At 71.1% G+C, this 115343-nt stretch carries 100 protein-coding genes, 1 tRNA gene, 2 pseudogenes and 1 riboswitch (1 of these 104 running past the window's edge); of the genes and pseudogenes, 66 read left to right on the top strand and 37 right to left on the bottom strand.

Translation table 11 applies throughout. The annotated features are described in order from the left end of the window. Nucleotides 1-635 precede the first annotated feature (635 nt). Nucleotides 636-2225, bottom strand: a complete 1590-nt coding sequence (locus AB0M08_RS13600) for an ROK family protein (protein WP_364492410.1) — start codon at nt 2223-2225, stop codon at nt 636-638. 46 nt (nt 2226-2271) lie between these two features. On the opposite strand from AB0M08_RS13600, the gene AB0M08_RS13605 reads away from it, so the two are divergent. Then, nucleotides 2272-3492, top strand: coding sequence for an MFS transporter (locus AB0M08_RS13605; RefSeq protein ID WP_364492411.1), 1221 nt, complete (start codon nt 2272-2274; stop codon nt 3490-3492). A 278-nt stretch (nt 3493-3770) separates the two neighbouring features. Here AB0M08_RS13605 and hisC read toward each other — a convergent pair whose 3' ends face one another. The 3 genes from hisC to hppD all read right to left on the bottom strand — a co-directional run bounded on the left by hisC (nt 3771) and on the right by hppD (nt 7456). Beyond that, a complete protein-coding gene (gene hisC / locus AB0M08_RS13610; protein ID WP_364492412.1) occupies nt 3771-4847 on the bottom strand; it encodes a histidinol-phosphate transaminase in 1077 nt (358 codons plus the stop codon). Then, entirely contained in the window at nt 4844-6196 is a 1353-nt protein-coding gene (locus AB0M08_RS13615) for an RDD family protein (RefSeq protein WP_364492413.1), read from the bottom strand. The genes hisC and AB0M08_RS13615 overlap by 4 nt, the downstream gene beginning before the upstream one ends. An 84-nt stretch (nt 6197-6280) precedes the next feature. Further along, nucleotides 6281-7456 (bottom strand): 4-hydroxyphenylpyruvate dioxygenase, encoded by a 1176-nt coding sequence (gene hppD, locus AB0M08_RS13620; protein ID WP_364492414.1) that lies wholly within the window; start codon nt 7454-7456, stop codon nt 6281-6283. A 90-nt stretch (nt 7457-7546) separates the two neighbouring features. On the opposite strand from hppD, the gene AB0M08_RS13625 reads away from it, so the two are divergent. The 3 genes from AB0M08_RS13625 to AB0M08_RS13635 all read left to right on the top strand — a co-directional run bounded on the left by AB0M08_RS13625 (nt 7547) and on the right by AB0M08_RS13635 (nt 11104). Next, nucleotides 7547-8029, top strand: a complete 483-nt coding sequence (locus AB0M08_RS13625) for an Lrp/AsnC family transcriptional regulator (protein WP_364492415.1) — start codon at nt 7547-7549, stop codon at nt 8027-8029. A 65-nt stretch (nt 8030-8094) separates the two neighbouring features. Continuing rightward, nucleotides 8095-9378, top strand: a complete 1284-nt coding sequence (locus tag AB0M08_RS13630) for a PQQ-binding-like beta-propeller repeat protein (protein WP_364492416.1) — start codon at nt 8095-8097, stop codon at nt 9376-9378. 52 nt (nt 9379-9430) lie between these two features. Next, nucleotides 9431-11104 carry a fumarate hydratase gene (locus AB0M08_RS13635; protein ID WP_364492417.1) on the top strand — a complete coding sequence of 558 codons (1674 nt, stop codon included), beginning with the start codon at nt 9431-9433 and terminating at the stop codon, nt 11102-11104. A gap of 60 nt (nt 11105-11164) precedes the next feature. On the opposite strand, the gene AB0M08_RS13640 is transcribed toward AB0M08_RS13635, so the two are convergent. Beyond that, on the bottom strand, nt 11165-11671 hold the full coding sequence (locus AB0M08_RS13640; protein WP_364492418.1) for a hypothetical protein: 507 nt from the start codon (nt 11669-11671) through the stop codon (nt 11165-11167). A gap of 304 nt (nt 11672-11975) precedes the next feature. Here AB0M08_RS13640 and AB0M08_RS13645 point away from each other — a divergent pair, with 304 nt between their 5' ends. The 7 genes and pseudogenes from AB0M08_RS13645 to AB0M08_RS13675 form a co-directional block, all read left to right on the top strand. After that, the gene (locus tag AB0M08_RS13645; protein WP_364492419.1) at nt 11976-14915 is read left to right on the top strand and encodes a BTAD domain-containing putative transcriptional regulator; all 2940 of its coding nucleotides are present in this window, start codon (nt 11976-11978) and stop codon (nt 14913-14915) included. Further along, a complete protein-coding gene (locus AB0M08_RS13650) occupies nt 14912-17851 on the top strand; it encodes a BTAD domain-containing putative transcriptional regulator (RefSeq protein WP_364492420.1) in 2940 nt (979 codons plus the stop codon). Before AB0M08_RS13645 ends, AB0M08_RS13650 begins: the two co-directional genes overlap by 4 nt. An 89-nt stretch (nt 17852-17940) precedes the next feature. Further along, a complete protein-coding gene (locus tag AB0M08_RS13655) occupies nt 17941-19338 on the top strand; it encodes a class II fumarate hydratase (protein ID WP_364492421.1) in 1398 nt (465 codons plus the stop codon). Nucleotides 19339-19417: 79 nt separating this feature from the next. Beyond that, nucleotides 19418-21076 carry a S8 family serine peptidase gene (locus tag AB0M08_RS13660; RefSeq protein ID WP_364492422.1) on the top strand — a complete coding sequence of 553 codons (1659 nt, stop codon included), beginning with the start codon at nt 19418-19420 and terminating at the stop codon, nt 21074-21076. An 80-nt stretch (nt 21077-21156) separates the two neighbouring features. Beyond that, nucleotides 21157-22572, top strand: a complete 1416-nt coding sequence (gene cysS / locus AB0M08_RS13665; protein WP_364492423.1) for a cysteine--tRNA ligase — start codon at nt 21157-21159, stop codon at nt 22570-22572. Continuing rightward, the gene (gene rlmB, locus AB0M08_RS13670) at nt 22572-23699 is read left to right on the top strand and encodes a 23S rRNA (guanosine(2251)-2'-O)-methyltransferase RlmB (RefSeq protein ID WP_364492424.1); all 1128 of its coding nucleotides are present in this window, start codon (nt 22572-22574) and stop codon (nt 23697-23699) included. The genes cysS and rlmB overlap by 1 nt, the downstream gene beginning before the upstream one ends. A gap of 189 nt (nt 23700-23888) precedes the next feature. Continuing rightward, nucleotides 23889-23986: pseudogene (locus tag AB0M08_RS13675) on the top strand (transcriptional regulator); the annotation flags it as partial. Nucleotides 23987-24236: 250 nt separating this feature from the next. Here the strand turns inward: AB0M08_RS13675 and AB0M08_RS13680 are convergent. From AB0M08_RS13680 to AB0M08_RS13690, 3 genes are all read right to left on the bottom strand, one after another. Then, a tRNA-Thr gene (locus tag AB0M08_RS13680) sits at nt 24237-24310 on the bottom strand. A 59-nt stretch (nt 24311-24369) separates the two neighbouring features. Continuing rightward, nucleotides 24370-25038 carry a hypothetical protein gene (locus AB0M08_RS13685; protein WP_364492425.1) on the bottom strand — a complete coding sequence of 223 codons (669 nt, stop codon included), beginning with the start codon at nt 25036-25038 and terminating at the stop codon, nt 24370-24372. A gap of 41 nt (nt 25039-25079) precedes the next feature. Further along, the gene (locus AB0M08_RS13690; RefSeq protein WP_364492426.1) at nt 25080-26132 is read right to left on the bottom strand and encodes a DUF3500 domain-containing protein; all 1053 of its coding nucleotides are present in this window, start codon (nt 26130-26132) and stop codon (nt 25080-25082) included. Nucleotides 26133-26587: 455 nt separating this feature from the next. Here AB0M08_RS13690 and ugpC point away from each other — a divergent pair, with 455 nt between their 5' ends. Further along, entirely contained in the window at nt 26588-27673 is a 1086-nt protein-coding gene (gene ugpC, locus AB0M08_RS13695; RefSeq protein ID WP_364492427.1) for a sn-glycerol-3-phosphate ABC transporter ATP-binding protein UgpC, read from the top strand. A 25-nt stretch (nt 27674-27698) separates the two neighbouring features. On the opposite strand, the gene AB0M08_RS13700 is transcribed toward ugpC, so the two are convergent. After that, a complete protein-coding gene (locus tag AB0M08_RS13700; RefSeq protein WP_364492428.1) occupies nt 27699-28976 on the bottom strand; it encodes a hypothetical protein in 1278 nt (425 codons plus the stop codon). A 288-nt stretch (nt 28977-29264) separates the two neighbouring features. Between AB0M08_RS13700 and AB0M08_RS13705 the strand changes: the two genes are divergently transcribed. After that, complete coding sequence (locus AB0M08_RS13705) at nt 29265-29714, top strand: GNAT family N-acetyltransferase (RefSeq protein ID WP_364492429.1); 450 nt, start codon at nt 29265-29267, stop codon at nt 29712-29714. Between the two features lie 110 nt (nt 29715-29824). Here the strand turns inward: AB0M08_RS13705 and AB0M08_RS13710 are convergent, their stop codons facing one another. Beyond that, entirely contained in the window at nt 29825-31186 is a 1362-nt protein-coding gene (locus AB0M08_RS13710) for a hypothetical protein (protein ID WP_364492430.1), read from the bottom strand. 123 nt (nt 31187-31309) lie between these two features. Here AB0M08_RS13710 and AB0M08_RS13715 point away from each other — a divergent pair, with 123 nt between their 5' ends. Next, complete coding sequence (locus AB0M08_RS13715; RefSeq protein WP_364492431.1) at nt 31310-33010, top strand: NAD-binding protein; 1701 nt, start codon at nt 31310-31312, stop codon at nt 33008-33010. A gap of 39 nt (nt 33011-33049) precedes the next feature. On the opposite strand, the gene AB0M08_RS13720 is transcribed toward AB0M08_RS13715, so the two are convergent. Continuing rightward, nucleotides 33050-34270: a DUF4032 domain-containing protein gene (locus AB0M08_RS13720; RefSeq protein ID WP_364492432.1), complete on the bottom strand. Its 1221-nt coding sequence runs from the start codon at nt 34268-34270 to the stop codon at nt 33050-33052. Nucleotides 34271-34636: 366 nt separating this feature from the next. Here AB0M08_RS13720 and AB0M08_RS13725 point away from each other — a divergent pair, with 366 nt between their 5' ends. Both AB0M08_RS13725 and AB0M08_RS13730 read left to right on the top strand, forming a co-directional pair. After that, complete coding sequence (locus tag AB0M08_RS13725; RefSeq protein WP_364492433.1) at nt 34637-35809, top strand: serine protease; 1173 nt, start codon at nt 34637-34639, stop codon at nt 35807-35809. A gap of 274 nt (nt 35810-36083) precedes the next feature. Then, nucleotides 36084-36785 carry a phosphatase PAP2 family protein gene (locus AB0M08_RS13730; RefSeq protein ID WP_364492434.1) on the top strand — a complete coding sequence of 234 codons (702 nt, stop codon included), beginning with the start codon at nt 36084-36086 and terminating at the stop codon, nt 36783-36785. A 153-nt stretch (nt 36786-36938) separates the two neighbouring features. Here AB0M08_RS13730 and AB0M08_RS13735 read toward each other — a convergent pair whose 3' ends face one another. Continuing rightward, nucleotides 36939-37505 (bottom strand): MarR family transcriptional regulator, encoded by a 567-nt coding sequence (locus AB0M08_RS13735; protein ID WP_364492435.1) that lies wholly within the window; start codon nt 37503-37505, stop codon nt 36939-36941. A 70-nt stretch (nt 37506-37575) separates the two neighbouring features. On the opposite strand from AB0M08_RS13735, the gene AB0M08_RS13740 reads away from it, so the two are divergent. Continuing rightward, on the top strand, nt 37576-38220 hold the full coding sequence (locus AB0M08_RS13740) for an MBL fold metallo-hydrolase (RefSeq protein ID WP_364492436.1): 645 nt from the start codon (nt 37576-37578) through the stop codon (nt 38218-38220). A 76-nt stretch (nt 38221-38296) separates the two neighbouring features. Here AB0M08_RS13740 and nagA read toward each other — a convergent pair whose 3' ends face one another. The 3 genes from nagA to AB0M08_RS13755 all read right to left on the bottom strand — a co-directional run bounded on the left by nagA (nt 38297) and on the right by AB0M08_RS13755 (nt 41501). After that, nucleotides 38297-39340 carry an N-acetylglucosamine-6-phosphate deacetylase gene (gene nagA / locus AB0M08_RS13745; RefSeq protein ID WP_364492437.1) on the bottom strand — a complete coding sequence of 348 codons (1044 nt, stop codon included), beginning with the start codon at nt 39338-39340 and terminating at the stop codon, nt 38297-38299. Nucleotides 39341-39504: 164 nt separating this feature from the next. Further along, a complete protein-coding gene (locus AB0M08_RS13750) occupies nt 39505-40563 on the bottom strand; it encodes an ROK family protein (RefSeq protein WP_364492438.1) in 1059 nt (352 codons plus the stop codon). A 5-nt stretch (nt 40564-40568) separates the two neighbouring features. Further along, nucleotides 40569-41501, bottom strand: a complete 933-nt coding sequence (locus tag AB0M08_RS13755) for a sugar isomerase (RefSeq protein WP_364492439.1) — start codon at nt 41499-41501, stop codon at nt 40569-40571. A 223-nt stretch (nt 41502-41724) separates the two neighbouring features. Here AB0M08_RS13755 and AB0M08_RS13760 point away from each other — a divergent pair, with 223 nt between their 5' ends. From AB0M08_RS13760 to AB0M08_RS13775, 4 genes are all read left to right on the top strand, one after another. Further along, nucleotides 41725-42510 (top strand): DeoR/GlpR family DNA-binding transcription regulator, encoded by a 786-nt coding sequence (locus AB0M08_RS13760; protein WP_364492440.1) that lies wholly within the window; start codon nt 41725-41727, stop codon nt 42508-42510. Between the two features lie 211 nt (nt 42511-42721). Further along, nucleotides 42722-43681: an ATP-binding cassette domain-containing protein gene (locus AB0M08_RS13765; RefSeq protein WP_364492441.1), complete on the top strand. Its 960-nt coding sequence runs from the start codon at nt 42722-42724 to the stop codon at nt 43679-43681. Further along, nucleotides 43678-44661, top strand: coding sequence for an ABC transporter permease (locus AB0M08_RS13770; protein WP_364492442.1), 984 nt, complete (start codon nt 43678-43680; stop codon nt 44659-44661). Before AB0M08_RS13765 ends, AB0M08_RS13770 begins: the two co-directional genes overlap by 4 nt. Nucleotides 44662-44767: 106 nt before the next feature. Beyond that, a complete protein-coding gene (locus AB0M08_RS13775) occupies nt 44768-45172 on the top strand; it encodes a DUF3263 domain-containing protein (protein ID WP_364492443.1) in 405 nt (134 codons plus the stop codon). A 99-nt stretch (nt 45173-45271) separates the two neighbouring features. Here AB0M08_RS13775 and AB0M08_RS13780 read toward each other — a convergent pair whose 3' ends face one another. Then, entirely contained in the window at nt 45272-47509 is a 2238-nt protein-coding gene (locus tag AB0M08_RS13780) for an AAA family ATPase (RefSeq protein WP_364492444.1), read from the bottom strand. 114 nt (nt 47510-47623) lie between these two features. Between AB0M08_RS13780 and AB0M08_RS13785 the strand changes: the two genes are divergently transcribed. The 5 genes from AB0M08_RS13785 to thrC all read left to right on the top strand — a co-directional run bounded on the left by AB0M08_RS13785 (nt 47624) and on the right by thrC (nt 54962). Beyond that, complete coding sequence (locus tag AB0M08_RS13785; RefSeq protein ID WP_364492445.1) at nt 47624-48259, top strand: hypothetical protein; 636 nt, start codon at nt 47624-47626, stop codon at nt 48257-48259. Nucleotides 48260-48372: 113 nt separating this feature from the next. Then, nucleotides 48373-51162, top strand: a complete 2790-nt coding sequence (locus AB0M08_RS13790; RefSeq protein WP_364492446.1) for an alpha/beta fold hydrolase — start codon at nt 48373-48375, stop codon at nt 51160-51162. Continuing rightward, nucleotides 51159-52052, top strand: coding sequence for an ABC transporter permease subunit (locus tag AB0M08_RS13795; protein WP_364492447.1), 894 nt, complete (start codon nt 51159-51161; stop codon nt 52050-52052). The genes AB0M08_RS13790 and AB0M08_RS13795 overlap by 4 nt, the downstream gene beginning before the upstream one ends. Nucleotides 52053-52112: 60 nt before the next feature. Continuing rightward, nucleotides 52113-53075: a GNAT family N-acetyltransferase gene (locus AB0M08_RS13800; protein WP_364492448.1), complete on the top strand. Its 963-nt coding sequence runs from the start codon at nt 52113-52115 to the stop codon at nt 53073-53075. Between the two features lie 449 nt (nt 53076-53524). Next, a riboswitch (SAM riboswitch) is annotated at nt 53525-53665 on the top strand. 10 nt (nt 53666-53675) lie between these two features. Continuing rightward, complete coding sequence (gene thrC, locus AB0M08_RS13805; RefSeq protein ID WP_364492449.1) at nt 53676-54962, top strand: threonine synthase; 1287 nt, start codon at nt 53676-53678, stop codon at nt 54960-54962. A 267-nt stretch (nt 54963-55229) separates the two neighbouring features. Here thrC and AB0M08_RS13810 read toward each other — a convergent pair whose 3' ends face one another. Further along, nucleotides 55230-55736 carry a GNAT family N-acetyltransferase gene (locus tag AB0M08_RS13810; protein WP_364492450.1) on the bottom strand — a complete coding sequence of 169 codons (507 nt, stop codon included), beginning with the start codon at nt 55734-55736 and terminating at the stop codon, nt 55230-55232. 385 nt (nt 55737-56121) lie between these two features. Between AB0M08_RS13810 and groL the strand changes: the two genes are divergently transcribed. Continuing rightward, nucleotides 56122-57744, top strand: coding sequence for a chaperonin GroEL (gene groL, locus AB0M08_RS13815; protein WP_364492451.1), 1623 nt, complete (start codon nt 56122-56124; stop codon nt 57742-57744). Nucleotides 57745-57843: 99 nt separating this feature from the next. On the opposite strand, the gene AB0M08_RS13820 is transcribed toward groL, so the two are convergent. Next, a complete protein-coding gene (locus AB0M08_RS13820; protein ID WP_364492452.1) occupies nt 57844-63072 on the bottom strand; it encodes an Ig-like domain-containing protein in 5229 nt (1742 codons plus the stop codon). 157 nt (nt 63073-63229) lie between these two features. Between AB0M08_RS13820 and AB0M08_RS13825 the strand changes: the two genes are divergently transcribed. Continuing rightward, on the top strand, nt 63230-65044 hold the full coding sequence (locus AB0M08_RS13825; protein ID WP_364492453.1) for a glycerol-3-phosphate dehydrogenase/oxidase: 1815 nt from the start codon (nt 63230-63232) through the stop codon (nt 65042-65044). Nucleotides 65045-65107: 63 nt separating this feature from the next. On the opposite strand, the gene AB0M08_RS13830 is transcribed toward AB0M08_RS13825, so the two are convergent. Then, nucleotides 65108-65746, bottom strand: coding sequence for a metal-dependent phosphohydrolase (locus AB0M08_RS13830; protein ID WP_364492454.1), 639 nt, complete (start codon nt 65744-65746; stop codon nt 65108-65110). A 31-nt stretch (nt 65747-65777) separates the two neighbouring features. On the opposite strand from AB0M08_RS13830, the gene AB0M08_RS13835 reads away from it, so the two are divergent. Further along, nucleotides 65778-66938, top strand: coding sequence for an FUSC family protein (locus tag AB0M08_RS13835; RefSeq protein ID WP_364492455.1), 1161 nt, complete (start codon nt 65778-65780; stop codon nt 66936-66938). A gap of 54 nt (nt 66939-66992) precedes the next feature. Further along, on the top strand, nt 66993-68795 hold the full coding sequence (locus AB0M08_RS13840) for a PrsW family intramembrane metalloprotease (protein ID WP_364492456.1): 1803 nt from the start codon (nt 66993-66995) through the stop codon (nt 68793-68795). A gap of 8 nt (nt 68796-68803) precedes the next feature. Here AB0M08_RS13840 and AB0M08_RS13845 read toward each other — a convergent pair whose 3' ends face one another. After that, nucleotides 68804-69142, bottom strand: a complete 339-nt coding sequence (locus AB0M08_RS13845) for a co-chaperone GroES (protein ID WP_364492457.1) — start codon at nt 69140-69142, stop codon at nt 68804-68806. Nucleotides 69143-69252: 110 nt separating this feature from the next. On the opposite strand from AB0M08_RS13845, the gene AB0M08_RS13850 reads away from it, so the two are divergent. Beyond that, a complete protein-coding gene (locus tag AB0M08_RS13850; RefSeq protein ID WP_364492458.1) occupies nt 69253-70539 on the top strand; it encodes an AI-2E family transporter in 1287 nt (428 codons plus the stop codon). Between the two features lie 360 nt (nt 70540-70899). Here AB0M08_RS13850 and AB0M08_RS13855 read toward each other — a convergent pair whose 3' ends face one another. The 5 genes from AB0M08_RS13855 to AB0M08_RS13875 form a co-directional block, all read right to left on the bottom strand. Further along, nucleotides 70900-71250: a DUF1416 domain-containing protein gene (locus tag AB0M08_RS13855; RefSeq protein WP_364492459.1), complete on the bottom strand. Its 351-nt coding sequence runs from the start codon at nt 71248-71250 to the stop codon at nt 70900-70902. Between the two features lie 2 nt (nt 71251-71252). Next, entirely contained in the window at nt 71253-72101 is an 849-nt protein-coding gene (locus tag AB0M08_RS13860) for a sulfurtransferase (protein ID WP_364492460.1), read from the bottom strand. 178 nt (nt 72102-72279) lie between these two features. After that, complete coding sequence (locus AB0M08_RS13865) at nt 72280-72354, bottom strand: Ms5788A family Cys-rich leader peptide (RefSeq protein WP_364492570.1); 75 nt, start codon at nt 72352-72354, stop codon at nt 72280-72282. 68 nt (nt 72355-72422) lie between these two features. Continuing rightward, nucleotides 72423-73217: a DUF2993 domain-containing protein gene (locus AB0M08_RS13870; protein WP_364492461.1), complete on the bottom strand. Its 795-nt coding sequence runs from the start codon at nt 73215-73217 to the stop codon at nt 72423-72425. A gap of 84 nt (nt 73218-73301) precedes the next feature. Further along, nucleotides 73302-74312 carry a hypothetical protein gene (locus AB0M08_RS13875; protein ID WP_364492462.1) on the bottom strand — a complete coding sequence of 337 codons (1011 nt, stop codon included), beginning with the start codon at nt 74310-74312 and terminating at the stop codon, nt 73302-73304. Between the two features lie 295 nt (nt 74313-74607). Here AB0M08_RS13875 and AB0M08_RS13880 point away from each other — a divergent pair, with 295 nt between their 5' ends. From AB0M08_RS13880 to pstB, 6 genes are all read left to right on the top strand, one after another. Further along, a complete protein-coding gene (locus AB0M08_RS13880) occupies nt 74608-75324 on the top strand; it encodes a response regulator transcription factor (RefSeq protein ID WP_364492463.1) in 717 nt (238 codons plus the stop codon). A 15-nt stretch (nt 75325-75339) separates the two neighbouring features. Continuing rightward, on the top strand, nt 75340-76203 hold the full coding sequence (gene mshD / locus AB0M08_RS13885; protein WP_364492464.1) for a mycothiol synthase: 864 nt from the start codon (nt 75340-75342) through the stop codon (nt 76201-76203). A gap of 259 nt (nt 76204-76462) precedes the next feature. After that, complete coding sequence (pstS, locus tag AB0M08_RS13890) at nt 76463-77563, top strand: phosphate ABC transporter substrate-binding protein PstS (protein ID WP_364492465.1); 1101 nt, start codon at nt 76463-76465, stop codon at nt 77561-77563. Nucleotides 77564-77602: 39 nt separating this feature from the next. Further along, the gene (gene pstC / locus AB0M08_RS13895) at nt 77603-78673 is read left to right on the top strand and encodes a phosphate ABC transporter permease subunit PstC (RefSeq protein WP_364492466.1); all 1071 of its coding nucleotides are present in this window, start codon (nt 77603-77605) and stop codon (nt 78671-78673) included. After that, nucleotides 78670-79752, top strand: coding sequence for a phosphate ABC transporter permease PstA (gene pstA / locus AB0M08_RS13900; protein WP_364492467.1), 1083 nt, complete (start codon nt 78670-78672; stop codon nt 79750-79752). Before pstC ends, pstA begins: the two co-directional genes overlap by 4 nt. A gap of 12 nt (nt 79753-79764) precedes the next feature. After that, nucleotides 79765-80541, top strand: coding sequence for a phosphate ABC transporter ATP-binding protein PstB (gene pstB, locus AB0M08_RS13905; protein ID WP_364492468.1), 777 nt, complete (start codon nt 79765-79767; stop codon nt 80539-80541). A 265-nt stretch (nt 80542-80806) separates the two neighbouring features. On the opposite strand, the gene AB0M08_RS13910 is transcribed toward pstB, so the two are convergent. Continuing rightward, on the bottom strand, nt 80807-81577 hold the full coding sequence (locus tag AB0M08_RS13910; protein ID WP_364492571.1) for an NUDIX domain-containing protein: 771 nt from the start codon (nt 81575-81577) through the stop codon (nt 80807-80809). 71 nt (nt 81578-81648) lie between these two features. Here AB0M08_RS13910 and AB0M08_RS13915 point away from each other — a divergent pair, with 71 nt between their 5' ends. Next, a complete protein-coding gene (locus AB0M08_RS13915) occupies nt 81649-82629 on the top strand; it encodes a Gfo/Idh/MocA family oxidoreductase (RefSeq protein ID WP_364492469.1) in 981 nt (326 codons plus the stop codon). Nucleotides 82630-82845: 216 nt separating this feature from the next. Here the strand turns inward: AB0M08_RS13915 and AB0M08_RS13920 are convergent, their stop codons facing one another. The 3 genes from AB0M08_RS13920 to AB0M08_RS13930 form a co-directional block, all read right to left on the bottom strand. Then, on the bottom strand, nt 82846-83853 hold the full coding sequence (locus AB0M08_RS13920) for an inorganic phosphate transporter (protein WP_364492470.1): 1008 nt from the start codon (nt 83851-83853) through the stop codon (nt 82846-82848). Nucleotides 83854-83856: 3 nt separating this feature from the next. Continuing rightward, entirely contained in the window at nt 83857-84483 is a 627-nt protein-coding gene (locus tag AB0M08_RS13925; RefSeq protein WP_364492471.1) for a DUF47 family protein, read from the bottom strand. An 85-nt stretch (nt 84484-84568) separates the two neighbouring features. After that, entirely contained in the window at nt 84569-85525 is a 957-nt protein-coding gene (locus AB0M08_RS13930; RefSeq protein WP_364492472.1) for a hypothetical protein, read from the bottom strand. An 88-nt stretch (nt 85526-85613) separates the two neighbouring features. Between AB0M08_RS13930 and sigJ the strand changes: the two genes are divergently transcribed. Further along, nucleotides 85614-86492, top strand: a complete 879-nt coding sequence (gene sigJ, locus AB0M08_RS13935; protein WP_364492473.1) for an RNA polymerase sigma factor SigJ — start codon at nt 85614-85616, stop codon at nt 86490-86492. Here sigJ and AB0M08_RS13940 read toward each other — a convergent pair. Beyond that, complete coding sequence (locus AB0M08_RS13940) at nt 86472-86981, bottom strand: DUF402 domain-containing protein (protein ID WP_364492474.1); 510 nt, start codon at nt 86979-86981, stop codon at nt 86472-86474. The genes sigJ and AB0M08_RS13940 overlap by 21 nt on opposite strands. Nucleotides 86982-87135: 154 nt before the next feature. On the opposite strand from AB0M08_RS13940, the gene AB0M08_RS13945 reads away from it, so the two are divergent. Both AB0M08_RS13945 and AB0M08_RS13950 read left to right on the top strand, forming a co-directional pair. Next, nucleotides 87136-89037, top strand: coding sequence for an ATP-dependent DNA helicase (locus AB0M08_RS13945; RefSeq protein WP_364492572.1), 1902 nt, complete (start codon nt 87136-87138; stop codon nt 89035-89037). A 22-nt stretch (nt 89038-89059) separates the two neighbouring features. Further along, on the top strand, nt 89060-89896 hold the full coding sequence (locus AB0M08_RS13950; RefSeq protein WP_364492475.1) for a hypothetical protein: 837 nt from the start codon (nt 89060-89062) through the stop codon (nt 89894-89896). 81 nt (nt 89897-89977) lie between these two features. Here AB0M08_RS13950 and AB0M08_RS13955 read toward each other — a convergent pair whose 3' ends face one another. Continuing rightward, entirely contained in the window at nt 89978-90352 is a 375-nt protein-coding gene (locus tag AB0M08_RS13955; protein WP_364492476.1) for a DsrE family protein, read from the bottom strand. Between the two features lie 14 nt (nt 90353-90366). Here AB0M08_RS13955 and mtfM point away from each other — a divergent pair, with 14 nt between their 5' ends. Together mtfM and AB0M08_RS13965 are read left to right on the top strand one after the other, a co-directional pair. After that, nucleotides 90367-90471 carry a small membrane protein MtfM gene (gene mtfM / locus AB0M08_RS13960; protein ID WP_364492477.1) on the top strand — a complete coding sequence of 35 codons (105 nt, stop codon included), beginning with the start codon at nt 90367-90369 and terminating at the stop codon, nt 90469-90471. Next, nucleotides 90468-91067, top strand: a complete 600-nt coding sequence (locus AB0M08_RS13965; protein WP_364492478.1) for an FABP family protein — start codon at nt 90468-90470, stop codon at nt 91065-91067. Before mtfM ends, AB0M08_RS13965 begins: the two co-directional genes overlap by 4 nt. A 510-nt stretch (nt 91068-91577) precedes the next feature. Here AB0M08_RS13965 and AB0M08_RS13970 read toward each other — a convergent pair. Both AB0M08_RS13970 and AB0M08_RS13975 read right to left on the bottom strand, forming a co-directional pair. Beyond that, nucleotides 91578-92603, bottom strand: coding sequence for a folate-binding protein (locus AB0M08_RS13970; protein ID WP_364492574.1), 1026 nt, complete (start codon nt 92601-92603; stop codon nt 91578-91580). A 37-nt stretch (nt 92604-92640) separates the two neighbouring features. Beyond that, entirely contained in the window at nt 92641-93063 is a 423-nt protein-coding gene (locus AB0M08_RS13975; protein WP_364492479.1) for a Fur family transcriptional regulator, read from the bottom strand. A gap of 31 nt (nt 93064-93094) precedes the next feature. Between AB0M08_RS13975 and AB0M08_RS13980 the strand changes: the two genes are divergently transcribed. The 9 genes and pseudogenes from AB0M08_RS13980 to AB0M08_RS14020 all read left to right on the top strand — a co-directional run bounded on the left by AB0M08_RS13980 (nt 93095) and on the right by AB0M08_RS14020 (nt 99297). Beyond that, nucleotides 93095-93832 carry an aminotransferase class IV gene (locus tag AB0M08_RS13980; RefSeq protein WP_364492480.1) on the top strand — a complete coding sequence of 246 codons (738 nt, stop codon included), beginning with the start codon at nt 93095-93097 and terminating at the stop codon, nt 93830-93832. Nucleotides 93833-93919: 87 nt separating this feature from the next. Continuing rightward, entirely contained in the window at nt 93920-94753 is an 834-nt protein-coding gene (locus AB0M08_RS13985) for a 3-keto-5-aminohexanoate cleavage protein (RefSeq protein ID WP_364492481.1), read from the top strand. After that, the gene (locus AB0M08_RS13990) at nt 94750-95664 is read left to right on the top strand and encodes an asparaginase (protein WP_364492482.1); all 915 of its coding nucleotides are present in this window, start codon (nt 94750-94752) and stop codon (nt 95662-95664) included. Before AB0M08_RS13985 ends, AB0M08_RS13990 begins: the two co-directional genes overlap by 4 nt. A gap of 69 nt (nt 95665-95733) precedes the next feature. Continuing rightward, nucleotides 95734-96072, top strand: a pseudogene (locus AB0M08_RS13995) (helix-turn-helix transcriptional regulator); the annotation flags it as partial. Between the two features lie 44 nt (nt 96073-96116). Beyond that, complete coding sequence (locus tag AB0M08_RS14000) at nt 96117-96578, top strand: hypothetical protein (RefSeq protein ID WP_364492483.1); 462 nt, start codon at nt 96117-96119, stop codon at nt 96576-96578. 56 nt (nt 96579-96634) lie between these two features. Further along, nucleotides 96635-96949, top strand: coding sequence for a DUF2516 family protein (locus AB0M08_RS14005; protein WP_364492484.1), 315 nt, complete (start codon nt 96635-96637; stop codon nt 96947-96949). Next, nucleotides 96946-97830, top strand: coding sequence for an alpha/beta hydrolase (locus AB0M08_RS14010; RefSeq protein WP_364492485.1), 885 nt, complete (start codon nt 96946-96948; stop codon nt 97828-97830). Before AB0M08_RS14005 ends, AB0M08_RS14010 begins: the two co-directional genes overlap by 4 nt. Nucleotides 97831-97964: 134 nt before the next feature. Next, nucleotides 97965-98420 (top strand): hypothetical protein, encoded by a 456-nt coding sequence (locus tag AB0M08_RS14015; protein WP_364492486.1) that lies wholly within the window; start codon nt 97965-97967, stop codon nt 98418-98420. A 100-nt stretch (nt 98421-98520) separates the two neighbouring features. After that, nucleotides 98521-99297 (top strand): EI24 domain-containing protein, encoded by a 777-nt coding sequence (locus tag AB0M08_RS14020; RefSeq protein ID WP_364492576.1) that lies wholly within the window; start codon nt 98521-98523, stop codon nt 99295-99297. A gap of 199 nt (nt 99298-99496) precedes the next feature. Here the strand turns inward: AB0M08_RS14020 and AB0M08_RS14025 are convergent, their stop codons facing one another. From AB0M08_RS14025 to AB0M08_RS14035, 3 genes are all read right to left on the bottom strand, one after another. Then, nucleotides 99497-100510, bottom strand: coding sequence for a LacI family DNA-binding transcriptional regulator (locus AB0M08_RS14025; protein ID WP_364492487.1), 1014 nt, complete (start codon nt 100508-100510; stop codon nt 99497-99499). Between the two features lie 18 nt (nt 100511-100528). Continuing rightward, nucleotides 100529-101914 carry a GH1 family beta-glucosidase gene (locus AB0M08_RS14030; RefSeq protein ID WP_364492488.1) on the bottom strand — a complete coding sequence of 462 codons (1386 nt, stop codon included), beginning with the start codon at nt 101912-101914 and terminating at the stop codon, nt 100529-100531. Between the two features lie 110 nt (nt 101915-102024). Further along, nucleotides 102025-102789 carry a maleylpyruvate isomerase family mycothiol-dependent enzyme gene (locus AB0M08_RS14035; RefSeq protein WP_364492489.1) on the bottom strand — a complete coding sequence of 255 codons (765 nt, stop codon included), beginning with the start codon at nt 102787-102789 and terminating at the stop codon, nt 102025-102027. Nucleotides 102790-102820: 31 nt separating this feature from the next. On the opposite strand from AB0M08_RS14035, the gene AB0M08_RS14040 reads away from it, so the two are divergent. Then, nucleotides 102821-103930: a UDP-N-acetylmuramate dehydrogenase gene (locus AB0M08_RS14040; protein ID WP_364492490.1), complete on the top strand. Its 1110-nt coding sequence runs from the start codon at nt 102821-102823 to the stop codon at nt 103928-103930. A gap of 64 nt (nt 103931-103994) precedes the next feature. Here AB0M08_RS14040 and AB0M08_RS14045 read toward each other — a convergent pair whose 3' ends face one another. Then, on the bottom strand, nt 103995-104603 hold the full coding sequence (locus AB0M08_RS14045) for a CAP domain-containing protein (protein WP_364492491.1): 609 nt from the start codon (nt 104601-104603) through the stop codon (nt 103995-103997). Between the two features lie 407 nt (nt 104604-105010). Here AB0M08_RS14045 and AB0M08_RS14050 point away from each other — a divergent pair, with 407 nt between their 5' ends. The 13 genes from AB0M08_RS14050 to AB0M08_RS14110 all read left to right on the top strand — a co-directional run. Further along, nucleotides 105011-105709 carry a response regulator transcription factor gene (locus AB0M08_RS14050; RefSeq protein ID WP_364492492.1) on the top strand — a complete coding sequence of 233 codons (699 nt, stop codon included), beginning with the start codon at nt 105011-105013 and terminating at the stop codon, nt 105707-105709. Between the two features lie 83 nt (nt 105710-105792). After that, complete coding sequence (locus AB0M08_RS14055) at nt 105793-108159, top strand: chemotaxis protein CheW (RefSeq protein WP_364492493.1); 2367 nt, start codon at nt 105793-105795, stop codon at nt 108157-108159. A gap of 1 nt (nt 108160) precedes the next feature. Then, nucleotides 108161-108598 (top strand): chemotaxis protein CheW, encoded by a 438-nt coding sequence (locus tag AB0M08_RS14060; RefSeq protein ID WP_364492494.1) that lies wholly within the window; start codon nt 108161-108163, stop codon nt 108596-108598. Beyond that, nucleotides 108598-109470 (top strand): hypothetical protein, encoded by an 873-nt coding sequence (locus AB0M08_RS14065; RefSeq protein ID WP_364492495.1) that lies wholly within the window; start codon nt 108598-108600, stop codon nt 109468-109470. The genes AB0M08_RS14060 and AB0M08_RS14065 overlap by 1 nt, the downstream gene beginning before the upstream one ends. A gap of 13 nt (nt 109471-109483) precedes the next feature. Continuing rightward, nucleotides 109484-110647, top strand: coding sequence for a chemotaxis response regulator protein-glutamate methylesterase (locus AB0M08_RS14070; RefSeq protein WP_364492496.1), 1164 nt, complete (start codon nt 109484-109486; stop codon nt 110645-110647). Continuing rightward, complete coding sequence (locus AB0M08_RS14075; RefSeq protein WP_364492497.1) at nt 110644-111489, top strand: protein-glutamate O-methyltransferase CheR; 846 nt, start codon at nt 110644-110646, stop codon at nt 111487-111489. The genes AB0M08_RS14070 and AB0M08_RS14075 overlap by 4 nt, the downstream gene beginning before the upstream one ends. Then, complete coding sequence (locus tag AB0M08_RS14080; protein WP_364492498.1) at nt 111486-111881, top strand: response regulator; 396 nt, start codon at nt 111486-111488, stop codon at nt 111879-111881. The genes AB0M08_RS14075 and AB0M08_RS14080 overlap by 4 nt, the downstream gene beginning before the upstream one ends. Then, entirely contained in the window at nt 111878-112363 is a 486-nt protein-coding gene (locus tag AB0M08_RS14085; RefSeq protein ID WP_364492499.1) for a chemotaxis protein CheX, read from the top strand. The genes AB0M08_RS14080 and AB0M08_RS14085 overlap by 4 nt, the downstream gene beginning before the upstream one ends. Beyond that, nucleotides 112360-112722, top strand: coding sequence for a response regulator (locus AB0M08_RS14090; protein ID WP_364492500.1), 363 nt, complete (start codon nt 112360-112362; stop codon nt 112720-112722). The genes AB0M08_RS14085 and AB0M08_RS14090 overlap by 4 nt, the downstream gene beginning before the upstream one ends. A 7-nt stretch (nt 112723-112729) precedes the next feature. After that, nucleotides 112730-113218: a hypothetical protein gene (locus AB0M08_RS14095; protein WP_364492501.1), complete on the top strand. Its 489-nt coding sequence runs from the start codon at nt 112730-112732 to the stop codon at nt 113216-113218. Nucleotides 113219-113376: 158 nt separating this feature from the next. Then, nucleotides 113377-113826 carry a flagellar hook capping FlgD N-terminal domain-containing protein gene (locus AB0M08_RS14100; RefSeq protein ID WP_364492502.1) on the top strand — a complete coding sequence of 150 codons (450 nt, stop codon included), beginning with the start codon at nt 113377-113379 and terminating at the stop codon, nt 113824-113826. Nucleotides 113827-113871: 45 nt separating this feature from the next. Continuing rightward, the gene (locus AB0M08_RS14105; RefSeq protein ID WP_364492503.1) at nt 113872-115155 is read left to right on the top strand and encodes a flagellar hook protein FlgE; all 1284 of its coding nucleotides are present in this window, start codon (nt 113872-113874) and stop codon (nt 115153-115155) included. Between the two features lie 107 nt (nt 115156-115262). Beyond that, nucleotides 115263-115343, top strand: partial view of a flagellar FlbD family protein gene (locus AB0M08_RS14110; RefSeq protein WP_364492504.1) — the start only. Its footprint extends 306 nt past the window's final position; only the first 81 of its 387 coding nucleotides appear in the window; the start codon lies at nt 115263-115265; its stop codon lies off the right edge, out of view.

Consider the following 115343-nt stretch of genomic DNA (forward strand, 5'->3'; position numbering starts at 1 on the left):
TCGACAAGCTGACCGATCAGCTCGGCATCCACCCCGCCCGGCAGGCCAGGCTCCAACGACTGCTGCTTCTTCGCCACCGCGGCAGTATCCACGGCGTCAGTTGTCATGGTCATCAGATGCGTCTCCTTGATCAGGAGTTACACCGTTATTTGTACAGTCCCTGTTAGGGGCGGTTGGAGCCCGCGATAGGCCCGAAAAGGGCGACCGGAGCACGCGGTCCGGTCGGTTGGGGGCGATGGGCGCACGCGGTTGGGCCGGTAGGGGCGGTGGGAGCGCACGGTCCGGCTTGCGGGGGCGGTGGGAGCGCACGGTCGGCCGTTTCGGGGCGGTGGGAGCGCACGATCGCGGTGTGAGTGCTTGTGGCGCCCCCGGGCGGGCGGTAGGGCGGCACGATCGCGTTATGTGTGCCGGTGCCGCCCTTGCCAGCGCCGATCGTGTGCTGCTGCAGCCCCGGTCGTAAGCGGCGGCACCGAGAACGAGGCGAGCACGCGAACACGGACGGTGGGGACTCCAGGGTGTGTCGCTGGTAGTGACACACCCTTCTCGCCGCCTCGCCGCCTCGCCGCCTCGCCGCCTCGCCGCCTGGCTGGCGGGTTGATGAGTTGCGGGAGGACTGGCGGGCTCGCGGGACGGAGTTAGGCGAGGTGCGGCAGGAGTGCTGTCCAGGCCTCCGCGGCCGCGCCGGCGATGGGACCGTTCTCGCCGAGCAGGGCCGGGACGATCGGAGGCGGCGAGTCGCGGTGGATGGACATCAGCCCGGCTCGGTAGGCGCTCTGTATCTCGTCAGGAACCGCCGCCAGCAGATCGACGCCGAGGCCCCCGAGGGTGACCAGGTCGGGGTCGAGGCCGTTGACCAGCCCCGCGATACCCCGGCCGAGTGAGGCGGCGATGGCCCGGACCGCTTCTGCGGCAGCTGCGGGATCGATGTCGAGCGGGGCGGCGCTCTGGACGTTAGCTCGGTCGAGTGCCTGCCCGCCAGCCGTATTCTCCTCCGCTTTGCCGGGGAGTGGAGTGCCTGGTGTGCCGTCCTGCGGATAGCCCGGTGCGGCGACCGGCGGGGTTACCTCCAAGCTGAGCGGTGGGGCCACATGGCATGGACCGGGGGGTGTGCCCGGCAGCGGAGTTGCGGGTTTTCCCGGCACTGAATTCGGGGGTGTGCCTGGTGGTGGGGGAGTGGGTGCAGAGAGAAGAGTGTGCAGGGCGGGAAGGGCAGGAACGGCGGTGGCGATGACGCGACGGGCGTAGGAGATGGGGTCCACCGGCGGCGGGGCTTTCAGATGGCGGGCCAGTGCGGTGCCGTCGACGGACATCCCCCAGCAGCCGGAGGCACCACAGGCACAGGGGATGGAGGGATCGCCGAAGGGCATGTGGCCGTACTCGCCGGCGGCACCGCGCGCGCCGGTGACGGGGCGGCCGTCCTCGACCACCGCGCCACCGAGGCCGGCCTCGATGCGCAGGTGGAGGGCGACGGACGCGCCGACGGCGGCACCGCGATGGGACTCGGCGGCGGCGGCCAGGGTGGCGTCGTTGCCGGCGACGAAGACCTCGGCGTCGGGGTAGAGCGTGGTCAGATCCACGTCGAGCCAACCGGCGGTGGTCGCGTTCATCCACCACGACCGCGAGCCGCCTCCGGAGGTGGTCCCGGAAGCGAGGGTGTCCGGAGTCGTGGCGGTGCTACCGGCGCGAGGTGGGCGCGACGTGGCGAGGCTCGTGGTGGGGACGACGTCACGGGTGGCGGCAGCCGGGGTGGCGGCAGCCGGGGTGGTGACGGTGGTCGAGGTGGTGGCGGTGGTCGAGGTGGTGACGGTGCCGGGGGCGGAGACGCCGATGGCGCGGAGGCGGTGGCCGTACAGGAGGCGGAGCTGATGGATTGCGGTGCGGAGGGCCGCGTGGACCTGGGGCCAGTCGGCGCCGGCGTTGCGGCCCTGACGGGAGGCGGCGGTGGTGCCGCCGAGTTCGACGACGTCGATGCGCCAGGACTCGTGGGTGATCGAGATGGCCAGGGCGAGCGGGCCCTCGGGGTGGGGCAGGAGCACGGTGGTGGGGCGGCCTCGGGTGCCGCTCGGGGCGGCCGGGCCCTGCACCAGCAGCGAGGCGCGGCTCAGCTTGGTGACCAGCTCGGTGGCGGCGCCGGTGCCCACGCCGAGTGCGCGGGCGGCGTCGGCACGGGTCACGCCAGGGGTGCGGTGCACCACCTGGAGCAGTTCGGTGGAGCGCGTCGTCACATCCGATCCCCTTTTTATGCTCTTGCTTCAAGCTTATTCTACGGAGGTGAGCTTCAACCGCCCCGCGATGATCGTTCTCGGAGCCTCCGCCTTCTTCTACGTGACCGCCGAAACCCTCCCGGTCGGTCTGCTGCCGCAGATCTCGGCGGGCCTCCATGTCAGCGAAGCCCAGGTCGGGCTGCTGCTGACCAGTTATGCCGTGGTCGCGGCGCTGAGCACCATTCCGCTCACCGCCCTCACCATGCGGGTGCCCCGGCACATGTTGATCGCCGCTACGGTAGCGATCTTCGTTGTGGCGCAGGCGGCCGCGGCGTTCGCGCCCAGCTTTCCGATTCTGGTCTTCTCCCGGCTGATCTGTGCACTCGCGCACGGGGTCTTCTGGTCGGTGATCGCTCCGGTCACCGCTCGGCTGGCGCCGCCGGGGCAGGCAGGGCGGGCAACCGCGATGGTCTTCACCGGGAACTCGCTCGCGACCGTGGTCGGGGTTCCGTTGGGTACGGCGCTCGGCCAGTGGCTGGGCTGGCGGGTGGCGATCGGGCTGATGGCGGTCGGCGGGGCGATCTGTGTCGTGCTGCTGTTCGCGTTCCTCCCGAAACTGCCGCCGCTGCCCCGGGACATGGCCACGCGCACCGGGCAGCAGTTGCTGAACTCGGTGCGGATCCTGCGCAATCCGCGGGTACTCCGGCTCAGTCTGGTGACCATGACCGTGGTGACCGGGCACTTCGCGGCGTACACCTACATCGCCCCGCTGGTACGGCGGGACGCCGGGCTGGAGGGGGTGGCACTGAGTGTGCTGCTGCTCGGGTACGGCGCCGTCGGGCTGGCCGGCAACTTCGTCTCGGGGCGGTTTGTGGACCGGAGCCCGGGACCGCTGCTGATCACTCTGATGGCGGTGCAGGCGGGTTCCGTGGCGCTGTTGGCTCCGGTGCTCGGGGTGGTGCCCGCGGTGCTGGCGGCACTGCTCTGGGGCGGCGCGTTCACCGCGATCCCGACCGTCTTCGGGTCGACGGCCCTGCGCGTGGCGCCGACCGCCCGGGACGCGGCCTCGGCGGTGAACGTGGTCGCGTTCCAGATCGGTATCGGCGGCGGGGCGTTCGTCGGCCAGGTGTTCGTGAGTTCCGGGAATCTCGGGGCGCTGCCGGTCCTCGCGGCCATGATGGCGGTCCTGGCATGTCTGATTGTGATCACGTCACGTCAGGTCTTTCCTCGCCGGATCAGTGCCGAGGAGTACCACGCCGCCGAGGCCGAGGTTCTCGCCGCCCACTGACCGCGGCAAATCGCATTACCGGCGTCACGCAATCCGATAAACCGACAAAACGCCAGAAAAATCCTCTTCGTCAACTGAGCGACCGAGTGGGGAGGCCGGCGCCGCCGGAAGCTGACCGAAGAGGTCAGGCGGTGGCCGTTCGAACAGGGCCGGCCGCTCGATCGGGGCCGGCCGATCGAACGGGGCCGGCCGTTCGAACGGGGTTGGCCGGCCGATCAGCTCGGGGCGCGACCGGGCGTGGATCCGCCCGGGTCGGCGGGTGGCTCGTGCGGCTGGGGTCAGAGAGCGGCTTCGGCGGCGGCGAGGAAGGCGTCGTTCTCCTCAGGAGTGCCGATGGTGACGCGGACGCCGTCGGGCTGGAAGGCGCGGACGATGACGCCTCGGTTCTCGCAGGAGGAGGCGAAAGCGGCCGCGCGGTCGCCGAGCGGGAGCCAGACGAAGTTGGCTTGGCTGCTGGGTACCTCGACGGAGAGCTTGCGCAGCGCCTCGGTGACCCGCTCCCGCTCGGCGGTGACCAGGGCGCACCGGCGGCGGACCTCGTCCTCCTGGTCGAGCGCGGCGAGTGCGGCCGCCTGTGCGACCGTGCTGCTGGAGAAGGGCGTGAGCACCTTGCGGATCGCGGCGGCGACCTCGGGGGCGGCGACCAGGTAGCCCATTCGCAAACCGGCCAGGCCCCACGCCTTGCTCATGGTCCGGAGCACGACGATGTTGGGGCGGTCGGCGTACGTCTGCACGCCGTCCGGCACCTCGGGGTCGGTGACCAGCTCGCGGTACGCCTCGTCGAGCACCACCAGCACGTCGGACGGGACGGCGTCGAGGAATCGGTCCAGCGCGTCCTTCCGGATGCCGGCGCCGGTCGGGTTGTTCGGGTTGCAGACGAAGATCAGACGGGTCTGGTCGGTGATCGACGCGGCCATCCGGGTCAGGTCGTGCTCGTGGGTGGCGGTGTTCGGGACGCGCACACTGGTCGCGCCGGCGCCGGCGGCGATGATCGGGTACGCCTCGAAGGAGCGCCACGAGTAGATCACCTCGTCGCCGGGGAGGCAGGTCGCCTTGACCAGGATCTCGGCGAGCGCCACCGAGCCGCAGCCGGTGACGATCCGGTCGGCCGCCACGTCGAGGCGCTCGGCGAGTGCGTCGCGGAGCGCGAGTGCGCCCATGTCCGGGTACCGGTGCATGCTCCGGGCGGCCTCGGTGACCGCCTCGACCACGCCGGGGAGCGGGCCGTAGGGCACCTCGTTGCTGGCCAGCTTGATCGCCTCGGCGATGCCCAGTTCGCGGGCGAGGTCGGCGACGTTGCGGCCGGGCACGTACGCGGGCAGCGCGTCCAGGTCGGAGCGGGTCAGCCGGGTCATTGCGGTCCTCCGGGAATGTCTTTCGGTGCGGGTGCGGGTTCAGAGGTGCCCGAGCCGGGAACGCCCGAGCCGGGAGCGCTGGGGCCCGGGGTGGGGGCGGAGCCGTGAGTGCCGGGGCCCGGGGCGGAGCCGGGAACGCCGGGGGCGGTCGGGATGGGGGGTGGCAGGGCGATGACCACGGTGGCGGCGGCCTTGTCGTGCCAGGCCTGGCGGAGGCGCTGGTCGAAGAGCGGGGAGATCGAGTCCAGGAACTGGAGGACCAGGCCGAGACCGCACCACCAGAACAGGGTCCACATGCCGATCCGGGCCCAACGAGCGAACGCGCGACCGAAACCGATCGGCTCGGTGCTCTCCAGGCGGACCACCTTGATGCGCATCAGCCGCTTGCCCAGGGTCTGTCCGCGGGAGGCGATGGAGGGTGCCTCGTAGGCGAGCCAGACCAGGGTGGCGATCAGCACCACGGCCCAGGAGAGCGTCTGCATCTTCGCTGTGGGCTGCATGACCGTCGGTTCCTGGCCGGCCATGACCTGGTCCATGTAGTCGCGGTAGATCGGCATGAAGTCCTGCAGCCACTGGTAGACGAACCAGCCGTTGATGGCCACGTTGAGCACGAGCACGAGCACGATGTCGATGATCCGGGCCATCAGCCGCTGACCGAGTCCGGCCAGCGCCATGCCGTGCGGTCGCGCCTCGGGAATCGGGTAGAGGTAGGCGTGCGGCGGCTGCGCCCCGGGCGGCGGCTGCCAGCCCTGCGCCGGCGGCTGCTGCCACCCCGGGTACGGGCCCTGCCAACCGGGCGGGGGGCCCTGCCAGCCCTGCGGCGGCGTCTGCCAGCCCTGGGGCGGGGGCGTCTGGTGGCCCTGGGGCGGGGGTGCCGGGTAGCCCTCGGGCGGGGGTGCCGGGTAGCCCTGGGGAGCCTGGTAGCCCTGGGGAGGCGGCGGGGACTGCCAGCCCGGGGGCGGTTGCTGCCAGCTCTGTCCGGGCGGAGCCTGCGGGCCCCACCCCGGGTGCCAGTTCGGCGGGGGGCCGAAGCCGGGCTGCGGCTGGTTCTGGGGTGCGTTGTACGGCTGCGGTGTCGTTTCGGCCGGAGGGGCGCCTGAAGGGGCGGCCGGAGTGGCTGGCGGGGCGCCTGAAGAGGTGGCCGACGAGGCGGCCGAAGGGGTGGCCGAGTGGGGGTACGGAAGCGTGGCCGAAGGGGTAGCCGGTGGTTCCGCCTCGACCGCGGGCGGCCCGTCCGGCGGGACCGCGTCGGCCGGGATGGCCGCGCCGAGCCAGCCGTCACCGTCCCAGTAGCGCTGGGTGCTGGTGTCGGCCGGGTCCTTGTACCAACCCGCGGGAAGGGAACTCATGCGCAAACCTTTACCAGAAGTGCCTGACGGTTCCCTGCGCGCCGGTCTGATCCAGGACCCGGCCCACAAATCCCAGGCCCGGGGCTACAGGTTGCCGCGTCGATCCTGCTCCCGCTCGATGGCCTCGAAGAGCGCCTTGAAGTTGCCCTTGCCGAAACCGAGCGAGCCGTGCCGTTCGATCAGCTCGAAGAAGACCGTGGGGCGGTCCTGGACCGGCTTGGTGAAGATCTGCAGAAGGTACCCGTCCTCGTCCCGGTCGACCAGGATCTTCCGCTTCTTGAGCTCCTCGATCGGGGCACGAACCCGGCCGATCCGGGCACGCAGCTCCGGATCGTCATAGTAGGAGTCAGGGGTGTCCAGGAACTCGACACCGGCGCCGCGCATGGCGTCGACGGTGGCCAGGATATCGTTGGTGGCGAGCGCGACGTGCTGGGCGCCCGGGCCGCCGTAGAACTCAAGGTACTCGTCGATCTGGGACTTGCGGGCCGAGACGGCCGGCTCGTTCAGCGGGAACTTGACCTTGCGGGTGCCGTCCGCGACCACCTTGCTCATCAGCGCGGAGTAGTCCGTGGCGATGTCGTCGCCGATGAACTCGGCCATGTTGGTGAAGCCCATGACCCGGCGGTAGAACTCCACCCACTCGTCCATCCGGCCCAGCTCGACGTTGCCCACCACGTGGTCGACGGCCTGGAAGTACCGCTTGGGGCGGACCGAGACGATGGGGTGCCGGACGACGAAGCCGGGCAGGAACGGGCCCTCGTACCGGGAGCGGTCGATCAGCGAGTGCACGGTGTCGCCGTACGTGGCGATCGCGGCGATCCGGACCGTGCCATGCTCATCGCTCTCGTCGTGCGGCGCGACCACGGCACGCGCCCCGGCCTCGACGGCGTGCCGAAAGGCCGCGTCGACGTCCGGCACCTGGAGCGCGATGTCCTGGATCCCGTCGCTGTGCGCGGCGACATGGGCGGCGGCGGGCGCGCCGGCGTGCACCGCGCCGGTCAGGATGAACCGCGCCTTACCGCTGACCAGCACGTATTCGGCGTGGTCCCGGTAGCCCTGCTCGGGACCGCGGTACGCGACACAGGTCATTCCGAAGGCGGTCGAGTAGTAGTGGGCCGCCTGCCGCGCGTTCCCCACCATGAATCGAAGATGGTCGACGCCCTGGACGGGGAAGACGTCGGCGGTGCTGTTCTCGTTCTCCAGCACGTCGACGGTGTGGCTGTGCGATGCGGCGGAGCCGCCGTGGAAGCTCTGCGTCATGCAGACTGACATTGCGCCAGGTCAGAGGGCTGGGCAATAGTGGGCTTTCGGGATGGGCAACCTGCGCTATCCGTACGGTAGTTTCCGGTGATGGGTGAGCAGACTGTCCAGCTCGACGCGCTCGACGCCCGCCTGATCGCGCTGCTGAGCGCCGAGCCGCGGATCGGTGTGCTCGAGCTCTCCCGGCGTCTCGCGGTGGCCCGCGGCACGGTCCAGGCCCGGCTGGACAAGCTGACCTCGCGCGGGGCGATCAAGGGTTTCGGGCCCGAGGTGGCGCCGGCCGCGATCGGCTTCGGGGTGACGAGCTTCGTGACCCTGGAGATCAGTCAGCGGTACGGGCACGATGCGGTCGCCGATCATCTCGCCGAGATTCCCGAGGTGCTGGAGGCGCACACCATCACCGGCGAGGGCGACATCCTCTGCCGGATCGTGGCCCGGTCCAACGCCGATCTGCAGCGGGTGATCGACCAGATCGTCGGCTACGAGGGCATCCGCCGGGCCCATACGATCATCGCGCTGGCCGAGTTGATCCCGTACCGGACGGTGCCCCTGACAAAGGCCGCAACTCGGTAATAAGCCAATGACACGGGCTTTTCGCGCTCAATGGTGGTGTGGATCGTGGCCATTAACCTGCCCGCATGGCTGGCTCGTGGAAGGGATACACGTTCGTCGCCGCCACGGTCATCACCGTCCTGGCCGCGACCGGCGTGTGGAACCCGTTCCCCAAGCTCTGGACCTGGATCAACACGAGCGAGCCGATCGCGCCCGGCACCACCTGGCAGCAGCGGCTCGGCGGCACCCCGCAGAGCGTGGCGGTGGTCGGCGACACCGTGCTGGTCGAGTACCGGACCTCGGTGGAGGCGTACGGGCTGACCGCGGCGGTGAAGCTCTGGGGCTCGGACGCGGACTGGGCCGAGGTGGCGGGCAAGGGCGCCGACGCGGTGGTCGTCACCGGGCGGCTGCTCACCAAGGGCTACCAGGTGCTGGACCCGCATACCGGGGTGGTGAAACGGGCGGACACCGAGGCGAGCGCGGTCTGGACGTACCAGAACGGGATCGTCGACCTGCGCTGCGCCAAGGGTGACGACTGCCGGCTGACCGCGTGGGATCCGCGCTCGGGCGCCCAGCTCTGGCAGGTCGGCACCGGCAGCATCGGCTTCGTGCTGGACGCGGCGAACCCGGACCTGCCGGACACCCAGCGGCTCGGCACCGACGACGTGGACGACGACGTCGCCGGGCCCACCCAGATGCCCGGCCTCTTCGGGCTGCCCGACGACGGGCGGGTCCGGGTGATCGACACCGCGACCGGGCGCCTGGTGCAGACCGTCCAGGCCGGCGCGGACCAGCGGATCGCGGTGGTCGCCGGTCGGGTGCTGACGATCACCGGCTCCGCGGGCGACGGGACCTGCTACTTCTCGGTGGCCGCCACCGACCCGCCGCGCAGTGGGCTGGTCTGGAAGCGGGACGGGCTCAACCTGCGCACGGCGAGCAGCGGGTCGGCCTGCGAACAGGACCGGGATCCGGCCGGCGGGGACAACGTACTGCTCGGCGTCGACCCGTACGGGAGAAAGCAGTTGATCAATGCCTATGACGGGCGGATCCTCTGGTACGGCGACAAGAAGGCCGAGGTGCTCGCGATCGACGACGGGTACGCGGTGATCCGGGACGGTGACGGCGCGCTGCGGGGCTGGTCGTTCAGCAAGGGCAAGACGGTCTGGCGGCAGAGCGGGAAGGAGAAGGCCGGCGTGGCGATCACTCCGAACGCGGTGGTCGTCGTCTCCTCCGGAAAGGTGACGGCGCTGACCCGCGCGGACGGAGCGATTCGTGCCGATGTGCGGACAGATGCGAAGGTTTTCGCCACCGGGCCGGACGGAATGATCCTGGTCTCCGGGCGGGACATGGCCTACCTGCCGTTCTCCTGATCCGGGGAGCGGGTTCGCACACCGGGTCACCGCTGGCCTAGGCTTGCGGCTCATGAGCACTGGCGCCGCTTTCACCTACTCGCCGCTCCTGCCGACGGGCGACGACCTGACCGAGTACCGCCTGGTCACGGACGAGGGCGTGGACGTCGTGGAGGGCCCGGGCGGGCGCCGTTTCCTGACCGTCGAGCCGTCCGCGCTGACCCAGCTCACCGCCGAGGCGATGCACGACATCGCGCACTACCTGCGCCCGGCCCACCTGGCGCAGCTGCGGGCGATCATCGACGACCCGAAGGCCTCGGCGAACGACCGGTTCGTCGCGATGGACCTGTTGCGCAACGCGAACATCGCGGCCGGCGGCGTGCTGCCGATGTGCCAGGACACCGGCACCGCGATCGTGATGGGCAAGCGCGGCCGCCACGTGCTCACCGACGGGCTCGACGAGCAGGCCATCGCGCTCGGCGTCTACCAGGCGTACACCCGGCTCAACCTGCGTTACTCCCAGCTCGCCCCGCTGACCATGTGGGACGAGAGGAACACCGGCTCGAACCTGCCGGCCCAGATCGAGCTCTACGCCGAGGACCCGAACGGGCACCCGGACGCGTACAAATTCCTCTTCATGGCCAAGGGCGGCGGCTCGGCCAACAAGTCGTACCTGTACCAGGAGACGAAGGCGCTGCTGAACCCGCAGCGGATGATGCAGTTCCTGGACGAGAAGCTGCGGCTGATCGGCACCTCCGCCTGCCCGCCGTACCACCTGGCGGTGGTGATCGGCGGCACCAGCGGCGAGCACGCGCTGAAGACCGCGAAGCTGGCCAGCGCGAAATACCTGGACAACCTGCCGACCGCCGGTTCGATGAGCGCGCACGGCTTCCGCGACCTGGAGCTGGAGGCCGCGGTGCTGGAACTGACCCGCGACTTCGGCATCGGCGCCCAGTTCGGCGGGCGGTACTTCTGCCACGACGTCCGGGTGGTCCGGCTGCCCCGGCACGGCGCGTCCTGCCCGGTCGCCATCGCGGTCTCCTGCTCGGCCGACCGGCAGGCGGTCGCCAAGATCACCCCGTCCGGCGTCTGGCTGGAGCGGCTGGAGACCGACCCGGCCCGCTTCCTGCCGGAGGTCACCGACGAGCACCTGGAGACCGAGCAGGTCGTCCGGATCGACCTCAACCGGCCGATGGACGAGATCCGCGCCGAGCTGACCAAGTACCCGGTGAAGACCCGGCTCTCGCTGACCGGTCCGCTCGTGGTGGCCCGGGACATCGCGCACGCCAAGATCGCCGAGCGGCTGGACGCCGGTGAGCCGATGCCGCAGTACATGCGCGACCACGCGGTCTACTACGCCGGACCGGCGAAGACCCCGGAGGGCTACGCGTCCGGCTCGTTCGGGCCGACCACGGCCGGCCGGATGGACTCGTACGTGCAGAAGTTCCAGGCCGAGGGCGGCTCGATGGTGATGCTGGCCAAGGGCAACCGATCCCAGCAGGTCACCGACGCCTGCAAGACGTACGGCGGCTTCTACCTCGGCTCGATCGGCGGCCCGGCGGCCCGGCTGGCCCAGGACTGTATCCGCCACGTCGAGGTGCTCGAGTTCCCCGAGCTCGGCATGGAGGCGGTCTGGAAGATCGAGGTCGAGGACTTCCCCGCCTTCATCGTCGTCGACGACAAGGGCGACGACTTCTTCGCCGAGGTCACCAAGCCGAAACCGGTCCTGAACATCGGCAAGCGCTGAGCCGGCCGGGGCGCGGCCACGCCGTGCTCCCGGCCGTAGCGCACCCGTGTGCGCCGGCCGTCAGCCGCAGTAGCCGGCGACCGGGCTGAGCCATTCGGTCAGCTGGGCCTTGAGGGTCTTGTCCAGGTCCGACGTGGTCTTGATCTTCTTGATGTACGTCCGGTCCTCGGCGCTCTCCTCGAACTTCGTCGCCGAGGACTCGCCGGCCGCCTTGAGCTCGGGGTTCTGGGCTCCGCTCGTTTCCTTGCGGATCTGGGTGCCCGCCGACTTGAGCTCGGCCGCCGCGGACTTCTCCGCCTTCTCGGCGTTCGCGGTCTGCTTGGCCTCCTTGTAGGCGATCATCTTGCCGATCGCCGTGCCGAAGTCGTTCAGTTCGCCGCTGAACACCTTCTCCAGCCGGCCGCAGACCGCGGTGGTGTCGGCCGAGTAGTCCGGCTCGGGCGGGAGGGTTGCGGTGGTGGTGGAGGGCGTCGGCTCCGCGAGGTGGTAGGTGTCCGCTTCGCTCTCGCAGGCGGTGGCGGTCAGCAGCAGGCTGCCGGCTAGCACGGCCAGGATGGCGGGTCGCATCGGTGGATCCTCTTCGTCGGGGGCAACCAAACTCCGCCGACGGTACGTGCCGTTTCCGGGCTCGTCCAACCGTGAGTGATCATCAAGATACGAACAGCCCGCCCACGGTGTGCCGCGGACGGGCTGTTCACCCCCGTTGCCTGAAGCTGTGGCCGTCCCACCGCGTTCTGGGGGCGATGTGGAAGCATCGGCGGCAGAACGGCACGAGGAAGACGATGCACGAGGTCGCTCTCGTTCCGCTGTCGTTCTGCTCTCACGCCTCGGTTAGGCTCGATGGCCGGTTCGGGGAACGGATGTGGCAACCATGCGCTACCGCATTCTGGGGCCGCTGTCCGTCGCCGTCGAGGGACGCCCAGTGGCCGTCACGGCCGGTCGGGACCGGGTCGTGCTGACCATGCTGCTCCTGAACCCCGGACGGATCGTCGGGGCGGGTGAGCTCATCGACGCGGTCTGGGGATCGCGGCCGCCGGCGACGGCCCGCAATCAGCTGCAGACATGTATATCGCGATTGCGGCGGATCATGCCAGTAGGCGTGATCCTCACGGATCGGGCGGGATATGGCATCCAGGTCGGATCGGACGAGCTGGACTCGACGATTTTCACCCGTACGGTGGAGCAGGCTCGGGTGGACGGCGACCGGGAGGCGTACCGGAAGGCTCTTGATCTCTGGCGTGGCCCGGCCTGTGCCGAGATCGACGCGCCGGGGGTGCGCCAGAGCGCCGCGGTCCTCGACGAGCAGTACGCGCTGGCGATCGAGGACTGGGCCGACCTGGAGCTGGCTGCCGGGCGTGAGCGGGAGCTGATCGGCGAGCTGGGCGGGCTGGTGGAGCGGTTCCCACTGCGCGAGCGGCTGCGCGGGCAGCTGATGACGGCGCTGGCCCGGGCCGGCCGGCGGGCGGACGCGCTGACCGAGTTCCAGCGAGCCTCCCGGGTGCTCGAGGAGGAGCTGGGTATCGAGCCCGGCCCCGAGCTCCAGGAGGTGCACCGGACCGTCCTGGGTGGTCCCCCGCCGGTCGAGCGGCCGCCGGTGCGCTGCCTGCCGCGTACGGTCCACGACTTCACCGGCCGCCGGGACCTGATCGCCCGGCTGGCCGCCGAGATCGACCCCACCGGACCCGCCGTGCTGGTGGTCGACGGGATGGCGGGCAGCGGCAAGACCACCCTCGCGCTGCACCTGGCCGCGCTGGTCGGCGAGGACTACCCGGACGCGCACCTCTTCGTCGACCTGCAGGGGCACAGCGAGCACGAGCCGGTGGAGCCGTCCGCCGCGCTGCTCGTGCTGCTGCGCCAGCTGGGCCTGGGCGCGGAGAGCATCCCGGCGGACGTGGTGGGCCGGACGGCGCTCTGGCGTACCGAACTCTCCCGCCGCCGTGCCCTCGTCGTCCTGGACAACGCGGCGGGAAGCTCCCAGGTGGAGGACCTGCTGCCGACCGCGCCGGGCACGCTGGCGCTGGTCACCAGCCGCCGCCGGCTGGCCGGTCTGGACGGCGTCTCCCCGCAGCCGGTGCCGGTCCTCGACCCGGACGAGGCGCTCACCCTGCTGGAGCGGATCGCCGGCCCCCGGGTACGCGCGGAGCCGGTGGCCGCCGCCGAGGTGGTCCGGCGCTGTGGTGGCCTGCCGCTCGCGGTCCGGCTGGCCGGGGCCCGGTTGGCGCATCGGCCCCGCTGGCGGGTCGCCGATCTGCTGGACCGGCTGGGCGAGGCGGCGCTCGACGGGCTCGCGGTGGAGAACCGGAGCGTGGCCAGTGCGTTCGCGCTCTCCTACGAGCAGCTCGGCGAGCCCGTCCGGCGGCTGTTCCGGCTGCTCGGCGTCTACCCCGGCAGCAACTTCGACGCGCCGGCCGCCGCCGCGCTGACCGGGCTGCCGCTCGCCGGGGCCCGGGACCTGCTGGACGAGTTGCTGGACGGGCACCTGATCGAGGAGCCGGAGCCGGGCGTCTTCCGCCTGCACGACCTGCTCCGCGAGTTCGCCGCCGCGCTCGCCGCCGACCGCCCCGAGCCGGAGCGCCGGGAGGCCCTGCACAGCGTGCTCAACCTGGAGACGCACGCGCTCAGCGCCTGTCAGGCGCGTACCCACGAGCGGATGCGCCAGGTGGAGCTCCGGGACAACCCGTGCCTGCGACCGGACCTGCTGGCGGCGATCGACGACCCGGCGGCCCGGCTGGAACGGCACCGGCCGGACCTCGGCGCGTTCGCTGCGGCGGCCGAGGCCAGCGGGCACCCCGAGTACGCCTGGCTGCTGCCCCGGGCCGCCTGGTACCTGCTCTACTTCCGTGGCTACCACGAGGACGTCCGGGTACTCCAGGAGCGGGCGCTGGCCGCCGCGCGGGCGGCCGGTGACGAGAGCGGGATGGCGACCGCGGCCAACTTCCTCGCCTCGGTGCACTACCGCCTCGCCGAGCACGAGCGGGCCCTGGAACACCTGCAGACCGCGCTGCGCATCCGGGAGCGGCGCGGCGACCCCGGCGTCGGGAACATCCTCGGCAACCTGGCCACCGTGCACCTCGCGACCAGCCGGTTCGCCGAGGCTGCCGAGACCGCGCTGGCCGCCCGGCGGCGGATGGTGCTGGACCGGATGCGGCTCGAGTCGCCCGCGCTGATCCTCAACCTCGCGGTCGCGTACGAGCAGCTCGGCCGCTATCCCGAGGCGCTGCGCCTGGACCGGCTGCGGCTGCTCGCGGCGTGGACGGCCGGCGATCTGCACGAGGTGGCGGGCTGCCTGCTGCGTATCCAGAATGTGAGGCTCCGCCTGGGCCAGATCACGCCCGCGCTGGCGTGGCGTTACGCTGCGGCGGCCCTCCGGCTGACCGTTCGTTTGGGCCTGGCCGGGGTGGAGGCGTCGGCGCACAACGCCCTCGCGCGGATCCTGGCCGAGCAGGGCGACACCGACCGGGCGCTGGTCTCGCACCGGCGTGCCGTGGAGGTGGCCGCCCGGGTCGGCGAGAAGCGGGCGGAGGCGGAGTACCTGCACGACTACGCGATCACGCTGCTGCGATCCGGCGACACCGGCGCGGCCCGCGACCACCTGGAGGCCTCGTTGCGCCTGGCCCGGAAGCTGCGCCTGCCGTACTCCACGGCGCGTGCCCTGGCCGGGCTGGCCGAGTGCGCGGCGGTGCGCGATCCGGACCTGGCCCGGGAGCTCTGGACCGAGGCGGGGGAGCTGTTCGAGCGGATGGGCGTACCGGAGCGCCGCGACGTGGCCCGGCGGATCGCCGCGCCACGGGCCGCCCTGGCCGTGCCGTGAGCGCGCCGGTGCGCTACCGGATCCTCGGTCCGATCGAGGTCGAGGTCGGCGGCCGTCCGGTCGCGGTCACCGCGGGCCGGGACCGGATCGTGCTGGTCATGCTGCTCCTGAACCCCGGGCGGGTGGTCGGCGCCAGCGCGCTGATCGAGGCGATGTGGGAGGTGGATCCGCCCGCCACGGCCCGGGGGCAGCTGCAGACGTGCGTCTCCCGGCTGCGCCGCGTGCTGCCGCCTGGTGCGATCCTCTCCGATCCGGCCGGGTACCGGATGAACCCCGCGCCGGACGAGCTGGACGCGCTCGCCTTCGGGGAGCTGACCGGGGCCGGTGGGCGGACGGCGTACCGGAAGGCCCTGGATCTGTGGCGTGGCCCGGTCTGCGCAGAGATCGACGCGCCGGCGGTGCGTCAGGCCGCCGCGGCGCTGGACGAGCGGTACGCCCTGGCAGTCGAGGAGTGGGCCGATCTGGAGCTGGCGGCTGGCCGGGAGCGCGAGCTGATCGGCGAGCTGGGCGGCCTGGTCGAGCGCTTCCCGCTGCGGGAACGGCTGCGCGGGCAGTTGATGACCGCGCTGGTCCGGGCCGGTCGCCGGGCGGACGCGCTGGCCGAGTTCCGCCGGGCCCGCCAGGTGCTCATCGAGGAACTGGGCATCGAACCCGGCCCGGAGCTGCAGGAACTGCACCGGGAGGCGCTCGCGGGCCGGTCCGCGCCGCTCGCCGGGCCGACCGCGGTGGTGCGCTGCCTGCCGCGGACGGTCGCCGACTTCACCGGCCGCGCCGGACTGGTAGCCCGCCTCGCCGCCGGGATCACCGCCGCCGGCCCGGCCGGTCCCGTGGTGGTGGTGGTCGACGGGATGGCCGGCGGTGGCAAGACCACCCTGGCGCTGCACCTGGCCGCCCTGGTCGGCGAGGAGTACCCGGACGCGCACCTCTTCATCGACCTGCAGGGACACAGCGAGCACGAGCCGGTCGACCCGTCCGCCGCGTTGCTGATCCTCCTCCGCCAGCTGGGCCTGAGCGCGGAGGCGATCCCGGACGACCTGGTCGACCGGATCGGGCTGTGGCGGACCGAGCTCGCCCGGCGCCGGGTGCTGGTGGTGCTCGACAACGCGGCGTCCAGCGCGCAGGTCGCCGATCTGCTGCCGACCGCGCCGGGCGGCCTCGCCCTGATCACCAGCCGGCGCCGGCTGGCCGGACTGGACGGGGTGCAGCCGGAGTCGCTGCCGATCCTCGACCCGGACGAGGCGCTCGCCCTGCTGGAGCGGATCGCCGGGCCACGGGTGCGTGCCGAGCCGGTCGCGGCGGCCGAGGTGGTCCGGCGCTGCGGCGGCCTGCCGCTCGCGGTCCGGCTGGCCGGGGCGCGGCTGGCGCACCGGCCCCGCTGGCGCGTCGCCGAGCTGCTGGAACGGCTCGGCGAGGCTGCGCTGCCCGAGCTCGCGGTGGAGAACCGGAGCGTGGCGAGCGCGTTCGCGCTCTCCTACGAGCAGCTCGGCGAGCCCGCCCGGCGGCTGTTCCGGCTGCTCGGCGTCTATCCGGGCGTGGTCTTCGACGGGCTGGTCGCCGCGGTGCTCACCGGGCTGCCGCTCTCCGGGGCCCAGGACCTGCTCGACGAGTTGCTGGACGGGCATCTGATCGAGGAGCCGGAGCCGGGCGTCTTCCGCCTGCACGACCTGCTCCGCGAGTTCGCCGCCGGCCTCGCCGACGAGCTGCCCGCCGACGAGGCGCGCCGGGTGGCCCTCGAGGTGCTGAACTTCGAGGTGCACGCGGCGGCTCTGAGCTCGACCCCGATCTACCGTAACGGCCTGACCCCGGATCTGGCGCCGGTGCCGGCCTCCCGTCCCGACCTGCTGGACGCGATCGACGACCCCGGCGCGCGGGTGGAGCGGCAGCGGCCGTCCCTGCTCGCCTTCACGGATCTCGCGATCTCCTCCGGCCAGGCACGGTTCACCTGGTTCCTCGCCCGCGCCGTCTGGTACCTGCTCTTCTACCGCGGGTACGGCGGCGACATCGACGCCCTGCACGGGCGCGCCCTGGCCGCCGCGGAGGAGGCGGGCGATCGCAACGGCATCGCGATGACGGCCAACTACCTCGCCTCGGTGCACTTCCGGAAAGCGGACTACCGCCGGGCGCGGGAGATCCTGCAGAAGGCCATCCGGATCTGGGAGGACCAGCGCGAGTTCGGCCGCCTCGCCGCCGCGCTGGGCAATCTCGCCGCCATCCACGAGGCGACCGGCCGGTTCCAGGACACGGTGGAGACCATTCAACGGTCGCTGCGGATGCTGCCGTTGACCCGCCGGGTCCTGCACACCCCGTCGCAGCTCAACTACCTCAGCACCAGCCTCAGCCGGCTGGGACGGTACCGCGAGTCGCTCGCAGTCGACCGGCGGCGCCTGATGGCCGCGGTCGAACACCGGGACGTGCACCAGATCGCCAACGCGCTCCTCTTCATCCAGAGCACCAAGCGCAAGGCCGGTCTGGGCACGCCGGAGTCGGCGGAGCGGTACCTGGCCGTCGCGCTGTTCCTGACCCGGTCCGGCGGCTTCGTCGCGCTCGAGAGCGACGTGCACAGCGCGCTGGCCGGGCTCCGCGCCGAGCAGGGCCGCTTCGACGAGGCGATCGCCGAGCACCGGATCGCCATCGAGATCGTCGACCGCCTCGGCGACCGCAGGTTCCAGGCGGAGTTCCGGCACGACTACGCGACCACGATGCTCCGTTCCGGGGAGGCCGGCGCGGCCCGGGAGCTCTTCGAGCAGTCCCTGCTGATCGCCCGGAGGGCGGGATTGGACTTCTCGATCGCGCGGGCCCTGGCCGGGATCGCCGAGTGCGTTGCCGAGACCGATCCGGATCAGGCACGGGAACTCTGGACGGAGGCGTACCGGCGGTTCGAGGCGATGGGCACCCCGGAGCGGTTCGAGGTCGCGGACCGGCTGGCCGCGTCGTAGCTCTTGTGGTGGTTGTTCCCCTTCGGGCCGTAAGGCTTCTCTCGCCTGATCCGCAAGACAGTCCTTACCGGTCGAGAGAGGATGGTCCGGTGACGACTGATCAGAGTGGCTACCGGGTCGAACGCGACACCATGGGCGAGGTGCGAGTGCCCGCCGACGCGCTGTGGCGGGCGCAGACGCAGCGTGCGGTGGAGAACTTCCCGATCTCCGGGCGCGGTCTGGAGCCGGCGCACATCCGGGCGCTCGCGCGGATCAAGGGGGCGGCCGCGCAGGTCAACGCCGAGCTCGGGGTCCTGGAGAAGGATCTCGGCACCGCGATCGTGACCGCGGCGGCGCACGTCGTGGCGGGCGGCTACGACGACCAGTTCCCGGTCGACGTCTTCCAGACCGGCTCCGGCACCTCGTCGAACATGAACGCCAACGAGGTCATCGCCACCCTGGCCGTCCGTGAGCTGGGCCGTCAGGTGCACCCGAACGACCACGTCAACGCGTCGCAGTCGAGCAACGACGTCTTCCCGTCCTCGATCCACCTGGCCGCCACCGAGGCGGTCAGCGCCGACCTGATCCCGGCGCTGAACCACCTGGCCGGCGCGCTGCGGGAGCGGTCGCGCGCCTGGTCGGCCGTGGTGAAGAGCGGCCGGACCCACCTGATGGACGCCACCCCGGTCACCCTGGGACAGGAGTTCTCCGGGTACGCCCAGCAGGTGAGCAACGGCGTCGAGCGGCTCACCGCCACGCTGCCCCGGCTCGGGGAGCTCCCGCTCGGCGGTACCGCGGTCGGCACCGGGGTGAACACCCCGCCCGGGTTCGCGCCCGCGGTGATCGAGCTGCTCAAGCGGGACACCGGCCTGCCGCTGAGCGAGGCGCGCGACCACTTCGAGGCGCAGGGTGCCCGGGACGCGCTGGTCGAGGCGTCCGGCCAGCTCCGGGTGGTGGCCGTGGGGCTCTACAAGATCGCGAACGACATCCGCTGGATGGGCTCCGGTCCCCGGGCCGGCCTACGTGAGCTGCGCCTTCCCGACCTGCAGCCGGGCTCGTCGATCATGCCGGGCAAGGTGAACCCGGTGGTCCCCGAGGCGGTCCGCCAGGTCGTCGCCCAGGTGATCGGCAACGACGCCGCGGTCGCCTTCGCCGGCACGCAGGGCGACTTCGAGCTCAACGTGATGCTCCCGGTGATGGCCCGCAACCTGCTGGAATCCATCCGGCTGCTGGCCGCGGTGGCCCGCCAGCTGGCCGACCGCTGCGTCGCCGGCCTCGAGGCGAACGAGGAGGTCGCCCGGGCGTACGCGGAAGGCTCTCCCTCGATCGTCACCCCGCTCAACCGGGTCCTCGGCTACGACGAGGCGGCCGCGATCGCGAAGCAGGCACTCGCCACGAACCGGTCGATTCGGGAGGTGGTCATCGAACGGGGGCATCTCGCCTCGGGCAAGCTCACCGAGGCTCAGCTGGACGAAGCCCTGGACGTTCTGAAGATGACACGGCCGTGAAATTGACAGTCGCCCATCTTGCGCTGAGCGATCTTTCTCGATGGGATGCGGAATACCAACTCCAGGAGGAGCGCATTCCATGAGAAGACGCCTCACCGCCGGAGCCGTCGCAACAGTGACGGGTCTGGCGTTCCTGACCACGGTCCCAGGATCCGCTCAGGCGGAACCGACGGCCGTGGTCGATTACACGGTCGTGGCGGCCGACGGCGCCTCCGCGACGGAGGCCGTGGCGGCCATCAAGGCAGCCGGCGGCACCGTCGTGAGCAGCAACGAGGCCGTCGGTGTCTACCGGGTGACCTCGACCGACGCGACCTTCGAGACCAAGGCGACCGCCTCGGCCGCCCTGATCGGGGCGAGCGAGCGCAAGGCCATCGGCTATGCGCCGAACGGCATCGAGAAGGTCGAGAAGGGCCTGTCGAGCGCGGGCAAGGGCGGCAAGGGCCAGGGCCCGGCCAAGTCCGACCCGCTGGACGACAAGCTCTGGGGCCTCGCCATGGTCAAGGCGGACAAGGCTCGCAAGATCGAATCCGGCGAGAAGGGCGTCACCGTCGGCGTGCTCGACACCGGCCTGGACGCATCGAACCCGGACCTCGCGCCGAACTTCAGCAGCAAGCTGTCGAAGAACTTCGCCCCGGACATCGCCGACATCGACGGCGAGTGCGAGGTGGCGGGCTGCCTCGACCCGGTCGGCACCGACGACGGCGGGCACGGCACCCACGTGGCCGGCACCATCGGCGCCGCGCTCAACGGCTCCGGCGTCTCCGGCGTCGCTCCGAACGTCACGCTGGTCGAGCTCAAGGGCGGCCAGGACTCCGGGTACTTCTTCCTCGACCCGGTCGTCAACGCGCTCACGTACGCCGGTGACCACGGCATCGACGTGGTGAACATGTCGTTCTACGTCGACCCGTGGCTCTACAACTGCACCGCCAACCCGGCGGACAGCCCCGAGGCGCAGGCCGAGCAGCAGGCGATCATCACCGGTATGAAGCGGGCCCTGAACTACGCGCACGCCAAGGGCGTCACGATGTTCGGCGCGCTCGGCAACAACCACGAGGACCTGGGCAGCCCGCGGACCGACATCTCCAGCCCGGACTACGGGGCGGACCCGTACGACCGGCCGATCGACAACAGCACCTGCTGGGACCTGCCCGTCGAGGGACCGCACGTGATCGGCGTGTCCTCGCTCGGCCCGTCCGGCAAGAAGTCCGACTTCTCGAACTACGGCACCGAGCAGATCTCGGTCTCCGCCCCGGGCGGCTGGTACCGCGACGGCTACGGCACCGACACGTTCCAGACCGTCGGTAACGAGATCCTCTCCAGCTACCCGCTGAAGGTGCTGCAGGAGGAGGGCCTGGTCGACGCGGACGGCAACGTCACCGACGCGGGCTCGGCGTCGGTCTTCAAGGACTGCACCAAGGCCGGTAAGTGCGGGTACTACACGTACCTGCAGGGCACCTCGATGGCCTCGCCGCACGCGGCCGGCGTCGGCGCGCTGATCGTCAGCCGGTACGGCACCCCGGACCGCCGCAACGGTGGCCTGACGCTCGCGCCGGACAAGGTCGAGCAGCAGCTCTACCGCAGTGCGGCGGAGCACGCCTGCCCGGAGCCGCGCCTGCAGACCTACACGAACGAGGGGCGCTCCACGGAGTTCAACGCGTACTGCTCGGGCGACAAGCAGTTCAACGGGTTCTACGGCTACGGCATCGTCGACGCCTATGCGGCGGTCGGCGGGCACTGATCTCTCCATCGGGAATCGCCCCGCTCGTGTCGGCACGGGCGGGGCGATTTCTGCTTCCCATGGGTCGGTACCCTTGTACGGTGACTCTGCGCTTGTACGACACCGCGACTCGATCGGTCCGGGACTTCGTCCCGATGACTCCCGGTCAGGTGGGGATCTACCTGTGTGGCGTCACCGTGCAGTCCTCCCCACACATCGGTCATCTTCGGTCCGCCGTCAACTACGACGTGCTGCGGCGCTGGCTCCTGCACACCGGTCACGAGGTGACCTTCGTCCGCAACGTCACCGACGTGGACGACAAGATCCTGCAGAAGTCGATCGACCAGAAGCAGCCCTACTGGGCGATCGCGTACGAGAACCGGCTGCTGCTCGACCGCGACTACCGCTCGCTCAACGTGCTGGCGCCGACGTACGAGCCGCTGGCCACCGGGCACATCACCGACATGCACGACATGATCGCCTCGCTGATCGATCGCGGTCACGCGTACCCGGCTGCCGCCGGCAACGGCGACGTCTACTTCGACGTGCTCTCCTACCGGGGCTACGGCGCGCTCTCCGGCCAGAAGCCCGAGGACATGCGCTCGGCCGGTGACGCGCCGGAGCGGGACAAGCGCGACGCCCGCGACTTCGCCCTGTGGAAGGGCGTGAAGGCGGACGAGCCGCTGGACGCGTACTGGCCGTCCCCGTGGGGCAAGGGCCGCCCCGGCTGGCACATCGAGTGCTCCGCGATGGCCCGGCGCTACCTCGGCGACGAGTTCGACATCCACGGCGGCGGGCTCGACCTGACCTTCCCGCACCACGAGAACGAGGTGGCCCAGTCCAAGGCGGCCGGACTCGGCTTCGCCCGGTTCTGGGTGCACCACGCCCTGCTCAACCTGGGCGACTCCAAGATGAGCAAGTCGCTGGGGAACGTCATCGACCTGACCTCGGTGGTCGAGTCCGGGATCCGCCCGGTCGAGCTGCGCTACTACCTCGGCAGCCCGCACTACCGCTCCCGGATCGACTACACCGACGAGGCGCTGCGCGAGGCCGCGGTGGCGTACCGGCGGATCGAGGGCTTCGTGCAGCGCGCCTCCGAGGTGGTCGGCAACGGCCGCCCCAAGGCGGTGCCGCCGGCCTTCGCCGAGGCGATGAACGACGACCTGAACACGTCGGCGGCGCTCGCGGTCGTGCACGACACCATCCGTGAGGGCAACACCGCCCTGGCCGCCGGGGACGAACCGGCCATCCGGGGCGCGCTGACCGCGGTCCGGGCCATGCTCGGGGTGCTCGGCCTCGACCCGCTCGACGGCGCCTGGGACGGCGGCGAGGGCGGCAACGACCTGAAGCCGGTGGTCGACTCGTTGGTCGCCCTGGCTCTGGAACAACGTGCGCAGGCACGCGCACGCAAGGACTGGGCGGCCGCCGACTCGGTGCGCGACCAGCTCAAGAACGCGGGTATTCAGGTGGAGGACACTCCGGCCGGGCCGCGATGGACGGTAGGAGAGCAGCACTGATGCCGGGTAATTCACAGAACGCGAGCAAGCGCTCCACCTCGAAGAAGGGCGCCGCCGGCGGGTCCGGCGGCAAGAACCGCGCGAGCCTCAAGGGCCGGGGCAAGACCCTGCCCGCCGACGAGCGCCCCTGGCACAAGGGCTACTCGGGCACCGAGAAGCTGCCCGAGAAGACCGCGCGCAAGCAGGACAAGGAGCGCCGGGCCGCGGCCGCCGAGGGCCGGGCGCCCAAGATCGGCCAGCCCGGCACCAAGGACACCACCTGGGGCCGTGGTGGTGGCCGTGGCACCAGCATGACCCGGGCCACCGCCGCCGCGCGGGGCGGCCGCGCCTCCGGTCCGCGGGGTCCCCGGGTCGCGCCGGGCCGCCGCTCCAACCCCACCAAGGAAGGTCCCGAGCTGCTGCTCGGCCGTAACCCGGTGGTCGAGGCGCTGCGCGCGCTGGTCCCGGCGACCGCGCTCTACGTCGCCCAGGGCATCGACATCGACGAGCGGGTCACCGAGATCGTCCGGACCTCCGGCGACCGCGGCATCCCGATCCTGGAGATCAGCCGCCACGAGCTGGACCGGATGACCGGCGGCGTCCTGCACCAGGGCGTCGGCCTCCAGGTGCCGCCGTTCGCGTACGAGGACTTCGACGACCTGGTCGCCGCGGCCCTGGAGCAGACCGCTCCGCTGCTGGTCGCCCTGGACGGCATCACCGACCCGCGCAACCTCGGCGCGGTGATCCGCTCGGTGGCCGCCTTCGGCGCGCACGGCGTCTTCATGACCGAGCGCCGCGCGGCCGGCATCACCGCCACCGCGTGGCGTACGTCGGCCGGTGCCGCGGCCCGCGTCCCGGTCTCCCAGGTGGTCAACCTGACCCGCGCGGTCAAGTCGGCACAGAAGGCCGGCTTCACCGCGATCGGCCTGGACGCCGACGGCGAGACGGACCTCTACCACCTGGAGGCCGCCGTCGGCCCGCTGCTGGTGGTCGTCGGCTCCGAGGGCCGTGGGCTCTCCCGCCTGGTCGGCGAGACCTGCGACCTGCGCGTCCGCATCCCGATGGCCTCCGACGTGGAGTCGCTCAACGCGAGCGTCGCCGCAGCCGTCACCCTGGCCGAGGTCACCCGCCGCCGCACCTACAGCTGATCGGCGTCACCGTCGGCGGGGCGCTCCGGGAACGGGGCGTCCCGCCGACGTGTACCCGGTGTCGTTGACTCGCTTGACCGCCCCGGCACGGCTCACCAGCGTGGGAGCCGGGAGGACCCGGCCGCATCGGTGCGGGCGCCTCCCCCGGGAGCCGGTCATGGTCGACGAACCGTATTTCCCGAGCTGATCCGGGAGGACCTGCTGATCGGCTGGTACGACGACTGGGTGCTGTGCGAGCGGGAACGGCTCCGGGGCACCTGCGGCTGAGCGCGCTGGAGACCCTGTCCCGGCGTCTGCCGGCCTCCGGGGACACCACGGCGGCCCGGGAGGCTCGCCCCCCAGCCTCCACAACCATCGCAACGCGGCGGCTCGGGGAGCTCGACCTCCCCGGCCTCCGCAACCATCGCAACGCGGCGAGCTCGACCTCCCCGGCCTCCGCAACCATCGCAACGCGGGGGGCTCGGGGGGCTCGGCCCCCCCGGTCGGCATAGCGAGGGCGCAGGCCCGCGCTTTCCGCGGGCACAGTGCCCCCAACCGAGCCCCCGGTCGGGATCGAACCGACGACCTCCCGTTTACAAGACGGGTGCTCTGGCCAGCTGAGCTACAGGGGCGTGGCGCTCAGCATATCGTCCGATGGCCACATCGCCATCGGAGGCGCAGCCTCTGGCGGTCACGTCTTTCGGGCGAGGGTTCGGATGAGTAATCCGGTGGCCAGTAGGACTATGACGGCGGTGGCGGAGACCGGCAGGAGGCGGGTCGTCGAGTGTTCCTCGGACGTCGTCGGCGGGGAGCTCGCGGCGGCTGAGGACCGTACGGAGAAAAAGGTTTGGACCTGCTGTTGATCCTCGTCGTGGGTCTGCCGGCCGACCGAGACGGGGGCGTTCTTCGCGGTGAAGACCGTCGCCTGGTAGCGAGGCTTCGCCGGGGTGAAGTCGTTGCGGTAGAGCAGCGTGTGATCGCCGGTCGCCGATGGGAGGACGCCGGTCGCGGTGATCCGGAGCGTGCCGTAACCCGCCGCGGCCTCGGCGTAGGTGGGCAGCGTGACGCCGGCCGGGGAGAGCTCGACGGCCGCGTCGTCCACCAGGAGGGTCAACTTCGCCATCACGGTACGGGCGTACGCGCTGCCCTCCGCCGCGCTGAAGACCCGATCGCCGTCGCGGTCCAGAGCGGCGATCAGGGCAGGGGCGACCAGTACACCCGCCGAGAGTTTCACCTCTACGGTGACCCGGCCCGTGTCCACCGTCACGTAGGACGTCTGCCAGGAGATGTCGAGCGGGTGGGCCCAGGCCGCGCCCGCCGGGAAGAGCATGAAGATCACCGCCACGAAGGGCGCCAGCATCCACGCCGGCACCCTCCGCGCGCGGCCCGAGGCCGTCGATGTCATCCGGTGATCGCTGCCCCGTAGTCGTTCGCCGGGTCGCGGTAGATGCCGTGGATGTGGTTCGCCGCGTCGCCACCCATGGCCTGCGGCGAGTACTCGATGATCACGCGCGGGCCGGTGACCCGGAAGTACGAGTCACCGGTGTCGGTGGTCGGGCCGGACCAGGCGAAGTAGGTCTCGTCGAGGGTGTCCTCGATCTCGGCGGTCCGGGTCGCGGCGTCCTCGTCGTTGGCGAGCCCGCTGTACTCGCTGATCAGCGCGAGTAGCAGATCCTTCTGCGCGTCGGTGAGCTCGGAGGCGGGCACGCCCTCGTAGACCGGCTCCTTGTCGTCCTCGCCGGGGCCGTACAGCAGGTCGATGTACTCGTCGCCGATGACGGCCTCGGACTTCTGCGCGTCGTCCAGCGAGTCGACCACCGCGAAGGCGGCGTCCCACACGTCGCCGAGCGGTTCGACCGTGGTGCCGTCGTCGTCGTAGCTGGTCGGCTGGGCGCCGATGAAGCTCGGGTAGAGCGCCAGCTCGGATCCTGCGACGGTGGCGTTGACCGTCACGTGGTGACCGCCCCACTGCCACTGCCACGGGTCGGTCTCGGACGGGGTGCCGATCAGTGCGACCCAGTAGTACTCCTGGCCGTAGCAGCACGGGCCGCTGTCGCCGAGTTCGTCGTCCGCGCGCCACTCCTCGCGGACCTGCTCGTAGCCCTCGTCGCTGAGGGTGGCCTGCATCAGCGCGAGCCAGGCGTCCTGCGCCTCGGTGCTCATGTCGCCCCACATCAGGCCGTCCCGGGTGTACAGGCCCTGCGGGAGGTTGGACCACTTGGTCTTCTGGTCGGTGTTCGACCAGTCGAAGAGGACCGCGGCCTCCTCGTCGTCGGTGAGGGTGGCGAGGAACGCGTCGGCCGCCTCGACGATGGCCGGGGTGGTGTCGGTCGCCGCCTCCGTGGTGGTGGTGCCGGTGTCGTCGGCGTACGCATTGATGGTCGCGGTCGCCCCGATCATGGAGAGCACCGCGGCGGTGCTGATCAGGATGGACCTTGCTCGGGTGCCTTTCACGGCTACCTTCCTTGGCGTAGGGAAACGAATGGTTCGGGAGCGTATTCGCGATCGGGTATTCGTTTCCGCGCCAAGAATTTGGCACACTGCCGGACTTATCACCATAAAAAGACCGACAAAAGGGACTTATTTCCCCGGCCCACGGAGAGGTGGGTGACTCTATGAATTGACCGTGGGTTATATGAGTGGGCTGTGTGCGGCGCGAATCCGCAGCTCACGGCGGTTGTCGGTGTTCGGCGTCTTATGGCGATTGTTGACAATCTTGTTGATCTGTCCGTCCGTGCTGATGGCGTACGTCAAGATTCATAGCCGTAACTTGTTGACGATCCTGTCAACAACTGGCATGTGAGCGATGTCTTGGCAGGTCAGGCAAAACCGCATACGGTTGCGACCGCAGTTCCTTCTACTCGGATCGTCCGGCACGTTCCTGCCGGTGGAAAGGAAGTCGGTTCACCATGGCTACCGTCACGTACGAGAAGGCCTCCCGGATCTACCCGGGTACCGAGCGCCCCGCGGTCAACGAGCTCGAGCTCGAGATCGGCGACGGCGAGTTCCTCGTCCTGGTCGGCCCCTCCGGTTGTGGCAAGTCCACCAGCCTGCGCATGCTCGCCGGCCTGGAGGACGTCGACCGCGGGCGCATCCTGATCAACGACAAGGACGTCACGCACCTGCCGCCGAAGTCCCGGGACATCGCGATGGTGTTCCAGAACTACGCGCTCTACCCGCACATGACGGTGTACGAGAACATGGCGTTCGCCCTGAAGCTGCGCAAGACCCCGAAGGCGGAGATCGACAAGGCCGTCAAGGAAGCGGCGGCGCTGCTCCAGCTGGAGGAGTACCTCTCCCGCAAGCCGAAGGCGCTCTCCGGCGGTCAGCGCCAGCGTGTCGCCATGGGCCGCGCGATCGTCCGCCAGCCGCAGGTCTTCCTCATGGACGAGCCGCTGTCGAACCTCGACGCGAAGCTGCGTGTGCAGACCCGTTCGCAGATCGCCACCCTGCAGGCGAAGCTCGGCGTCACCACCGTGTACGTCACCCACGACCAGGTCGAGGCCATGACCATGGGTCACCGGGTCGCCGTCATGCTCGACGGTGAGCTGCAGCAGTGCGACACCCCGCGGGCGCTCTACGACACCCCCGGCAACGTCTTCGTCGCCGGCTTCATGGGCTCCCCGGCCATGAACATCAAGACCGTGCCGCTGAGCGAGGCGGGCGCCACCTTCGGCTCGCTGACCATCCCGCTCACCCGTGAGCAGGTCGAGGCGGCCAAGGGCGGCGACGGCAAGGTCACCGTCGGCTTCCGGCCGGAGGCCGCGGAGGTCGTCTCCGAGTCGGCCGGCGCGCTGCCGATCAAGGTCGACCTGGTCGAGGACCTGGGCTCGGACGCGAACGTCTACGGCCACGCCGACCTGGCGACCGGCTCGGAGCGCTTCGTGGTCCGGACCGAGCGCCGCAGCATGCCGCACATGGGCGAGACGGTCTACATCAAGCCGAACACCGGTGCGCTGCACGTCTTCCACGCCGGCACCGGCGTCCGGATCTGACGCCTGACGTTCCCCGAAGGCCTGGTCACCCGGCGAACTGCTGGATGACCAGGCCTTTCTCGGTTACGCAGGCCAGCACCGAGGTGTTCCACGCGCACGTTCCGCTGCGGACGTCGCGGAGCAGCCCGATCTGCACCGGCTCGTCGCCGACGTGCGCGCCGACCAGCGTGCGGTCGCCGACCGAGGTCGACAGCGTGTCCGAGAAGCGCAGCACGTTCCCGGCGTCCAGCCGGACCGCGACGCCCCGCTCCGCGTCCCAGGCCGGCGCGCCGTCGGCGCCGAGCAGCGTGGTCGACTCCGCGCCGATCGCCAGCACCGCGCCCCCGACCGGCACCAGCGCCTCCGCCCCGGGCACCGCCCGCCGCCACACCTCGGTCCGTTCGACCGCGTCGATCGCCACCACCTCGGCCTTGTCGCGGTCGTACCCCGCGGTCTCGACGAAGCAGATCCGGTCGTCGCCGCAGGGCGTCAGCTGATCGGCCTGGCTCCCCGACGGCACCGTGTGCAGCACATCCGGCTCGCCCATGGCGTCCAGGTCGTAGGCGAGCAGCCGCTCCGAACTGGACTCCTGCACGAACAGACGGCCATCGTGCGCGATCATCTCGTCCGTGGTGTAGCCGACCTCGGGCCTGCCCGCGGTGACCTCGCCGGTGACCATGTCGACCACCCGGGCCGAGCGGTCGGCGGCGATCTGCACGATCCGGCGGTCGTCGTCGAGGGCCGGGGCGAAGGCGCGCCCGGAGACCCGGGCCGGCCCGTTCAGGTCCGCCGGGGTGGTCACCGGGACGATCGTGCTGCCGGTCGCCCCGTCGGTGTTGCGCTGTTCCCAGGCCTGGCCACCATCCGTGAGCCGCAGCCCGAGCAGCCGTCCGCCGACCCGGTCGACCACCACGGCCACCCCGTCGCCGAAGCGGACGTCGTCGGTGCCGCCCAACTGCCGGTCCCAGCGCTTGGTGCCGGTCGCACCATCCAGGACGACCAGGCGCCACGTGCTCGTTGTGTAATCGGTTTCGGTCAGAAGGGCGACGGCTCCGGGCAGAGCGACCATCTCGGACCAGCGATCGGCCACGCCGGCGGCGGTGCTCTGCCAGAGCTGCTTCCGGCTCTCGGTGTCGACCGCGACCACGCCGACCGCGCCGTCGTCGCTGGTCGCGAAGTAGGCCCGGTCGCCGATCACCTCGGCGTCCGACCAGTCGCTACCGACCGGGACCGCGGGCTGGTAGGTGGAGGGGTCGTCGAGGGCGTGGAAGTCGAGGGCCCGGTCGCCGGGCCAGAGCAGCACCGTCGCGGCCACGCCGGTCACGACGGCGAGCGTGACTCCACTCAGGACCCTTTTCCGGTACGAGCCGGCGTGAGACTGCGCGTGATCGTTTCCAGCCACTGGCATGGCGGGGTCGCTCAGGGGCGGCGCCGGGGTCGTCCACGCCTGACGCCACGGCTCGTTCCCGGCGGCCTCGGCCTCGGCCCACGGGTCGACCGGCTCGGAGTACTGGTTCCCTGGTATGCCGTCGTCCCCCACCGCTCGCCCCCATCGACGCTGCTGACCGGCCGCAATGCTACCGATGGGGAGCACTGGCGCTATCGTGTCGGCATGCGGATCGAACGCATAACCGACCCGGACGAGGTGCATCGGGGGGCCGATCTCTTCGACGCGCCGCCGATCGCCGAGGCCACCCACCGCTTCCTCACGGACCCGACACACCACCTGCTGTTCGCGTACGACGAGGCGGACCGGCCGGTCGGGATGATCTCCGGAGTCGAGACCACCCACCCCGACAAGGGGACTGAGATGCTGGTCTACGAGCTCGGGGTGACGCCGACGGCCCGGTTGCAGGGGATCGGGACGGCGCTGGTCACCGCGTTGGCCGCACTGGCCCGCCGCAACGGCTGCTACGGCATGTGGGTGGCGACCGAGGTCGACAACGCCGCGGCGCTCGCCACCTACCGGTCGGCCGGAGCGCTGGAGGAGACGACGTTCACCCTGCTCAGCTGGGACCTGCTGGACGACTGGGCGGTTCAGGGCGACCGCAGCCAGGCATAACCGCGGTCGAACACGGCGGAAGGGCCGGGACGCAGTGCGCCCCGGCCCTTTCCGTCTTGCCGGCTACCCGCGTCTCACCTTGTTCGCGGGCTTGCCTGTCGCGGTTTCGGCTACTTGCCGGCGACGAGGCCCTCGGTCGGCTCCTCGAGCAGGCGCGGGTCGTCGATCTTCGCGGCCGGGACCGGAAGAGCCGAGGTGCTCGGCGCCACCGCGTCGGCCGACGGCGCGGCCGAGGCGGAAGCGGACGGACCGGCCGGGCGCGGGGCGGTGTGCTGGTACGCCGAGGCCTGCGGCGCGACCGGCGCGGCCGACGCGGACGCCGTCGGCTCGACGGTGGCCGGAGTCGCGGCCGGAGTCGAGGCCGAGGTGGCCGGCTGCGGCGTGGTCGCGGTCAGGTCGGCGAGGTCGACCGGGCTGCCGCCGATCGGCATGCCGGTGAGGTCGGACTCGTCGCTGAGGAGGTCCTCCGGAAGGCCGGTGAGGGCCAGGGTGTTGGCGTCGTCACCGACACTGGTGCTCTCCAGGCGGGCGCTCTCCTCGCTGAAGCCCGCGTTGGCCGCGCGGCCGTTCGGCAGCATGCCGCTGACCAGCGGGAGACCGCAGTTGAGCACGCCGAGCCCGTGTCGCCCCTGGCTGAGCCGGACCGAGTGCGACGCCGTGATCCGCGTCGAGCCGCAGTGGCCGCAGGACGACGAGCCGTGCCGGGGGAGGCCGTAGGACGGCAGGCCGTGGCCGGGGAGGCCGTATGACGGGACGCCGTGGCCGTAGGACGGGGTGCGGTGGCCGTACGACGAACCGCAGTGGCCGCAGGAGGACGCACCGTGCCCCGCGAGCCCGTTCAGCGGGAGCGCGCCGAACGGCACGGTGTGCCCGAGCCCGCCGGCCTGCCCGAGGCCACCGGCCTGTCCGAGCCCACCGGCCTGGCCGAGGCCACCGCCGTGCCCGAGGCCGCCGAGGCTGCCGAGACCGCCGCCGTGCCCGAGGGCGGCGAGGCTCCCGAGGCTGCCGAGACCACCGGCGAGGCCGCCGGCCTGTCCGAGGCCGCCGGTCAGGCCACCCGCGCCCGGCCGGCCGGACCCGCTTCCGGACCCGCTGCCGGGCACGCTTCCGAGCACGTCGGCGCCCGGCAGATGACCGCCCTTCTGGCCGTGGTTCTTGGTTCCGTTGCCCCGGCCGCCGTGGAAGTCATCGTCGTCCAGATCGATGTCGTCCAGGTCGATGTCGTGCGGTTCGAGGTCACTGTCGTTGTTGCCGCCCCCGTACCCGTCACCGGTACCCGGACGGGGGTTCTGGGCCGCGCCGCCGCGGAAGGACTCCGGAACGGCGTTGCCGTAGAGAGCCTCCCCCAGCAGGTGACCGGACTCCGCGGAAAGGTTCGGGGTAGGCAGAGCGTCGGCCTGAGCGGGCACCGCCCCGAAGACGAGAAGCCCACCCGCGACCACGCCGGCTCCGGCATACCACAACTTACGCACTGAATTCTCCAGACCACTTCGGACGATTGGTTCGCCCGAATCCCACCAACTCGGACGAATCGTGTCGGATGGGGCAACGAGCGGCCCCGTACGACGGTTCCGGGCTGACTACGATCTGCGAACGTGAGCGCGCCACCGTCAGACAATGTCGATCACGATGCCGACACCCGTCCCCACCTGGTCCTTTGTGGCTCGGACGCCCTGGTCTGGACCCTCGCCGAAGAACTGGCGAATTCCCGCCACCGGATCCGGCTGACCGTGATCACCCCGCACCACATGCGGCCCGACGTGCCGGACATGGGCGTACTGCTGGAGAGCGGGGTCGAGTGGCGCAGGGCGGACCGTCTCGACGAGAAGGCGTTCCGGGAGGCCGGTCTGGACGGCGCCGCCGCACTCGCCCTGGTCATGCCGGACGACATGGTCAACCTGCACGCCGCTCTCCGCGCCCGGGAGGTCGAGCAGGACCTGCGGGTCGTGGTGCGGATGTTCAACACCGGACTGGGCGGCAGCGTGGCCCAGCTCTTCCCGGACTGCGCGGTGCTCTCCGACGCCCAGATGGCGGCGCCGGCCTTCGTGGCGGCGGCGCTGGGTGAGGTCGCCCCGACGCATTTCCGGAGCGGTGGCCGTACGTTATATGTCGCGGAACGTGGCGATGTGCTGGACCGGCACGTGGTCTTGACCCTGACCTCCGGCAAGGAGGTCCTGCCGGCCGACTCCGGTATGCGCGAGAGCGGCGACCTGGTGCTCGCCGAGGCGGTCGGCCGCCCGGCGAGCGAGGACGTGACCCGCCGCCTGCTGGCCCGCACCGGACGCCGCCGCCGGCCGCTGCTCGCCGCGGGCCGGGCGTTGCGGGCCGCGCTCAACCGCAAGCTCGGCCTGGCGGTGCTGATCACCCTGATCACCACGGTTCTGGCCGGAGCGGTCCTGACCACCTACGACGGTACGGACCACTCGCTCTGGGAGTCGATCTACATCACCCTGCTGACCGCCGTCGGATCGTCCGATGTGGAGGTCGGCCGGAACCCGATCGCGCAGGCCGCCCAGCTGCTGCTCACCATGGCGGGTCTCGCGTTGCTGCCGCTGATCACCGCGGCCGTGGTGGACGGCATGGTCAACGCCCGGCTGGCGCTGAGCCGGGGCCGGATCGCCGGTGCGCTGCGCGACCATGTCGTGCTGGTCGGCCTCGGCAACGTCGGCACCCAGGTTCTCCGCCAACTTCACGACCTCGGGGTACGGGTGGTCGCGATCGACCGGCACGCGGACGCCCGGGGGGTGGAATCGGCGCGGCGCCGGGGCATCCCGGTGATCGTCGGCGACGCCGCGCTGGAGGAGACCCTGCAGGGCGCCTCGATCGCCACCTGCCAGGCGCTGGTCGTGCTCTCCACCGACGACTCGGTCAACCTGCAGGCCGCGCTGCACGCCCGCGCCGCCCGGCAGGACCTGCGGGTGGTGCTGCGGCTCTTCGACGACGACTTCGCCCAGCGGGTGGAGACCGCGTTCCGGATCAACACGTCGCGCAGCGTCTCCCGGCTCTGCGCCCCGGTCTTCGCCGCGGCGCTGATGGAGCGCGACGTGCACGCGACGCTCCCGGTCGACCGGCGTGCCCTGCTGGTCGCCACCGTCACCGTCGAACCCGGGTCCGGTTTGGACGGTGCCGTGCTGGAGGAGGCCGATCAGCCGGGACGGGTCCGGGTGATCGGCCTGACCGCGCGCGGGCAGTCGTGGATCGACTGGCGCCCGGACCCGCGCCGGGTGCTGAGCCGGGGCGACCAACTGCTGGTCGTGGCCCGGCGCAGCGGCCTGCGCGCCCTCGTCGAGCTCTAGATCATCCTTTCTGGATCATCCCTTCCCGATCATCTTTCTCTAGATCAGCGCGCTGTCCAGGTCCTCCGGGTCGACGCCGAGCACGGCCTGCTCGTCGGGCTTGTTGACCAGCACGTCCGTCAGGTAGGACTGCACGGCCGGGGCCATCCCGACGTCCTTGCCGGCCCGCTCGGAGAGCAGCCACTTGTGCTGGATGATCTGCGAGAAGATCTCCTGCGGCTCCAGCTTCCGGCGCAGGTTCGCGGGTACGGCCCGGACCACCGGCTCGAACACCTCGGTCAGCCACCGGTGCGCGGCCTGCTGCTCGTCGGTGAGCGCGCTCTCCGCCCGGTACGTGTCGAGGTCGTTGAGGAGCTGCCGGGCCTGGTTCTCCTCGGCGTCCAGCCCGGTCAGCCGCATCAGCCGGCGGGTGTGGTACCCGGCGTCGACGACCTTCGGGCGTACCCGATAACCGCCGTCCATGGTGGACATGGAGACCTCGGCGACGTCGAAGCCCATCTCGTTGAGCCGCCGGATCCGCCGCTCGATGTGGTGCCGGGCGTCCTTCGCCACCTCCTGCTCGTACGTGACCTCGTGCCACAGCCGCTCGTAGCGGGCCACGATGTCGTCGACCACCTTCTCCGGGTCGATCGACTCGTGCAGCAGCTCGGCGGCCTGCAGGTCGAGGCACTCGCCGAAGATGTTCAGCCGGAGGATCTCGATGTCCTCGCTGCGCTGGCCCTCGGAGAGCTTCGGATAGAGGTTCCCGGTCTCGGCGTCCACCAGGTAGGCCGCGAAGGCGCCCGCGTCCCGGCGGAAGAGCGTGTTGGAGAGCGAGCAGTCGCCCCAGGAGAACCCGGTCAGGTGCATCCGCACGATCAGCGCGGCGAGCGCGTCGAGCAGCCGGTTCATGGTCTCCGGGCGCAGCACCCGGGAGAAGATCGCACGATACGGGAGCGAGAACTGCAGATGCCGGGTGACCAGGACGGTCTCCAGCGGCTCGCCCTCGGGGGTCTGCCGGTCGGTGGCTATCGCGATCGCCTGGACGGCCGGGAAATCGATCCGTTCCAGGGCGCGGAGCAGGTCGTACTCCTTCTCCGCGATGCGCTCGCGGGTCTCCTTCATCGCGTAGACGACGTCGTTGAGTTTGACGAACCGGACGATGTGCCGCGAGATGCCCTGCGGGAGCGCGACCAGGTGGTCGGCCGGCCACTCCTCGAGCGGCACGTGCCACGGCAGGTCCAGGAGCGCGGGGTCGATGAGAGCGGACGTGATGCGCACGGCCCCAGTGTGCCCGGTCCGGCTCCCGCGTCGCGTCCGTACGTGGCTCGTTACACACGTGCGTAACCGCCAACGACGTACGGGAGTGGCATGCGACGTAGGACAGGCATCGTCGTCGGAGCGTGCGTCGCCCTGGCTCTGGCCGGGGTGGCCGGGGCGGTGGCGGTTCGGGGTGACTCGGGTACGCCGCAGAGATTCGGCACGTGGCACGAGCCGCCGGCCGCGGTGTCCCGTACGCCTGTCGCCGCGCTCTCCTCCGCCGGGCCGTCCGCTTCCGTGCCGTCCGTTCCCGGCGCTGTCTCTCCCGGTGCTGTCTCTCCCGGTGTTGTTGCTCCCAGTGTTGGCTCTGGGGATGATATTTCGGATATGTCGGGTGATTACCGGCCGGGGCCTACGATTCTCGCGCCGGATGATCCGACGGTTCGGGAGCTCGAGTCCGCCGCGGCGCCGTCCAGCCGGCAGCAGGTCGGGGAGGTGCGCAACGTCGGCAAGCTGCTCGGGTACCTCGCCGGGCCGCGGCGCGAGAGGCTCGTCTATCCCGGGGCCTCGTACGTCAAGGTGCACTTCGCCCGGTTCGCCATGCTGCCCGGCGACTACGTGACCGTTTCGAACCCGGCCGGGACCGAGTCCTACCGGTACAACGCCCCGAAGGCCACCGAGACCGGAAACGCCGACAAATGGGCGATGTCGATCACCGGGGACACCGCGGTCGTCGAGGTGCACCGGGCCGTGAACCCGCTCGGCGTCGCGAACCTGCTGGGCGGCCTCGGCGTGAAGGTGGACCGGGTGGCCCGCGGGTACAGCCGGACCGAGCAGGCCGACGTGCCCGAGTCACAGCCGCTACCGCCCGGGCGTAACGGCCGCGAGGAGTCGGTCTGCGGCGCGGACACCTCCACCGACGCGGTCTGCTACAAGTCGGCGGACCCGGTCGCGTACACCAAGTCCAAGGCGATCGCCCGGCTCCTGATCAACGGCACCGAGCTCTGCACCGGCTGGCGGGTCGGCCCGAAGAACCGGCTGCTCACCAACAACCACTGCCTGACCACCTCGGAGGAGGCGTACGACACCGAGGTCTGGTTCAACTACCAGTGCGCCCAGTGCGGCGGTTACGACGTCTTCAAGCCGACGAAGGTCTGGGGCGAACAGGTGCTCTCCACCGACCACGTGCTCGACTACACCCTGTTCACCGTCGACGGCTTCGACTCGATCGAGCAGTTCGGCTACCTCACCCTGGACACCGCCCGCCCGCGCAAGGGCCAGGAGCTGTACGTGCCGCAGCACCCGGCCGGCGAGCCCACCCGGATCGCGGGCGCCAAGGGCGAGAAGGCCGCCAACTGTGCCGTCGACAACCCCGACTACACGGGGTACGCGGCCCGCTCCGACGTCTCGTACTACTGCGACACGGCGGGCGGTTCATCCGGTTCCCCGGTCCTGTCTCGCGCCACGAACAAGGTGGTCGCCCTGCACCACTTCGGCGGCTGCCCCAACTCGGGTGTCCGCGGCGACCTCCTCGCCACCAAGCTGTCCGCCTACCTCTAACCGCGCCTGTCCGCCGTGCCCGCCTGTCCGCCGTGCCCGCCTGTTGGCCACGTCCACCCGTCTGCCGCGCCGCCTGTCCGCCGCGTGTACCCGTCCGTGCCGCCAGCCGCCAGCCGCCAGCCGCCAGCCGCCAGCCGCCCGCCGTTCGTCCGTCTGCGCGCCGTGTCCCCGCCGCTGTTCGTCCGCACGTGGGGGGTGCCCGGCAGTCGGGTGGTCATCGCGGCTGGCCGCTGACCTCCAGTTTTGAGGGCGTGTCTAGGTTTGGGGTGTGCCAGTGACGATCACGCCCCGCCGCACCCTCTCGTGGTGGCCCGACGCCCTCCTGCTCGCGGCCTTCGCGGCGCTCACCGCGGCGCTCGTCAACGGCCACCTGCTGACGCTCGACCAGCGGGTGGCCGATTGGGCATTCGCGCACCAGCCCGCCGTCCCGTACTGGACCGCCCGCGTCTTCAACTACCTCGGTCAGGGCGGCCAGGTCCTCACCCCGGTCGCCGTGATCCTGACGGCGCTCCTGGCCTACCGCACCCGCTCAGCGCGTGCCCTCCTCCCTTTCATCGCCGCCTACGTCGTGACGTACCTGACCATCGGCCCGATGAAGCTCTACTTCGATCGAGCCGCCCCCCGCTATCAGGGCCCCTTCAAGACCGAGATGTTCAACCCGGTCGCCTCCGGTGTCGAAAGCCGCAGCTACCCCTCCGGCCACATGGGCAACTCCCTGGTCTGGTACGCCGTCTTCGCGATCCTGGCCGCAGCCCTCCTCCGCCGAACCCTGACCCGGTGGGAGTTCTTCGCCATCCGCGTCCTCCCTGTCGCCGTCGTCTTCGTGACCACGGTCTACACCGGCTTCCACTGGCTCACCGACTCGGTCGCGGGCCTGCTGCTCGGCGCCTTCCTGGCCCGTCTGCTCCAGCGCATCCCCTGGGACCGCATCCCCTTGCCGCCCCTCGCCGGTTGGTCCCGCCCCGCGGGACTCTGACGCCGCCGCCCCGCGGGCTCTCTTAACGCCCGTGCGCGCCCCTGCCCCTGCCCCTGCCCGCCCTGCCCCTGCCCCTGCCCCTGCCCGGAGCTTGCCTCCGCGGCTCTTGGTGCTGGAACTCTCTCCCCCGGCCTGCTCTGGTGCCGGACACGGTCAGGGGTGGGATTCCGCCGGTGCGGACAGGCGGTTGAGCAGGTCCGGGACTGCGGTCAGGAGACGCTGCTCGTCGGGGGTGAGCCGGGTAGCGATGGCGTCGGCCACCCAGTCGCGACGGGAAGCCCGGTCGGTTGCCAAGGCCTCCGCCCCGCCATCCGTGAGGGTGATGACGAATCCGCGCCCGTCGGCGGGATTCGGTGCACGGCTGACGAAGGCGAGAGCCTCGAGTTCGCCGACGGTCCGGCTCATGCTCTGGTGCTTCACCCCCCTCCTGTTGGCCAGCTCGGCGATGGTCTGTGCCCCGTCCCGGTCGAGATGTCCGAGTGTCTCGGCCTGGGCCGCCGGCAGGGTGTCGGCGTGGGCACGCGTGGTGCGGACGAACCGGCCGATCGCCTGCCGTAACTCCTCGGCGAGGTCGGCTCCGGCCTGACCCGAGTGCCCGGTCAGCCGGATGTCGATCTCACCGAAGGCCCGGCGCGGCCGACCGGCTAGGTCGACGTCGGCTGTTCTGGCTGCCGCTTCTCGTTCTCCTGCTTCCCTCGCGGGATCTGTCCTCGGCCTCACATGGCGAACTGTACAGCACTGTTGTACAGTTCGCCATGTACAGCTTCGTTGTATATCTGGAGGGGCCGTCATGGATCTGATCAAGTTCGGGCACGCCTGCGTGGTGCTGGAGAAGGATGGTCGGCGCCTGGTCGTCGACCCGGGCGGGCTGACGCCCGAGGACGCCTTCGCCGGGGCTGACGCGGTGCTGATCACCCACGAGCACTTCGACCACTTCAGCGGAGCGAAGCTCGTGGCCGCCCTCGCCGCGAATCCCGCTCTGGAGGTGTGGACGAACGCCGCGGTCGCGGAGGTCTTCGACGGCGACAGCGCTCGTGTGCACGTGGTCGGCGAGGGCGACTCCTTCACCGCCAACGGCTTCGACGTCAGCGTCCACGGGCAGTGGCACGCCACCCTGCACGCCGACATCCCCCGCATGCGGAACATCGGCTTCTCCATCGACGACGAGGTCTTCCACCCCGGCGACGCCCTGACCGTGCCGGGCACTCCGGTCCAGGTGCTGCTGCTCCCGGTCCACGCGCCGTGGTCCCGGATCAGTGACCTGATCGATTGGGTGCGCGAGGTCAAACCCGCCCGCACGATCGCCATCCACGACGGCGCCCTCAACGCCACCGGCCGCGCCATGGTCACCGGGTTCCTCGGCGACACCGGCCCTGCCCCGACAGGAGTTCCGTACCTTCATCCGGCCGCGGGCCAGCACCTCCAGGTGGCCTGACTCACGACAGCCGCCTGAGCCGGTCGAGAGGGACTGTCTTCTTGCAACCTCGGTCGAGAGGAGCCACCGGGTGTGATCAGCGGGAGTGGAGGATCCGTTTGAGCCGCAGGTTCTCGGTGAGGACGAGGACGTCGGCGCGTAGGCCGAGCGTCAGCGCTCCCCGGTCGGCCAGCCCGAGCAGGCGGGCCGGGGTCGTCGATGACATGACTACCGCGTCGGGGAGGGAGATGCCGGCGGCGATCGCGTTGCGGAGGGCCGCGTCCATGGTGAGGGTGCTGCCGGCGATGGAGCCGTCCCGGGTGAGGCGGGCTACCCGGTCGGCGACGAGGACCTCCTGGCCGCCGAGGTCGTAGATACCGTCGGGCATTCCGGTGGCGTCCATGGCGTCGGTGACGAGGACGGCGCGGGACGGGCTGGCGGTTCCGGCGGCGAAGGCGAGCATGCCGGGGTGGAGGTGGATGTTGTCGGCGATCAGCTCGACCGTGGCGGTGGAGGAGAGGAGACCGATGACCGGGCCGGGTTCGCGGTGGTGGGGAGGGCGCATGCCGTTGAAGAGGTGAGTGGCGACGCTCGCGCCGGCCGCCACACCGGCGTGGGTCTGGTCGTAGGAGGCGTCGGTGTGACCTACGGCGGCGAGGACGCCGGCGTCGTGGAGGTAGGTGATGGCCTCCAGCGCGCCGGGGAGCTCGGGGGCGATCGTCACCATGCGGACGCTGCCCTCGCCGGTCTTGACCAACTCGGTCAGTTCGGTCATCGACGGGGGACGGAGGAAGGCCGGGTTCTGGGCACCGCAGCGGATCTCGGAGAGGTACGGGCCCTCGAAGTGGATGCCGGCCAGGACGCCCTCGGTGACCAGCGGTCTGTAGGCCTCGGTGGCGGAGCGCATCAGATCGAAAGGGGAGCTGACGAGACTGGCCAGGAGGGTGGTGGTGCCGTGGGACAGGTGGAAGGCGGCGGCGTCACGGGCGGCCGACGGGTCACCCGTGGTGAAGGTGTGGCCGCCACCGCCGTGGCAGTGCAGGTCGACGAAGCCGGGGATGATCACGTCGGTGCCGGCGGCGTCGTCGGGGACGATCGCGGTGATCAGGGCGCCGTCGGAGTCGAGGTGTCCAGTGATCACTCCGTCGGGGGTGACGATGCGCCCGGATACGCGGGTCGCGACGCCACGGCTCACTGCGGCGGGGGCCACCGCGGTGGGGGGCACGGCGGCGGGGGGCACGGCGGTGGGGGACACGGCGGCGGGGGACACGGCGGCTACGGCGCTGCGGGGAACAGAGCTGCCGGTCACAGCATCGTGCCGGGAGAGCCGCCGGGGCTGGGAACGCCAGCGGTGCCGGGAGAGCCGGGGCTGCTGGGAGAGCCGGGGCTGCTGGGAGAGCCGGGGCTGCTGGGAGAGCTGGGAGAGCTGGCGGCGATGGGAGAGGCGGCGGCTTTCAGGGTGTCCAGGGCGAGCAGGGCGGCGCCGCGGCATCCTGCGGTGTCTCCCAGTTCGGCGCGGATGATCTCGGGGGTGCGGTGGAACGTGACGCGGCGTTCGAGGGCGCGGCGGACGGGGCCGATCAAGTGTTCGCCGGCCTCGGCCAGGCCGCCGCCGAGGACGATCGCGTGGACGTCGTAGAGGGCCTGAGCCGCGAGCAGGCCGTCGGCGAGGGCCTCGACGGCCTCCTGCCAGACCTGGCCGGCCAGTTCCTCGCCGGCGGCGGCGCGGGTGGCCACGTCGAACGCGGTCGCGCCGGGCTCGCCGGACAGGTTCGCGTAGCGGCGGCCGACCGCCTTCGCCGACGCCTCGGCCTCCAGGCAGCCGCGCAGGCCGCAGCCGCACTCCGTGCCGCCGGGGCGGACCACCAGGTGGCCCAGCTCGCCGGCCGCGCCGTGGGCGCCCGCGTACCCGGTGCCGTCCACGATCAGGCCGCCCGCGATGCCGGTGCCGATGCCCACGAAGAGCACGTGGCTGCGGCTGCGGCCGGCGCCGAGGCGGGCTTCGGCGAGCGCGGCGGCCCGCATGTCGTGGCCGAGCGCGACGGGCAGGCCCAGACGCTGGGTGGCCAACTCGCGCAGGGGTACGTCACGGAAGCCGATGTTCGCGGACCAGACCGCGACCCCGGCGGCCTCGTCGACCAGGCCGGGGACGCCGATGCCGACGGCGATCGGGGTGAGCCCCTCGGTGCGGGCCTTCTCGGTCAGGCCCTCGGCGACGGCGAGGATGTTCTCGGTGACCGCCCCGGGACCGCGGTCGGCCCGGGTCGGGTGGCGCTCCTCGTGCCGGACGGTGCCGTCCGGGTGGACCAGGGCGCACTTCATGCCGGTGCCGCCCACGTCCAGGGCCACGACGACGTGCTCCACGGCCGTTACGGCGTCTCGGGCAGTACGACCGAGCGGGTCAGGCCGCGCGGATTGTCCGGGTCCATGCCTTGCGTGGTGGCGAGCAGGACGGCCACGCGCTGCGCCAGCACCAGGTCGGCGAGCGGGTCGAGCGGCGCCCGGCCACCGACCCAGCGGCCGAGGCTCGCGTACCCGCCGTGGTGGCGGCTGTGCACGAACGCGGCGCCGCGGGCCTCCACCTCGTCGGCGAGACCGGCCGGCACGTCGCCGAAGGCCCAGACCACCCGGCGCGGGCCGGCGATCGAGATCGGTCCGTGCCGGTAGTCCATCGCGGGGTACGCCTCGGTCCAGAACCCGGCGGTCTCCCGGCACTTCAGAGCGGCCTCCTCGGCCAGGCCGACGGTCCAGCCGCGGCCCAGGAAGGTGATCTGCTCGACCAGCGCCGGGTGCACCGGCAGCGGCAGCCGGACCGCGACCTCGGCGTCCATCGCGGCGGTGTCGATGTCGGCGCCCAGGTGTGCCCGGAGCAGCGCGAGCGTGCTGGTGGCGAAGCGGGTCTGCACCACCGACCTCTCGTCGGCGAAGTCCAGCACGATGGCGTGCCGGGCCAGGTCGACGGCGGGCTGGGCGGGGTCGGCGGTCACCACGGTCACCGGGGTGTGCTCGCCGGCCTCGCGCATCACGTCGAGGACCTCGGTGGTGGTGCCGGAACGGGTGATCGCGACCAGCCGGTCGTAGCGCCGCCCGTACGGGAAGTCCGAGGCCTGGAAGGCGTCCGTCTCGCCGTGACCGGCCTGTTCGCGCAGCACCGCGTACGACTTGGCCATGAACCAGGAGGTGCCGCAGCCGACCACGGCGACGCGCTCACCCCGGACCGGGAGCCCCGGCGAGTCGGCGAGTTTGGCGGCCAGGCGCCAGCATTCCGGCTGACTGGCGATCTCCGCTTTGACGTGCGTCATGGCTCATCCTCACCGGTTGTTGCTGCGCATTCAAGCTCGGTTCCCGGGTCTTTCGCGCGTCATTGTGCTTGGAACCTCGGGGTGGCGGCAAGTTTCCGAGCCGCGTCGTGGCACGTAGTGCTGCCTATCGGGGGGCCTTTGCGCATCGGGTTGCTTTGCTTTCTGGCGTTTCGAGCACTAATGTGCACACACTTGTCATAGATCGTGCATCGGAGAGTGTCGGGTGGACCGGTACGCGCGCTGGAATGCCCTGCTCGAGCTGCTCACGGAGAGTGGCCGGGTGTCGGTCGAGGAGGCAGCCGAACGGCTGGACGTCTCCCAGGCCACCATCCGCCGTGACTTCGACCAGCTCGCCCAGCAGCAGATGATCACCCGTACCCGGGGTGGTGCGGTCGCCAACGGAGTCTCCTACGACCTCCCGCTCCGGTACAAGAGCGCCAAGCACTCGGCGGAGAAGCAGCGGATCGGCGAGGCGGCGGCACGTCTGGTCACCCCCGGTACGGTCGTCGGCCTCAATGGCGGCACCACGGTCACCGAGGTGGCCCGGGCTCTCGCCGTACGCCCGGATCTGAATGTCAGTGGCGACGGCGCTCAGCTCACCGTGGTCACGAACGCGCTCAACATCGCGAACGAGTTGCTGGTCCGCTCCCGGATGAAGATCGTGGTCGCCGGTGGCGTGGTGCGCCCGCAGTCCTTCGAGGTGGTCGGCCCGCTCGGCGGCGCCCTGCTGAAGGAGGTGACGCTCGACATCGTCCTGCTCGGCGTCGACGCGCTCGACGTGGAGCTGGGCGCGGCCTCCCACCACGAGGGCGAGGCCGCGATGAACAGCCTGATGGTGGCCCGCGCCAAGCGTGTCGTGGTGATCGCCGACTCGTCGAAGCTGGGCGGCCACGCGTTCGCCCGGATCTGCCCGATCAGCCAGATCGAGACCCTGGTGACCGACTCCGGCGCCCCGGCCCCGGTGGTCAGCGCGTTCCGCGAAGCCGGCGTGGACGTCATCTGCGCCTGAACGGAGCGGGCCGGTCAAGCAAGGGCGGGCCGGTCAAGCAGAGCGGCCGGTCAAGCAAGGGCGGGTCGGTCAAGCAGAGCGGTCGGTCAAGCAAGGGCGGGTCGGTCAAGCAGAGCGGGCCGGTCGGGTAAGAGCGGGCCGGCCTGCGGTGTTCCTTAAGACTGCATGATCAAGGGCTGCCATATCGGTGTTGATCACTTAGGGTGCGGCGATGACCGCCGTACTCGAGATATCAGGGCTGCGGAAGACCTATCGCGGCCGCAAAGGTGTCCGAAACGCGCTGGACGGCTTCGACATGGAGGTCACGTCCGGCCAGGTGCACGGGTTCCTGGGGCCGAACGGCTCGGGGAAGACCACCACGCTGCGCACCCTGCTCGGGCTGATCCGCCCGAACGCGGGACGCATGATGATTCTCGGTCGTGAGGTGCCGCGTCATCTTCCCGCCGTGGCCCGCGAGGTGGGCGCCATCGTGGAGAGTCCGCAGTTCTTCGGCAACTTCACCGCGCGGGACACGCTCTCCCTGCTGGCCGATGCCGGTGGGGTGAAACGGGTCCGGGTGCCGGCCGTCCTCGAGCTGGTCGGCCTGCGGGACCGGAGCAGGGAGCGGGTGAAGACGTACTCGCTCGGCATGAAGCAGCGTCTCGCGGTCGCCTCGGCGCTGCTCAAGGAGCCGAAGCTGCTGATACTGGACGAGCCGGCGAACGGCCTCGACCCGGGTGGCATCCGGGAGATGCGGACGTTGATGCGCGATCTCTCCGCGTCCGGGATGACCGTGCTGCTCTCCAGCCACATCCTCGGCGAGATCCAGCTGATCTGCGACTCGGTGACGATCATCGCGGCCGGTCGGCGGGTGGCCGCCGGGTCGGTCACCGAGGTGCTCTCGCAGCATTCGTCGACGGCGGTCAAGGTGCGTCTCGAGCCCGGCGTCGACATGCTCGGCGCCGCGGAGATCCTGCGGAACGCCGGCGCCCAGGTGACGCTCGAGGCCGACCATTTCGTGGTCGGCAACGCCGGCAACCCGGCCCAGGTCACCAAGCTGCTGGCCGAGAAGCAGATCTACGTGAGCGAGCTGACCCCGGTCGCCGCGGATCTGGAGGACGTCTTCCTGACGCTGACCGGGAGCGCCCCGGTGGATGGCCGGAGCCGGCCGGTGGACGGGTGGGGCAAATGAGCCTGGTACGCGCGGAGTCCCGTCGCCTCGTCAAGCGGCGCTTCACCAAGCTGCTGGTCGCCGGCGCGCTGGCGCTGCTGGCGGTGGTGGCGGTCTCGATCTTCCTGAGCAACGAGAAGGTCACCCCGGCCCAGGTCACCGCGGCCAGAGCACAGGCCGGGCGGGACTATCAGGAATCGGTCGCGTCGGTCACCGCGGAGAAGCAGAAGTGCGTCACCGAGGGCGGCACCGACTGTGACACCTACTACATCCCGCAGCCCGAGGACTTCGACTACACCTGGTACATGCCGCCGACCTTCGACCTGCGGTCCCAGTTCGGCAACATGATCACCACGTTCGCGGCGATCCTGGCGGCGGTGGCGTTCCTGATCGGAGCGTCGTTCGCCGGGGCCGAGTGGAGCAGCGGCGCGATGATGAACCTGCTGCTCTGGCGCCCGCAGCGGATCCGGGTGCTCGGCTCCAAGCTGGTCGTCTTCCTGTTCTGGCTGACCGGGCTGACCCTGCTGCTCGCGGCGCTCTGGACCGGGGCGTTCCGGTTGATCGCCGAGACGCACGGCTCGACCGACGGGATGACGCCCGGCGTGTGGCGGTCGTTCGGGCTGACCGGGCTGCGCGGGCTGGCGGTGGTGCTGGTCTCCGGGCTGCTCGGGTTCACGCTGGCCTCGATCGGCCGGCACACCGCGATGGCGCTGGGCGCGCTGATCGGCCTCGGCGCGCTGCAGGTGGGCGCGTTCGTGGTGGCCACCGTCGCCGAGCTGCAGTTCCCCGGTGTGTACATGGCCCCCTACTGGCTGTGGGCGTGGATGTACCAGGACTTCACGCTGAAGGACTACGCGAGCTGCGACTATTCGGCCAGTTCGGGGTGCGAGCCGGCCCAGTTCGTGATGACCTGGCAGACCTCCGGCCTGATGCTCGCCGGCGTCGCGGTCGTCGCCACGGGTGTTGCTATGTGGACGATGCGTAGACGAGACATCACGTGAGGTAGCGTTCGGCGGGGATCGCGAGCGGCGTCTATGCTGGTGATCCCCTCGTACACCTGTGCGGATCCATCCCTCCGCCGATCCCTCTCGCCCGCAGGGAGCGCCCATGCAGCCCGCCGAAGACCAGCCGGTCGAGGAGTTGCAGCACATCCCCACGCAGCGCCCGCCCGGAGAGACCGACCTCGCGGAGCCCACGCCGGCGTTCGACGGCGAGACGGAGCCCACGCCGGCGTTCGACGGCGAGACGGAGCCCGTGCTCGACGGCGAGCCGGAGCCGGTGGCCGGGCTGAGCGAGCGGGAGGAGCAGATCCTCACGTTCGAGGCCAAGTGGTGGAGGCACGCCGGCGCCAAGGAGCAGGCCATCCGGGACTCCTTCGGCCTCTCCTCGACCCGCTACTACCAGCTGCTCAACACGCTGCTCGACAATCCGGCCGCCCTCGAGCGCGACCCGGTCCTGGTCGGCCGCCTGCGCCGCCTCCGTTCGGCCCGGGCCCGCACCCGGCGCCGATAGCTCCGGCCCGGTTCCGCACCCGCCGCCGACGGCTTCGGCCCGGTTCCGCACCCGTCGCCGACGGCTTCGGACCCGTCTCGGTTCCGCTCGCCGCTCCCCTCAGGCTTCGCGATTCTTCGCGTACGCCGCGAGCCAGGCGACCTGCTCGGGGTCGAGCGAGGCCCGTACGCGGGACCGGGCGGTGGCCACGTTCTCGGCGGTGACCTTCGACGCCTCCAGTGAGTCACGCATGGCGGCCAGGGCGGACTCCCGGATCAGGGCCGCGCAGTCCGCCGCGGAGAACCCGTCCAGCGCCGCACCGAGCGCGTCCAGGTCGACCGACTCGTCCAGCGGCACCGATTTCGACGCGGCGCGCAGGATCGCGGTCCGCGCCTCGGCGTCCGGCGGCGGCACGTAGACCAGCCGTTCCAACCGGCCGGGCCGCAGCAGCGCCGGGTCGATCAGGTCCGGCCGGTTGGTCGCGCCGATCACCACCACGTTGCGCAGGTCCTCCACCCCGTCAAGCTCGGTGAGCAGGGCGGCCACCACCCGGTCGGTCGTACCGCCGTCGGTGGCCTGACCCCGGGTCGGCGCCAGCGCGTCCACCTCGTCCAGGAAGACCAGGGTCGGCGCGGCCTCCCGGGCCCGGCGGAACAGCTCGCGGACCGCCCGTTCGCTGTCACCCACCCACTTGCTGAGCAGCTCGGCGCCCTTCACCGAGAGCACGTTCGCCTTACCCGTACCGGCGATGGCCTTGACCAGGTAGGTCTTTCCGCAGCCGGGAGGGCCGTACAGCAGAACGCCGCGCGGGGGTGAGACGCCGAGCCGGGCGAAGGTGTCCGGATAGGTCAGCGGCCAGAGGACGGACTCGGTGAGCGTCTCCTTGACCTCGGCCAGGTCGCCGACGTCGTCCAGGGTCACCGTGGCGACCTCCAGGGTGGACTCGGCCATCGAGGTGGGGCGGACCACGTCCAGTGCCGCCTCGAAGTCCGCCATGGTCACCACCGGCCCGGCGCCGTCCTCCCGGTCCGTGTCGCGGGTGGTGGTGCCGACGTGGCGCAGGGCGGCCCGGACACCCGCCTCTCGGGCGAGCGCGCCCAGGTCGGCGGCGACGAAGCCCGGGGTACGCGCGGCCACGTCGTCCAGGCGGACGTCGTCGGCGAGCGGCATACCCCGGGTGAGCACGGTGAGCTGCTCGCGGCGCATCGCGGTGTCCGGCAGCGGCACGGTGAGCTGCACCGCGAGCAGGTCCGGCGCCCGCAGTGCCGGGTCCACCGACTCCGGCCTGCTGGTCGTGCAGATCACCGCGGCGCCGGCGGCCACCGTCTCGGCGAGCAGCTGCCGGAACACCGTGGAGATCGGGCCGGGCTCCTCCCGCGGGGCGAGCGCCTCGACGTCGGAGATCAGCAGGACGGCCGGCCCGCCGGTGCGTACCCCGGCGGTCAGCTCGCGCAGCCGGGCGGCGGCCGCGCTGTTCGTGAGCGCCGCCAGCTCCGGGCCCCAGACCGGGCGTACGGTCGCACCCACCGCCGCGGCGACCGCCCGGACCAGCGCGGACTTCCCGGAACCGGCGGGCCCCGCGATCAGCACCCCGAGGGTGACCCTGGTGCCCAGCCGGGTCAGCACCTCGCGGTGGTGGAAGCCGAGGTCGAGCAACTCCTCCAGCTCCTTGGCCTGGGCGCGGAGCCCGGGCAGGTCGTCCAGGCTGGACGGCGGCACCTCCGGATCGGTGGAGGCGGGCGCCTCGGGCCGGGCGGGCGCCGCCGGGGCGCCACCGGGCGCGGCCGACGGGCCGTCCTGCCAGCCGACCACCGTGTCCATCGTCACCAGCACGGCGGGGCCACCCTCCACCTCGCCGGCGGTCAGCAGGGTGCTGGTCCAGGCGTACCCCACCCGGTTGGCCAGGCTCCGGCGGGCGGCCTCGACCAGCGACCGGCTGGCGGCCTGCGGGAGCACGTCCTGGGGGAGCAGCGACACGTCGTCGCCGGGGCTGATCACCTTGCCGAGCAGGGCCAGCCGCAGCATCTCCGGGGAGACCACCGCGACGATCTCGGGCGGCCCGGTCAGCGTCACCCGGCGCGCCTCGACCACCGGGATCGGGGTGACCGTGACCTGCCCGCCGTCCCGCATCCCCAGGTTGCCGAGGGTCAGGTCGTCGGCGTAGAGCAGCGCGCGGCTCGCCGTGGCCTCGGCCCTGGCCACCAGGCCCGCCGTGGTCCGGTTGCCGGACAACCGGACCGGATCACCGGGGTTCAATGCCAGTGCGGCCATCACCTCGGGGTGCAGGCGTACGATGCCGCGCCGGGCATCGAGGGCAGCGGGCCGCAAGGTCACGGTCAGCGTGAGATCATCAGCCACCGCGGATGCCTCCGATTGATCGTCTGGGGCTCTTCTAGGTTGTCCACGCTAGCCGCCGAGGGGCCGCCGAACGGTCTCCGGCGGCCGTTCCATGCCCACGGGGAGGCCATAGACATGAGGCGTAGTCCTCTGGTGATCCTGATCGCCGCACTCGCGTTGACCGGGGTGGCCGGCTGCAGCGACGACGAGACGCCGCCGGCCGCCGCTCCGCAGAGCGCGAGCCCGGCGCCGACCGAGTCGCTCGACATGCCGCCGACCGTCGACAACCCGAAGCCGACCGATCCGATCACCCCCGGCGAGCAGCAGGCCAGCGGCTTCGTCGCCCATCTTCAGATCAGCGCGGACGGTTTCGGACCGTACGAGATCGGCGCGACCCAGGAGGAGACGATCGCGGACGGCCTGATCGACTCGGCGTCGGACACCGGCAACGGCTGCGCCACCGCCACCGGGCCCGGCCGGTACCTCTCGCCCGCGCTGCTCTTCGCCCAGGGCAAGCTGGTCCAGATCAGGGTCACCGCGGCCCAGGCGACGACCACGGACGGGGTGGCGCCGGGCGCGCCCCTCGCCGACGTCCAGGCGGCGTACCCGGCCGGTAAGGCGGTGACCGGCACCGGCGGCGTCCAGGGCTGGGAGACCGTCGGGGGCACCGGCGCCCTGCTCGTCGAGGTCACCGGCGGGACGGCGAGCGCGCTGACCGCCGGCGTCGCCACCACGGTCGAGAAGGTCTTCACCACCGGCCAGGGCTGCTGACGATCGCCGGGACCGCCCGCCCGCCGGCTCTCCGGATCCGGGGCGGGCGGTTCCGGTGGCATTAATGAACTTTCACAGCCACTGCTCAGCCGGTCACCGCTAGGTTGGGCGCCATGCTTGCGTTACCACGGCTCACCCGGCGCAGAGCCGTCACCGGCGCGGTCGTGCTGGTGCTGCTCGCCGCCGCGACCGTCTGGGCGGTTCGCCCCGAGCAGTCCGACTGGACGGCTCAGGACCTGCGGATCACCGTCCAGTCCGGCCCCGACGGCGACGAGCCGGTCGATCTCGACGCCCGCTTCCTGCTGCCCCGGGAACGCTCCGGCAAGGTCCCGGCGGTGCTGCTCGCGCACGGCTTCGGCGGCTCCAAGGACTCCGTCCGCGACGACGCCGAGTCCCTGGCCGCCCGCGGCTACGCGGTGCTCACCTGGACCGCGCGCGGTTTCGGCCGCAGCGGCGGCGAGATCCACCTGGACAGCCCGGACTACGAGGTCAAGGACGCCCAGCGCCTGATCGACTGGCTGGCCGCCCGCCCCGAGGTGCAGACCGACGCGAGTGGCGACCCGCGCGTCGGCGTGGTCGGCGGCTCGTACGGCGGCGCGCTCGCCCTGCTCCTGGCCGGCCAGGATCAGCGCGTCGACGCGATCGTCCCCTCGATCACCTGGAACGACCTGAGCAACGCCTTCCTCCCGCAGTCCGCCGACACGACCGCCACCGGCGTCTTCAAGAAGGGCTGGGCCGGCGTCTTCTTCGGCAGCGGGTCCTCGGGTGGCGGCTCCTCCGATGCCGCGCCGACGAGTGGTGCCGCGCCGACGAGTGGTGCCGCGCCGACGAGTGGTGGCACGCAGGCGAGTGCGGATCCGGCGTGTGGGCGGTTCGCGGCGGATGTCTGCCAGGCGTACCTCTCGATGGCGACCACCGGCATCCCGGACGAGAGCACGCTCGCGCTGCTGCGCCGCTCCTCGCCGGCGACCGTGCTCGACAAGATCAAGGCGCCGACCCTGCTGATCCAGGGCGCGGTCGACACGCTCTTCCCGCTCTCCGAGGCGGACGCCAACGCCGAGGGCATCGCCGCCACCGGCACCCCGGTCAAGGTCGCCTGGTTCACCGGCGGCCACGACGGCGGCTCCGGCCCCTCGTCGGACCAGGACCGGGTCGAGTACCTCACGGTCCAGTGGCTCGACCACTACCTCAAGGGCGAGGGCGCCACCCCGAACGACGACTTCACCTGGTCCCGCGTCGCCGGGTACAGCGCCTCGACCCGGGATCTGGTGACCAACGGGTACTCCGCCGACACGTACGCCGGAATGAGCGGAACCGGCAGCACCCAGGTCTCCCTGGACGGCACCGCGCAGCGGATCGCGAACCCGCCGAACGGCAACCCGGGCGCGATCTCGTCGCTGCCGGGGCTGGGCAGCCGGCTCACCTCCCTGCTCAGCGGCAGTGTCGCCACCGACGTGGACGGCCAGAACGCGAGCTTCACCTCGGCGCCGGTGACCACCGCCGTCGAGGTGGGCGGCTCCCCGACGGTCCGGGTGAAGGTCGCCTCGCCGACCGGGGAGGCCGTGGTCTTCGTCAAGCTCTACGACGTCGACCAGAACGGCTCGCCCACCCTCAGCGCGGGCCTGGTCGCGCCGGTCCGGCTCACCGGCCTGCCCGCCGGCATCGAGCAGGCCGAGGCGGTCACGGTCACCCTCCCGGCGATCGTCCGCCGGATCGAGACCGGGCATCGACTCCGCGTCGTCGTCGCCACCTCCGATCAGGCGTTCCTCACCCCGGCCGCGCCGGCCACCTACACCGTGGCCCTGGACGGCGGCCTCACCCTGCCGACCCTGGCCGGCACGCCGATCGCCTCGTCGGGAACCGTCTACTGGTACGCCCTCGGTGCCCTGATCGCGGTGATCGTTCTCGGTCTGGTCGTGCTGCTGCTGGTGCGTCGCCGGCTCCGCCGCCGCCGGGTCACCACGATCACCGCGGAGTACGCCGACACCCCGCTGGTCGTCCGCGGCCTGCGCAAGGCGTACGGCGACGGTTTCGTGGCCGTCGAGGAGATCGGCTTCACCGTCGAGCGCGGCCAGGTCGTCGGCCTGCTCGGCCCGAACGGCGCCGGCAAGACCACCACGCTCCGGGTCCTGATGGGCTTGACCACCCCGACCGCCGGTGAGATCCACGTCTTCGGCCACCGGCTCGTCCCCGGTGCCCCGATCCTGTCCCGGGTCGGCGCGCTGGTCGAGGGCCCCGGCTTCCTCCCGCACCTGACCGGCCACCAGAACCTCGAGGCGTACTGGAAGGCGACCGGTCGCCCCTGGGCCGACGCCCGTTTCGAGGAGGCCCTGGAGATCGCCGGTCTGGGCTCCTCGGTGCACCGGCGTACGAAGAACTACAGCCACGGCATGCGGCAGCGCCTCGCCATCGCCCAGGCCATGCTCGGCCTCCCGGAGCTCCTCGTCCTCGACGAGCCGACGGACGGTCTCGACCCGCCGCAGATCGCCGAGATGCGCCGCGTCCTGCAGCGGTACGCCACCGACGGCCGCGCGGTCCTCGTCTCCAGTCACCTCCTCGCCGAGGTCGAGCAGACCTGCACCCACGCCGTGGTCGTCAACAAGGGCCGCATCGTCGCCTCCGGCCCGGTCGACGACATCGTCGGCGACTCCCCGTCGGTGGCGATCGACGTCACCGACGTCCCGGCGGCCACCGAGATCCTCACCGGTCTCGGCGTCCGCTCGGTGGTCCCGGACGGCGCCTCCGGCCTGATCGTGGACATGAACGGCACACCCCGCGCCGAGGTGGTGGCCTCCCTGGTCCGGGCCGGTGTCGGCGTGGACCGGGTGGTGCCGCGCCGCCGCCTGGAGGACGCCTTCCTCGCCCTGGTGGGCGACAACTCACGGGGAAGTGGAGACCGATGAGCACCAGCACACCCGCCGAGGCCGAGACCAGCGCCGACGCGGCCGAGGGCTATCGGGCGTCGCGGACGTTGCCGATCATGGCCGAGGTCCGGCGGCAGGCGTCGCGGCGGCGGACACAGCTGGCGCTCGGGTTCATGGTGCTGCTGCCGCTGATCATCCTGGCCGCCTTCGAGTTCGGCGGGAACGGGCGCGACGACGACCAGAACGGGGGCGGCGCGTTCAGCAGCCTGGTCGACCTGGCGACGTCGGGCGGGCTGAACTTCGCGCTCTTCGGTCTGGCGGTGTCGGCCAGTTTCCTGCTGGTGGTGGTCTTCGCGCTCTTCGCCGGCGACACGGTGGCGAGCGAGGCGAGTTGGGGGAGCCTGCGGTACCTGCTGGCGATCCCGGTGCCCCGGGCGCGCCTGCTGGCGGTCAAGCTGGTGGTGGCCCTCGGGTACTCCCTGCTGGCCCTCCTGCTGCTGGCCGGCACCGGGCTGCTGATCGGGACGCTCCGGTACGGCTGGTCGCCGCTGGGCAGCACCATCGCGGCCGAGATCCCGCCCGGCGAGGGGGTGCTGCGGCTGCTCGGCATCCTCGCCTACCTCGCGGTGACCATGCTGGTCGTGGCCGGGCTCGCCTTCCTGCTCTCGGTGCTGACCGACGCGGCGCTGGGTGCGGTCGGCGGCGCCGTGCTGCTCTGGATCCTCTCCAGCATCCTGGACCAGATCACCGCGCTCGGCGCGATCCGGAACGGGCTGCCCACGCACTACAGCGACGCGTGGATGGGGTTGCTGTCCACGCCGGTGCAGACCGAGGACCTGGCGAAGGGCGCGATCTCCGCGGTCGTGTACGCCACCGTCTTCTGGGGACTCGCGTTCTACCGTTTCACCCGCAAGGACGTGACCTCCTGACCGGTATCGCCGCCGAAATCGCGTTGACCGGGCGTCCCGGGCGGGGCCAGCATCGGCGGGATGTCTGAGTTCTCGATCAGGCCGGCAGTGCCGGCCGACGCCCCGTCGGTGGTCGCGCTCATCGGGTCGGTTCATCCCTATCTGGTACGCGGTGAGCCCACCACCCGCCGCATGATCAGCGACCCGCCGCCGGGCGAGGACTGGGCCGCCTTCGTGGCCGAGGAGCGGGGTGGACCGGTCGGCTGGGTGTCGACGTTCCGGAACGTGCGCTCCGCCGAGCCGGACTTCGGCCAGGTCTCGCTGCTCTCGGTGGATCCGGGGCACCGGCGGCGGGGGATCGGGGACGCGCTGTTCGCCGCGGCGGTGGGTCATCTCCGCGCGCGGGGCATCCGCCGGGCGTCCGCGACGAGCACCCCGGACGCGCTGGACTTCGCTCGCCGCCACGGTTTCCAGCCGACTCGCGAGATCCGCTACTCCGCGCTCGACCTGGCCGGCCTCGCCCACGACGCACCGGCCGTCGAGACGCCGGCCGGTCCGGAGCGCCCGGCTGCGGCCGGGCGGGCATCGGTGGGGCTGCCGGAGGGTGTTCGGCTGGTCGCCATGGGGGAGGTCGGGGCGCGGGAGCTCTTCCACGCCGACACGGTGGCCGCGACGGACGAACCGGGGGACACCCCGCAGCAGGCGGTGGCCTTCGAGACCTGGCGGTACGACATCTGGGAGCACCCCGGGATGGACCGGGACGCGAGCACGGTGGCCGTCGGCGAGACCGGAATCCTGGCGTTCTCGCTGCTCGTCCGGGATCGGGAGCGGGTCTGGTCGGACATGACCGCGACCGTTCCGCAGTGGCGAGGGCGCGGGCTGGCCCGGATGGTCAAGAGCGAGGCGCTGCGCCGGGCGGCCGCCGCCGGGGTGACCGTGGCCTACACCAGCAACGACGAGTCCAACGTGGCCATGCTCGCCGTCAACGACCGGCTGGGCTACCGCCCGGTGGCCACCCAGTTCTCCTGCGCCGGCGATCTCTGACCGGCCGCTTGAATCCGCCCCGCCCCGCTCTTCTGGCTGGTGCTCAGGGGTGTCTCGCTTCGCCGAGACACCCCTGAGCACCAGCCAGAACCTTGCGGCGCGCGACGGCCTCGACCACGCACGGGTCTCGCGTCGGGCGCGACCACTCACGCACGCCGCGCCGGAGGACTGAGCGCTCTGGACGCGTCAGCGGCCAGCGAGGACCGCAGGGGCCCTCGGCGGGAGCGGCGGTCTGTACCCACCACCCCGGTGCGACATCTTCTGGAAGAGAGTTCTCAAGTCGGGGCGGGAGCTGCCGTCAAGAGGGCGAGCGGGCAGCATGCCGGGCAATCTCGGCGGACGGCGCGGATGGGGGCGAATCGGCGGCCGGAGAAGGAGGTCGCTCACACCTCGGGAACTCGGTGTGGAGATCGTGGAATCTCGTCGTAAGGTGTGGGAAACAACTGAATACCTCATCCAGAGGGGCTGAGGGAACGGCCCGTTGACGCCCCGGCAACCACCGCACACGACTGTCTCGAGGACGAGGCGCAGGTGCGGCAGGTGCTAATTCCGTCCCCGTCGTGGCAGGTCGCCCCGGGGAAAGATGAGAGGAAATCCTCGATGACGTCGACTGTCGCCGCACCCACCTCTGCCAACACTGCGTCACCAGCCCGTGGCTTGGTGTGCCGTGCGTGTGCCGCCGAATACCCCCTCGCCGCGCAGCACGCCTGTTACGAGTGTTTCGGCCCGCTCGAGGTCGCCTACGACGAGGCGGCGCTCGCGCGGGTGACCCGGGCCCAGATCGAGGCGGGTCCGCAGAACATCTGGCGCTACGCGGCGCTGCTGCCGGCCGGGCAGAACCCGGAGACCCGGGTGACCCTCGACCCGGGCCTGACGCCGCTGGTCAGCGCGCCGCAGCTGGCCGCGCGGCTGGGCATCACCGGGCAGCTGTGGGTGAAGGACGACTCGCAGAACCCGACGCACTCCTTCAAGGACCGGGTCGTCTCGGTGGCGCTGACCGCGGCGAAGGAGCTGGGCTTCACCCGCTTCTCCTGCGCCTCCACCGGTAACCTGGCTAACTCGGTCGCGGCGCACGCGGCCCGCGCCGGGGTGCCGAGCATCGTCTTCATCCCGTCGGATCTGGAGCAGGGCAAGGTCGTCACCACGGCGGTCTACGGGGGCGACCTGGTCGCGATCGAGGGCTCCTACGACGACGTGAACCGGCTCTGCAGCGAGCTCGTGGAGACCGACGAGTTCGAGGACACCGCGTTCGTGAACGTGAACGTGCGGCCGTTCTACGCGGAGGGCTCGAAGACCCTGGGCTACGAGGTGGCCGAGCAGCTGGGCTGGCGCATCCCGGCGCAGGTGGTGATCCCGATGGCCTCGGGTGAGCTGCTCACCAAGGTGGACAAGGCGTTCAGCGAGCTCGTCGAGATCGGGCTGGTCGAGGCGCCGGAGGGCGGCTGGACCGTCTTCGGCGCGCAGTCGGAGGGCTGCAACCCGATCGCCACCGCGCTGCACCACGGCACCGACGTGATCACCCCGGTGAAGCCGACCGGCATCGCCAAGTCGCTGAACATCGGCGACCCGGCCGCCGGGCCGTATGCGATCGAGGCGGTCCGCCGCACCGGTGGCTGGATGGACTACGCGAACGACGAGGAGATCCGCGCGGGGATCCGGCTGCTCGCCGAGACCACCGGCGTCTTCGCCGAGACCGCGGGCGGCACCACGGTCGCGGTGCTGAAGAAGCTGGTCGAGTCCGGCAAGCTGGACCCGGCGAAGGAGACGGTGGTCTACAACACCGGCGAAGGCCTCAAAACGCTCGACGCCATCGCGGAGCAGGTCGGCCCGACACACCGGATCAAGCCGTCGCTGCGCGCAGCCCGGGATGCTGGCCTGCTGGGATGACGTTCCGTAATCGGTCATCTGCCGATTGTTGAGAATTCCTTCCCTGGAGGACTTGCGCGCCGATCTCCGGATCGGCAGGATGCTTGTCGCGGGAGGACGCGACGCCGTACGAGGCCCCTCACCTGAGCTTGGCGACAATCTCCGAGGGACCCAACGACCCAGTGCTGACCCATCGCGGAGGCGCTGTGCGTCTCGTCCTCCCGACCAAACCTCTGGTCGACGACCACCTACAAGGGACCCCCGCCAGGGTGACATGTGCCGGGCGTGTCAGATCCGCCGGCGCATCTGCAGCTCGGTGAGGACCGGCACGGTCGGGTGCGGCAGCCGCACCCCGGTGTCCTCGAAACCCAGCTTCTCGTACGCCCGAACGGCGCGGTCGTTCCCGACCACCACCTCGAGCATGAGCTCGTGCCGTCCGGCCGCCGCGGACCAGTCGGCGACCGCCTCGACGAGTTGGGCCAGCAGCTTGCCGCCCCGGTGCGCCGGCGTCAGGTAGACCGCGAAGACCACCGTGACGTGCGGCTCATCCGAGATCACCGTGCCGCCGGCGTGCCCGATCAGCGGGTCACCGCCCGGGTCTGCGATGAACTGGGCGATCCCGTACCCGGTGGCCGAGGCCCGGATCCGCTGCCGGTAGCTGTCGTGTGACCGGGCCGCCGCCTGGGCCAGCGTCTCCAGGAACGCGAGGGGACTGTCCGCGAGCATCTCGAGGCGCAGCGCGCGCATCCGTCCCGCGTCGTCGGGCGTGACGCGGCGGACGGTCCAACTCTCCATGAACTCCTCCCTACCGGTACCGGCGGACAGGGGCAACTGTTCTGGAGCGAACAAGCCACAAAGAAGCAGGCCGGAAGATCTTTAGCGGGTTTCCGGGCCGCGCGCGGGGGTTTCGCGGGAAGATGGGGTTTCTTGCACTCGGCACCCGGGAGTGCTAAACAAGTGATTGGCACTCGCGACCTGTGAGTGCCAGCAGGTCGGGACGGTGGGGTTCCGGTCGCGGCGCTGCCATCGGTGCCGGGACACGAAACCGGTCGTCGCGGGCTATCCGGCTCGGCCTGAGGACGTCACATCGCCAGGTGGTGACGTCCGCAGACTTCCTCAACGTGCGGAGAGCGGGGCCGACGAGGCCCGGCACCGCGGATGTCCGGGAGGACAACGCCGTATGGCCAAGATCATCGCATTCGACGAGGAGGCTCGTCGGGGCCTCGAGCGGGGCATGAACCAGCTCGCCGACGCGGTCAAGGTGACCCTCGGTCCCAAGGGCCGCAACGTCGTCCTCGAGAAGAAGTGGGGCGCCCCCACGATCACCAACGATGGTGTATCCATCGCCAAGGAGATCGAGCTCGAGGACACCTTCGAGAAGATCGGCGCCGAGCTGGTCAAGGAGGTCGCCAAGAAGACCGACGACGTCGCCGGTGACGGCACGACGACGGCGACCGTCCTGGCGCAGGCGCTGGTCCGCGAGGGCCTGCGCAACGTGGCCGCCGGCGCGAACCCGCTGGGCCTGAAGCGGGGCATCGAGGCCGCTGTCGCCAGCGTCTCCGAGGCCCTGTCGCAGCTGGCGAAGGACGTGGAGACCAAGGAGCAGATCGCCTCCACCGCCTCCATCTCCGCCGGTGACTCCACGGTCGGCGAGATCATCGCCGAGGCCATGGACAAGGTCGGCAAGGAAGGCGTCATCACCGTCGAGGAGAGCAACACCTTCGGGCTCGAGCTGGAGCTCACCGAGGGCATGCGCTTCGACAAGGGCTACATCTCGGCCTACTTCATGACCGACGCGGAGCGTATGGAGGCCGTCTTCGACGACCCGTACATCCTGATCGCGAACAGCAAGATCTCCGCGGTCAAGGACCTGCTCCCGGTCCTGGAGAAGGTCATGCAGGGCGGCAAGCCCCTCGTGATCATCGCCGAGGACGTCGAGGGCGAGGCCCTGGCCACCCTGGTCGTCAACAAGGTCCGTGGCACCTTCAAGTCCGTCGCCGTCAAGGCCCCGGGCTTCGGTGACCGTCGCAAGGCCATGCTGGAGGACATCGCCATCCTCACCGGTGGCGCCGTCATCAGCGAGGAGGTCGGCCTCAAGCTGGACGCCGCCGACCTGTCCCTGCTGGGCCAGGCCCGCAAGGTCGTCATCACCAAGGACGAGACCACCATCGTCGACGGTGCGGGCAACGCCGAGCAGATCCAGGGCCGGGTCAACCAGATCCGCGCCGAGATCGAGCGCTCGGACTCCGACTACGACCGTGAGAAGCTGCAGGAGCGCCTGGCCAAGCTGGCCGGCGGCGTTGCGGTGATCAAGGTCGGCGCGGCCACCGAGGTCGAGCTCAAGGAGCGCAAGCACCGCATCGAGGACGCCGTTCGCAACGCGAAGGCGGCCGTCGAGGAGGGCATCGTCCCCGGTGGTGGCGTGGCGCTGGTGCAGGCCGCCAAGACCGCGTTCGACAAGCTGGACCTGGCCGGCGACGAGGCGACCGGTGCGCAGATCGTCAAGGTCGCGCTCGACGCCCCGCTGCGCCAGATCGCCGTGAACGCCGGCCTTGAGGGTGGCGTCGTGGTCGAGCGGGTTCGCAACCTCGAGGCGGGTCACGGCCTGAACGCCGCGACCGGCGAGTACGTCGACCTGCTGGCCGCGGGCATCATCGACCCGGCCAAGGTCACCCGTTCGGCGCTGCAGAACGCCGCGTCGATCGCCGCGCTGTTCCTCACCACCGAGGCCGTCGTGGCCGACAAGCCCGAGAAGAACCCGGCCCCGGCCGGCGCCCCGGGCGGCGGTGACATGGACTTCTGAGTCCAGTCGTAGCAACAGGGGAAGGGCGGGTCGCCTCGGCGGCCCGCCCTTCCCTCTTTCGTCAGTTCATCCGGCCTTCGTCAGTTCATCCGGCTTTCGTCAGATCATCCGGTGGCGTCCCGGGCGGTGCCGTCCGGTCCGCGGTGCGCCGGTCAGCACGAACATCGCCACGCCGACCAGCAGTGCCAGCGTGCCCACGGTGAGCACCGGGGTGAGGCTCGAGCCGGTGAGCGGCAGGGAGACCACCGAGGTGACCCGCATGACCACGGTCGCCCGGGCCCGGCCGCCGTGCGCGTCCTTGATGGTGTACGCGAACGTGTCCGTACCGGTGAACCCGTCGGCCGGCACGTAGGTGACCGTCCCGTCGGCGTTCAGGGTCGCGGTGCCGTGCTGCGGGCTGCCGATCTTGACGATGGTCAGCGTGTCGTCGTACGGGTCGGTGTCGTTCGAGGTCGGGGTGACCGAGATGGTCCCGCCGCTGACCACGGTGTACCGGTCCGAGACGGCGACCGGCGGCTTGGTGGCCCCGGCGACCGTGATGGTGATCGTCCCCGAGGTCACGTTCCCGTCCGCGTCCACCGCGGTGTAGGTGAAGGAGTCCGTGCCGGAGAAGCCGGCGGCCGCCGTGTAGGTGACCGTGCCGTCCTCGTTCAGGACCGCCTTGCCGTGCTGGGGCTTGCCGATCTTCGTCACCGTGATCGCGATGCCGTTCTCGTCCACGGTGGGCAGCGCGATGGTGACCGCCTTGCCCGGCTTGACGGTGGCCTTCTTGTCCGGCACGACCGGCGCCGGGTGCACGGTGACGGTCACCGTGGCGGTGGTGGTGTGGCCCGCCGCGTCGGTCGCGGTGTACTCGAAGACGGCCACCCCGGAGAAGCCGGACGGCGGGGTGTAGACGACCGTGTCGCCCGAGATCACCGCGGTGCCGTGGTCCGGCGTGGTGACCGAGGTGAGCGTGAGCGTGCCGTCCGGGTCCAGGTCGTTGTCGAGCACCGCGACCGTGACCGCCTTCTGGTACGCGGTGGTCCGGCTGTCCGGCACCGCGACCGGGTCCCCGCCGCTGACGACCACGCTGACCGTGCCGGTGGCGGTGCCGCTCTCCCCGTCGCTGATCTCGTACGTGAAGGTGTCGGTGCCGGTGAACCCGTCCGCGGGGACGTACCGGATCTTGCCGTCGATCAGGGTCGCGGTGCCGTGTGCCGGGGTGCCGACCGCGGCGATGGTGAGCTCGTCGCCGTTCGCGTCGGTGTCGTTGGCGAGCACGTCCACGTCGACCTGTCCACCGGCGAGGACCGCGGCGTGGTCGGTGACGGCGACCGGGAGGGCGTTGTCCACGCGTACCGAGACGGTCTCGATCGCGGTGTTCCCGGAGGAGTCCCGGACCGTGTAGGTGAAGGTGTCGGTGCCGGAGAAGCCCTTGGCCGGGGTGTACCGGACCTTGCCGTTCACCACGACCGCGCTGCCGTGCTGCGGCGTGGTCACCGAGACCAGGGTGAGCGTCTCGCCCTCCGGGTCGGTGTCGTTGGCCAGCACGTCGATGTCGACCGCGGTCGCCGCCGCGGTGGACGCGGTGTCCGCCGTGGTGACCGGCACCCCGTCGATCGTCACGGTCACGGTGGCCTGGCTGGTGGCGCCGAGGTCGTCGGTGATCACGTAGGTGAAGGTGTCGGTGCCGCCCGCGCCGGTGTTCGGGGTGTACGTGACGACCCCGCCGGAGAGGGCGACCGTGCCCTTGGCCGCGGTGCCGACCGCGAGCACGCTGAGCACCTGGCCGGTGTTCACGTCGGTGTCGTTGCCGAGCACCGCGAGCGTGGTGGCGGCGCCGGGCAGGACGGTGAACGCGTCGTCGACCGCGATCGGCGCGACGTTGGTGACGGTGACGGTGACCGTGCCGGTCGCGGTCAGCCCGCCGGAGTCGGTGATCGTGTACGTGAACGTGTCGGTGCCGCAGAACCCGGTCGCCGGCGTGTAGGTGACCGTGCCGCCGGTGACCGCCAGCGTGCCGTGCGCCGGGGTGGTCGTCGCGGTCAGGCTGATCGTGTCGCCGTTCGGGTCGGTGTCGTTGGCCAGCACCGCGATGGTGGCCGGGCTGTCCGTGGCGGTGACCACCGCGTCCGCGTTGGCCCGCGGCGCGGCGTTGACCACCACGATGGTGACCGAGGTGCCGTCCGTGCCTCCGCTGCCGTCGGTGATCGTGTAGTGGAGGGCATCGGTGCCGTGGTACCCGTCCATCGGCGTGTAGATCACCTGGCCCGCGACGATGACGGCGGTGCCGTAGGTCGGCGGTGTGTCGATGGTGATGGTCAGCGCGTCGCCGTTCGGGTCGCTGTCGTTGGCGAGCACGTCGATGGTGGTGGGCGCGTTCGACGAGACCGTCACCGCGTCCGGCTGGGCGCTCGGCGGGGCGTTCGCCACCGTGACCGTGACGGTCGCGGTGCTGGTCAGGGTGCCGTCGCTGATGGTGTAGTCGAAGGTGTCGGTGCCGGAGAAGCCGGTCGCCGGGGTGTAGGTCAGGGTGCCGTCCGTGTTGAGGACCACGGTGCCGTGCCCGGGCGTGGTGGTGCCGACGACAGTGAGCGCGTCGCCGTTCGGGTCGGTCGAGTCGGCGGCCACGTCGAGCGTGACGGTGTGGCCGTACGCGATGCTCGGCGACTCGGCCGCGGCCACCGGCGGGGCGTCGGCGACGGTCACCGTGACGGTGGCCGTGTCGGTCAGGGTGCCGTCGGTGATCGTGTACGTGAAGGTCGCGTCCCCGGAGAACCCGGTCGGCGCGGTGTAGACGATCTTCCCGCCGGAGATCACGGCGGAGCCGTGGTCCGGCGTGGTCCGGGTGCTGATGGTGAGCGTGTCGCCGTTGGCGTCGGTGTCGTTGGCGAGCACGTCCACCGTGACCGAGCCGAGGTAGGCGACGGTGTCGGTGTCGTCGGCCGCCACCGGGGCGGCGTCCGCGACGGTGACGTACAGGTGGGCGGTCGCGGTGCCGCCGTTGCCGTCCGAGATCGTGTAGGTGATGTCGGCCGTGCCGGCGAACGCGGCGTCGGGGACGAACCGGACGCCGGTCCCGGAGACGGACGCGGTGCCGGAGGCGGCCGCGACGGTCACCGCGGTGACGGTGAGCGTGTCGTTGTTCGGGTCGGTGTCGTTCGACAGCACCGGCACGGTGACCGGGGTGTCCGCCGCGGTGGCCACCGTGTCGTCGACCGCGACCGGCACGCCGTTGCGGGTGGTCACGGTGACGGTGGCGGTGTCCGTGCCGCCCCGGCCGTCGCTGACCGTGTAGGTGAAGGAGTCGGAACCGGCCCAGGTGGCGACCGGCGTGTAGGTCACGCTCTGGTCGGCGTTGATCACCACGGAGCCGTGCGCCGGCGTGGAGGTCGTGGTCACGGTCAGCGTGTCGCCGTCCGCGTCCGAGCTGTCGGTGCCGGCCGGCACGGTCACCGCGGTCGCGTTGTCCGTGGTGACCGACTCCGGTGCGGCCGACGGCGCCCGGTTCAGGGCCAGCGTGGCGGTGGCGGTGTTGTCGCTGGTGTCCGCGTCGATCCCGGTGCCGGAGACGGTGACGCTCGCCGCCGAGGCCGGGTTGTCGGCGGTCGCCGGGATGGTCACGCTCGCCTGGGTGTTCGCGGCCAGCGCGCCGAGCGTGCAGGTGATCACCTGGCCGGCGGCCGAGCAGCCGGACGGCAGGGTGCCCGCCGTGACGTCCGCGGGCAGCGTGAGCGTCACGGTCGGTGCCGGCTCCAGGTCGGTGCCGTTGTTGGTCACGGTCGCGGTGTACGAGACCGCGTCCGGCGTCGAGTCCTTGAGGACCACCGACGGCGTGACGGTCAGCCCGGCGGCGAGGTTCGCGTGCGGCTGCTGGACGGTCAGCGTGCTGGTGTCCCCGACGCCGGTGATCGTCATCGAGCTGGTGCTGCCCTGGTACGACACGTTCGGCACGTTCACGATCGAGGAGCCGGCCGCGGTCGAGGTGTCCACCCTGACGCGGAAGGTCACGTAGGTGGTGGCGTTGTACGCCAGATCGGGCAGCGTGAACGAGGGCGGGCTGGTGTCGGAGACCGGGGTACCCGCCACGGTCATCGAGCCGGGGACGTAGCTGGTCCCGGTCGGGATGGCGTCGGTCAGCACGATGTTGCTCGCGGTGTCGGTGCCGTCGTTGCGTACCGCGATCGTGTAGTCGATGTAGTCCCCGGGCAGCAGGTCGCCGCCGTCGGCGTCGGTCGCGGTCGTGGTGGTGACCAGCTTGGGGGCGTAGAGGTCGGTGGTGAAGGTGACCACGCCCGGGTAGAACGTCTCGCCGGAGGTGGTCAGGGTCAGCGTCGCCTGGGTGTCGCCGTTGGCGAGCTTGCCGGACGCGTCGAACTGGTCGATGTCGACGCCCATCAGGTTCTTCCAGCCCGGCGTACGGTCGGTGACCAGGCTGCCGGCGTCGCTGACCGTACTGTTGAAGAAGTTGGTGGCGGGGTTCTCGGCGTCGCTCATCGAGGTGCTGTTCAGCTGCAGCGTGTCGCCGGTCTTGCCGCGGTCGCCCTCGTAGACGACCGTGCCGATCTTGGCGTTGACCGTGCCGGACTGCGGCGTCTGGAAGCCGGAGGCGACGATGTTCACCGAGGTGGAGCTGCTGTTCACCACGCCGAAGCCGTCGAAGATGCGCAGGCTGTGCATGTCCTCGGCGGAGTTCTGGTACGCGATCGCCAGCGACCAGCCGGCGTACCGGTCCCGCCCGGTGCCGGCCTGGATGTCGGCGACCCGGTAGACGCCGTTGCCCGCGCCCGAGACGAGCGAGGTGACGTCGGCGAAGCCCTGGTAGGCCTTGATCGAGCTGTCCTGGTACAGGGTGCTCGCGGTGATCGCGTTCCAGCCGCCGGCCGGGGTGCCGAACCGGACCTTGCCGATGTCCGCGACGGTCGGGGCGGCCTGCCCGTTGGTGCCGGCCGAGGTGTCCGCGCTCCAGTAGAGCCCGGCGAAGAGCACGGTGCTGCCGGTGGGCATGCTGATGGTGGCGTTGCTGTCGTTGAAGGTGCCGGAGTCGCCGTCCGCGTCGGTGTACTCCATGTCGTACGCGTTGTTGTCCAGCGCGTTGCCGGTGGCGGTGGCGGCACGAGCGGCCGAGCAGTTGGTGGCGGAGGCGGGGCACTGCAGGTTGGTGTTGCCGCGGAGCAGGATCGACCCGTTGACGTTGACGCCGTACCGGATGCCGAAACTGTTGGTGATCGCGGCGCCGGCCTCCTCGGCGAAGACCACGACGCCGCCGACGACCGCGAGCGTGATGACGGTGAACAGGCAGGCCAGGCGGTAGCCCAGGCCCCTCCGTAGCGCGGCTCGATGCATTCTCGTCCTCACGGGCGCGGTCGGACCCCCACTGGTCCGTTCACCGCTCACGGTATGGATCGGCGAGAGCGGAATAGTTGCAGCTCACGGCCCCCTTCGGTGGCCGTCCAGGTCAGACCTTTCTCATGTACGACACGGTCGCGCTAGCCTCTTACAGGTGCGCGAACCCTCGGTATCCCGCTTCACGGCCGGCCGGCTCTCTCCGATCCGGCGGACGGCCGACCTGCGACGACTGCGTGACGAAGAATTCGACGTCCTGGTGGTCGGTGGCGGTGTCACCGGTGCCGGTGCGGCCCTGGACGCCGCCTCCCGCGGTCTCAAGGTCGCCCTGGTCGAGGCCCGCGACTTCGCGGCCGGGACGTCCAGCCGGTCCAGCAAGCTGATCCACGGTGGCCTGCGGTACCTGGAACAGCTGGAACTGCACCTGGTGCACGAGGCGCTGACCGAGCGCGGCCTGCTGGCCACCCGGATCGCCCCGCACCTGGTCCGGCCGGTGCCGATCCTGGTGCCGCTGCCCACCGCGAACCCGGCGATGCGCGTCTGGCAGCGGGCCTACTACGGGCTCGGCGTGGCGGCGTACGACGTCTTCGCCGGGGTCTTCGGCGGCGGCCGGGGGATGCCCCTGCACCGCCACCTGACCCGGGACGGCGCCCGGCACCTCTTCCCCAGCCTGCGGGCTGAGAAGATCACCGGCGCGATCCGCTACTACGACGGCCAGATGGACGACGCCCGCCTGGTGGTCAACCTGGCCCGGACGGCGGCCAGCCTCGGCGCGGCCGTGGTCACCAGCGCCCGGGTCACCGGTTTCCTCCGGGAGGCCCGCCAGGTGGTCGGCGTCCGGGTCCGTGACCTGGAGTCGCCGGACCAGCCGGAGTTCGAGGTCCGCGCCAAGACGGTGGTGGCCGCCACCGGCGTGTGGAGCGACGACATGTCGGAGATGCTCCGCGACGTCGGCCTCCGCCCCGGCCTGCGGGTCCGCGCCTCCAAGGGGGTGCACCTGGTGGTGCCCCGCTCGGCGATCACCGGCGAGGCCGGGCTGATCCTGCGGACCGCCACCTCGGTGCTCTTCGTGCTGCCCTGGGGCGGCCACTGGATCATCGGCACCACCGACACCGACTGGCAGCTCGACCGCTCCCACCCGGCGGCCTCCGCGCGCGACATCCGCTACCTGCTGGACCAGGTCAACACGGTGCTGGACCGGCCGCTCACCACCGACGACATCGAGGGCGTCTACGCGGGTCTGCGCCCGCTGCTCTCCGGCGAGGCGGACTCCACCTCCAAGCTCTCCCGCGAGCACGCCGTGGTCGAGCCGATGCTCGGGCTGCTCCTGGTGGCCGGCGGCAAGTACACGACGTACCGGGTGATGGCGGCCGACGTGATCGACGTCGCGGTGCGCCGCCTCGGCGGCCCGGCCCGGCCCTCGATCACCGACCAGCTGCCGCTGCTCGGCGCGGACGGGTACGCGGCGGCCTGGCGCGACCGGCAGGACATGGCCCGTCGCCACGGCGTCACCACCGGCGTGGTCGAGCACCTGCTGGAGCGGTACGGCACGCTCACCGTCCACCTGCTCGCGATGATGGCCGCCGAGCCGGAGCTGGCCGAGCCGCTCGCCGGTTCCCCGGAATATCTCGCGGTCGAGGTGGCGTACGCGGCCCTCGCCGAGGGCGCGCTGCACCTGGACGACGTGCTCACCCGGCGGACCCGGATCTCGATCGAGACCACCCACCGGGGCACCGAGTCGGCCGAGCACGCGGCCCGGGTGATGGGCGCCGTGCTGGGCTGGGACGAGACGATCCGCGCCCGCGAGGTCGAGCACTACCTGGCCCGGGTCGCCGCCGAGCGGCAGTCGCAGACCATGCCGGACGACCTGACCGCCGACGCGGCCCGGATCGGCGCGCCGGACGTCCGCGGCCTGGCCGGCGACAGGCTGCCCGGCGAGGGGAAGGGCGACCTCCTCGAGGTCGAGCTCTGACCCTCGTCCCGGGAGATCACGGTACGGCTCCGGGCGGCGGGTCACGCAGCCCGGAGCACCTGGTCAGGCGAGCGCTTCCAGTTCGTTCGTGAGATTGGCCTGCGCGCGCGACTCCCACTGCGCGCGGATCGGGGCGTGGCGGTAGATCGACGGCAGCCTCAGCAGCTCGTGCAGCACCCGCGACCGGCCGGCCCGGAAGTCGGCGTCCGGCACGTGGGCGTACTCCCGGCGGATCGCGGCGGCGTAGGTCGCGTACCGCTCTGCGTCGGCGGCGAGGATGGCCAGGTCCGCGTCGCAGAGCAGCTCGCCGTCCGGGTCGGTCTCGTCGGTGGCGTGCCCGGCGGTCAGTCCGACCAGGCGGGCCACGTCGGCCGCCACGCTCTCCGGCACACCCAGCGTCGCCAGCAGCCCGGCGGCGAACTCGGCGCTGTCCCGCTCGTTCGCGTCGCCCAGCGCCCGCGGGTCGTAGACCGCGTCGTGCATCCAGGCCGCGAGCCGGACCCGGTCCGGGTTCGGGGCCAGATCCGCCCACTGATCAACAACGGTCAGAACGGCGGAGAGGTGAGCCACGTCGTGATAGTGGCGTTGCGGCTCGGTCCAGCGCGTCAGCAGGTAGGTTGCGGCAGCGTCCAGATCCGCGTCACTCGCCGTGGCGCCGGCTCCACGGGCCGCCGCGCGGAATCGCTCGGGCAAAGATGTCACGACGGCAATCCTGGCACGGAGGTAGACGGGCATGATCGGGGTCGCTAGGGACCGGGCCGGCGCGATCGCGTCCCGGGCACGGGCCGGTGTGATGCTCGCCCTGCAGGCGGGGCTCGCCGCCGGGCTGGCCTGGTACGTCGCGCACGACCTGATCGGCCGGACCGCGCCGTTCTTCGCACCGATCGCCGCGGTGATCACCCTCGCCTCCTCGGTCGGGCAGCGGCTGCGGCGGACCACCGAGCTGGTGGTCGGCGTCGCGGCGGGCATCGGCATCGGCGACGGGATCATCCTGCTGATCGGTAGCGGACCGGTGCAGATCGGCCTGATCGTGCTGCTCGCGGTCCTGCTGGCGACCGCGGTGGGCGGTGGCGCGCCGCTGATCGTGCAGTCCGCCTCCTCGGCGGTGCTGGTCGCGACGCTCACCTCGACCGCCGAGCACCCGTGGACCCGGTTCTTCGACGCGCTGGTGGGCGGCGGGGTCGGCCTGGTGGTGATGACCGTGCTGCTGCCGATCAACCCGCTCACCGTGGTGCGCCGGGCCGCGGATCCGGCGCTGCGGGCCTTCACGGCCGGCCTCCACGAGGCCGCCCTCGGCCTCGCCGAGGGCGATCCGGACGTGGTCCAGGCCGCGTTGAGCCGGTTGCGCGCCGCGGAGGGCACCTTCAGCGCTTTCCGTACGGCGATCGAGGCGGCCCGCGAGAACGTCGCCTTCGCGCCCGCTCGCTGGCACGCCCGGGGTGCCCTGGCGCAGTACGTCGACGGGGCGCCACAGCTGACGTACGCGCTCCGCAACGTCCGGGTGATGATCCGGCGGGCCCAGACCGCGCTGAACGACCGGGAGCGGATGCCCGAGGTGCTGCCCGCCTCGGTCCGGCACCTCGGCGACGCGGTCGACCTGCTCCGCCAGGAGTGGGCGCGGGGCGTGGAGCCGGCCGCCACCCGGGAGCGGGCGCTGCGGGCGGCGGCCGAGTCGGGGCGGGCGTACGAGGACGGCGTGGGGTACTCGGGCGGCGTCGTGGTGGCCCAGATCCGTACCTCGGTGGCCGACCTGCTGCGGGCCACCGGGATCGAGTACGCCGAGGCCACCCGGCAGGTCCGCACGGCGGTGGGCTGGAAGGGACGCCCGCACGGCGGCCGGGGCCGGGGTGCCCGATCGTCGCGGCCGAACCCGGCGCCGCCGCCCCCGTCGTGATCCGGGCTCTCCTGGGCGGTTCCGGGTGCGCGTCCGGTGACTAGGCTTGCCGGTATGGCCGACCTCTCGCAGCCCGCCGCGCCCGATCCGCCCTCCCCGGCCGACCCGGCCGCGGACTCGGTTTTGGAGTCGGCGCCGGCCCCGGCCTCTGCTTCGGCTTCTGCTTCGGTCGAGCCGGGACCGGTGTGGCCGGTGCCCGTCGAGACCCCGCCGGCCTCGGCCGACGGGGTGCCGCCCTTCCCCGCCGAGCCGGTCACCGAGGTGGCGCCGGTGCCCGGGCGCCGGATGGGCTGGCGCCGCTGGCTGCCGGTCACCGGTGTGATCGTGCTGATCGCCGCGGCCGCGATCGGCATGCTGGTCTTCCTCGGCTACAGCATCGGCTTCGCCGGCCTGGCCATCGGCCTGACCGCGGCGATCCTCCCGGTCCCGTTGCTGGCCAGCAGTTTCGCCTGGCTGGACCGGTACGAACCGGAGCCGGTGAAGTACCTGGTCTTCTGCTTCGCCTGGGGTGCCGCGGTGGCCACCGCGGTGGCGCTCGGCGTGAACACCGGCGCGGCCTGGCTCTTCGACCGGATGGGACTGCCCGAGGCGCTGGTCGCGGTCCTGGTGGCGCCCTTCATCGAGGAGTCGATGAAGGCGGCCGGCCCGTTCCTGCTCTTCTGGCGCCGCCGCACCGAGTGGTCCGGCATCACCGACGGCATCGTGTACTGCGGTCTCTCCGCGCTCGGCTTCGCCATGGTGGAGAACGTGCTCTACCTCGGCGGGCACGGCTATGCCGCCGGCGCCCAGGAGTACGGCCCGGCGACCGGCCTGACCAACGTCTTCGCGATCTTCATCGTCCGGATCCTCTTCACCGGCTTCGCGCACCCGCTCTTCACCTCGATGACCGGCATCGGCCTGGGTATCGCGGCGCGCTCGGCCGACCGGAGCGTCCGCTGGCTGGCCCCGATCGGCGGCCTGCTGCTCGCGATGATCCTGCACGGCACGTTCAACCTGCTGCCGACGCTCTCCGCGGCCACCGGTGAGTCCCTGATCATGCTCTACGGCTATCTGGGCTTCATGGTGCCGTTCTTCTTCGCCGTGGTGGGCTTCGCGATCGCGCTGCGCGGCTGGGAGGGCCGGCTCGCCGAGCGGGTGCTGCACCACTACGTCCGGGCGGGCTGGTTCGCGCCGCCCGAGGTCGCGGCGCTGGGCAGCCTGGGGCGCCGGCACTCGGCCCGGCGGTGGGCGCGGCGGGTGGCGGGCCCGGCCGGGCACCACGCGATGCGCAACTTCCAGTTCGCGGCGACCCGGCTGGCGCTGATCCGGGACGGGATGCAGCGCGGGCTGGACCACGAGCCGCGCGAGCTGGCCAAGGTGACCGAGGAGGAGCGCGAGCTGCTCGCGGCGATCACCGGGTATCGGGAGGTCTTCGCGGGCCGTGACCCGCAGACGCCGTCGGCGTGGTGGGACGGCGAGAACTACCGGATCACCTTCCCGGACGGCGTGGTGCGCACCGTCAGCCCGCCCGCCGAGCCGGTGATGCCGGTGCCGATCCGTATCCCACCGCCGGCTCCGGTCTATGCGGGCGCGTACGGTCCGCCCGGCTTCGGTCCGCCCGGCTTCGGGCAGCCCTTCGCGTACGGTCCGCCGCCCGGCTACGGCTCGCCGCCGCCCGGTTATGGCCAGCCTTCCGGGTACGGTCCGCCGCCCGCTTACGGTCCGCCACCGTTCGCGCCGATGCCGCCCCAGCCGGGTTATCCCCAGGGTTATCCACAGGCCGGTCCGCCGCCGGTCCCGGCGCCGCCCGCCTACGGCCAGCCCGCGGGGTGGCAGCAGCCGCCGGCTGACGACGTGAACTGGCGGCCGCCGGTCTGACCGTTCGCTCAGAGATAGAGGCCGGTGCCGTCCGACTCGACCCGGGTCGCCGCGACCGCGTGCACGTCACGCTCGCGGAGCAGCACGTACCCCTTGCCGTGCAACTCCACCTCGGAACGGTCGTCCGGGTCGAACAGGACCCGGTCGCCGACCACGATCGACCGCACGCTCGGGCCCACCCCGACGGCGGTGGCCCAGGAGAGGCGGCGCCCCATCGAGGCGGTGGCGGGGATGACGATGCCGGCGGTGGACCGGCGCTCGCCCTCGCCGCCGTCCTGCCGGACGAGGACGCGGTCGTGCAGCATCCGGATCGGCAATCCGGTCTCGGTTCGGGTATCGGAACTCACGATTGCAGACGGTACGCCGCCTTTCCCGAGGTCCGTGCGTGTGGTCCGGCGAACGACGGGGTGTGGCCGATCGGGTACGAGGTGCGAAGGAGCACTACGGTGATGAGCGCGTGACGCGACGGCGAGGGGGTAGGCGGTTGAGCCGCTTGCGACGAGTCCGGCAGAACCTGAAGAAGGCGTACGACACGGGCCGCGACCAGGTCCGGATGGCCCGTGTGGAGGCGCCACCCCGGGAGCCCGAGCCGGATCTGGAGTTCGCGCCGCCCGCGCCCGAGCCGGAGATCGTGCACGGCTCCACCACGAGCCGGGACGACGCCGAGGTGCCGCACTCACTGCGGCTCGCCGCCGCCTGGAGCTGGCGGCTGATCGTGGTCGGCCTGGTCGGCTTCGCCGGGCTGCGCTTCATCGGCATGGTCAGCATCGTGATCGTCCCGCTCTCGATCGCGCTGCTGCTCTCCGCGCTGCTCGGCCCGGCGGTCGGCTGGCTGCTCCGGCTGCGGGTGCCCCGGTCGCTCGCCACCTTCCTGGTGCTGATCTGCGGTCTCGGCGCGGTCGTCGGGACGCTGACGCTGGTGATCAGCCAGTTCATCGACGGGGTGCCGCAGCTGACCGAGAACGCGAGTGCCGGCGTACGGCAGATCCAGACCTGGGCCCGGACCGGCCCGCTGCACCTCTCCGACGCCCAGGTCAACCAGGCCATCGACTCGGCCCAGGACTGGATCAACGCGAACACCTCGTCGCTCACGTCGACCGGCATCGCCACCGCCACGACCCTGTTCGACCTGGTCACCGGCCTGCTGCTGGTGCTCTTCGCGACGTTCTTCTTCCTCCGCGACGGCCGTAAGATCTGGCGCTTCCTGGTCCGGCTCTTCCCGGTCAACGCCCGCTGGTCGCTCGCCGACGCCGGTGACGCGTCCTGGGCCACGCTGGGGGCGTACGTCCGGGCGACCGTGCTGGTGGCCTTCATCGACGCGCTCGGCATCGGTCTGGCGCTGCTGGTGCTGGAGGTGCCGTTCCCGTTCCCGCTCGCCGCGCTGGTCTTCCTGGGCGCCTTCATCCCGATCGTCGGGGCCGGCGTCTCCGGTGCGGTCGCGGTGCTGGTCGCGCTGGTCGACCAGGGCTGGGTGGTCGCGCTGATCACGCTGGGCGCGGTGGTCCTGGTTCAGCAGGTGGAGGGCCACGTCCTGCAGCCGCTGATCATGGGCCGTGCGGTCGCCATCCATCCGCTCGCCGTGATAGTCGGCATCGCCTGCGGCGTCGTCCTGGCCGGCATCATCGGCGCGCTGATCGCCGTCCCGCTGATCGCGGTCATGAACACGGCCATCCGCCGCCTGGCCCGCCGCCGCCCTGAGGTCCCCCCGGACGCGGTCGTCCTCACCACCGGCGGCCCCACGTGACACCCGCGGCTCACCGGGCTCTCGAGCCGGGCGGCGGGGAGAGGCCGTAGCGCGGCCCACGGTCCTGGCTGGTGCTGAGGGGTGTCTGACGCGGAGTCCCAGAACCACCAACCCCACCCCAAAAACGGCGGGGCGGCCCCCGCGGGGCCCTGGGTCTGGGGTGGTGCGGTGGGGTGTCTCGCTCCGCGTCAGACACCCCTCAGCACCAGCCAAGAGCGGGGGCGCGGCACGGCCGGGAGGGGGCACGGGCGTCGCGTGGCCGTGGTGGGGGCGCCTTTTGAGCGCGGTGGGGGAGGCGACGGCGTACGGGAAAAGAAAGCGGGACCCCCGGAGAGGTCCCGCTTTCGAACAGAGCGTGGGTCAGGCGGTGGCGACGCTGAGAGCGACCTCGTTGAGGCCGCGAGCGGCGTCGACGGCGAGCTCGCCGTTGCCGTGGCGGCTGAGGGCCCGCAGGGTCCAGGAGCCGGGCGCGGCGAAGAAGCGGAAGAGGCCCTCGGGGGAGGTGACGACCTCGGCGGTGAACTCGCCGGAGCCGTCGAGCAGGCGGACGTACGCGCCGCCCACCGCCTCGCCCTCGGCGTTGCTCACTATGCCGGTGATGACGGTCTCCTTCTGCAGGTCCACGCTGGCGGGGAGGGGCGCGGACTGATCGGGAGCGGCGCAGCTCGCGGCGGAGGCGGCGGCAGCGGCGGTGTTGGCGGGAGAAGTCATGATCACGCCTTTCCGGGTTCGTCGCCGAGGGCGATCGGCACGCCGATGAGGGAGCCGTACTCGGTCCAGGAACCGTCGTAGTTCTTCACGTTCTCCTGGCCGAGCAGCTCCTTGAGCACGAACCAGGTGTGCGAGGAGCGCTCGCCGATCCGGCAGTAGGCGATGGTGTCCTTGCTGCCGTCCAGCCCGGCGTCGCCGTAGATCTTGGCGAGCTCGTCGTCGGACTTGAAGGTGCCGTCCTCGTTCGCGGCCTTGCTCCACGGCACGCTGATCGCGGTCGGGATGTGGCCGGCCCGCTGCGACTGCTCCTGCGGCAGGTGCGCGGGGGCGAGCAGGCGGCCGGCGAACTCGTCGGGGCTGCGGACGTCGACCAGGTTCTTGACGCCGATGGCCTGGACGACCTCGTCGCGGAACGCCCGGATCTCGAGGTTCGGGGCCTGCGCGGTGTAGGAGGTGGCGGCGCGGGCCGGGACGTCCTTGGTGTAGACGCGGGCGTCCAGCTCCCACTTCTTGCGGCCGCCGTCGAGCAGCTTGACCGCCTCGTGGCCGTAGAGCTTGAAGTACCAGTACGCGTACGCCGCGAACCAGTTGTTGTTGCCGCCGTAGAGGATCACGGTGTCCTCGTTGGAGATGCCGCGCTCGGAGAGCAGAGCGGCGAACTGCTCCTGGTTGACGAAGTCCCGCCGGACCGGGTCCTGCAGGTCCTTCTTCCAGTCGATCTTGATAGCGCCGGGGATGTGGCCGCCGTCGTAGGCGGTGGTGTCCTCGTCGACCTCGACGAAGACGACACCCGCGGTGTCCAGGTTCTTCTCGGCCCAGTCGGCCGACACGAGTGCGGTGTCGCGACTCATCGGTTCACTCCCTTGATGGTGGGTGAGGGGTGAGTCAGCGCACGGAGGTGTGGTCGCACCCCGCGCGGACCCAGGTTCAGGTGGGATCACGGGCTGGTTGTGCGACGGCGCCACTGCCGGGCAGAGAAGTGCCCTGGGCTAAAGAGAGGGGGTGCTCAGCACCGGGTGGCCCCGTCAGTCAGACGAGGCGACACAGGCATGCGGCCACGCGGCACAGGTCGACCGCGCGCCTCTTGGTGAGCACCATACTCATGGAACGGACCCTACCAGCGGTTCCAGACCCCGGAACAGACCCGACCACGATCCGGGACGAGGCGGCGGTCACAGACCGTTCGCGGAGAGGTTCACATCGTCAGCGCCGGCGGTCACGTGCAGACCGTCGTCCTGGGGGTCCACCGAGCGCACTTTCAGGCTCAACGGCAACTCCGGTACGGGTACGTCGAAGGCCAGGCTCTTGGCGTACGACTGGATGTACGCGCGCAACAGCGGGATATCCGGCAGATTCTTCGCCGTTACATCGGAGAAACGCACCTGGACCTCGCCGTCGTCCACGGAGATCTCCGCGGTGGCGGAGGCGTCGACGGTCACGCCGTACTTGGTGATCTCGGCGGTGGCGATCAGCTTGCCGTCCTGCTCGGTGAGCGTGACCCCGTCCTGCCCGGAGAGCTTGACCAGCTCGTCGTAGCCGACGTCGAAGGCGCCGGTCAGGCTGCCCGCGACCACGTCGCCCTGCCCGCTGCGGAGCGCGCTGAGCGGGGCGTTCAGGTCGGCGACGGTGATGTCGAGCTGGTCGATGGTGATCTCGTCGCCGGTGCCGGTCGGGCCGGTCAGATTCCCTATCCCGATCCGGATCTCCTGGTAGTCGCCGGCGAGGACCTGGGTGACGAAGGGGAAGCCCTCGATGCTGACGTCCGGGGTGTCGCTGGTCGCCTTCTGCTCGGCGATCTGCTGGGACACCCGGTCGGCGAGCATCCGTTCGGCGTAGGACCGGCCGAACCGGTCGACCGCGACCACACCGGCGATCAGCAGCACCAGCAACACCAGTACCACGATCAGCAGGCCGCGGCCCCGGCGTCGGCGCGGGCGGTACTCCGGGGTCTCGTACACCTCAGACACGGTTCCTCCCGATTCGCGAACTGACCCGCCGAAGGTACATGCCCCAGTCCACGGACCCGTGAAACGAGAGGTTCAGGTGATGCCTCACGTGAGGTATAGGTGAACCAGGACGTACGCCGCGGGGAAGCTGAGCGCGAGCCCGCCGAGCGGCCCCTGCATGTGCCGGGCCAGCCAGAAGGTGGGCGCCTCGCCGGCCAGCCGCCGGCCCGCCTCGCCGAAGTTGACGGCGAGGTCGACCAGGATCGCGGCGACCGCGGCGACCAGGCCGACGATCGCGCCCTTGGCCGGGGTGAACGGGTAGACCAGGTAGCTGCCGAGCATGCCGCCGGCGAGCGTGCCGAGCATCGCGCCGAGCACGATGCCGACCGCGCCGCGGGGGACCTGGGCGGCGATCCGGGGCTTCGGGAAGACCGCGTCGGTGAGCCGGGAGACGAACAGCGCCAGCCCGGCGGCGGCGCAGGTCACCACCACCACCTGCGAACCGACCGGCTGGCGGGTCAGGACGATCGGGATCGCGTACGCCACCACGCCCGCCGCGATCAGCAGGGTGGTCCGCCACGAGTCGCGGACCCGCTGCCGGTCCTCGGCCCGGATGAGCTGGCCGACGACGGCCGCCACGAACCCGCCCAGCAGCACCCAGAGGAGCGGGGTCAGCCCCGGCTCCCCGGCGGTGACCGTGAGGTAGCAGGCGATCAGGCCGGCCACCCCGATGACCCCGGCGGTGGCGCCGGCGGCGGGCGGGCGCAGCGCCATGGTCCAGGCGAGCAGGCCGATCAGCTGCACCCCGAAGAGCACGATCGCGTACGGCGCGCGGGTGTCCGGGCCGGTGGTCTGCACCCCGATGATCAGCGCGGTGGCGAGCAGCGCCGCGAACCCGCCGATCGCCACCGAGAGCGGCCGCCGGACCGGGACGACCTCGATCTCCTCGAACTCCTCCTCGTCCTCACCGGACTCGGAGGGGGCTGACTTCTCGTCCTCGGCGTCCGGCACCGCGCCGTACATACCGGCTTTCGGACGACCGGGCGTGGTGAGGCGCGCGACGTCCCGGGAGGCGTCCGCGTCCCAAGGGTCGTCCTTCGGCATGGAGGGGAACACGACAGCGATCGTGCCAGACTTCCGGGCTCTCGCCATAAATCGCCCGCGCGGGGTGGCCCGGAGACACCGGAGGAGTCAGGTAAAAGGCTGGTTACGAATCCGCCGTTCGGCCACCTATGGGGCGTTCGCTACATCACTTGCGTACGCGACCTGGGTGTCTGGGCGGAAGCATCGGTTAAGGTAATCGCAACCCACCCGTCGGTGACGCCGGGCCCCAGTTTCTCCGGTGGCGGAGCCTTCAGCTGCGCAGACCGGGTCACCCGAGCGGCTTCACGCCGTTTGGACGGAGGTGAGTGTGGAGATCCTTCTGCTGGTGACGCCGCGTGCCGGTGAACCCTCTGTCGTTCTTCCCGCCCTTGACCTGCTGCCCCACTCGGTGCGTACCGCCCCGCGCGACGTACGCACCCTGGTGTCCGGGCCCAGCCCCGACGCCGTTCTGGTCGACGCGCGCTCCGAGCTCTCCGAGGCTCGCGCGACGTGCCGGATGCTGCACGCCACCGGTATCGGCGTGCCGCTGATCGCGGTCGTCACCGAGGCCGGCCTGATCGCCCTCAACGCGGACTGGGGTGTCGACGACGTCATCCTCGCCAGCGCCGGTCCCGCCGAGGTGGAGGCCCGCCTGCGGCTCTGCGTCGGCCGGCTGAACAACGCGACGGCCGGGGCCGGTGGCTCCATCCGTGCCGGCGAGCTGAACATCGACCCGGACACGTACGCCGCGAAGCTCAAGGGCCGTCCGCTCGACCTCACCTACAAGGAGTTCGAGCTCCTCAAGTTCCTCGCGCAGCACCCGGGCCGGGTCTTCACCCGTGACCAGCTGCTCCGCGAGGTCTGGGGCTACGACTACTTCGGCGGTACCCGTACGGTCGACGTGCACGTCCGTCGCCTGCGCGCCAAGCTCGGCTCCGAGTACGAGTCGATGATCGGTACCGTCCGCCAGGTCGGCTACAAGTTCGTGGTCCCGCCGTCCGGCCGTCAGCTGCCGGACAACGAGCCGGTCTCGATCCCGGTCTGACCCTCCTCACCACTCATGACATCGCGACAGCCGATCCGTGCCACGGATCGGCTGTCGTCGTCTGAGATCGACGACGTTCTCGCCCTGGCCGCCGCGGCCGCCGAGGCGGACGGCGTCTACCCGCTCTCCGAGGACGTGGTGCTGCGCGTCCGCAACGGCGGCGGCACGCACCACCTCGCTCCCGGCGGCGTCGGCTACGCCTTCCTGGAGGACGGCGCCGGCGAGCTCGTCGTCCATCCCGGGCATCGCCGCCGGGGCATCGGCACCGATCTGCTGGCCGCCGCCGGCCCGGGCCCGCTGCGCTTCTGGGCGCACGGCGACGACCCCGGTGCCGCCGCGTTCGCCGAGCGGGCCGGCTTCACCCGGGACCGCGTCCTCTGGCAGATGCGCCGCTCGCTGCTCGAGCCCCTGCCGGAGATCCCGCTCCCGGAGGGCGTCACGGTTCGCGGCTTCCGCCCCGGCCACGACGAGCAGGCCTGGCTCGGGGTGAACTCGCGGGCCTTCGCGCACCACCCGGAACAGGGCCGCTGGACGCTGGACGACCTGCTGGCCCGGGAGCGTGAGCCCTGGTTCGACCCGGCCGGCTTCCTGCTCGCGGTCGACGTGACCGGCACTCTGGTCGGCTTCCACTGGACCAAGGTGCACCCGGCCGAGGGCACCGACCCGGCACTCGGCGAGATCTACGTGCTCGGCGTCGACCCGGCCGGGCACCGCCGCGGTCTGGGCGCCGCGCTCAGCGTCGAGGGCCTGCGGCATCTGGCCGCCGCCGGGCTGACGCGGTCGAACCTCTACGTCGACGAGTCGAACGCGGCCGCCGTGGCGTTGTACCGGCGGCTCGGCTTCACGGTCTTCAAGACCGACATCAGCTACCGCCGCTGATCGTCCACCGTTCCGCTCGGTAACGCCCCGGACAAGCCCGCATCTCGCCAAGGTCACGGCCGGGCTGAAATATCCGGCATATCGGGTACCGAGAGCGTGGTTCACTTAACAGACAACTCTCCCTCAGGGGATCGCTACCTCGAAGGTGAAACGTGTTCACCGCAGGTTCACTTATGGCCGGGGAGCAAGTCACTTGGCGCTTTTAGTTTTCCCACAGAGCCGGTGAGTGACCGGCAGCAATAACCCTGAAGGGATCACCGTGAAGCTCCAGCGGTCCGGTTTCGTGGCCGGCATTGCTTTGACTGCGACCATCGCGCTCACCGCGTGCGGCTCGGACAACACCGATGCCTCGTCGAGCAAGGACGGCGGCTCGTCCGCCGCGGCCATCAGCTGCGGCACCGGCAGCCTGACGGCGCAGGGCTCCACCGCTCAGAAGAACGCCATGGACGAGTGGATCAAGGCGTACCAGGGCTCCTGCGCCAGCGCTCCGGTCGAGTACCAGGGCACCGGCTCCGGCGCGGGCATCGAGGCGTTCAGCGCCGGCACCGCGGACTTCGCCGGCTCCGACTCGGCCCTCAAGGACGAGGAGGTCGCCGCCGCGGACGCCAAGTGCCCCGGTGGCAAGGCCATCAACCTCCCGATGGTGGTCGGCCCGATCGCCGTCGTCTACAACGTGTCCGGCGCCGACGGCCTCCAGCTTTCCGCCTCGACGATCGCGAAGATCTTCTCCGGCAAGATCACCAAGTGGAACGACGCCGCCATCGCGGCCGAGAACTCCGGCGTGACCCTGCCGGACGCCACCATCGAGACCGTCCACCGCTCGGACGAGTCGGGCACCACCGACAACTTCACCAAGTACCTCACCAACGCCGCCGAGGCGGACTGGACCTACGACCACGCCAAGGCGTGGAAGGCCCCGGGTGGCACCGGCGCCGCGAAGTCGGACGGCGTGGCCAGCAAGCTCAAGAGCACCCCGAACACGATCTCCTACGTCGAGCTCTCCTACGCGGAGAACAGCGGCCTGCAGACCGCCAAGATCAAGAACGGCGCGGGTGAGTACGCCGAGCTGACCGCCGACTCGGCCGGCAAGACCTTCGAGAACGCCACCGTCAAGGGCACCGACGGCGACCTCTCGCTGGACATCGACTACAACACCACCACCGCGGGTGCCTACCCGATCGTGCTGGTCACGTACGAGATCGCCTGCAGCAAGGGCTCCGCGAAGGCCGCCGACATCAAGTCCTTCCTGACCTACACCTCGAGCACGGACGGCCAGGCCGAGCTGAAGGACCTGGGCTACGCGCCGCTGCCCGAGACCCTGCGCGCCAAGGTCGCGGCGTCGGTCGCCGCCATCTCCTGACCCTCGTCACATCCCTCCGAGACGACAGCGAGCGCGCAGATGGGTGATATCCCCTCCCGCTCGGTGAACGCCACCGCCGGCGACCTGGGCATGACTCCCCGTCATGCCCGGGGCGCCGGCTCCGGCGTATCCCCGAGCAGTTACGAAGAGCCCCCGGTCGGTGGTGGCGACGTCCTGCCGAAGAAGGCCCGATTCTCGATGGAGACGGGCTTCCGCGCCCTGTCCACCGCGTCGGGTGCGATGGTGCTGGTCATCATCGTCGCCATCGCGATCTTCCTGATCTCGAAGGCGATTCCGGCGATCCAGGCCGACAACGGCAACTTCCTGACCGAGAAGACCTGGTTCCCGAACGACACCGAGCCGGTGTTCGGCATCGCGGCGCTGGCCTTCGGCACGCTCCTGTCGTCGGTCCTGGCACTGATCGTCGCGGTCCCGATCGCACTGGGCATCGCGCTGTTCCTCTCGCACTACGCCCCCAAGCGGTTCGCCACCCCGCTGGGCTTCGTGATCGACCTGCTCGCGGCGGTGCCCAGTGTGGTCTTCGGCCTCTGGGGACGCGACGTGTTCCAGCAGCCGGTCCGGGAGTTCTCGGTCTGGCTGAACCACTACTTCGGCTGGCTGCCGATCTTCGGCGGCGAGGGCCCGTTCGGGCAGTCGATCATGCTCGGCGGGCTGGTGCTCGCGATCATGGTGCTGCCGATCGTCACCTCCCTCTCCCGCGAGGTCTTCCAGCAGACCCCCGGGATGAACGAGGAGGCCGCGCTCGCGCTCGGTGCCACCAAGTGGGAGATGATCCGGACCGCGGTGCTGCCGTACGGCAAGCCCGGTGTCATCGCCGCGGTGATGCTCGGCCTCGGCCGCGCCCTCGGTGAGACCATCGCCCTCGCCCTGACCCTGGGTATCACGTTCAACATCTCGTTCAACCTGATCCAGACGGGCGGCAACTCGATCGCCGCCAACATCGCCAACACGTTCGGCGAGGCCAACGAGACCGGCCGCGGCGCCCTGATCGCCTCCGGCCTGGTGCTGTTCGCGATCACCCTGGTCGTCAACATGACGGCGCGGGCGATCATCTACCGCCGTCGCGAGTTCCGGGACAGTGCCGCATGAGCCTTCTGCAGAGTGAACTCTCCGGTGTCGTGATGACCCCGGACAACATCCGGAGCAGGAAGCTCCCGCTGGTCGCGAACCTGCTGGTCGCCGTCGCGGCCGTCGCGGTCGCGGCCGGCCTGGTGTTCACCACCGGCATCGGCAACTGGGTGCTGGTCGTGTTCCTGTCCGGCGTCCTCTACCTGGTCGGCCTCTACGTGGCCGCCTCCCGGGTGGAGGGCCGCCGGGCCGCCAAGAACCGGGCCTGGCAGTCGATGATCTACACCGCCTGCCTGCTGGCGATCCTGCCACTCGCCTCGGTGGTCTGGACGCTGGTCTCCAAGGGCTCGTCCCGCCTGGACGGCGACTTCTTCGGCTCCTCGATGAACAACATCGGCGCCCGTGACCTCGGCGGCGGCGCGTACCATGCCATCATCGGCACCCTGGAGCAGGTCGGCATCGCCGCCCTCTTCGCCGTGCCGCTCGGCGTGCTCGGTGCGGTGTACCTGGTCGAGTACGGCCGGGGCAGGTTCGCCGGCACGGTCCGCTTCTTCGTCGACGTCATGACGGGTATCCCGTCGATCGTCGCCGGTCTGTTCATCCTCTCCTTCTGGGTGCTGATCGTCAGCCCGTGGTTCAACGACGGCATCCCGCGCTACTCCGGCTTCGCGGCCGCGCTGGCGCTGACCGTGCTGATGCTGCCGACCATCGTGCGCTCGACGGAGGAGATGCTGCGGCTGGTGCCCGGGCCGCTCCGGGAGGGCTCGTACGCGCTCGGCGTGCCGCAGTGGAAGACGATCCTCAAGGTCGTCCTCCCCACCGCGCTGCCCGGCATCGTCACCGGTGTCATGCTCGCCATCGCCCGCGCGGCCGGCGAGACCGCCCCGGTGCTGCTCGTGGCCGGTGGCGCCGCGGCGATCAACTTCGACCCGTTCTCGGGTAACCAGTCGTCGCTCGCGATGTTCGTGTACCAGCAGGCCGGTGACGCCTCCCGGTACGCGCCGGCGCGGGCCTGGACGGCCGCGCTCACCCTGGTCGCCCTGGTCCTGATCCTGACGATCGCCGCCAAGCTGCTCGCCCGTCGCTCGAAGCTCCGATAAGAGGTATCTCCCATGGCCAAGCGCATCGAGGCGAGCAACGTCTCCTCGTACTACGGCACCTTCAAGGCGATCGACAGCGTCTCGATGACCGTCGAGCCGAAGACCATCACCGCCCTGATCGGCCCGTCCGGCTGCGGCAAGTCGACCTTCCTCCGGTCGATCAACCGGATGCACGAGGTGCTGCCGAACGCCCGCATCGAGGGCCGGCTCACCATCGACGACCAGAACATCTACGACCCGGACGTGGACGTCACCGCGGTCCGCCGCATGATCGGCATGGTCTTCCAGCGGCCGAACCCGTTCCCGACCATGAGCATCTACGAGAACGCGGTCGCCGGCCTCAAGCTCAACGGCGTCAAGAAGAAGTCGCTGCTGGACGACGCGGCCGAGAAGTCGCTGCGCTCCGCGAACCTCTGGGACGAGGTCAAGGACCGCCTGGGCCGCCCCGGCGCCGGCCTCTCCGGCGGTCAGCAGCAGCGTCTCTGCATCGCCCGCACCATCGCGGTCGAGCCCCAGGTCGTGCTGATGGACGAGCCGTGTTCCGCGCTCGACCCGATCTCCACGCTGGCGATCGAGGACCTGATGTTCAAGCTGAAGGACCGCTTCACGATCATCATCGTCACGCACAACATGCAGCAGGCCGCCCGGGTCAGCGACAAGACCGGCTTCTTCTCGATCGACAAGACCGGCGAGCCGGGCCGTCTGATCGAGTACGACGACACCCAGAAGATCTTCTCCAACCCGTCGCAGAAGAAGACCGAGGACTACATCACCGGTCGCTTCGGCTGAGTGCTTCGCTTCCGCATCGAGCGCCGGTTCCCGTACGGGGCCGGCGCTCGCGCCGTTCTCAAGAGGCGGCCCCCGCCGGGCCGCGCGACGCCCGTGCCCGCTCCCGGCCGCAGCGCGGGTCACCGTCTTGGCTGGTCCTCAGGGGTGTCTCGTAGCCCTCGACACACCCCTGAGGACCAGCCAGGACCGGGGGCGCGCTACGGCAGGGAGCGGGCACGGGCGTCGCGGCCCCGGGCGGCGGTGCGGGTCAGATGGTCGGTGCGGGTCAGATGGTGAAGGTGGCGCTGCCGTCCGGGTCGACCGTGATGCGCGGGGTGACCGGGGTGGCGGCGTCGCGGTGGGCCGAGGCGGCCACGATCGACGGGATGTCACCGCAGGCCGCCAGCTGGGACAGGGTGTGCCGGGTCGGGGGCAGCATCGGCAGGTCGGTCGCGGAGGCCGGGTCGATCCAAGCCGTGGTGTCGGCCTCGCCGGAGACGTCGCGAGCGGCCTGGGCCTCGGGGAGCAGGGCTGCGAAGAACCAGGTGTCGTAGCGGCGCGGCTCGAACTCCGGGGTGATCCAGCGGGCCCAGGGGAGCAGCAGGTCGTCGCGGAGGAGCAGGCCGCGGCGGGACAGCAGGTCGGTCATGGTGAGATCGCGGCGCAGGACGGCCGCACGGTCGGACTCCCAGGTCGGGTCGCCGGCGTCGGCGACCGTGCGGTCCGGCTCGGCGGGTGGGCCCGCGAGGATCACGCCGGCCTCCTCGAAGAGCTCGCGGGCGGCCGCGCCGACGATGGCGCGGGCCTGCTCCTCGGGGACGCCGAGACGGCCGGACCAGTCGTCGCGCAGGGTCTCCGGGCGGTCCGTCGGGTCCACGGCGCCGCCCGGGAACGCGTAGACGCCGCCGAACGCCATCGTGGTCGCCCGTTTCAGCACGTACACCTGGAATGCGGAACCGGACGGTCGCAGCAGGACCACCGTGGCGGCCGGGCGCGCGGGTGCGGGCGGTCCGGTGAAGTCGAGCGCCCGCCGAACCATCGCCGGCGGCAGGGACATGGCCTCGGTCACCGGTCGATCCTGTCACCGATCGGGCCTGGGCGGGGGGGTCGGGCGATACGGTATCGATCATGACCGGAGAGAAGGTTCGCTGGGGGATCCTCGGCCCCGGCGGTATCGCCGCCGCATTCGCTGCCGACCTGCCGCTCGTGCCGGGGGCCGAGCTCGCCGCCGTCGGATCCCGGAGCCAGGCGAGCGCGGACGCGTTCGCCGAGCGCCACGGGTTCGCCCGGGCGCACGGGTCCTACGCCGCGCTCGCCGCCGACCCGGACGTGGACGTCGTCTACGTGGCCACCCCGCACGCGTTCCACCTGCCCGCCGCGATGATGTGCGTGGAGGCGGGCAAGGCGGTGCTGGTCGAGAAGCCGATCACCCTGGACCTGGCCGGGGCCGCACAGCTGATCCAGGCTGCGCGTACCCGGGAAGTGTTCTTGATGGAAGCCATGTGGATGCGCTGCAACCCGGCGATCCGCAAGATCGCCGAACTGGTCGCCGAGGGCGCGATCGGCTGGGTCAGCGCGGTGCACGCGGATTTCGGGCTGCAGGGGCCGTTCCCGGCCACGCACCGGCTCCGCGACCCGGAGCTCGGTGGCGGCGCCCTGCTCGACCTGGGCGTCTACCCGATCCACCTGGCCCACCTGCTGCTCGGCGCGCCCTCCACGGTGCACTCCTGGGCGCACCTGACGCCGGAGCGGGTGGACGAGAACACCGGCGTGCTGCTCGGCTACCAGGCCGGTGCGGTGGCCGCGCTGACCTGCAGCATCAACGGGGCCAGCCGGAACGCCGCGTCGATCACCGGGACCGAGGGGCGGATCGACCTCCCGCCGGGCTTCTTCGTGCCGCGCTCGTTCACGCTGAGCCGGCCGGACCGGGAGCCGGAGACCTTCGCGTTCGAGTTCGAGGGCAACGGTTACCAGTTCGAGGCGGCCGAGGTGCAGCGCTCGATCCTGGCCGGCGAGCTGGAGAGCCCGATCATCCCGCACGAGACGACGCTCGAGGTGATGACCCTGCTCGACGCGATCCGCGACGAGATCGGCGTTTTTTATGTCTGAGCCCGATTGCCTCGCTGAGCCCGATTGCCTCGCTGAGCCCGATTGCCTCGCTGAGCCCGATTGCCTCGCTCCGCTCGGCGGCATTTCGCCCTGAAAGTCGATGTCGAGGGCACCGAAAACGGCCCCGCTTCGCTTGCCGTTTTCGGCACCCTCGACATCGACGGCGAAATGCGACTCTGGTTACGCCTCAACCATGTCGTGGTCCATGGCCTGTTCTCAGGCGAAGGCCGGGCGGATGGCGAAGTAGACCAGGCAGGCGATGAAGGCGGCGGCGGGGAACGTGGTGACCCAGGCGATCACGATGTTTCCCGCCACGTTCCAGCGGACCGCGCTGAGCCGCTTGGTGGCGCCGACGCCCATGATCGCCGAGGTGATGGTGTGCGTGGTGGAGATCGGCGCGTGCAGCACCTGGGCGTTGAAGAAGAGCACCGAGCTGGCGACCGTCTCGGCGGCGAAGCCCTCGGCCGGGCCGAGGTCGATGATCTTGCGGCCGAGGGTGCGGATGATCCGCCAGCCGCCGGTGTAGGTGCCCGCCGCCAGCATCGTCGCCGAGGCCCAGTAGACCCACTCCGGGATGTGCGTGGCGTCGCTCTGGAAGCCGCCGGTGTAGAGCGCCAGCACCACGATGCCCATCGTCTTCGCCGCGTCCTGCATGCCGTGCCCCACGGACATCGCGGCCGCCGAGGCGGTCTGCGCCCATCGGAAGCCCCGGTTGAGCTTGCCCGGGTGGCCGCGCCGGAAGGTCCACATCAGCGCGATCATGAAGATGTAGCCGAGGATCAGGCCGACGACGGGCGACAACACCATCGGGATGAGGACCTTCTCCAGTACGTTGGCCCACTGCACCCCGCCGATGGTGGCCACCGTGGTGGCGCCCACCAGGCCGCCGAAGAGCGCGTGTGAGGAGCTGGACGGCAGCCCGAAGTACCAGGTGATCAGGTTCCAGGCGATCGCGGCGACCACCCCGGCGAAGACGATGCCGAGACTGGGGATGCCGGTCGGCAGGTCGACCAGGTCGTCGCCGACGGTCTTGGCCACCCCGGCGCCGAGATGGGCGCCGACGAAGTTGCCGACGGCGGCCATCGCGAGGGCCACCCGGGGTGTCAGGGCCCGGGTGCTGACACTGGTCGCGATCGCGTTGGCGGCGTCGTGGAAACCGTTGGTGTAGTCGAACACCATCGCGGCGACGATCACCGCCAGCACGGCGACGAGTTCGGGATCCAAGGTCTAGGACTCCTTGACCGCGATGGTCTCGATGGTGTTCGCCACGTGCTCGAACGCGTCGCAGGCCGCCTCGAGCTCGTCGGCGACCTCCTTCATCTTGAGCACGGTCAGCGCGTCGTACTCACCGGAGAAGAGGCGGACCAGCAGCATCCGGTACGCCCGGTCGCCGTCGTTCTCCAGCCGGTTGATCTCTATCCAGTACTCGTCGAGGCCCTTCATCGAGCGCAGCCGCGGCATCGCCTCGGAGGTGATCTTCGCCTGCTGGTCGAGGACGGTGATCAGCTCGTGCATCTCCCGGGGCAGCGACGGCAGCTCGGTCAGGCCGTACAGGTAGAGGAGGTTGCCGACCGCCTCCAGGTGATCCATCACATCGTCCAGTTGCGAGCCGAGCGAATAGATGTCGGCCCGGTCGAAAGGCGTGATGAATGTGGAATTGATCTTTTTGTAGAGTTCGTGGGTGATCGCGTCGCTGTCGTGCTCGACGTCGCTGAGGCGTTCACTCACCGATTGCACGTCGACTCCGGGCAGCGTCAGCTCATTGAGGAGCTCGGTGCCTTTCACCAGGTTGAACGAGGCCTTGGTGAAGAGGTCGTAGAAGACACCCTCGACGGGACGGAATGAGAACTTCACGGCGCGGACCTCGATCGACGGGCTTTTCGTTTGATCTCCGGTGGCACTCTATCGGTCCCCGCGAGTTCACCCGTTCGACACCGTGCTAAACCGGCTCGCGACGGCCTTCCGGCCGGGACGGCTGTGGGCGCGGCGACGGCCGGCGGACGGCCGGCGCCGGCGGGATCGCCCGCTGAACCGGGGCCGCCGGGTGGCGCCGCAGGTGCCGGGCGAGCCCGTGCAGGTCGGTGTCGGCGATCACGTCCACCCCCGCGGCGGTCAGCTCGGACCAGATCGCGGTCCGGGCGCGGCGCGTCCCGGTGGGCAGCCCGGAGATCCGGACGGTACGCCCCTCGGCATGCGCTGCCTGCACCAACGCGTGCAGCTGGTGGCGTTCCTCGGCCGGGATCGGCTCCAGGCCGTCCCATCCGAACCGGTACGTCCACGGCTCGCTGAGCACCGGGACCAGCACCGGCGGGGCGGAGCGGGAGCCGAGTTCGTCGAGGGTGCCGTCGGCGAACGCGTACCGGGCGGGCTGGGCGGCGAGCAGCTCGCGAACGTCCACGATGCCGGTGACCGTGACAGTCACCACACCCGGCGTCAGCGAGCCGTGCGCGCAGCGGCTCAGCAGCGCGGTGTGATCGCGCAGTTGCTGATCCAGCATCCGGTACGCGCGCAGCAGCGAGCCCTCGTCCCGGGTGTCCCCGACGAACTCGATCACCAGCCGGAACGGCGCCCGCTGCGCCGGCCAGAGCCGCCCGCTGGTGGCCTTGGCCCGGGCGAAGAGCGGGGCCAGCACCATCCGGCGCAGGGTGCGGCCGGGCTGCGGTGCGCCGGGCCCGAGGAAGAGCTCGCCGTGCGGCCCCGGGCGGACCGGCACGGTCATCCCGGCCAGGCCCAGCCGGAGCACCAGGGGGAGCGGGTCGGGCAGGTTGGCGGGCACGAGTGCGTGCCCGGCCGGTAGGTAGGGGCGGTTGCGGCGGAGCATGACGGCGGAGACCGCGCCGCCGGCCCCGGCGAGCCCTGCCAGGCTTCCCGCGAGAGTCGCCACGTCCTGAGCCACGTTCACCATCCGATTCGTACGAAACTTCCGTTTTATACTGTGGCACAGGTGCTACCGCGTAACCGCGCTTCCCGCGCAGAATTCCTCCATGCCTCTGGAAACCGGGGAATTCGAAGGGCTCCGCCCGTACCTGACCGCGATCGCGTACCGGATGCTCGGCAGCCGCGCGGAGGCCGAGGACGCGGTCCAGGAGGCCTGGTTGCGGTGGGCGCGGCAGGACGACGTCCGGGACGCCAAGGGCTGGCTCACCACGGTCACCGGGCGCATCTGCCTCGATCAACTGCAATCCGCCCGGGTACGCCGGACCGCGTACCCCGGCCAGTGGCTTCCCTCGTACGTGGTGGATCCGGACGCCGACCCGGCCGGACAGGTGGAGCGGGCCGACCAGGTCAGCGTGGCGCTGCTCGTGGTGCTGGAACGCCTCACCCCGGAGCAGCGGGTCGCGTTCGTCCTGCACGACGCGTTCGGCGTGCCGTTCGACGAGGTGGCCGCGGTGCTCGGCACCACACCGGCGGCGGCCCGGCAGCACGCGTCCCGGGGGCGGCGGGCGGTGGCCGAGGGCGGCATGCGGCACACGGCCGGGCTGGCCGAGCAGAAACGGGTGCTGACCGCGTTCCTGAGCGCGGCGCAGAGCGGCGACATGCGGGCGCTGGCCGCGGTGCTCGCCCCGGACGTGGTGGCGATCGGCGACAGCGGCGGTACGGCCAGGACCGCGCTGAACCCGGTGCGCGGCGCGGAGAAGGTGGGCCGCTTCTATCACGGGCTGCTCAGCTACCGATTCAGCGAGCTCACCGACGTGAAGGTGGACCCGGTGCTGGTGGCGGGCTCGGCCGCGGTCATGCTGCGCGGCGTGCAGGCCGACGGGCGGACGCTGACCGTGGTCCTCACGGTCGCCGTCGACGGCGGGCGGATCACCGGCCTCTTCAGCCAGCAGAACCCGGCGAAGCTAGTCCTGGGTGACCTCTAGCAGGTGCTTGCGGTACTCCGTGGCGAACGGCTCGGTGCCGTCGCCGAGCAGGCCGAGCAGCTTCTCCGCGGCGGCGTGCGCGTTCGCCACCGCGTCGTCCGGGTAGCCGAACAGGGCCCGATGCTCCTCGAACTCGTCCTCGTCGAGCAGCTCGATCAGGCCGGTCTCACGACGGCGCACCACGTCCAGGTCCAGGTCGATGATGTGCACCGTGTCACCCTCCCAGCGCGCCGGGGTGGTGATGTCGCAGTACACCTCGCTGGTCCGCGGTGGTGGGTTGAACATTCCGGTCCACCACGCGTGATGTGGGACGAGCAGGACGAACGGGATCTGCTCGACGGACGGACGGCCGTGGTAGACACTGGCCGTCCCGCGGGTGACACCGACCCAGACGCCCAGGTCGTCCTCGGCCAGTCGGCGTGCCGGGTAGTCACGATGAGCCGAACCGTCGTACTTCGTGAAGATGACCCGGACCATCTCGCTCGGCATGGGTGCACCCTAACGGTGGTCCGGTTCTGTCGGTGGTGCCGGGTACGGTTCCTGCGTGCCCGCAGCTACCAAGAAGAAGGCGACCGCCGACCAGCTCCTCGCCGCCGCGGTCGGCGCCGTTCCCGGGGGCTCCGCCCGTCCGGGTCAGCAGGCCATGGTCTCCGCCATCGACAAGGCCATCCGTGACCGCGAGCACCTGCTCATCCAGGCCGGCACGGGCACCGGCAAGAGCCTGGGCTACCTCACGCCCTCGCTGCTCGTCGAGGGCCCGGTGGTGGTCTCCACGGCCACCCTGGCGCTGCAGAACCAGCTGGTCGAGCACGACCTGCCCCGGCTCGCCGCCGCGGTCGAGCCGGTGCTCGGGCGCAAGCCGACGTTCGCCGTGCTCAAGGGCCGGCACCACTACCTCTGCGTGGCGAAACTCGAGCACGTCGACGAGGACGCCCCGGCCGACACGCTCTTCGACGACGCGCCCGCGCCCAAGGCCGGCCAGTGGCTCGGCGAGGCCGGCCGGATCGGCAAGCAGGTCCAGCGGGTCCGCGCCTGGGCGGAGAAGACGCAGACCGGCGACCGGGACGAGCTGGACCCCGGTGTCGACGAGACGGCCTGGCGGTCGGTCTCGATGCCGGCCCGCGACTGCGTCGGCGCCTCCCGCTGTCCGTACGGCGCGGAGTGCTTCGCCGAGGCCTCCCGCGCGCGGGCCCGCGAGGCCGACATCGTGGTCACCAACCACAGCCTGCTCGCCGTCGACATGCTCTCCGAGCGGCACATCGTCCCGCCGCACCGGCTGCTCGTCATCGACGAGGCGCACGAGCTGGCCGACCGGGTCTCCTCCGCCTCCCAGGCCGAGCTCACCCCCGAGTCGATCGAGCGGGCCGGCCGCCGCGCCCGCACCCTGATCACCCCGGCCGCCGCCGACACGCTCGCCGAGTCGGCCGACGCGCTCACCGTCGGCCTCGCCGACCTCCCGGCCGGCCGGCTGACCAACGGGCTGCCCGACTCGCTCCGCCAGTCCGTCACGCTGCTGGAGTCGGCCACCCGATCCGCGCTCTCGTCGATCGGCGAGATCAAGGCCGACGATCCCGATCCGGTGAAGAAACAGCAGGCCAAGGCGGTTCTCGACGAGCTCTCCACGACCGCGCAGCGGCTTCTGGAGGAGGACGAGTTCGACGTCGCCTGGGTGGAGAAGTCCGACATGGGCTCCGGGCGGCGGGCCCTCGTCGTAGCGCCCCTCTCCGTTGCCGGCACGCTCGCCGGCGCGCTCTACTCCGACCGTACGGTGGTGGCCACCTCGGCGACCCTGACGCTCGGCGGCCGCTTCGACACCGTCGCCAGGTCACTCGGCCTCCCCGCGCCCACGGCCGCCACCGAGCCGGTATCCGGCGACGGCTGGACGTCGCTCGACGTGGGCTCGCCGTTCGACTACCCGAAACAGGGCATCCTCTACGTCGCGGCGCACCTGCCCCGGCCCAAGGCGTCCGGGCTGCCCGACGAGGCGGGTGCCGAGCTGCTCAAACTGGTCGAGGCGCTCGGCGGGCGCACGCTCGGGCTCTTCTCGTCCCGGCGGGCCGCCACCCAGGCCGCCGAGCTGCTCCGGGACAGGACCGACCTGCCGATCCTGCTCCAGGGCGAGGAGACGCTGCCGATCCTGGTCCGCAAGTTCAAGGAGCAGCGGGAGAGCTGCCTCTTCGGGGTGATGTCCCTCTGGCAGGGCGTGGACGTGCCGGGCGACTCCTGCCAGCTCGTGGTGATCGACCGGTTGCCGTTCCCGCGCCCGGACGAGCCGCTGGCCGCGGCCCGGTCGGCGGCGGTGGACGCGACCGGTGGTTCGGGGTTCTCGGCGGTGAGCGTGCCGATCGCGGCGGTGCGGCTGGCCCAGGGTGTCGGGCGGCTGATCCGGTCGACCGGGGACAAGGGCGTGGTCGCGGTGCTGGACTCCCGGCTGGAGACGGCCCGGGGGTACGGGACGTTCCTGCGGAACTCGCTACCGCCGTTCTGGTACACGACGCGCTCCGAGGTGGCGATGGGCGCCCTTGCCCGTCTGGCCAAGAGCTGAGCCCGGGCGCGGGCGTGTCACCATGGCTGCCGTGACGGCGCCGGGGAGTGTGCGTGCGACGGCCGGACGGCGGCGCTGGCTGGTCGGGGTGGTGGCCGGATGGGTCGTGGTCGTCGCCGGGACGGCGGTCTGGTCGGAGCGCAACGACCCGCCGACCGTCGCCGAGCAGCGGACCATCGCGCAGGCGGTGCCGCGTCTGCAGGCCGCGACCGGCACCGTGCTCGCCGCCGCCGAGGAGGCCGGGTGGGTGGTCCGGCTGGGTGCCCTGAGCATCGCCGACTGCCGGATCACTCCGGTACGCACCGGGCGGCTGGCCAAGCGCGACGTGGTGGTCTACGCGCCGGCGGAGCAGGCCCGGGAGGCGCTGGACGCGGTCGCGGGCGGGCTGCCGGCGGACTACCGGGCCGGGGTGACGGCGTTGCGGGGCGGGACCGAGCTGGGGCTCTACGCCGATGCGGGGGAGTTCATCAGGATCACGAGCGAGGTGGCCGCGACCGATCAGGTGCTGACCATCACGGTGGACACCGGATGCCGTCCGGCGGACGACACGGTCGACCGGGGTGATCCCGGCGCGGGCGATGCGCCGGAGGCCCTGAGCGCGACGCTGACGGCCCTGGGCGCACCCGCGGATGCCGCGGTGACCACCGAGGCGGTCGGGTGTCCCGGCGGCGGGACGGCGGCGACGTTCGAGGCGTCCGGCGGTGCGGGCGGCGGCGCGCCCCGGGGCATGCCGGACGGCACGACGCTGGTGTGGTCCGGTGCGGACGGATGGGCGTACGCGAAAGGCCGCGAATCGGTGGTGATCACCGATCAGGGTGACCGTCTCCGGGTGAGCGTGACCACCGTCTGCCGTGCCTGACCGTCCCGCCGTGCGGTGTCCTGCCGTCCCTGCCGTCCCTGCCGTCCCTGCCGTCCCTGCCGTCCCTGCCGGGTCTGAGCGTCAGTAGACGAGGGCCTGGGCCCCGTCGGACATGATCTCCTCGACGAAGACCGCGGCGCCGGCGATCCGGATGCCCGGCAGGACGTCGTCCGGACCGATGCCCCGGCGGGCCGCGCACTGGGTGCAGGCGGTCACCCTGCCCGCGTCGATCAGGGCGTCGAGCAGGTCGGGCAGGGGAGCGGCGTGCGGCAGCTCGAACTCGGCGGCCCGGCCCGGCAGCGCGAACCAGGTGGACTCCCCGGTCAGCCAGAACGAGACGTCCACCCCGGAGACGGCCGCGGTACTCGCCACGGTGAAGGCCTGCGAGCAGCGCTCGGGGGCGTCCGCTCCGGCGGTGGCCTTGACGACCAGCAAACGTGCCATAGCGGTCAGCATAAGATGGGCGCGTCATGGTTACGGAGATCGGGTTCGTGAGCCTGCTGGTCGCCGGGATGGGCGCGCTGGCGGGCGGTTTGGGTTATCTGGCGATGCGTATTTCGAGGGGGCGCTGGTGAGCGGCGAGACGGAGAACCCACTGGGACCGCCGCCCTGGCTGAACGCCCCGCCGGTGGATGCCTACCCCTATGAGGACACTCACGACCTGCGGGTCGGTCCGGACCTGCACCCGTCGCTGCTCGGCCTGCTGCCGTTCGTCGGCCTGTGGCGCGGGCGTGGCCAGGGCGGCTTCCCGGCGGAGGAGGACTACAACTTCGCCCAGGAGATCCGGATCAGCCACGACGGCCGGGACTTCCTGCGGTACGACTCCCGCGCGTGGCTGCTCGACGACGAGTCGAAGCCGCTCGGGCAGGCGCTGACCGAGACGGGTTTCTGGCGCCCGGTCCTGATCGACGGCCGTCCCGGCGACGAGATGGAGGCCACCATGATCCGCCCGGACGGGGTCGCCGAGCTCTACCTGGGCGAGGCCGCCACCACCCGGCTGGAGATGGGCACGGACGCGGTGGCGTACACCCCGTCGGGCCTGCACGTGACCGGCGGGCACCGGCTGTTCGGGGTGGTCGAGGGCGCGCTGCTGTACGCCCACGAGATCTCCATCGACAACGGCGAGCTGATCCCGCACATGTCGGCCCGCCTGCTGCGCATCGGCGGCTGACCCCGGCGCTGTCCGCGTGCTCTTCCGCGTGTGTGAGGTTCGAGCGTTCTCCGCCCGTCAACGTCACACACGCTCGCCGTCCCCACCGCGCGTGGGATTCGGCGCGTGTGGGAATCGGGGCGTGTGGGAATTCGGCGCGTGTGGGAATTCGGCGCGCGTGGGGATTCGGGCGCTGGGCGGGTTTCGTTCGGCGGGCGCGCCACGGGCGGTCCGGGCTCACGATCCCGCCCGGCCGGGGCGGCGGGATCACACGATCGCTGATCGAGTCGTTCTGGCGCCCCTATGACGGCTGTCCGAGCACACGTTCGCGGATCGTGTGCGCCTACCGCCCGTTCTCGCGCTTGACCGGGTGCGCCTGTCGCCCTTCTCGCGCCGTTCGGGTGCGCCCGCAGGCCCTCTCGTGCGGATCGAGTGCACGCGCCGCCCTCTCGTGCCGATCGAGTGCACGCGCCGCCCTTCTCGCGCCGTTCGGGTGGGGAGGGCGCCCTAACTTCACCCGCGGTGGGTGGGTCAGGCGTCGATCGCGGCGGCGGACTCGCCCACCGTGAGGCGGGCGTCGTCGGCGACGTTGCGCTTGAGGACGCCGAGCGCGACCAGGCCCAGCTCGTGGTGGCGGACCGCGGTGCCGACGAAACCGACCGTGCGGCCGTCCAGCTCGATCGGGGTGCCCTGGGCCGGCGGGTGGTCGGTGGCGATGCCGTCCAGGTGCAGCAGGACCAGGCGGCGGGGCGGGCGGCCCAGGTGGTGCACCCGGGCGACCGTCTCCTGACCCCGGTAACAGCCCTTGTCCAGGTGCACGGCAGCGGCCATGAAACCCGCCTCGGCCGGGATGGTCCTGTGATCGGTCTCGTGGCCCAGGCGCGGGATGCGGTGCGCGACCCGGATCGCCTCGTACGCCCAGAGGCCCGCCTGCGGCACGCCCAGCTTCTCGATCACGGCGGCCTTCGCGGACCGGGGGATCAGCAGGTCCACACCGAGGGGCACGCGGCGCGCGAGACCGCCCTCGAATGCGCGTACCGGATAAGCCGAGGTGGCCTCGGGAGGCACCGACCCGGCGGCGAACTTGGGACCCGGCAACTCGCCCACCCGGGGGGCCGCCAGGCCCGGGAAGAGAGCGGCGGCACCCGGGCCGACCAGGGAGAGCACCGCGATCTCGGACGTCGCGTCGCGCGGCTCCACCCTGGTGAAGAAGCGCATCATCTCGAGGTACCTCAGCAGGGCCGGGCCGGCGCCGGGCTCGGTGTCCAGCCAGGCGGTGGTGCCGTCCTCGGTGACGTACGCGTGGTGCTCGACGTGCCCGTGCGGCGAGAGGACCATCAGCTCGCTGCCCTCGTCGGCGCTCAGGGCCGAGAGGTGCTGCGTGGTCAGCGTGTGCAGCCAGCTCGCCCGCTCCTCGCCCGGCACCGCGAGCACGTCCCGGTTCGACCGGTCGACCAGGCCGACCGCGGTCTCCAGCAGGCGCTGCTCGCGCATCGGGTCGCCCAGGTGGGCGGGGACACCGGCGTCGGGGGACTTCTGATCGAGGTCCTCGACCATCACGACGGTCACTCGGACTCCTTGCGGTCACCCATGATTACTCAGACTCCTTGCACTTGCCGCAGACGCCGAAGAGGGAGACGTGCCCGACGTCGACCCGGAAGTCACGTTCCCGCAGGAGCTGCTCGGTGACCGGCCGCAGCACCGCCGGGTCCATCTCGTCGATCGAGCCGCACGATCGGCAGACCAGGTGCACATGCTGGTCCTCGCCGGCCGCGTGGTAGGTCGGCGAGCCGTGCGACAGGTGGGTGTGGTTGACCAGACCGAGCTCCTCGAGAAGCTCCAGGGTCCGGTAGACCGTGGTGATGTTGACTCCGGCGACACGTTCTCGGACCGCGTTGTGCACCGACTCGGGGGTCGCGTGGCCCAGCTCGTGCACCGCTTCCAGGATCAGCTGTCGTTGCGGGGTGAGCCGCAGGCCACGCTCACGGAGCATGGCGGCGAGCGAAGTGGCGGACACCCCACGAGCATAGTTCGGTAGTTTCGAGTTGATGACGGACCGGATCCTGGTATCTCCCTCGGACCTGCTCGGTGACGGGGTCTTCGAGACGTTGCACCTGCGCCCGTCGGGTCCGTGGTTGCTCGCCGCCCATCTGGAGAGACTGTCCCGTTCCGCGGCGCTCCTCGACCTTCCGCCGCGCGAGTTACCGGATCTATCGGACTCATCCGGGCGGGAGGCGGCGTTACGGATCTTCTACACCCGCCATCTCGTGCACCACACGGTCTCGCCGATCCCGGAGCCGGTGCTCCGCGAACGCCGGGAGGGAATCCGCGTACTCAGCGCCGATCTCGGCGTGTCGGCCGGGCGGCGACCGCCGTGGTCCCTCTCGGCGGCCAAGTCACTCTCCTACGCGAGCAATCTCGCGGCGCGGCGCTGGGCGGCGCGCCATCAGGCCGAGGACGTGGTCTGGCTCTCGATCGAGGGGTACGTCCTGGAGGGCCCGACCTCATCGATCGTCTGGTTGTCGGGCGGCGCGCTCTGCACGGTGCCACCCGAGGAGGCGGGCATCCTGGACGGCATCACCGCCCGCCACCTGCTCTCGGTCGCGCCCTCGGTGGGGTTGTCCCCGTCGTACCGGATGGTCACGCTGCCGGAGCTGGCCGGCGCCGACGCGATCTGGCTGGCGTCGTCGCTGCGCGGCCTGGCCGAGGTGACGTCGCTGGACGGGGTGGCCCGGCCCCGCTCCCCGTGGACGCCGCGTCTGCTCTCCCTGCTCGGCTTCGCCTGACACTCCACACGCCGGCAGCCCCGGGCCGGCGGGAGCGGCCTCCCGGAGCGAGGGTGATCAGTGGGTGGACGTGGAATCATGGCCCGCATGACCGGGACCTTGATCACCGTCGCCCCGACCGGCGCGGAGAGCGGCAAGGCGGACGTGCCGGCGCTTCCAGTGACCCTGGATGAGCTGGTGACCACCGCGAAAGAGTGTGAGGCGCTGGGTGCCTCGATCGTTCACGTGCACATCCGGGACGCCGACGCCCGGCCGACCCTCGACCAGGGGCGGCTGCGGGCGACCGTCGCGGCGCTGCGCGAGGCCACCGGGCTGATCGTTCAGCTCTCCTCGGGCGGGGCGGTGACCGATCCGGAGGCCGATCGGCTGGCCGTGCTGGACGCCGGGCCGGAGATGGCGTCCTGCACGATGGGGACGGTCAACTTCGGAGACGACGTCTTCCTGAACCGGTGGGACTTCATCGTCGATCTGCACACCCGGATGCAGGAGCGCGGGATCGTACCGGAGTATGAGATCTTCGATCTGGGTCAGCTGGCCAGCCTGCAGCGGCTGCTGAACAAACACGGTCTGCCGTTCGGCGGGCATGTGCACGTCGACCTGGTGATGGGCGTGCCCGGCGGGATGCCCGGCACCGCCGCCGCGCTGGTCGCCTGCGAACAGGCGATCCGCGATCTCCCCCAGGGCACCACGTTCTCGGCGACCGGGATCGGCCGGAGCACCCTCCCGGTGATGCTGGCGTCGCTCGCCGCCGGTGGGCACCTGCGGGTCGGCATGGAGGACACCATCACGTACGCCAAGGGCCGCCCGGTCGAGTCGAACATGCAGCTGGTGGCCCGCGCGGTCGGCTTCGCCCAGCTCGCCCAGCGCGCCCCGCTGACCCCGTCGCAAGCGCGCGACCTGCTGGGGGTGCCACACCCGTGACCGTCGTCGCCGAAGTCATCCGCTCCGGGTTCGTGGAGAGCGTCCACCACGGCGTGGTCGCGGTCGCCCCCGGACCGCCGCCCACGGAGAACGACCCGATCTTCCCCCGCTCGTCGAACAAGCCGTTCCAGGTGGTCGGCATGCTCCGCAGCGGGCTGGTCCCGGCCGCCGAGGACGATCTCGCGATGATCAGTGCCAGTCACGACGGGGAACCGTTCCACGTGGAACGAGTCCTCTCGATGCTGGCCGCGGCGGGCCTCGATGCCGCCGCGCTGCGCTGCCCGGCCGACCTGCCGATGGGGGAGGCCGCCCGGAACGCCCATCTGCGCCACGGGGGCGAGCCGGAGCCGGTCCTGATGAACTGCTCGGGCAAGCACGCCGGGATGCTCGCCACCTGCCTCGTCAATGGGTGGGACCCGGAGTCGTACCTCGATCCGAAGCACCCCCTGCAGCTGGCCCTCGCCGACACGGTGAGCGATCTCGCCGGTGAGCCGATCGCGGCCACCGGCGTGGACGGCTGCGGCGCCCCGGTGCTGGCGATCTCCCCGTACGCCCTGGCCCGCGCCTTCCTCCGGCTGGTCGAGAGCGAGCCGGGCACCCCGGAGCGCCGGGTCGCCGACGCGATGCGGGCCCGTCCCGACCTGGTCGCGGGCACCGGGTCGGAGGACACCGTGCTGATGCGCGCGGTGCCCGGGCTGCTGGTGAAGCGGGGCGCGGACGGCGTGGTCGCGGCCGCGATGCCGGGTGTGGGCGGGGTGGCCGTGAAGATCTCCGACGGCGCGGCGCGGGCCCGGTACCCGGTGCTGCTCGCGGCGCTGCGCCGGCTCGGGGTGAGCACGCCGGCGTTGGACGAGGTGGTGCTCGGTGGCGGCGTACCCGTAGGGGAAGTGCGCGCGGTAATTCAGGGGTGACTCGGTTCACGCTAGCTCTTGCAAGCATTTTGCTTGCAAGAGCTAGCACTCGGGGTTAGCTTCGAATGCATGGCCACGCCGAAGGACCTGCCGCCGGACATCGGATCGTTCATCCGTGATCTGCGGCAGACCGCGAAGATCTCGCTCCGGCAGCTCGCCGACAGGGCGGGGGTGAGCAACCCCTACCTCAGTCAGGTGGAGCGCGGCCTGCGAAAGCCGAGCGCCGAGGTGCTGCAACAGATCGCCAGCGCCTTGCGTGTGTCGACGCCCGCGATGTATCTGCGGGCCGGACTGCTCGATGGCGAGGGCCAGCAGGGCGTGCTGGCCGCCATCGCGGTCGACCCGGAGCTCACGATCGCGCAGAAGCAGTCCCTGACGCAGATCTACGAGACGTTCCGCAACGAGAACGTGCGGAACGCCCCGCCCGCCCCCGAGCCCGAGGAGGACGACAAGTGACCGAGCAGACCAAGACCAAGATCCCGACCCCGCTGTACGCCGCCGCCGGCGCCGGTGACCTGGCGTACCAGCAGCTGCGCAAGCTGCCCGCCGTGGTGACCGAGCTGAGCGACCGTGCCGCCGCCTCGCTGCGCGCCGCCAACGGCCAGGCCACCGATCTGAAGGAGAAGGCCGCCACCACGGACTTCGACGCGCTCCGCACCAACGCCGCCACCGCCGCCGTCGCGTTCGCGCAGGTGGCCCAGGAGCGCGCGGTCGCCGTCTACCACGACCTGGTCGCCCGCGGCGAGAAGGTCGTCGGCGGCGGTGTGGTCGAGGCCGCCGACGTGGTCAACGCCGACATCGAGGCCACCGAGCAGGTCGCGGCCGTCGAGCCGGCGATCGAGGAGCCGAAGGCCGTCGAGGCCGCGCCGAAGCCGCGCAAGCGGGCCAAGCCGGCCGAGAAGCCCGCCGAGTAATCCGACATGATCAGCGGGCCCCGGCGTCCCCGGGGCCCGCGGCATAGACTCTTCCCATGGCCTACTCCGCGCCGATCTTCTACGCCACCGTCGTCGTCTACATCATGCTGGCCGTCAAGATCTTCTCGTTGGCGATCCAGGTGGCGGCACTCATCCATTGCCTGACGCAGCGCGGCGCCGGCTTCTCCGCGCTGGGCACCCTGCCCAAGGGCGCCTGGGCCGGCATCCTGGCCGTGCTGATGGTGCTCACCGCGATCACCTCCTCGCCGTTCAACCTGTTCAGCCTGGCCGGCATCGCCGCCGCGATGATCTATCTGCTGGACGTGCGCCCCGGGCTGAAGGACATCGCGGGCGGCAAAGGCCCCTGGTGAGGTCTCGCTTCGGGCCACCGCCTCCGGACGGCGGGCCGCGCCTGCAGCGCGTCGATCGGACCAGGCCGCAGTCGGGTCGCCCCACGTTGCCGGCTCCGGCCACCGAGATCGTCTCCCTTGCTTCCGGGGTACGACTGGAACAGATCACCACCGGCATGGGAAGCCCGGTGACGGTCTTCGCGCACGGCCTGGCCGGTGACATCGCCGGGACGCGCCCGTTCGGCAGCGCCATCACCGGCCGCCGGGTCTTCTTCCACTTCCGGGGCCACGGCGGATCGGACATCCCGCCCGGCCCGTGGTCCTTCGCCGACCTGGCGAGCGACCTGCGCGGCGTCGCCGACCTGTCCGGCGCGACCCGGGCACTCGGCGTCAGCATGGGCGCGGGCGCGCTCTGCCGTCTCCTCGCCGACACGCCGGACCGCTTCGAACGGGTGGTGCTCTACCTCCCCGCCCCGCTGGACGGCCATCGCCCGCCCGCCGCCGTCCGCCGCATCGAGCACCTGCTCGCCGCCGTCGAGTCCCGGGAGGCCGCGGTGATCGCCGAGGCGGTCGAGGCGGAGCTGCCCCCGTCGGTACGCAACACCCCGGCCGGCTGGAGCTACCTGCGCCAGCGGGTCGAGCAGCTGTCCCGGGACGGCCTGGCGAGCGAGATCGAGACGCTCTGGACCGCGCCCGCGGTCGCCGACCTGTCCGCGCTGCGGGCGTTCCGGGGCCGCGCGCTGGTGATCGGCTGCGAGGGCGACGAGGTCCACCCGGCGGAGTGGGCCACGCGGCTGGCCGGTCTCCTCGGCGCCGACCTCCAGATGTACGACCGCCCCGCGGTGCTCTGGAACAACCGCAGCGAACTGCGTGCCCGGATCTCTGGCTTCCTGAACACCTGACACGCACCCGCCGGGCCTGGCTGCCCTGCGGCTGTCCCGGGTTTTAATGCTGTTATGTCCGGATAGCCGTAACTTTTCCGGCTTCAGAGCGATTTTCAGACGTGCGCTTGTCCCCTAAATCCGTCTTTGTCGGTGTGGTCCTCCTGGGGCTGCCGCTCGCTATCGCGGTCGGCTGGGCACTGGGCGCCCCGGCACCGCGTACGGTCGCGGCCGACACGGGCGGGACCGGCGGCAGCGACGGCCTCGGGGTCGCGCCGGCCCGGAGCGCCTCGTCCCACGACGACGGGAACGCGAACCGGCCGGCCCGGCCCGTACCCGCCACCACCACGGCGACCACCACGACAGCGGCGCCGGCCACCAGCCGGCCGCCGGTGTCCGCCACCACCGCCGCGACCACCGCGCCTCCTGATCCGGCCGGGGTCGCGTCCCCGCCGCCGTTGCTGGACAACCCGCCGGTGCCGACGCCGACCTTCGTGGACGGCCCGCCGGACCCGGTGCCCACCGGTTCCGGGGAGCCCTCCGAGCCCGATCCGTCGCCGTCCGCGAGCGAGACCACCCGCACCCCCTCACCGGCGGCGTCCGGGTCCTAGCCCGTGCCCTCGGGCGTGCTCCCGGCGATGCCGCGGCCCCGGCCGGATTAGGAGGCGCGGGCTAAGCTCCCGGGTCGTGAAGGAAGATCCGAATCGGCCGGTGGCCGCGGTTCGTCAGTTCGTCACCGGGGCCGGTCTCCTCGGCCGTGGCCTCGGTATCGTCATGAGCAGTCCACGGCTGCTCCTCCTCGGGCTGCTGCCGGCCCTGCTCGCCGGCGTGCTCTACACGATCGCGCTGGTCGTCCTGATCCGCTTCCTGCCGGACATCTCCGGCTGGGTCACGTCCTTCGCCGACGACTGGTCCACGTTCTGGCGGGACACGATGGAGTTCCTGGCCGGGGCCGGGGTGCTGGGTCTCGCCGTACTCCTGGGCATCCTCTCCTTCACCGCGGTCACCCTGCTGATCGGCGACCCGTTCTACGAGCGCATCTCCGAGCTGGTCGAGGACCGGTTCGGCGGCGTGCCGGACGCCGTCGAGGTGGGTTTCTGGTCGGCCCTGCGCCGCAGTCTCGCCGACGCGGTCCGGCTGCTCGGCATCTCGGTCCTGGTCGGCATCCCGCTCTTCCTGCTCGGCTTCCTCCCGGTGGTCGGCCAGACCGTGATCCCGGTGCTGGCCGGCGCGATCGGCGGGTGGCTGCTCGCCCTGGAGCTCACCGGCGTCCCGTTCCAGCGCCGCGGTCAGCGCCTCCGTCACCGCCGGGTCGTCCTCGCCAAGAACGTGCCGCTGACCCTGGGTTTCGGCGCCGCGGTCTTCGTCGCCTTCCTGATCCCGCTCGGCGCCGTCTTCCTGATGCCCGCCGCGATCGCCGGCGCCACCCTGCTCTCCCGCCGCACCCTGGGCCACCCGATCGCCATCACCACGACCCCCTCCCTGTAACCCGCCCGCTCCCGTGCCCGCGCGATCCAGCCGCGCGATCCAGCCGCTCGTTCGCGGCCGTAGCGCGGTCCCGGTCCTGGCTGGTTCTGAGGGGTGCCTCGGGCTCCCGAGGCACCCCTCAGAACCAGCCGGAATCGGGACGCGCGGCACTGCGGGAGTGGGTACGGAGGTCGCGTGGCCGGTGCGGGAGGGTGCGTGGTCAGGCGGAGTCGCGGACGATCAGCTCGGTGGGGAGGACCACGGCGTCGGGCGGTGTGGTGTCGCCGGCGATCCGGAGGAGCATCTGGCGCGCCAGGGTGCGGCCGATCTCGTCGATCGGCTGGCGGACCGTGGTCAGCGGCGGATCGCTGTAGCGGCTGATGTCGAAGTCGTCGAAGCCGATGACCGCGACGTCGGACGGCACGTGGCGGCCGGCCTCGCGCAGGGCGAGCAGCGCGCCGTGCGCCATCAGGTCGGAGGCGGCGAAGACGGCGTCCAGCGACGGGTCGGAGGCGAGCAGCGAGCGCATCGCGGCGATGCCGGACTCGCGGGTGAAGTCGCCGGCCGCGACCAGGGTGGGCAGCCCGGCCTCGGCGAGCGCGTCGCGGTATCCGGCCAAGCGCTCGATGCCGGCCACCATGTCGGGCGGCCCGGCGATGGTGGCGATCCGGCTGCGGCCGGTGGCGATCAGGTGGCGGACCGCGGCGGCCACCCCACCGGCGTGGTCGACGTCCACGTACGGCACCGGGGGCTCGGCGGTCATCGGCCGGCCGCTGCAGATCACCGGGATGCCGCGGCGGGCCAGCGCACCGGGGAGCGGGTCGGCGCCGTGGATCGAGGCGAACATGACGCCGTCGACGTGGCCGGCGACGGCGTACCGCTCCACCCGGTGGTGACCGGCCTCGGAGCCGGCCATCATCAGGACCAGTTGCTTGTCGGCGGTCTCCAGTTCGGCGCCGACGCCCCGGATGATCGCCGGGAAGAAGAGGTCGTCGGAGAAGACCCGGTTCGTGGTCTCCGGCAGGATCAGTGCGATCGAGTCGGTCCGCTGGGTGACCAGGCTCCGGGCCGCCTGGTTCGGCACGTAGCCGAGCTCCTCGACGGCCCGGTTGACCGCGTCACGGATGCCCGCGGCGACGGTGGTGGAGCCGTTGACGACGCGGGAGACGGTGGCGCGGGAGACCCCGGCACGCCGGGCCACTGCCTCCAGGGTCGGCCGTTCCCGCGTCGTCACAGAGCCCGCTCCCGTCGTTCACTCCAGGCCGTTACGCCGGATCACCTCTCGGTACCACTTCGCGCTGTCCTTGAGCACACGCTGCTGGGTCGTGTAGTCGACGTGCACGATACCGAAGCGCTTCGCGTACCCCTCGGCCCATTCGAAGTTGTCCATCAGCGACCAGAGGAAGTATCCCCGCAGGTCGACTCCGGCGGCCAGCGCGTCGTGGCAGGCGCGCAGGTGGCCGTCGACGTAGTCGATGCGCGGCTGGTCCGCGGTGCCGCCCGGGTACGCGGCCCCGTTCTCGGTGATCATCATGGGGGTGCCCGGGTAGTCCCGGTGGATGCGGGTCAGCAGCCGGGTCAGACTGGCCGGCTCGATCTGCCAGTTCATGTCGGTGACCGGGCCGACCGGCGGACGGAACGCGACCCCCTCGCTGCCCGGGTAGTCCAGCGCGCCGGGCCGGCCGGGCTGCGCCGAGACGTACGCCGGGGTGTAGAAGTTGATCCCGAGCACGTCGATCGGGGCGTTGACGACCTCCAGGTCGCCGTCCCGGATGTAGTCCAGGTCGGTGAACCGGGCGATGTGCTCCAGCACGTCCGCGGGGTATCGGCCGAGCAGCAGCGGGTCGTAGAAGATCCGGTTGGCCACGCCGTCGATGAGCCGGGCGGCGGCCTGGTCGGCGGTGTTCGCCGGGTCCAGCGGGGAGACCTCGCACGGGTTCAGCGTGATGCTGACGCTCTTCGCGCCGGCCGCGCGCAGCGCCCGCGCCGCCAGGCCGTGGCCGAGCAGCAGGTGGTGGACGGCCCGGAAGGCGGAGACCGGGTTCTGTACGCCCGGCGCGTGGATCCCCGACCCGTACCCGAGGTACGCCGAGCACCACGGCTCGTTCAGCGTGGTCCAGGTGGCGACCCGGTCCCCGAGGCGGCGGTAGACGACCTCGGCGTACTCGGCGAAAGCCTCGGCGGTGCTCCGGGCCGGCCAGCCACCCTGGTCCTCCAGGGTCTGCGGGAGATCCCAGTGGTAGAGCGTGACGACCGGGTCGATGCCCTTCCCGAGCAGTTCGTCGGTGAGCCGGTCGTAGAAGTCCAGGCCGCGGGTGTTCACCGGGCCGGTGCCGTCCGGGCGGATCCGGGACCAGGAGACCGAGTACCGGTACGACGCCAGGCCCAGCTCGGCCATGAGCGCCACGTCCTCGGCGTACCGGTGGTAGTGGTCGCACGCGACGTCGCCGGTGTGACCGGCGAAGACCTTTCCCGGCGTACGGCTGAAGGTGTCCCAGATGGACGGGCCGCGACCGTCCTCCCGTGCCGCGCCCTCGATCTGGTACGAGGCCGTGGCCGCACCCCAGACGAAGCCGTCGGGAAAGGTGATCCCCGCACGCGCCGGCTGAGCCGACGTGGACGTGACGGTTGCCGTCATGTCTTCACCGCTTCCTGTCTGCATGACTCGTTCTCTATATGGCTCCCCTGAACTTAACCGGTTCATCTCGTAAGCGGAACCGTCATACGGCTGTCATACGTTGGAAGCTTTCAACCGGTGCGGAGCGACTGCACCAATCGGGGGTCGCCGGTGAGGGCGAGCTGATCGAAGCGTTTGCGGCCCATCAGGGCGAGTTGCAGGTCGCTGGCGGTGCCGGTGGCCTTGGCGCGGGCGTGGTGGTCGTCGGTGTCCAGGATCGTGCCGGTGTCCAGCAGCGCGATGCCCGGACCGCGAAGACGGACGAACCACTCGTGTGCCGCGTCCGTGCCGACCAGGTGCACCACGCCGTGCAGGTCGGTCGGGCCGAGGCGCCGGCCGGCCGGAAGCCAGGTGTCCAGGATCTCGCTCACCCCGTCGGCGGCCAGCTTGGTCTCGATCGGGGTGGCCCGGCCGGCCGCGTTCTCCGTGTCCCAGCGGTGCACCGAGATCTCGTGGGCCATCCGCCGGTGCCAGAACCCGGCCCGCTTCGGCTGCGGCGCCCAGTTCCACGCCGGGATGTCCGGGTCGAGCGCCTCCAGCGTCTCGATCGTGCCGGTCAGCTCGCGCCGCAGGTGGTCCAGGGTCTCGGTCCACTCGCCGGCCGGCTCGGGATCGGCCGGGCGTTCGGCCGGGTGCTCGGTCGTGCCCCGGGTCACCGAGGCGCGGACCCAGCCGAGCATCGCGGTCACGTGCCCGGCCAGATCGGCGGTGGTCCATTCCGGGCAGGAGGCCACCGGCGTGTCCGGGCCGGTCTCGGAGACGGCGTCCCAGAGCGCGGGCCCGTCGGCGCGCAGCGCCGCTAGCCAGAAGTCCTTCGTCGCGTGCAACCTGTTCATCGCAGTCGTCTCCCGCTCGGCCGGACCGCCCATGAAGCTCCGCAGTGCTGAGCTTAGGGTGATTGCTGTGCCCGACGCATACGCCGATCATTCGACTGACACATACCCGTCTCCGGATCTTTCTCTGGCGGCGTACACGACGCTACGCCTCGGCGGGCCGGCCGGCACGCTGACGACGGCGGTCCACTCGGACGAAGCCGTCGCCGCGGTGCGGGCGGCGTCCGAGAGTGATCGCCCGCTGCTCGTCCTGGCCGGTGGCAGCAACGTGGTGATCGGCGACGAGGGCTTCCCCGGCGACGTGCTGGTGCTGCGCACCAGCGGGTTCGAGGTGGTCGAGGAGGATGAGGACCGGGTGGTGGTCCGGGTCGCGTCCGGCGAGCGCTGGGATTCCTTCGTGGCGTACGCCGTGGGCCGGGGATGGTCCGGCGTGGAGTGCCTGTCCGGGATCCCCGGGTCGGCGGGGGCGACTCCCATCCAGAACGTCGGCGCCTACGGCCAGGAGGTCGCGCACACCATCGTGGCGGTGCACGCGTACGACCGGGAGGCCGGCGAGGTGCGCGCGATGACGCCGCCGGAGTGCGCGTTCGGGTATCGCGCCAGCGTGTTCAAGCACAACGACCGGTTCCTGGTGCTCTCGGTCGACTTCCGGCTGGAGGTCTCGCCGGACTCCGCGCCGATCCGCTACGCCGAGCTCGCCCGGCAGCTGGGTGTCGAGGCCGGCGACCGGGTCCCGCTCGGCCAGGCCCGGGACACCGTGCTGAAGCTGCGGGCCGGCAAGGGCATGGTGCTCGACCCGGAGGACCGGGACACCTGGTCGGTCGGCTCCTTCTTCACCAACCCGGTGGTCTCCGCCGGGAGCTTCGCCGAGCTGGCCGCGCGTGAGGAGATCCCGCACTGGCCCGCTCCGGACGGCACGGTGAAGATCCCGGCGGCCTGGCTGATCGAGCACGCCGGCTTCCCGAAGGGCTTCGCCGGCGCCGGGGTCTCCATCTCCACCAAGCACACGCTCGCGCTGACCAACCGCGGCGCCGGGACCACCACGGCGCTGCTGGACCTGGCCCGGGTGATCCGGGACGGGGTCCGGGAGCGCTTCGGCGTCGAGCTGCACCCGGAGCCGGTGCTGGTCAACTGCGAGCTGTGAACGCCGGCCACGGCCGGTGCGCAGGAGCTGCGAGCACCGGTCACGGGCGGTGCGGAGAACCGGTTCAGCGGTACCCGAACACCTGCGTGTAATAAGGAGTGCCGTCCGCGGCGTACGTGATGGCGGCGCCGATCGAGCGGGCCGCGCAGTTGAGGATGTTGGCCCGGTGCCCCGGGCTGTTCATCCATGCCTCCACCACCTGCTTGGCGGTCGGGTATCCCCAGGCGATGTTCTCCCCGGCGGGTGCACGGTACCCGGCCCGCTGGGTACGGGTGACGAAGGTGGAGCCGTCCCGCCAGACGTGGCTGAAGAGCCGGGTCCGGGCCATGTAGTAGCTCTGCTCCGTCGAGGCGACGTTGAGCTCGTGGTCCACGCTCACCTTGGGACAGCCGGCGGCCTTCCGCTCGTGGTTGGTCAGCCGGACCATCTGGCGGGTCAGCGTCTTGGTGGAGGCCTTCTCGGTCTCCGCCTCGGTGTCCGGCTCCGGGGTCACCGGCGCGGTGGGCGTCGTGGTGAGGGAGTCACCCGGTGGTGTCGTCGCCGTCTCGGTGGGTAGGACCTCGGCCGGGCGTACGGGTACCGCCGGTCCCTGGCCCAGTACCGCGGTGGGCAGGGCGAGCAGGGCGGGTGTAGCCGCGAGCAGGACCACGCGGCGTGCCACCTTTTCTAACACGGGTGCCTCCCGGTCACTTTCGTGCTGCGAATCGTCCAACAGGGATATCGGACCCTGTTGTACGTGTCGTGTCACAATTTTCTCGGAACGGGCGAAAAGGCCTACGCGGAATGGCAGTCTGAAGGGTCGCCCGGCCGGAGGGCGAATTTTCGGGCGTTGAGCGCTCGCGGCCGGATCCTTATCGATCCGCCCTGCCCAGAGGGGCTGGGCAGCTAGACTTTCACTGTCCGTAAATAGGCGATGACATCACGCTATGGTGTTTTTGCGCCTTTGAATTTCCCCCGTTCGCGGTCGCGCGGACGGTGCCAGGTAGGACACCGATTTCCCGGTGCGCACGAGCGTGCCCGGGGAAACGGCCGTGCCCGAATACGGGTGCGAGCACGGGTTGGGGGCAGGGTGAGTAAACGATGAGTCGCCTACTCGTGGTCGAGGACGATCCGGACATCGCACTCGCTCTGCGATTGCTGTTCAGCCGCGCCGGCTACGAGGTGGCGCACGCGGCCGACGGCCGTTCGGGGCTGAAGGAGGCGTACGCCGAGCACCCCGACCTGGTGGTGCTCGACGTCGGCCTGCCGGAGATGGACGGGTGGCAGGTGCTGGAGCGGCTGCGGGACGTCTCGGACGTGCCGGTGCTGGTCCTGACCGCGCACGGCCAGGAGGCGGAGAAGGTGCGCGGCCTGCGCGGCGGCGCCGACGACTACCTCACCAAGCCGTTCGCGAACAACGAGTTGCTGGCCCGGGTCGAGGCGCTGCTGCGCCGCTCGTCCAACGGGCAGAGCAGTTGGGCGAGCCAGATCTACGACGACGGGCTGGTGCACCTCGACCCGACCAAGCGCCGGGTGTACGTCAAGGGCGAGGAGAAGCGGCTCACACCGACCGAGTTCCGCCTGCTCAACGCGCTGGTGCGGCACGCCGGCGCGGTGCTCTCCCCGAACCAGCTGCTGACCCAGGCGTGGGACGACCCGACCGGTATCGGCCAGGAACGGGTCAAGTTCGCCGTGCTGCGGCTGCGTCGCAAGCTGGGCTGGTCCGATCCGGACGAATCGCCCATCGAGTCCGTGCGTGGTTTCGGATACCGCTACCGCCGACCCGGCGGAGAGGGCTGATTCCGGCGTACCGGGCGATCTTCTCAGTTGGTGCCCGCAGGGGTCGATGAGGGCTGTGAAGCCGAGCAGCAGGAGGAGTTGACGTGGAAGACCTTGGCGAGATCGTCGGCGAATTCCTGATGGAGTCCCACGAGAACCTGGACCAGATCGACCGGGACCTCGTCAGCCTCGAACAGGAACCGGGGTCGCGTGACCTGATCTCCCGTATCTTCCGGGCGATCCACACGATCAAGGGCACCAGTGGGTTCCTCGCGTTCTCCCGCCTGGAGAAGCTGGCCCACGCCGGTGAATCGCTGCTCTCCCGCCTCCGGGACGGCGTCCAGCCGGTCACACCGGAGACGATCACCGTACTGCTGCTCTGTATCGACGGCGTCCGTTCGCTGCTCTCCTCCATCGAGGAGAAGGGCAGTGAGGACGAGGTCGACATCGACAGCATGATCGTACGGATCAAGGCGCAGATGGACGCGCCGTCGGACGGTGCCGCGGCCGCCCCGGCAGCGGCTCCGGCCGCACCCGCCGCGGAGGCCACCGAGGCCGCGGAGACGCCGGTGACCGTCGAGGCGGAGCCGGTGGCCGTCCGCCCGGCGCCGGAGCCGGTCGCCGAGCAGCGCCAGCCGCTCGGCCAGATCCTGGTCGACGCCGGCGCGGCGCAGACCACCGACGTCAGTTCGGCGCTCCAGCAGCAGATCGAGGGCGACGAGCGCAAGCTCGGCACGATCCTGCTCGACGAGGGCAAGGCGCAGCCGGCCGCGGTCAGCGAGGCGCTGCAGTCCCAGGCCCCGAAGCGGAGCATCGCGGACAGCGCGATCCGTGTCGACGTCGACCTGCTGGACACCCTGCTGAACATGGTCGGCGAGCTGGTGCTCGCCCGGAACCAGCTGGTCCGGGGCGTGATGGAGATCGGTGACTCCGGCCTGGTCCGCAGCGCCCAGCGGCTCGGCATGATCACCAGTGAGCTGCAAGAGGGCATCATGAAGACCCGGATGCAGCCCATCGAGCACATCTGGTCCAAGCTGCCCCGAGTCGTCCGGGACCTGAGCAACTCGCTCGGCAAGCAGGTCGAGCTGGTCATGCAGGGCAAGGAGACCGAGCTCGACCGGAGCCTGCTGGAGGCGGTCAAGGACCCGCTGACCCACCTGGTCCGCAACGCGGTGGACCACGGCATCGAGGACCCGGAACGCCGGGCCGCCAGCGGCAAGGGGCCGATCGGCACGCTGACCCTGCGCGCGTACCACGAGGGTGGGCACGTCGCGGTCGAGGTCGCGGACGACGGCGCCGGCCTGAACGTCGAGCGGATCGCGCAGAAGGCCGTGGAGAACGGGCTGCTCCGGGCGGAGCAGGTGCCGAACATGGACAAGCGCGACATCATGGCGATGGTCTTCCAGCCCGGCTTCTCCACCGCGGCGAAGGTCACCAACGTCTCCGGGCGCGGCGTCGGCATGGACGTGGTGAAGACCAACATCGAGAACATCGGCGGCGCGGTCAGCGTCGACTCGACGCCGGGTGAGGGCACCGTCTGGCGGCTCACCATCCCGCTGACGCTCGCCATCATCCAGGCGCTCACCGTCGACTGCGGCGATCAGCGGTACGTCGTACCCCAGGTGGCCGTCCTCGAACTGGTCTTCATCGACGGCAAGACCACCAAGGTCGAGTACGCCTCCGGCGCGCCCGTCTACCGCCTGCGCGGCAAGTTGCTCCCGCTGGTCCGGCTGGACCGGGCGCTCGGCTTCGACGTCGGTGGTGACCAGGGCGTCTACATCATGGTGCTGCAGGCCGACGGCCGGCGGTTCGGCCTGGTCGTGGACCGGGTGCTGAACACCGAGGAGGTCGTGGTCAAGGCGCTCAACTCCCGGCTCAAGGACATCGGGATGTACGCCGGCGCCACCATCCTCGGCGACGGCAAGGTGGGCCTGATCCTGGACGTCTCCTCGCTGGCCCGCCGGTCGCACCTGGCCGTCGACTCGGAGCGGGAGAACCTCGTCGAGAAGCCCACGACGGGCGGCGGCGGTACGGAGCGCCTGCTGGTCACCGCGGTCGGCGAGCGCCGGGTGGCGATCCCGCTGGACACCGTGACCCGCCTCGAGGAGTTCCCCCGGGACCGCCTCGAACACGCCGGCTCCCGCGAGGTGGTGCAGTACCGCGGGCAGATCCTGCCCCTGGTCCGGCTCTCCCACCTGCTCGGGGCGTACGGCGAGGAGCTGGAGGGGGACACCGTCTCGGTGGTCGTCTACAGCGAGGGCGGCCGGAGCGTGGCGCTGGTGGTCGACCGGATCGTGGACATCGCGGAGAACTCGACGACCGCGCGCCGGGACGCCGACGAGGACGGCCTGGTCGGCACCGCGGTGATCCAGCAACGGGTCACCGAGCTGCTCGACGTGCGCCGGGCGATCCTCGCCGCGGACCCGAACTTCTACAACGACGAGGTCGACGACATGCTGGTGGAGGCCTGACATGGCGAGTCGGCAGTTCGCCACCTTCGAGGTGGACGGGCAGCTCTTCGGGGTCGAGGTGCACACCGTCCAGGAGGTGCTCTCGTACAACGAATACACCCCGGTGCCGCTGGCGCCCCCGGCGGTGGGCGGCCTCTTCAACCTGCGGGGCCAGGTGATCGCGGCGGTCGACCTGCGGGTGCAGCTCGGCCTCGCGCGCCAGGCGCTCCAGGGCCCGGTCATGAACGTCATCCTGCGGGGCGACGGCGAGCCGGTCAGCCTGCTGGTCGACAAGATCGGCGAGGTGGTCGACCTGGACGACGAGCGGTTCGAGCCGCCACCGGACACGCTCAGCGGGCCCACCCGCGAGCTGGTGGTCGGCACGTTCAAGCTCGACGGGCGGTTGATGCTGGCTCTCGACGTCAATCAGGCCGTCGACACTTACCGCGCCACCACCTGATGTACAGCCTGGTCAGCGCCCCCGTACTGGGCTTCGACCTGACCCGCCTGGCCGGCGGGCCGGCCGCGGCCGAGGTGGTGCTGCGCGCCCTTCGGCTCCAGCGGGAGGACCTCACCGTGCTCGCCGAGCGGCTCCCGGACGAAGACGTCCGGGGCCCGCTCTGGGTCGAGGTGGAGAGCGCCGCCCGCCGGATGCCGAACCTCAAGGGCATGGCGAAGGACGACCCGGCCGGAAACCTCGCATTGGTCGAGCGGGCGCCGATCGGATCGGTGGACGCGCTGCTCACCTGCCTGCGCTACGACGTGATGGCGTGGACCTGGGAGGGCACCGGACGGGCCGCCCGGCAGACCGAGGAGGCGGCCGGGGCGACCGCGCTGCTCTGCGACGCGGCCGTGGCCAGCTACCTGCGCGAGGTGCTGGACGAGGAGTCCCGTCGCAAACTCGGCGCGGGCTGGGTGGCCGCGGTCCGTAAGCTGCCCGCCACCGCGCCGATCGATCTCGGACCGCACCACTACACGGTCTCCGCGCTCCTCGACAAGCTGCGCACGCTGCGGCCGGAGGACCGGCAACGGGTGGCCACGGCCGCCGACGACGCCCGGCGCAACACGGCCGGGTGGTCGCCCGCGGTGCACTCCGCGTCCTGGGCGGCGTACCTGTCGGACCGGGTCCGCACCGCGGCGGCGGCACAGATGCTGCTGGTGCAGGCGGTGGACACCGCCGAGATCTCGCTGGCCGACCGGGCCGGCGGGGTCTGGAACATGCTCTCCGGCGCCGTTCAGGCGCTGGTGGTACGCGATCTGCTGGACACCTCCACGGCTCACCGGCTCCTAGCGCCGGTGGTCGCTGCACTCGGTCCGGCCTGGCTCGGTTGAAGGGAGTGGTCGAATGATCTCGGTTCTCGTCGTCGACGATTCCGTGGTGGTCCGTCGGCTGATCGTCGACGCTCTCGGAGAGGCACCCGGCATTCAGGTGGTCGGCACCGCGGCGAACGGCCTCCTGGCCCAGGCCAAGATCGACCAGCTGAAGCCCGACGTGGTCACCATGGACATCGAGATGCCGCAGATGGACGGCATCGAGGCGGTGCGCGAGCTGCGCAAGCGGCACGCGAGCCTTCCGGTGATCATGTTCAGCACGCTGTCGGCGGCGGGTGCCTCGGCGACCCTGGAGGCCCTCTCCGCGGGAGCCACGGACTACGTCACGAAGCCGAGCAACGTGGGCTCGGTGCAGCAGTCGATCGCGGCCGTACGGGAGCAGCTCGTACCCAAGATCCAGGCGCTCGGCGGGCGGCGCAGGCCGCCTCCCGCGGCGCCGCCCCGGGGCCCGGCCCCGACCGCCGGGCTGCGGCCCGGCGCCGTACCGACCCGGCCCGGCCTGCCACCGGCGGGGGCCGCCCGGCCCGCGCCGATGGGCGCGCCACCGGCCCGCCCGGCGGCCAAGCGCGCGCCCGGCGGCCGGATCGACATCCTCGCGATCGGCTCCTCGACCGGCGGACCGGACGCGCTCACCAAGGTGCTGCTCGGGCTGCCGACCGATCTGCCGGTGCCGGTCGTGATCACTCAGCACATGCCGCCGGTCTTCACCAAGATGTTCGCCGAACGGCTGGATCGGGCCACCCCGCTGAAGGTGGTCGAGGCGGGCGAGGGCATGGAGCTCACGCCCGGAACGGTCTACATCGCCCCGGGCGACCGGCACCTGATCTTCGTACGCAAGGGGACGGCGACGCTGACCCAGCTCAACAACGGACCACAAGAGAACTCCTGCCGGCCCGCCGTGGACGTGATGTTCCGGTCGGTGGCGGCGCTGTATGGCGCATCAGCCTTCGCGGCGGTGCTCACCGGAATGGGACAAGACGGACGGGGTGGTGCGAAAGTGCTACGAGACTCGGGCGCCGAGATACTGGCACAGGATGAGGCGAGCTCGGTGGTCTGGGGAATGCCCGGCGCCGTGGTCGGTGCGGGACTGGCGGACGAGATCCTGCCGTTGGACCGGATCGCGGGTGCCCTCGTGAACCGGGTGCGGGTGGGCCGGGCGGCGGCGGTGGCCCGATGACCCTGTCGCAAGGCGAGTTCACCTTCATCGCCAACATGGTGCGGCGCGAGGCGTCGATCGTGCTGGCCCCCGGCAAGGAGTACCTGGTCGAGGCGCGGCTGATCCCGGTCGCCCGCGCGGTCGGGTCACCCAACGTCAACGAGTTCATCGCGGAGCTGCAGAAGCGGCCCAACCCTCAGCACCAGCGAAAGATCATCGACGCGCTCACCACCAACGAGACGTCGTTCTTCCGGGACCGGGAGCCGTTCTCCGCGCTCACCGACGTGGTGCTGCCGGAGCTGATCAAGTCGCGGGCGTCCCAGCGCAAGCTCCGCTTCTGGTCGGCGGCGAGCTCCAGCGGGCAGGAGGCGTACAGCCTCGCCATCACGCTGCAGGAGGCCCTGCCGGCGGGCTGGACCTTCGAGATCAACGGCACCGACATCTCCACAGCGATGGTCGAGCGGGCGCAGAAGGCCGAGTACAGCCAGGTCGAGGTGAACCGCGGCCTGGCCGCCACCCAGCTGGTGCAGTACTTCGAGCGGGCCGGCGCGCACTGGCGGATCATCCCGACACTGCGCCGGAACGTCACGTTCAAGCACATGAGCCTGACCGCGCCCTTCCCTCCGATGCAGCCGTACGACGTGATCTTCCTGCGCAACGTGCTGATCTATTTCGACGTCGCCACCAAGCGTCAGGTGCTGCAGAACGCGGCCAAGATCCTCCGGCCGGACGGCTGGCTCTTCCTCGGGGCAGCCGAGACGACGATCGGGATCGACGACAACTACGAGCGGGTGGCCGCAGGCCGTACCTCCGCCTACCGAACCCGTAATGCGGTGCCCGCGGGCACCGGAAGGAGGGGATGACGCCGATGCGCGCCATGGTGATCGACGACTCGCGCGCGATGCGCATGATCCTCAAGCGCATCGTCACGAAGCTCAATTTCGAGGCGGTGGAGGCCGGCGACGGCAAGGAGGCGCTGGACCGGCTCGCCGAACTGACCGAGGTGCCGGAACTGGCCCTCATCGACTGGAACATGCCCAACATGAACGGGCTCGAGTTCGTCATGAAGGTCCGGGCCGACCCGCGGCTGCGCGAGATGACCCTGGTGATGGTCACCACCGAGAGCGAACAGAGCCAGATCGTCCGAGCGCTCGCCGCGGGCGCCCACGAGTACGTGATCAAGCCCTTCACCGAGGGCGCCATGATCGAAAAGCTGGCCCTGCTGGGCCTCGTCCCGACCGGAGCGAACTCATGAGTGTCGAAGTCGAGGTCAACGAGAGCGACCTCGCCGAGATGGTGGAACAGGTATGGGAGTCATATCTGGATCCCGAGGGCATCAGCCCTCTGATACCGACGTACGACGAGAATCAGCCCTCCGAGGTGCACTCGTCGGTCTCCATAACCGGATCCTGGAGTGGGCACATCGTGTACTCCTCCTCCCGCGCCGCGGCCCAGCGTGCCGCGGCCGCCTTCCTCGCCATGGAGATGGAGGAGGTGAGCGAGGAGGACATCTCGGACACGCTCGGTGAACTGGCGAACATCGTCGGCGGCAACGTCAAGGCGATGCTCCCCCCGGGCGCGCAGTTGTCGCTCCCACAGGTTGTGCTCGCGCCGGAGGCCTCGGCGCGCTATCCGAACACCGAACGCATCAGCGGCGTCTACGGCCTGTGGGAAGGCGAACCGGTGTCGATTTCGATGTGGCAGAGCAACACCGAGACGAAGGAGGAGGGTGCATGAAGATCCTCATCGCCGACGACAGCCGGGTGATGCGGCAGATCGTGGTCCGGACCCTGCGGCAGGCGGGCTTCGACGACCACACCCTGGTCGAGGCCGCGGACGGCCAACAGGCGTTCGACATGGTCAACGACGAGAAACCGGACCTGGTCATCTCGGACTGGAACATGCCCCACATGACGGGCATCGACGTGCTGCGTCAGCTGCGTGCGGCCGGCAATCAGGTCAAGTTCGGCTTCGTCACCTCCGAGTCGACCCCGGAGATGAAGACCGCCGCCGAAGCCGCGGGCGCCGCCTTCTTCATCGTCAAACCCTTCACCGCTGAGCGATTCGACGAAGTTTTCGCTCCTATTTTGGGATGATTACGACATGTCAGACGTCTCGGTTCTTCCCGGCTCACTAGCCGTACGCAATCTGTTCGAGGATCTTCTGGGCCGTGAGGTGACGGTCAGCCCCGGCGACCCCCTCAGCGCGGACGAGGTCAAGACCGCCACGGTCGCGATCTTCACGGACGCCGGCCAGAAGATCTACGCGGCGATGGGCATGCAGCTCAGTCTCGCCGCGAACGCCGGCGCCGCACTCGGTCTGCTCCCGCCCGGCGCGGCCGAGGACAGCATCGACGAGAAGCAGCTCTTCCCGAACCTGGCGGAGAACGTCTTCGAGCTGTTCAACGTCTTCACCAGCCTCCTCAACAAGGAGGGATCGCCGCACATCAAGCTCTATCAGGTGATCTACCCGGGCATGGAGTTGCCGAACGACGCCCGCGCCATCCTGCTGGCACTCGGCCGGCGACTCGACCTGATGTGTGAGGTCAGCCGGTACGGCAAGGGCAAGCTCAGCCTCTCGCTCGCGCCCTGAGCCCCGGCTTCTCCGCGCTGCGGAAAGCGCGGCACAACCGAAGAGTCCCCATTGCGGGCCCGCCGATAGTCGGCGGGCCCGCAGGCATTTTTGGCGCTAAGCAAATCCGCACCCGGGCCGAACCTTAGGTTGAGCTTTCTACGGGACAGGAGAAGTCCATGACCTCACCGATCTCCGGAATGAACAGTCCTGCGGGTGCCGAGGCGGCCGCCGCCGCGGCCGCCGCGAAGAGCAAAGCCGCGGACGACCTGAAAAAGGGTAAGGATCTCGGCGACAAGGACACGTTCATGAAGCTGCTGGTCGCTCAGCTCAAGTACCAGGACCCGTCGAATCCGGCGGACTCCACCCAGTTCCTGGCGCAGACCGCGCAGTTCACGCAGGTCGAGAAGCTCGAAGACATGATCAGCATGATGAAGGCGCAACGCATGATCGGCGCCAGCGACCTGGTCGGCAAGACGGTCACGTACATGGACCAGACCGGCGCGACGCAGACCGGAGTCGTCGGCTCCGCGAAGCTCAACGGAGACAGCGAACCGACGCTCAGGGTCGGGAACACGGATGTAGAGCTGTCCAAGGTCACGGAGATTAAGACCACGACTCAGCAGTAAACCTCGTGTGTTCCCCGTTTCCCTTACCGCGAAGGATCCTTTTCCATGCTGCGTTCTCTCTACTCCGGTATCAGTGGCCTGCACGCGCATCAGCAGATGATGGATGTCACCGGTAACAACATCGCGAACGTCAACACCGCCGGTTACAAGGCCTCGAGCGTGCAGTTCAACGACACGCTGAGCCAGATGATCGGCGCCGCGGGCTCGCCGCAGGACGGCCAGGCGGGCACCAACCCGGCGCAGGTCGGTCTCGGCGTCCGGGTCGCCGGCATCACCCAGAACTTCAGCCAGGGCTCGGCGCAGACCACCGGCAAGTCCGGCGACATGATGATCCAGGGCGACGGCTTCTTCATCACCCGCAGCGGCGGGGAGGACCTCTACACCCGGGCCGGCTCGTTCTTCTTCGACGCGAACGGCCTGCTCACCAACGCCACCGGCGAGCCGGTGCAGGGCTGGACCGCGGATACCGACGGCAACGTCAACTCGGCCGCCAAACCGGGCGACATCACCATGCCGCTGGGCAGCACCATCCCGCCGCAGGAGACGTCGACCATCACGCTGAAGGGGAACCTGACCAGCGACCCGATCGACATGACCGACGCCACGAAGGTCAACTACACGATTCCGGTCAAGGTCTACGACGAACTCGGGGCGCCGAGCACCCAGATCGTCAACTTCCAGCGCCAGTCCGGCGGCGGCTACAAGGTCTACATGCCGTGGGACTCGACCACCAACACCGGCACCGAGGTCACCGGCACCCCGGTGACGCTCGACGGCACCACGTACAACAACACCGACCCGTTCGACTTCACCAGCGGCAAGCCGAACGAGACCAAGATCGGTATTCCGGCGTACACCGACGCGGCCGGGGTGGAGCACCACGGCTTCGTCATCGACGCCACCGACATCACGCACTACTCCGGCAACAGCGACGGCCGGGTCTTCGACACCAACGGCTACTCGGCCGGCGCCCTGACCTCGCTCTCGTACACCGTCTCGGACACCGGCGAGATCATCGGCGTGTACAGCAACGGCTTGAAGAAAACGCTGGGCCAGGTCGCCATGGCGACCTTCAAGAACGTGAACGGCCTGGAGAAGGTCGGCAACTCGATGTACCGGTCCACCAACAACTCCGGGTACGCCCAGGTGGGCGAGCCCGGCAGCGCCGGCATGGGCCAGGTCATCAGCGGCGCGCTGGAGATGTCGAACGTCGACCTGGCACAGGAGTTCACCAACCTGGTGGTCGCCCAGCGCGGCTTCCAGGCGAACTCGCGGGTCATCACCACCTCCGACGAGCTACTCCAGGAGCTCGTCAGCATGAAGCGCTAGCAGTAGGCGCGGTCCCGGCCGGCGGCCGGGGCAGGCTCGGTGCCTGCCCCGGCCGCCGTCGCGTCGGTGGCGGGAAAACGGCCGGAAGAAAGAACGGTCGCACCCGTATGGCGACCGGTTCGATCTCATCGGCAACCGGGATCGCGCCGAAATACACGGTGAAGGGCCACGGAGGGCCCACCAGCCAA

Origin of the sequence: Actinoplanes sp. NPDC051851 (genome assembly GCF_040681165.1) — a bacterium.
Taxonomy (GTDB): domain Bacteria; phylum Actinomycetota; class Actinomycetes; order Mycobacteriales; family Micromonosporaceae; genus Actinoplanes.

What these genes read in the sequence shown, in the direction of transcription:
- AB0M08_RS14050 (WP_364492492.1), top strand. Translation starts at nt 105,011, where the DNA reads ATGAGTCGCCTACTCGTGGTCGAGGACGATCCGGACATCGCACTCGCT.
- AB0M08_RS14095 (WP_364492501.1), top strand. Translation starts at nt 112,730, where the DNA reads ATGTCAGACGTCTCGGTTCTTCCCGGCTCACTAGCCGTACGCAATCTG.
- groL (WP_364492451.1), top strand. Translation starts at nt 56,122, where the DNA reads ATGGCCAAGATCATCGCATTCGACGAGGAGGCTCGTCGGGGCCTCGAG.
- rlmB (WP_364492424.1), top strand. Translation starts at nt 22,572, where the DNA reads ATGCCGGGTAATTCACAGAACGCGAGCAAGCGCTCCACCTCGAAGAAG.
- AB0M08_RS13740 (WP_364492436.1), top strand. Translation starts at nt 37,576, where the DNA reads ATGGATCTGATCAAGTTCGGGCACGCCTGCGTGGTGCTGGAGAAGGAT.
- hisC (WP_364492412.1), bottom strand. Translation starts at nt 4,847, where the DNA reads ATGACCCGGCTGACCCGCTCCGACCTGGACGCGCTGCCCGCGTACGTG.
- AB0M08_RS14080 (WP_364492498.1), top strand. Translation starts at nt 111,486, where the DNA reads ATGACGCCGATGCGCGCCATGGTGATCGACGACTCGCGCGCGATGCGC.
- AB0M08_RS13970 (WP_364492574.1), bottom strand. Translation starts at nt 92,603, where the DNA reads ATGGTCGAGGACCTCGATCAGAAGTCCCCCGACGCCGGTGTCCCCGCC.
- AB0M08_RS13940 (WP_364492474.1), bottom strand. Translation starts at nt 86,981, where the DNA reads ATGCCGAGCGAGATGGTCCGGGTCATCTTCACGAAGTACGACGGTTCG.
- AB0M08_RS14090 (WP_364492500.1), top strand. Translation starts at nt 112,360, where the DNA reads ATGAAGATCCTCATCGCCGACGACAGCCGGGTGATGCGGCAGATCGTG.
- hppD (WP_364492414.1), bottom strand. Translation starts at nt 7,456, where the DNA reads ATGACGCAGAGCTTCCACGGCGGCTCCGCCGCATCGCACAGCCACACC.
- AB0M08_RS14075 (WP_364492497.1), top strand. Translation starts at nt 110,644, where the DNA reads ATGACCCTGTCGCAAGGCGAGTTCACCTTCATCGCCAACATGGTGCGG.
- pstB (WP_364492468.1), top strand. Translation starts at nt 79,765, where the DNA reads ATGGCCAAGCGCATCGAGGCGAGCAACGTCTCCTCGTACTACGGCACC.
- AB0M08_RS13660 (WP_364492422.1), top strand. Translation starts at nt 19,418, where the DNA reads ATGAGAAGACGCCTCACCGCCGGAGCCGTCGCAACAGTGACGGGTCTG.
- AB0M08_RS13770 (WP_364492442.1), top strand. Translation starts at nt 43,678, where the DNA reads ATGAGCCTGGTACGCGCGGAGTCCCGTCGCCTCGTCAAGCGGCGCTTC.
- AB0M08_RS14040 (WP_364492490.1), top strand. Translation starts at nt 102,821, where the DNA reads ATGAAGCTCCGCAGTGCTGAGCTTAGGGTGATTGCTGTGCCCGACGCA.
- AB0M08_RS13795 (WP_364492447.1), top strand. Translation starts at nt 51,159, where the DNA reads ATGAGCACCAGCACACCCGCCGAGGCCGAGACCAGCGCCGACGCGGCC.
- AB0M08_RS13790 (WP_364492446.1), top strand. Translation starts at nt 48,373, where the DNA reads ATGCTTGCGTTACCACGGCTCACCCGGCGCAGAGCCGTCACCGGCGCG.
- AB0M08_RS14060 (WP_364492494.1), top strand. Translation starts at nt 108,161, where the DNA reads ATGGCGAGTCGGCAGTTCGCCACCTTCGAGGTGGACGGGCAGCTCTTC.
- AB0M08_RS14085 (WP_364492499.1), top strand. Translation starts at nt 111,878, where the DNA reads ATGAGTGTCGAAGTCGAGGTCAACGAGAGCGACCTCGCCGAGATGGTG.
- AB0M08_RS13840 (WP_364492456.1), top strand. Translation starts at nt 66,993, where the DNA reads ATGGCCGACCTCTCGCAGCCCGCCGCGCCCGATCCGCCCTCCCCGGCC.
- AB0M08_RS13835 (WP_364492455.1), top strand. Translation starts at nt 65,778, where the DNA reads ATGATCGGGGTCGCTAGGGACCGGGCCGGCGCGATCGCGTCCCGGGCA.
- AB0M08_RS13950 (WP_364492475.1), top strand. Translation starts at nt 89,060, where the DNA reads ATGGCTGCCGTGACGGCGCCGGGGAGTGTGCGTGCGACGGCCGGACGG.
- AB0M08_RS13765 (WP_364492441.1), top strand. Translation starts at nt 42,722, where the DNA reads ATGACCGCCGTACTCGAGATATCAGGGCTGCGGAAGACCTATCGCGGC.
- AB0M08_RS14070 (WP_364492496.1), top strand. Translation starts at nt 109,484, where the DNA reads ATGATCTCGGTTCTCGTCGTCGACGATTCCGTGGTGGTCCGTCGGCTG.
- AB0M08_RS13980 (WP_364492480.1), top strand. Translation starts at nt 93,095, where the DNA reads ATGACGGACCGGATCCTGGTATCTCCCTCGGACCTGCTCGGTGACGGG.
- AB0M08_RS13645 (WP_364492419.1), top strand. Translation starts at nt 11,976, where the DNA reads ATGCGCTACCGCATTCTGGGGCCGCTGTCCGTCGCCGTCGAGGGACGC.
- AB0M08_RS13775 (WP_364492443.1), top strand. Translation starts at nt 44,768, where the DNA reads ATGCAGCCCGCCGAAGACCAGCCGGTCGAGGAGTTGCAGCACATCCCC.
- mtfM (WP_364492477.1), top strand. Translation starts at nt 90,367, where the DNA reads ATGGTTACGGAGATCGGGTTCGTGAGCCTGCTGGTCGCCGGGATGGGC.
- AB0M08_RS13625 (WP_364492415.1), top strand. Translation starts at nt 7,547, where the DNA reads ATGGGTGAGCAGACTGTCCAGCTCGACGCGCTCGACGCCCGCCTGATC.
- AB0M08_RS14035 (WP_364492489.1), bottom strand. Translation starts at nt 102,789, where the DNA reads ATGAACAGGTTGCACGCGACGAAGGACTTCTGGCTAGCGGCGCTGCGC.
- AB0M08_RS13955 (WP_364492476.1), bottom strand. Translation starts at nt 90,352, where the DNA reads ATGCTGACCGCTATGGCACGTTTGCTGGTCGTCAAGGCCACCGCCGGA.
- AB0M08_RS14005 (WP_364492484.1), top strand. Translation starts at nt 96,635, where the DNA reads ATGGCCTACTCCGCGCCGATCTTCTACGCCACCGTCGTCGTCTACATC.
- AB0M08_RS14105 (WP_364492503.1), top strand. Translation starts at nt 113,872, where the DNA reads ATGCTGCGTTCTCTCTACTCCGGTATCAGTGGCCTGCACGCGCATCAG.
- AB0M08_RS13640 (WP_364492418.1), bottom strand. Translation starts at nt 11,671, where the DNA reads ATGCGACCCGCCATCCTGGCCGTGCTAGCCGGCAGCCTGCTGCTGACC.
- AB0M08_RS13915 (WP_364492469.1), top strand. Translation starts at nt 81,649, where the DNA reads ATGACCGGAGAGAAGGTTCGCTGGGGGATCCTCGGCCCCGGCGGTATC.
- AB0M08_RS13635 (WP_364492417.1), top strand. Translation starts at nt 9,431, where the DNA reads ATGAGCACTGGCGCCGCTTTCACCTACTCGCCGCTCCTGCCGACGGGC.
- thrC (WP_364492449.1), top strand. Translation starts at nt 53,676, where the DNA reads ATGACGTCGACTGTCGCCGCACCCACCTCTGCCAACACTGCGTCACCA.
- AB0M08_RS13615 (WP_364492413.1), bottom strand. Translation starts at nt 6,196, where the DNA reads ATGAGTTCCCTTCCCGCGGGTTGGTACAAGGACCCGGCCGACACCAGC.
- AB0M08_RS13785 (WP_364492445.1), top strand. Translation starts at nt 47,624, where the DNA reads ATGAGGCGTAGTCCTCTGGTGATCCTGATCGCCGCACTCGCGTTGACC.
- AB0M08_RS13630 (WP_364492416.1), top strand. Translation starts at nt 8,095, where the DNA reads ATGGCTGGCTCGTGGAAGGGATACACGTTCGTCGCCGCCACGGTCATC.
- pstC (WP_364492466.1), top strand. Translation starts at nt 77,603, where the DNA reads ATGGGTGATATCCCCTCCCGCTCGGTGAACGCCACCGCCGGCGACCTG.
- AB0M08_RS14100 (WP_364492502.1), top strand. Translation starts at nt 113,377, where the DNA reads ATGACCTCACCGATCTCCGGAATGAACAGTCCTGCGGGTGCCGAGGCG.
- AB0M08_RS13910 (WP_364492571.1), bottom strand. Translation starts at nt 81,577, where the DNA reads ATGTCCCTGCCGCCGGCGATGGTTCGGCGGGCGCTCGACTTCACCGGA.
- AB0M08_RS13985 (WP_364492481.1), top strand. Translation starts at nt 93,920, where the DNA reads ATGACCGGGACCTTGATCACCGTCGCCCCGACCGGCGCGGAGAGCGGC.
- AB0M08_RS13725 (WP_364492433.1), top strand. Translation starts at nt 34,637, where the DNA reads ATGTCGGGTGATTACCGGCCGGGGCCTACGATTCTCGCGCCGGATGAT.
- AB0M08_RS13855 (WP_364492459.1), bottom strand. Translation starts at nt 71,250, where the DNA reads ATGACTTCTCCCGCCAACACCGCCGCTGCCGCCGCCTCCGCCGCGAGC.
- pstA (WP_364492467.1), top strand. Translation starts at nt 78,670, where the DNA reads ATGAGCCTTCTGCAGAGTGAACTCTCCGGTGTCGTGATGACCCCGGAC.
- AB0M08_RS13685 (WP_364492425.1), bottom strand. Translation starts at nt 25,038, where the DNA reads ATGCTGGCGCCCTTCGTGGCGGTGATCTTCATGCTCTTCCCGGCGGGC.
- sigJ (WP_364492473.1), top strand. Translation starts at nt 85,614, where the DNA reads ATGCCTCTGGAAACCGGGGAATTCGAAGGGCTCCGCCCGTACCTGACC.
- AB0M08_RS14065 (WP_364492495.1), top strand. Translation starts at nt 108,598, where the DNA reads ATGTACAGCCTGGTCAGCGCCCCCGTACTGGGCTTCGACCTGACCCGC.
- AB0M08_RS14030 (WP_364492488.1), bottom strand. Translation starts at nt 101,914, where the DNA reads ATGACGGCAACCGTCACGTCCACGTCGGCTCAGCCGGCGCGTGCGGGG.
- ugpC (WP_364492427.1), top strand. Translation starts at nt 26,588, where the DNA reads ATGGCTACCGTCACGTACGAGAAGGCCTCCCGGATCTACCCGGGTACC.
- mshD (WP_364492464.1), top strand. Translation starts at nt 75,340, where the DNA reads ATGACATCGCGACAGCCGATCCGTGCCACGGATCGGCTGTCGTCGTCT.
- AB0M08_RS13810 (WP_364492450.1), bottom strand. Translation starts at nt 55,736, where the DNA reads ATGGAGAGTTGGACCGTCCGCCGCGTCACGCCCGACGACGCGGGACGG.
- AB0M08_RS13945 (WP_364492572.1), top strand. Translation starts at nt 87,136, where the DNA reads ATGGTCTCCGCCATCGACAAGGCCATCCGTGACCGCGAGCACCTGCTC.
- AB0M08_RS13800 (WP_364492448.1), top strand. Translation starts at nt 52,113, where the DNA reads ATGTCTGAGTTCTCGATCAGGCCGGCAGTGCCGGCCGACGCCCCGTCG.
- AB0M08_RS13860 (WP_364492460.1), bottom strand. Translation starts at nt 72,101, where the DNA reads ATGAGTCGCGACACCGCACTCGTGTCGGCCGACTGGGCCGAGAAGAAC.
- AB0M08_RS13755 (WP_364492439.1), bottom strand. Translation starts at nt 41,501, where the DNA reads ATGACGCACGTCAAAGCGGAGATCGCCAGTCAGCCGGAATGCTGGCGC.
- AB0M08_RS13820 (WP_364492452.1), bottom strand. Translation starts at nt 63,072, where the DNA reads ATGCATCGAGCCGCGCTACGGAGGGGCCTGGGCTACCGCCTGGCCTGC.
- AB0M08_RS13705 (WP_364492429.1), top strand. Translation starts at nt 29,265, where the DNA reads ATGCGGATCGAACGCATAACCGACCCGGACGAGGTGCATCGGGGGGCC.